Annotated in this window: 100 protein-coding genes, 1 pseudogene and 1 riboswitch (2 of these 102 running past the window's edge); of the genes and pseudogenes, 53 read left to right on the top strand and 48 right to left on the bottom strand. The window is 41.6% G+C overall.

What is annotated here, in order from left to right:
- The 3 genes from H5181_RS02530 to H5181_RS02520 form a co-directional block, all read right to left on the bottom strand.
- Positions 1–1,432, bottom strand: partial view of an AAA family ATPase gene (locus H5181_RS02530; protein ID WP_259396919.1) — the 5' portion only. Its footprint begins 104 nt before the window's first position; only the first 1,432 of its 1,536 coding nucleotides appear in the window; it begins with the start codon at positions 1,430–1,432; its stop codon lies off the left edge, out of view.
- 90 nt (positions 1,433–1,522) lie between these two features.
- The gene (locus tag H5181_RS02525; RefSeq protein ID WP_182750164.1) at positions 1,523–2,998 is read right to left on the bottom strand and encodes a sigma-54-dependent Fis family transcriptional regulator; all 1,476 of its coding nucleotides are present in this window, start codon (positions 2,996–2,998) and stop codon (positions 1,523–1,525) included.
- Between the two features lie 207 nt (positions 2,999–3,205).
- Complete coding sequence (locus H5181_RS02520; RefSeq protein WP_182750130.1) at positions 3,206–3,394, bottom strand: AlpA family transcriptional regulator; 189 nt, start codon at positions 3,392–3,394, stop codon at positions 3,206–3,208.
- A 137-nt stretch (positions 3,395–3,531) separates the two neighbouring features.
- Between H5181_RS02520 and radC the strand changes: the two genes are divergently transcribed.
- The 4 genes from radC (at position 3,532) to H5181_RS02500 (ending at position 6,180) form a co-directional block, all read left to right on the top strand.
- The gene (radC, locus tag H5181_RS02515; protein ID WP_182750129.1) at positions 3,532–4,008 is read left to right on the top strand and encodes a DNA repair protein RadC; all 477 of its coding nucleotides are present in this window, start codon (positions 3,532–3,534) and stop codon (positions 4,006–4,008) included.
- Positions 4,009–4,173: 165 nt separating this feature from the next.
- Entirely contained in the window at positions 4,174–4,578 is a 405-nt protein-coding gene (locus tag H5181_RS02510) for a DUF2787 domain-containing protein (protein WP_182750128.1), read from the top strand.
- A gap of 133 nt (positions 4,579–4,711) precedes the next feature.
- Complete coding sequence (locus H5181_RS02505) at positions 4,712–5,272, top strand: tyrosine-type recombinase/integrase (protein WP_182750127.1); 561 nt, start codon at positions 4,712–4,714, stop codon at positions 5,270–5,272.
- A gap of 182 nt (positions 5,273–5,454) precedes the next feature.
- Positions 5,455–6,180 carry a lecithin retinol acyltransferase family protein gene (locus H5181_RS02500; protein ID WP_182750126.1) on the top strand — a complete coding sequence of 242 codons (726 nt, stop codon included), beginning with the start codon at positions 5,455–5,457 and terminating at the stop codon, positions 6,178–6,180.
- Between the two features lie 117 nt (positions 6,181–6,297).
- On the opposite strand, the gene H5181_RS02495 is transcribed toward H5181_RS02500, so the two are convergent.
- On the bottom strand, positions 6,298–6,969 hold the full coding sequence (locus tag H5181_RS02495) for an inovirus Gp2 family protein (RefSeq protein ID WP_182750125.1): 672 nt from the start codon (positions 6,967–6,969) through the stop codon (positions 6,298–6,300).
- Positions 6,970–7,594: 625 nt separating this feature from the next.
- On the opposite strand from H5181_RS02495, the gene H5181_RS02490 reads away from it, so the two are divergent.
- The 7 genes from H5181_RS02490 (at position 7,595) to H5181_RS02460 (ending at position 16,604) form a co-directional block, all read left to right on the top strand.
- On the top strand, positions 7,595–8,497 hold the full coding sequence (locus H5181_RS02490) for a hypothetical protein (RefSeq protein ID WP_182750124.1): 903 nt from the start codon (positions 7,595–7,597) through the stop codon (positions 8,495–8,497).
- A gap of 515 nt (positions 8,498–9,012) precedes the next feature.
- On the top strand, positions 9,013–10,299 hold the full coding sequence (locus tag H5181_RS02485; protein ID WP_182750123.1) for an acetyl-CoA carboxylase biotin carboxylase subunit family protein: 1,287 nt from the start codon (positions 9,013–9,015) through the stop codon (positions 10,297–10,299).
- Between the two features lie 31 nt (positions 10,300–10,330).
- Positions 10,331–12,343, top strand: a complete 2,013-nt coding sequence (locus H5181_RS02480) for a CocE/NonD family hydrolase (RefSeq protein WP_182750122.1) — start codon at positions 10,331–10,333, stop codon at positions 12,341–12,343.
- 386 nt (positions 12,344–12,729) lie between these two features.
- Positions 12,730–13,938, top strand: a complete 1,209-nt coding sequence (locus H5181_RS02475) for a winged helix-turn-helix domain-containing protein (protein ID WP_182750121.1) — start codon at positions 12,730–12,732, stop codon at positions 13,936–13,938.
- Between the two features lie 222 nt (positions 13,939–14,160).
- Positions 14,161–15,477, top strand: coding sequence for an anaerobic C4-dicarboxylate transporter (locus tag H5181_RS02470; RefSeq protein ID WP_011639250.1), 1,317 nt, complete (start codon positions 14,161–14,163; stop codon positions 15,475–15,477).
- A 341-nt stretch (positions 15,478–15,818) separates the two neighbouring features.
- On the top strand, positions 15,819–16,148 hold the full coding sequence (locus H5181_RS02465; RefSeq protein WP_182750120.1) for a hypothetical protein: 330 nt from the start codon (positions 15,819–15,821) through the stop codon (positions 16,146–16,148).
- A gap of 243 nt (positions 16,149–16,391) precedes the next feature.
- Entirely contained in the window at positions 16,392–16,604 is a 213-nt protein-coding gene (locus H5181_RS02460) for a hypothetical protein (RefSeq protein WP_182750119.1), read from the top strand.
- On the opposite strand, the gene H5181_RS02455 is transcribed toward H5181_RS02460, so the two are convergent.
- Positions 16,576–17,832, bottom strand: coding sequence for a type II restriction endonuclease (locus H5181_RS02455; RefSeq protein ID WP_182750118.1), 1,257 nt, complete (start codon positions 17,830–17,832; stop codon positions 16,576–16,578). The genes H5181_RS02460 and H5181_RS02455 overlap by 29 nt on opposite strands.
- 112 nt (positions 17,833–17,944) lie before the next feature.
- On the opposite strand from H5181_RS02455, the gene dcm reads away from it, so the two are divergent.
- Positions 17,945–19,621, top strand: coding sequence for a DNA (cytosine-5-)-methyltransferase (gene dcm / locus H5181_RS02450; RefSeq protein WP_059746849.1), 1,677 nt, complete (start codon positions 17,945–17,947; stop codon positions 19,619–19,621).
- Here dcm and H5181_RS02445 read toward each other — a convergent pair.
- A pseudogene (locus H5181_RS02445) lies at positions 19,618–19,875 on the bottom strand (DUF4172 domain-containing protein); the annotation flags it as partial. The gene dcm and the pseudogene H5181_RS02445 sit on opposite strands and share 4 nt — an antisense overlap.
- Before the next feature lie 269 nt (positions 19,876–20,144).
- Between H5181_RS02445 and H5181_RS02440 the strand changes: the two are divergent.
- The 3 genes from H5181_RS02440 (at position 20,145) to H5181_RS02430 (ending at position 22,793) form a co-directional block, all read left to right on the top strand.
- Positions 20,145–20,918, top strand: a complete 774-nt coding sequence (locus H5181_RS02440) for a type IV toxin-antitoxin system AbiEi family antitoxin domain-containing protein (RefSeq protein ID WP_059746852.1) — start codon at positions 20,145–20,147, stop codon at positions 20,916–20,918.
- A 5-nt stretch (positions 20,919–20,923) separates the two neighbouring features.
- On the top strand, positions 20,924–21,856 hold the full coding sequence (locus H5181_RS02435; protein ID WP_059746854.1) for a nucleotidyl transferase AbiEii/AbiGii toxin family protein: 933 nt from the start codon (positions 20,924–20,926) through the stop codon (positions 21,854–21,856).
- Positions 21,857–22,037: 181 nt separating this feature from the next.
- Positions 22,038–22,793 (top strand): sulfotransferase family protein, encoded by a 756-nt coding sequence (locus H5181_RS02430; protein WP_182750117.1) that lies wholly within the window; start codon positions 22,038–22,040, stop codon positions 22,791–22,793.
- Between the two features lie 19 nt (positions 22,794–22,812).
- Here the strand turns inward: H5181_RS02430 and H5181_RS02425 are convergent, their stop codons facing one another.
- The 6 genes from H5181_RS02425 to H5181_RS02400 all read right to left on the bottom strand — a co-directional run bounded on the left by H5181_RS02425 (position 22,813) and on the right by H5181_RS02400 (position 30,063).
- Positions 22,813–24,246, bottom strand: a complete 1,434-nt coding sequence (locus H5181_RS02425) for an MFS transporter (RefSeq protein WP_182750116.1) — start codon at positions 24,244–24,246, stop codon at positions 22,813–22,815.
- 487 nt (positions 24,247–24,733) lie between these two features.
- On the bottom strand, positions 24,734–25,102 hold the full coding sequence (locus tag H5181_RS02420) for a hypothetical protein (protein ID WP_182750115.1): 369 nt from the start codon (positions 25,100–25,102) through the stop codon (positions 24,734–24,736).
- Positions 25,092–25,352, bottom strand: coding sequence for a hypothetical protein (locus H5181_RS02415; RefSeq protein ID WP_182750114.1), 261 nt, complete (start codon positions 25,350–25,352; stop codon positions 25,092–25,094). Before H5181_RS02415 ends, H5181_RS02420 begins: the two co-directional genes overlap by 11 nt.
- Positions 25,352–25,999, bottom strand: a complete 648-nt coding sequence (locus H5181_RS02410) for a hypothetical protein (protein WP_182750113.1) — start codon at positions 25,997–25,999, stop codon at positions 25,352–25,354. Before H5181_RS02410 ends, H5181_RS02415 begins: the two co-directional genes overlap by 1 nt.
- Before the next feature lie 189 nt (positions 26,000–26,188).
- Positions 26,189–28,372, bottom strand: a complete 2,184-nt coding sequence (gene mdoH, locus H5181_RS02405; RefSeq protein WP_182750163.1) for a glucans biosynthesis glucosyltransferase MdoH — start codon at positions 28,370–28,372, stop codon at positions 26,189–26,191.
- An 11-nt stretch (positions 28,373–28,383) separates the two neighbouring features.
- On the bottom strand, positions 28,384–30,063 hold the full coding sequence (locus tag H5181_RS02400; protein WP_182750112.1) for a glucan biosynthesis protein G: 1,680 nt from the start codon (positions 30,061–30,063) through the stop codon (positions 28,384–28,386).
- Positions 30,064–30,947: 884 nt separating this feature from the next.
- Here H5181_RS02400 and H5181_RS02395 point away from each other — a divergent pair.
- Entirely contained in the window at positions 30,948–33,083 is a 2,136-nt protein-coding gene (locus H5181_RS02395) for a TonB-dependent siderophore receptor (protein WP_182750111.1), read from the top strand.
- A 260-nt stretch (positions 33,084–33,343) separates the two neighbouring features.
- Here H5181_RS02395 and H5181_RS02390 read toward each other — a convergent pair whose 3' ends face one another.
- Positions 33,344–34,747: a methyl-accepting chemotaxis protein gene (locus H5181_RS02390; RefSeq protein ID WP_182750110.1), complete on the bottom strand. Its 1,404-nt coding sequence runs from the start codon at positions 34,745–34,747 to the stop codon at positions 33,344–33,346.
- A 390-nt stretch (positions 34,748–35,137) separates the two neighbouring features.
- Complete coding sequence (locus H5181_RS02385) at positions 35,138–35,926, bottom strand: helix-turn-helix domain-containing protein (RefSeq protein WP_182750109.1); 789 nt, start codon at positions 35,924–35,926, stop codon at positions 35,138–35,140.
- A gap of 103 nt (positions 35,927–36,029) precedes the next feature.
- Between H5181_RS02385 and H5181_RS02380 the strand changes: the two genes are divergently transcribed.
- On the top strand, positions 36,030–37,238 hold the full coding sequence (locus H5181_RS02380) for an MFS transporter (RefSeq protein WP_182750108.1): 1,209 nt from the start codon (positions 36,030–36,032) through the stop codon (positions 37,236–37,238).
- A 181-nt stretch (positions 37,239–37,419) separates the two neighbouring features.
- Here H5181_RS02380 and H5181_RS02375 read toward each other — a convergent pair whose 3' ends face one another.
- The 3 genes from H5181_RS02375 to H5181_RS02365 form a co-directional block, all read right to left on the bottom strand.
- Complete coding sequence (locus tag H5181_RS02375; protein ID WP_182750107.1) at positions 37,420–37,968, bottom strand: HPP family protein; 549 nt, start codon at positions 37,966–37,968, stop codon at positions 37,420–37,422.
- Positions 37,969–38,131: 163 nt separating this feature from the next.
- On the bottom strand, positions 38,132–39,040 hold the full coding sequence (gene yddG, locus H5181_RS02370; protein ID WP_182750106.1) for an aromatic amino acid DMT transporter YddG: 909 nt from the start codon (positions 39,038–39,040) through the stop codon (positions 38,132–38,134).
- A gap of 11 nt (positions 39,041–39,051) precedes the next feature.
- On the bottom strand, positions 39,052–39,828 hold the full coding sequence (locus H5181_RS02365; protein WP_041413813.1) for a class I SAM-dependent methyltransferase: 777 nt from the start codon (positions 39,826–39,828) through the stop codon (positions 39,052–39,054).
- Between the two features lie 130 nt (positions 39,829–39,958).
- Between H5181_RS02365 and H5181_RS02360 the strand changes: the two genes are divergently transcribed.
- The gene (locus H5181_RS02360) at positions 39,959–40,804 is read left to right on the top strand and encodes a 23S rRNA (adenine(2030)-N(6))-methyltransferase RlmJ (RefSeq protein ID WP_102035831.1); all 846 of its coding nucleotides are present in this window, start codon (positions 39,959–39,961) and stop codon (positions 40,802–40,804) included.
- Positions 40,805–41,157: 353 nt separating this feature from the next.
- On the opposite strand, the gene H5181_RS02355 is transcribed toward H5181_RS02360, so the two are convergent.
- From H5181_RS02355 to H5181_RS02330, 6 genes are all read right to left on the bottom strand, one after another.
- The gene (locus H5181_RS02355; RefSeq protein WP_404948482.1) at positions 41,158–42,519 is read right to left on the bottom strand and encodes a M28 family peptidase; all 1,362 of its coding nucleotides are present in this window, start codon (positions 42,517–42,519) and stop codon (positions 41,158–41,160) included.
- Between the two features lie 91 nt (positions 42,520–42,610).
- Positions 42,611–43,291 (bottom strand): lytic transglycosylase domain-containing protein, encoded by a 681-nt coding sequence (locus tag H5181_RS20655; RefSeq protein ID WP_374702264.1) that lies wholly within the window; start codon positions 43,289–43,291, stop codon positions 42,611–42,613.
- A gap of 313 nt (positions 43,292–43,604) precedes the next feature.
- Entirely contained in the window at positions 43,605–44,144 is a 540-nt protein-coding gene (locus H5181_RS02345) for a hypothetical protein (protein ID WP_011639270.1), read from the bottom strand.
- 418 nt (positions 44,145–44,562) lie between these two features.
- Positions 44,563–47,718, bottom strand: a complete 3,156-nt coding sequence (locus H5181_RS02340) for an efflux RND transporter permease subunit (protein ID WP_182750103.1) — start codon at positions 47,716–47,718, stop codon at positions 44,563–44,565.
- A gap of 9 nt (positions 47,719–47,727) precedes the next feature.
- Positions 47,728–48,876 carry an efflux RND transporter periplasmic adaptor subunit gene (locus H5181_RS02335; protein ID WP_011639272.1) on the bottom strand — a complete coding sequence of 383 codons (1,149 nt, stop codon included), beginning with the start codon at positions 48,874–48,876 and terminating at the stop codon, positions 47,728–47,730.
- Between the two features lie 327 nt (positions 48,877–49,203).
- The gene (locus H5181_RS02330; RefSeq protein WP_182750102.1) at positions 49,204–50,313 is read right to left on the bottom strand and encodes an MBL fold metallo-hydrolase; all 1,110 of its coding nucleotides are present in this window, start codon (positions 50,311–50,313) and stop codon (positions 49,204–49,206) included.
- Between the two features lie 96 nt (positions 50,314–50,409).
- Here H5181_RS02330 and H5181_RS02325 point away from each other — a divergent pair, with 96 nt between their 5' ends.
- Positions 50,410–51,027, top strand: a complete 618-nt coding sequence (locus H5181_RS02325) for a TetR/AcrR family transcriptional regulator (protein WP_123778123.1) — start codon at positions 50,410–50,412, stop codon at positions 51,025–51,027.
- Between the two features lie 17 nt (positions 51,028–51,044).
- On the opposite strand, the gene H5181_RS02320 is transcribed toward H5181_RS02325, so the two are convergent.
- On the bottom strand, positions 51,045–51,731 hold the full coding sequence (locus tag H5181_RS02320; protein ID WP_182750101.1) for a DNA-3-methyladenine glycosylase I: 687 nt from the start codon (positions 51,729–51,731) through the stop codon (positions 51,045–51,047).
- A 97-nt stretch (positions 51,732–51,828) separates the two neighbouring features.
- Positions 51,829–52,359 (bottom strand): thioesterase family protein, encoded by a 531-nt coding sequence (locus tag H5181_RS02315; RefSeq protein ID WP_182750100.1) that lies wholly within the window; start codon positions 52,357–52,359, stop codon positions 51,829–51,831.
- A gap of 276 nt (positions 52,360–52,635) precedes the next feature.
- Positions 52,636–52,805: riboswitch (FMN riboswitch) on the top strand.
- A 94-nt stretch (positions 52,806–52,899) separates the two neighbouring features.
- Between H5181_RS02315 and ribB the strand changes: the two genes are divergently transcribed.
- From ribB to H5181_RS02300, 3 genes are all read left to right on the top strand, one after another.
- Positions 52,900–53,556 (top strand): 3,4-dihydroxy-2-butanone-4-phosphate synthase, encoded by a 657-nt coding sequence (gene ribB / locus H5181_RS02310; RefSeq protein WP_011639277.1) that lies wholly within the window; start codon positions 52,900–52,902, stop codon positions 53,554–53,556.
- 199 nt (positions 53,557–53,755) lie between these two features.
- Positions 53,756–54,184, top strand: coding sequence for an N-acetyltransferase (locus H5181_RS02305; protein WP_123882542.1), 429 nt, complete (start codon positions 53,756–53,758; stop codon positions 54,182–54,184).
- A gap of 143 nt (positions 54,185–54,327) precedes the next feature.
- Positions 54,328–54,714: a VOC family protein gene (locus H5181_RS02300; protein ID WP_123882539.1), complete on the top strand. Its 387-nt coding sequence runs from the start codon at positions 54,328–54,330 to the stop codon at positions 54,712–54,714.
- A gap of 63 nt (positions 54,715–54,777) precedes the next feature.
- Here H5181_RS02300 and H5181_RS02295 read toward each other — a convergent pair whose 3' ends face one another.
- From H5181_RS02295 to H5181_RS02285, 3 genes are read right to left on the bottom strand one after another with little or no spacing between them, the layout of a single operon-like run.
- Entirely contained in the window at positions 54,778–55,641 is an 864-nt protein-coding gene (locus tag H5181_RS02295) for an alpha/beta hydrolase (protein ID WP_182750099.1), read from the bottom strand.
- Between the two features lie 15 nt (positions 55,642–55,656).
- A complete protein-coding gene (locus tag H5181_RS02290) occupies positions 55,657–55,866 on the bottom strand; it encodes a helix-turn-helix transcriptional regulator (protein ID WP_011639279.1) in 210 nt (69 codons plus the stop codon).
- Positions 55,866–56,441: a DUF2975 domain-containing protein gene (locus H5181_RS02285; RefSeq protein WP_245423169.1), complete on the bottom strand. Its 576-nt coding sequence runs from the start codon at positions 56,439–56,441 to the stop codon at positions 55,866–55,868. Before H5181_RS02285 ends, H5181_RS02290 begins: the two co-directional genes overlap by 1 nt.
- Before the next feature lie 341 nt (positions 56,442–56,782).
- On the opposite strand from H5181_RS02285, the gene H5181_RS02280 reads away from it, so the two are divergent.
- Both H5181_RS02280 and H5181_RS02275 read left to right on the top strand, forming a co-directional pair.
- Positions 56,783–57,139: a MerR family transcriptional regulator gene (locus tag H5181_RS02280; protein WP_102037852.1), complete on the top strand. Its 357-nt coding sequence runs from the start codon at positions 56,783–56,785 to the stop codon at positions 57,137–57,139.
- A gap of 58 nt (positions 57,140–57,197) precedes the next feature.
- A complete protein-coding gene (locus tag H5181_RS02275) occupies positions 57,198–57,575 on the top strand; it encodes a carboxymuconolactone decarboxylase family protein (protein ID WP_182750098.1) in 378 nt (125 codons plus the stop codon).
- A 137-nt stretch (positions 57,576–57,712) separates the two neighbouring features.
- Here H5181_RS02275 and prlC read toward each other — a convergent pair whose 3' ends face one another.
- Positions 57,713–59,752 carry an oligopeptidase A gene (prlC, locus tag H5181_RS02270; RefSeq protein WP_182750097.1) on the bottom strand — a complete coding sequence of 680 codons (2,040 nt, stop codon included), beginning with the start codon at positions 59,750–59,752 and terminating at the stop codon, positions 57,713–57,715.
- A gap of 448 nt (positions 59,753–60,200) precedes the next feature.
- Here prlC and H5181_RS02265 point away from each other — a divergent pair, with 448 nt between their 5' ends.
- The 4 genes from H5181_RS02265 to H5181_RS20650 all read left to right on the top strand — a co-directional run bounded on the left by H5181_RS02265 (position 60,201) and on the right by H5181_RS20650 (position 63,102).
- Positions 60,201–60,884, top strand: a complete 684-nt coding sequence (locus H5181_RS02265) for a hypothetical protein (protein ID WP_245423170.1) — start codon at positions 60,201–60,203, stop codon at positions 60,882–60,884.
- Positions 60,885–60,962: 78 nt separating this feature from the next.
- The gene (locus H5181_RS02260; protein WP_123882524.1) at positions 60,963–61,493 is read left to right on the top strand and encodes a hypothetical protein; all 531 of its coding nucleotides are present in this window, start codon (positions 60,963–60,965) and stop codon (positions 61,491–61,493) included.
- Positions 61,494–61,570: 77 nt separating this feature from the next.
- Positions 61,571–62,926, top strand: coding sequence for a glutathione-disulfide reductase (gene gorA / locus H5181_RS02255; protein WP_182750096.1), 1,356 nt, complete (start codon positions 61,571–61,573; stop codon positions 62,924–62,926).
- Between the two features lie 53 nt (positions 62,927–62,979).
- Positions 62,980–63,102 carry a hypothetical protein gene (locus tag H5181_RS20650; protein WP_259396917.1) on the top strand — a complete coding sequence of 41 codons (123 nt, stop codon included), beginning with the start codon at positions 62,980–62,982 and terminating at the stop codon, positions 63,100–63,102.
- A 42-nt stretch (positions 63,103–63,144) separates the two neighbouring features.
- Here the strand turns inward: H5181_RS20650 and H5181_RS02250 are convergent, their stop codons facing one another.
- A complete protein-coding gene (locus tag H5181_RS02250; RefSeq protein WP_182750095.1) occupies positions 63,145–64,179 on the bottom strand; it encodes a helix-turn-helix domain-containing protein in 1,035 nt (344 codons plus the stop codon).
- Between the two features lie 37 nt (positions 64,180–64,216).
- Positions 64,217–65,818: a DASS family sodium-coupled anion symporter gene (locus H5181_RS02245; RefSeq protein WP_102036425.1), complete on the bottom strand. Its 1,602-nt coding sequence runs from the start codon at positions 65,816–65,818 to the stop codon at positions 64,217–64,219.
- 326 nt (positions 65,819–66,144) lie between these two features.
- Here H5181_RS02245 and H5181_RS02240 point away from each other — a divergent pair, with 326 nt between their 5' ends.
- From H5181_RS02240 to H5181_RS02215, 6 genes are all read left to right on the top strand, one after another.
- Positions 66,145–66,780: a hypothetical protein gene (locus tag H5181_RS02240; RefSeq protein WP_182750094.1), complete on the top strand. Its 636-nt coding sequence runs from the start codon at positions 66,145–66,147 to the stop codon at positions 66,778–66,780.
- Between the two features lie 57 nt (positions 66,781–66,837).
- A complete protein-coding gene (locus H5181_RS02235; RefSeq protein ID WP_011639290.1) occupies positions 66,838–67,308 on the top strand; it encodes a CYTH domain-containing protein in 471 nt (156 codons plus the stop codon).
- 746 nt (positions 67,309–68,054) lie between these two features.
- Positions 68,055–69,401, top strand: coding sequence for an OprO/OprP family phosphate-selective porin (locus H5181_RS02230; protein ID WP_182750093.1), 1,347 nt, complete (start codon positions 68,055–68,057; stop codon positions 69,399–69,401).
- Between the two features lie 12 nt (positions 69,402–69,413).
- The gene (locus H5181_RS02225; protein WP_182750092.1) at positions 69,414–70,241 is read left to right on the top strand and encodes a hypothetical protein; all 828 of its coding nucleotides are present in this window, start codon (positions 69,414–69,416) and stop codon (positions 70,239–70,241) included.
- 81 nt (positions 70,242–70,322) lie between these two features.
- Positions 70,323–70,991 (top strand): DUF47 domain-containing protein, encoded by a 669-nt coding sequence (locus tag H5181_RS02220; RefSeq protein ID WP_011639293.1) that lies wholly within the window; start codon positions 70,323–70,325, stop codon positions 70,989–70,991.
- A gap of 11 nt (positions 70,992–71,002) precedes the next feature.
- Complete coding sequence (locus H5181_RS02215) at positions 71,003–72,046, top strand: inorganic phosphate transporter (protein WP_011639294.1); 1,044 nt, start codon at positions 71,003–71,005, stop codon at positions 72,044–72,046.
- Between the two features lie 105 nt (positions 72,047–72,151).
- Here H5181_RS02215 and H5181_RS02210 read toward each other — a convergent pair whose 3' ends face one another.
- From H5181_RS02210 to H5181_RS02195, 4 genes are read right to left on the bottom strand one after another with little or no spacing between them, the layout of a single operon-like run.
- Positions 72,152–72,457, bottom strand: a complete 306-nt coding sequence (locus H5181_RS02210) for a DUF3240 family protein (protein WP_011639295.1) — start codon at positions 72,455–72,457, stop codon at positions 72,152–72,154.
- A complete protein-coding gene (locus H5181_RS02205; RefSeq protein ID WP_011639296.1) occupies positions 72,454–75,507 on the bottom strand; it encodes an efflux RND transporter permease subunit in 3,054 nt (1,017 codons plus the stop codon). Before H5181_RS02205 ends, H5181_RS02210 begins: the two co-directional genes overlap by 4 nt.
- 1 nt (position 75,508) lies before the next feature.
- A complete protein-coding gene (locus H5181_RS02200; protein ID WP_182750091.1) occupies positions 75,509–76,537 on the bottom strand; it encodes a membrane fusion-like protein in 1,029 nt (342 codons plus the stop codon).
- Positions 76,534–77,772 carry a metal transporter gene (locus H5181_RS02195; RefSeq protein WP_182750090.1) on the bottom strand — a complete coding sequence of 413 codons (1,239 nt, stop codon included), beginning with the start codon at positions 77,770–77,772 and terminating at the stop codon, positions 76,534–76,536. The genes H5181_RS02200 and H5181_RS02195 overlap by 4 nt, the downstream gene beginning before the upstream one ends.
- 145 nt (positions 77,773–77,917) lie before the next feature.
- On the opposite strand from H5181_RS02195, the gene H5181_RS02190 reads away from it, so the two are divergent.
- A complete protein-coding gene (locus H5181_RS02190; RefSeq protein WP_123778141.1) occupies positions 77,918–78,442 on the top strand; it encodes a LuxR C-terminal-related transcriptional regulator in 525 nt (174 codons plus the stop codon).
- Between the two features lie 196 nt (positions 78,443–78,638).
- Here H5181_RS02190 and H5181_RS02185 read toward each other — a convergent pair whose 3' ends face one another.
- The gene (locus H5181_RS02185; protein WP_182750089.1) at positions 78,639–79,292 is read right to left on the bottom strand and encodes a TetR/AcrR family transcriptional regulator; all 654 of its coding nucleotides are present in this window, start codon (positions 79,290–79,292) and stop codon (positions 78,639–78,641) included.
- Positions 79,293–79,413: 121 nt separating this feature from the next.
- Between H5181_RS02185 and H5181_RS02180 the strand changes: the two genes are divergently transcribed.
- A complete protein-coding gene (locus H5181_RS02180; protein WP_123778143.1) occupies positions 79,414–80,280 on the top strand; it encodes a LysR family transcriptional regulator in 867 nt (288 codons plus the stop codon).
- Positions 80,281–80,346: 66 nt separating this feature from the next.
- Here the strand turns inward: H5181_RS02180 and H5181_RS02175 are convergent, their stop codons facing one another.
- The 5 genes from H5181_RS02175 to H5181_RS02155 all read right to left on the bottom strand — a co-directional run bounded on the left by H5181_RS02175 (position 80,347) and on the right by H5181_RS02155 (position 86,573).
- Entirely contained in the window at positions 80,347–81,648 is a 1,302-nt protein-coding gene (locus H5181_RS02175) for an anaerobic C4-dicarboxylate transporter (protein WP_123778144.1), read from the bottom strand.
- A 304-nt stretch (positions 81,649–81,952) separates the two neighbouring features.
- On the bottom strand, positions 81,953–83,080 hold the full coding sequence (locus tag H5181_RS02170; protein WP_011639303.1) for a hypothetical protein: 1,128 nt from the start codon (positions 83,078–83,080) through the stop codon (positions 81,953–81,955).
- A 40-nt stretch (positions 83,081–83,120) separates the two neighbouring features.
- A complete protein-coding gene (locus H5181_RS02165) occupies positions 83,121–84,365 on the bottom strand; it encodes a hypothetical protein (RefSeq protein ID WP_041413254.1) in 1,245 nt (414 codons plus the stop codon).
- Positions 84,366–84,670: 305 nt separating this feature from the next.
- Positions 84,671–85,024 carry a cytochrome c3 family protein gene (locus H5181_RS02160; protein ID WP_011639305.1) on the bottom strand — a complete coding sequence of 118 codons (354 nt, stop codon included), beginning with the start codon at positions 85,022–85,024 and terminating at the stop codon, positions 84,671–84,673.
- A gap of 28 nt (positions 85,025–85,052) precedes the next feature.
- The gene (locus tag H5181_RS02155; RefSeq protein WP_011639306.1) at positions 85,053–86,573 is read right to left on the bottom strand and encodes a flavocytochrome c; all 1,521 of its coding nucleotides are present in this window, start codon (positions 86,571–86,573) and stop codon (positions 85,053–85,055) included.
- A 331-nt stretch (positions 86,574–86,904) separates the two neighbouring features.
- On the opposite strand from H5181_RS02155, the gene H5181_RS02150 reads away from it, so the two are divergent.
- The 5 genes from H5181_RS02150 to H5181_RS02130 all read left to right on the top strand — a co-directional run bounded on the left by H5181_RS02150 (position 86,905) and on the right by H5181_RS02130 (position 91,561).
- A complete protein-coding gene (locus H5181_RS02150; protein ID WP_182750088.1) occupies positions 86,905–87,762 on the top strand; it encodes a hypothetical protein in 858 nt (285 codons plus the stop codon).
- Positions 87,763–87,942: 180 nt separating this feature from the next.
- Positions 87,943–88,752 carry a hypothetical protein gene (locus tag H5181_RS02145; protein ID WP_182750087.1) on the top strand — a complete coding sequence of 270 codons (810 nt, stop codon included), beginning with the start codon at positions 87,943–87,945 and terminating at the stop codon, positions 88,750–88,752.
- Between the two features lie 25 nt (positions 88,753–88,777).
- Positions 88,778–89,536, top strand: a complete 759-nt coding sequence (locus H5181_RS02140; RefSeq protein ID WP_123778148.1) for a hypothetical protein — start codon at positions 88,778–88,780, stop codon at positions 89,534–89,536.
- 43 nt (positions 89,537–89,579) lie between these two features.
- Positions 89,580–90,257 carry a response regulator transcription factor gene (locus H5181_RS02135; RefSeq protein WP_182750086.1) on the top strand — a complete coding sequence of 226 codons (678 nt, stop codon included), beginning with the start codon at positions 89,580–89,582 and terminating at the stop codon, positions 90,255–90,257.
- The gene (locus H5181_RS02130; protein ID WP_182750085.1) at positions 90,221–91,561 is read left to right on the top strand and encodes a HAMP domain-containing sensor histidine kinase; all 1,341 of its coding nucleotides are present in this window, start codon (positions 90,221–90,223) and stop codon (positions 91,559–91,561) included. The genes H5181_RS02135 and H5181_RS02130 overlap by 37 nt, the downstream gene beginning before the upstream one ends.
- Positions 91,562–91,637: 76 nt before the next feature.
- Here H5181_RS02130 and H5181_RS02125 read toward each other — a convergent pair whose 3' ends face one another.
- Complete coding sequence (locus H5181_RS02125; protein ID WP_182750084.1) at positions 91,638–93,173, bottom strand: DUF3612 domain-containing protein; 1,536 nt, start codon at positions 93,171–93,173, stop codon at positions 91,638–91,640.
- Between the two features lie 153 nt (positions 93,174–93,326).
- On the opposite strand from H5181_RS02125, the gene H5181_RS02120 reads away from it, so the two are divergent.
- Complete coding sequence (locus tag H5181_RS02120) at positions 93,327–93,839, top strand: hypothetical protein (RefSeq protein WP_049763561.1); 513 nt, start codon at positions 93,327–93,329, stop codon at positions 93,837–93,839.
- 148 nt (positions 93,840–93,987) lie between these two features.
- Here H5181_RS02120 and ccoG read toward each other — a convergent pair whose 3' ends face one another.
- The 3 genes from ccoG to H5181_RS02105 all read right to left on the bottom strand — a co-directional run bounded on the left by ccoG (position 93,988) and on the right by H5181_RS02105 (position 97,882).
- Positions 93,988–95,451, bottom strand: coding sequence for a cytochrome c oxidase accessory protein CcoG (gene ccoG, locus H5181_RS02115; RefSeq protein WP_182750083.1), 1,464 nt, complete (start codon positions 95,449–95,451; stop codon positions 93,988–93,990).
- 173 nt (positions 95,452–95,624) lie between these two features.
- Positions 95,625–97,067 carry a sigma-54-dependent Fis family transcriptional regulator gene (locus tag H5181_RS02110; protein ID WP_011639315.1) on the bottom strand — a complete coding sequence of 481 codons (1,443 nt, stop codon included), beginning with the start codon at positions 97,065–97,067 and terminating at the stop codon, positions 95,625–95,627.
- Positions 97,068–97,243: 176 nt separating this feature from the next.
- Complete coding sequence (locus H5181_RS02105) at positions 97,244–97,882, bottom strand: paraquat-inducible protein A (protein ID WP_182750082.1); 639 nt, start codon at positions 97,880–97,882, stop codon at positions 97,244–97,246.
- 154 nt (positions 97,883–98,036) lie between these two features.
- Here H5181_RS02105 and H5181_RS02100 point away from each other — a divergent pair, with 154 nt between their 5' ends.
- From H5181_RS02100 to H5181_RS02085, 4 genes are read left to right on the top strand one after another with little or no spacing between them, the layout of a single operon-like run.
- Positions 98,037–98,708, top strand: a complete 672-nt coding sequence (locus tag H5181_RS02100) for a methylamine utilization protein (protein WP_011639317.1) — start codon at positions 98,037–98,039, stop codon at positions 98,706–98,708.
- 1 nt (position 98,709) lies between these two features.
- Entirely contained in the window at positions 98,710–101,040 is a 2,331-nt protein-coding gene (locus H5181_RS02095) for a bifunctional diguanylate cyclase/phosphodiesterase (protein WP_123778153.1), read from the top strand.
- Positions 101,040–101,882, top strand: coding sequence for a DUF3034 family protein (locus tag H5181_RS02090; protein ID WP_182750081.1), 843 nt, complete (start codon positions 101,040–101,042; stop codon positions 101,880–101,882). The genes H5181_RS02095 and H5181_RS02090 overlap by 1 nt, the downstream gene beginning before the upstream one ends.
- Complete coding sequence (locus H5181_RS02085; protein WP_182750080.1) at positions 101,882–102,313, top strand: group 1 truncated hemoglobin; 432 nt, start codon at positions 101,882–101,884, stop codon at positions 102,311–102,313. Before H5181_RS02090 ends, H5181_RS02085 begins: the two co-directional genes overlap by 1 nt.
- Before the next feature lie 31 nt (positions 102,314–102,344).
- Here H5181_RS02085 and H5181_RS02080 read toward each other — a convergent pair whose 3' ends face one another.
- Entirely contained in the window at positions 102,345–103,538 is a 1,194-nt protein-coding gene (locus H5181_RS02080; RefSeq protein ID WP_011639321.1) for an HD-GYP domain-containing protein, read from the bottom strand.
- A gap of 344 nt (positions 103,539–103,882) precedes the next feature.
- Between H5181_RS02080 and H5181_RS02075 the strand changes: the two genes are divergently transcribed.
- Positions 103,883–105,241 carry an isochorismate synthase MenF gene (locus H5181_RS02075; RefSeq protein WP_123882460.1) on the top strand — a complete coding sequence of 453 codons (1,359 nt, stop codon included), beginning with the start codon at positions 103,883–103,885 and terminating at the stop codon, positions 105,239–105,241.
- A 305-nt stretch (positions 105,242–105,546) separates the two neighbouring features.
- A complete protein-coding gene (locus H5181_RS02070; RefSeq protein ID WP_123882457.1) occupies positions 105,547–106,227 on the top strand; it encodes a 7-cyano-7-deazaguanine/7-aminomethyl-7-deazaguanine transporter in 681 nt (226 codons plus the stop codon).
- Between the two features lie 692 nt (positions 106,228–106,919).
- Here the strand turns inward: H5181_RS02070 and H5181_RS02065 are convergent.
- Both H5181_RS02065 and H5181_RS02060 read right to left on the bottom strand, forming a co-directional pair.
- The gene (locus H5181_RS02065) at positions 106,920–109,010 is read right to left on the bottom strand and encodes a HAMP domain-containing sensor histidine kinase (protein ID WP_182750162.1); all 2,091 of its coding nucleotides are present in this window, start codon (positions 109,008–109,010) and stop codon (positions 106,920–106,922) included.
- Between the two features lie 56 nt (positions 109,011–109,066).
- Entirely contained in the window at positions 109,067–110,455 is a 1,389-nt protein-coding gene (locus H5181_RS02060; RefSeq protein WP_011639325.1) for a sigma-54 dependent transcriptional regulator, read from the bottom strand.
- 354 nt (positions 110,456–110,809) lie between these two features.
- Between H5181_RS02060 and H5181_RS02055 the strand changes: the two genes are divergently transcribed.
- The 5 genes in view from H5181_RS02055 to H5181_RS02035 are tightly spaced (at most 17 nt apart) and all read left to right on the top strand, a layout consistent with a single transcriptional unit that may run on beyond the window.
- The gene (locus H5181_RS02055) at positions 110,810–111,574 is read left to right on the top strand and encodes a substrate-binding domain-containing protein (protein WP_404948481.1); all 765 of its coding nucleotides are present in this window, start codon (positions 110,810–110,812) and stop codon (positions 111,572–111,574) included.
- Positions 111,571–112,278 (top strand): ABC transporter permease, encoded by a 708-nt coding sequence (locus tag H5181_RS02050; RefSeq protein WP_011639327.1) that lies wholly within the window; start codon positions 111,571–111,573, stop codon positions 112,276–112,278. The genes H5181_RS02055 and H5181_RS02050 overlap by 4 nt, the downstream gene beginning before the upstream one ends.
- A gap of 1 nt (position 112,279) precedes the next feature.
- Positions 112,280–113,029, top strand: a complete 750-nt coding sequence (locus tag H5181_RS02045) for an energy-coupling factor ABC transporter ATP-binding protein (RefSeq protein WP_182750079.1) — start codon at positions 112,280–112,282, stop codon at positions 113,027–113,029.
- On the top strand, positions 113,013–113,603 hold the full coding sequence (gene mobA, locus H5181_RS02040; RefSeq protein ID WP_011639329.1) for a molybdenum cofactor guanylyltransferase MobA: 591 nt from the start codon (positions 113,013–113,015) through the stop codon (positions 113,601–113,603). The genes H5181_RS02045 and mobA overlap by 17 nt, the downstream gene beginning before the upstream one ends.
- A 17-nt stretch (positions 113,604–113,620) precedes the next feature.
- Positions 113,621–115,343, top strand: partial view of a bifunctional molybdopterin-guanine dinucleotide biosynthesis adaptor protein MobB/molybdopterin molybdotransferase MoeA gene (locus H5181_RS02035; protein WP_182750078.1) — the 5' portion only. Its footprint extends 95 nt past the window's final position; the window shows 1,723 of its 1,818 coding nt (coding positions 1–1,723); its start codon is at positions 113,621–113,623; its stop codon lies beyond the right edge, outside the window.

Raw genomic sequence — 115,343 nt, 5'->3', positions numbered from 1 at the left:
TTAATAACTGCGACAATTGATGTTGAGTATGTGAACGTGCATTTTCAAGGCTGGCCGTGACCTGAGGGAGTAATGCCTTGTCTAACCAAATGTGGTCATTGAATATTGATGTAGCTGACTCTAGTTGTGTATTTAAAGCTTCAATATGTGATTGAGCAGAATTTTTTAAGTCACGTACTTGTTGCAATTGACCTTGAATATGAAATTCAGAGTAAGTAACAGCTTCCATTGCTGGTAAGTAGTCCTTTTCAATCATGATAGGAGTATTGTCTATATTGCTTCTGTACCGTTGTAATGCTCTAGTACTTTCCTCATTTTCCTCTTTATCCCAATAAAGCAATTTCCCTTCTTTATCAGTCTTCTGCACTTCTCCTGAAGACTTAATCGTTTCATTCCCTTTAGCATTAATAAATAAAGGTTGCCCCTTAGCATTATTCTTTTGTCTTTGCTGCGTTTGATCAAACTTCAATTTATGATCCCAGACAGATATTAAACTAGTCAAATTTTTATGAGAAAACTCACCGTTTATAGCAACAGCGTTTTCGTAAACATTTTTTAGCCCTTGAAGTTCTTCCGGTTTATTCCAGAGGCAATGAGGCAAAATCCATGCATCATAATTACTGACTTCATTCATCCCAGCAGTAAATGCTGACACTTTCATTAATTTAATAACTTTTCGCCAGCGACGGTCTGAAACATAAATATCCTCTCGCTGTAAATGCTCTCTAAACGCCTTACATAGCTCAATGACTGAAGGTGTTACTAACACCTTTTCAGACAGCTGCTGGACTTCGATGAGATCTTCTAACCTTAGGCGCACCTCTAACTCAGGGTCAAAAGCTGAACCCGATAGCATCAGCAAGCTTTGAAAACTCTCGTTCGATACTGGTGCAACAAAACTTCGCAGCATAAATCTGTCATAGAGCGCTGAAAGTTCTTCTCCTTCAGGTAACTCATTACTAGCCGCTACAACGGAAATTAGAGGCACTTTGTATCTGCGATTACCATTGTCAAACTCTCGTTCGTTCAGCAATGTTAGTAAACTATTTAAAATGGCACTATTGGCTTTAAATATTTCATCAATAAAAGCAACCGAAGCCTCTGGTAGGTAACCACTGGTTAATCGCTTGTACCTGTCTTCTTCCAGCGCTTTAATAGACAAGGGACCAAATAGTTCCTCTGGTACAGAAAATCGCGTCAACAAACGCTCAAAGTAGCTAGCCTCAACAAAAACACTTTTCAAACGCTTAGCCAGCTCACTTTTTGCTGTGCCAGGTGGCCCGATTAACAGCACATGTTCACCAGCTAATGCTGCTAATAACATTAGCTTTACTTGCTCATTACGCTCAAGCAGCCCGTTGTTCATTTCATTAATTAAACTGGCTATTTTCTCTTTGCGTGAAAGTAGGCTTCTTGGTGTTTGATTTTTCAAAGTTTACATCCTTATTTTAAGTGGCTGTCCGATACAAGTTCCGGGATGAAGCTGTAATAGCTAGATTCATGCCAATGTATAGCGCACTACTTATATCCCTAGTTTTTTAACTCTATTACTCAATGTTTGATGATTGTTGTAACCCAGTAACTTTGCTACTTTACTTTTATTCCCATCATGCAGCTCTAGCGCTTTGACAATATAATGGCTCTCAACTTCCGATAATATGTCACTTATATCAAAGCCTTGATGGATATCCCGTTCTAAAAGAGACTCTTGTTTACCGTCCATAATAAATAAGGCTTGTCGTATTTCTGCTTCATCGATGCAGTCTGAACCTGACCACAATGCAGCTCGCAGTAAAGTCGCCTTCAATTCCCGAATGTTGCCAGGCCATTTGTGTTCTTTGATAACTTTTTTTGCAAGATAGGAAATATTTTTACCTTGTAGTACAGAATGCTCTTTAGCCAAGATCTGCATTAGTGAGTCCACCAAAAAATCTAAATCACCTTGCCGCATTCTTAATGGCGGTAATTGCAAGACGCCTATTGCGACTCGATAAAACAAGTCTTCACGAAACCGACCATGGGCAACTTCATTAATCAAATTTTTATTGGTTGCCGTGATTAATCGAAAATCGCTACTTTTCTCATCAGAATCTCCTAGGCGGGTATACTTTCCATCTTGCAGAACTCTAAGCAACCTTACTTGAACAGCTGCATCCAATTCCCCAAACTCATCTAGAAATAAAGTTCCGTTATGAGCCTGCTCAAATACACCTGATTTGTCTGAAACGGCTCCAGTAAAAGCCCCCCGCTTATGACCAAAAAGTATTGAATCAATAAGCTCTGTTGGGAAAGCTCCGCAGTTAACAGCAATAAAGGCCTTGTCTTTACGGGAGCTGGCATTGTGAATAGCTCTAGCAAACATCTCCTTACCAGTACCGCTCTCGCCATAAATAAGTACTGGTACATCCTGTTGCGCCAATATTTGTGCCTGGGACTTCAAGATTTGCAAATTAGGCTCAATTGTAAGGATGTCATCAAAAGCAGAATCTATAGGCGCTTCTAATCTGGCGAGATTATTTAATTCGGATTGGTTTAATTTAGTAACAGCAGGAATATATTGGGCAGATAATTTAAAAGGTATATTAATGACTTGTACTCCCTGCTCTTTAGAAGCTTGATAAAAAGTGCAAGGGAAGCGTGTTTTACCCAGCAAAACCCAAATAGCCTGCATAGCTGGGGTACCGGGGCTGAGTAAAATACTTAAGTCAGAATCGGACTGCATAACTTCTGTCAATAATTGCTCTGCTGCAATATAAATGTCTTCATAATCGATTGGAGATAAAAGGTTGGCTTTGCGTGCATTAACCTTACTCTTCACCCGCTCTGACAGGAGTGATACATACGGCCTTACTTCATCATCACTATAATTATAGATAAGTTCAATAACATCAAATTTAGCGGCTTGGATCGTTGTCCAAATGGGACCAGTCATTTGCCCTTCAAGCATATTTAGGTCATTTCCACCAATCCAACTTACCAGTAATCTTTTTTTGTTCATCCCTAAGCCCAATTCGTATCTATCCATAGTGATCACTACTAGCGTCATTCACATAGATTCATCTAACAGTCAGCAAATCTACAATTGTCCTACCATTTATAAGTGGTAGGGCTAATAATGACATATATCATGTGGTTACAGTAATTTGCAATGTGAACTTGACGAAATTGATAAGGAGCAACAAATTAGATCTAACTCGAAATTAATTTACTCCAACAAATCCCGCTCTTCTACCCTTTCCAATATCCAATCTTGCACTTCACTATCTACCCAGGCTACCGCTCTCAAACCAAGGCTTACAGGTTTTGGAAAGGTCTTATCTGCGATGTAGTTATAAATAGTCGAACGCCCTAGCCCAGTGCAATCCATCACTTCTTTCAGTTTAATTAGTCTCATTGTGAATTCCTCATATTTGATTCACAACATGGGGAACTCTGGTAAATTTTAACTTTGCAGATCATCGTTCTCGAACGGATTTCAGGTATATATCACCTATGTGCATAAGCAAACTAACTCATCAAAGGAATCTCGTTATGCACAAAAAATCAAATACAAACTCGAGTGAAGCTTGGCCAATAACCTCTCTAGAGATACTTCAGAGTGCTGCAAATATCATTGCAGAAAAGCTCAACTATCAAGACGCATACACCAATCCACAGACAACAAAAGACTTTCTGACATATAAGCTAGGCGGTTATGAAAGAGAGGTCTTTGGCGTAATGATGCTGAATGCACAGCACCAGTTAATTGAATTTCGTGAACTGTTTTTCGGCACGATTGATGCTGCTAGCGTATACCCTAGGGAAGTGGTGAAGGCTGTACTTGAAGTTAATGCTGCTGCAGTTATCTTTGCTCATAATCATCCCTCAGGTGAGCCAGAACCCTCACAGGCAGACAAACAGATAACAAAGAAGCTAACTGATGCTTTAGCGCTTATCGATGTCAGGGTATTGGATCACATCGTAGTGGGCACGACACCAGTGTCTTTTGCCGAGCGAGGATTAATATAGCCATTGCCTTGCACCCCTGTGCTAACGACCGCTGATAACACATCATTTGCTAACACATCTATTTCTTTTCTACTCCCACAACTTACCCGCCACCAGCAAACAAAGGATTAAGAGCGCATGCCCTTAATCCTTTGTTGTGCTGTGTGTGTTATTTAAGGAACTCATATGACTATTTCAATTGATACCAATCAAAGACCAGCAATGCCGATACCTTTCTATCAATTACTGACGCAAGAACTGCTGAACACCAGTCCAAAAGATGCCAATGCAATCACCTTATATTTTCGTGATCCAGACTACTCACCTGAACGAGGTGGATTTCATCCTGTTGAGGTAAGGCTTGAAAAGCAATTTGATCATTGGCGTTTAGTCTATGTGACTGATTTTGCCTTTCACGGTTATGAATTAATTAAGGACATTGATATCTGCTTTAACAGCAAGCAGGTCTATAGCTCACTTGGTGGGTGGATAAACCATGATGAGGGTGAAGAGCTCATTGAGCTATTTAGCGACAATTTCATCAGTTATCACCATATGGATGTTTACCAAGTTCAAGTCGCATTGGGTTAAATATCAGATTCAAATCCAAGTTCCCATATTGGTAAAACGGGAACTTGGGAACCCAGCAATATCAAGGGGTGTAAGCAATATTACCTTTTGAAGTACTCAAATCGTCTTTATAGCCCAAATAAGGAACTTGAACATGGCGGAAGTACAAGCAATCAAAAAGCATGAAACCATTCAACTCATTGGCCATTTATTGGAAATGCGCTGTAGTAAGCAAATGGCCGATATTTGGAATATCGGCCTTAATCTTGCGCTACGGATTTCTGATTTATTGGCTATCCAATTTGATGATATCCAAGGAGAACGCCTCATTGTCAAAGAAATGAAGACAGGCAAGCAAGCTAACATCAAGCTCAACCACAAGGTGTTAATGCATATTCAAGATGTCAGGGCTGAAAACCCACAACATATCTACCTCTTTCAGTCCTTCCGTAATCAACAGTCTAAAAATATTAAACCTAGGCCACTCACTCGACGTGCTGTTACCAAAGCATTTGCGTTAGTAGGTGAAGAACTAAAGCTAGCGCTTGGCACACACTCAATGAGAAAGACCAGAGGCTACCATCTTTACCAAAACACTAAAGATATTGGTCGTGTAATGAAGATGCTAAGACATAGCTCTGAGGGAGTAACACTGCGGTATATCGGCATTACTCAGGATGATGTTGATAAGGATTTTGTTGAACTGGAAATTTAAATATTTGTTATTACAACCACACTAACCATTAACTCACATCACTGACAAAAACCTTACAGCTAATAGCTCTGCCTCATGTGACTGAAGCTTGAAATCTCCCCTCTAAAACTGATTAATAACTTCACTTGTACTACATGCGGTTATTGCTATTAGCTCATTAAGCTTTTGATTAAGGAAAGCATATGAACTCATTTCAACCTGGCGATCACCTTGTCACTAATCTCGATACCCTTGGGTTAACAAAGCACCATGGTCTCTATATTGGTAACCATAGAATTATCCACCTAGCCAAGAGCGGCACCATAGAAGAGATAGACATTGGATCCTTCTCTAATGGCAACTCTATCTGGGTGAAGAAATCGACTTATTTTCCAGATTTAGCAATCGAATATGCGCTTAGTAAATTAGGGTGTACTTCATATAATTTAGTCACTAATAATTGTGAACAATTCGTCAATGAATGCTTGGATGAACAAAGAACATCCAATCAAGTAAGTAACGTCTCGCATCTTGCCATTCAAACTGCTGCAAGGTCAGGATTACTAGGCAGAGCAGCATCAAAGGTGGCTACAGGTACGATAGCAAACGTCGCATTAGCCTCTACTGCAGCTAAGATAACCGGTGAATACTTAGGTCTACCCGATAACGTCAATACGGTATTGGGTATGCCTGGTGACCTTGTGGGTAAGCCATTGGAATGTTTATTCACTGGTACAACTCGAACACTAGAAGATAGTTATGATTGTCTAGCTAAAGGTGAGCTGTCGAACGCAGGTATTAAACTAGTAACTGGTGCGATAGAAACGGGTACCACAGCGTTGATATTTACCCCTGTTGTCGTCACTGTGACAGGAGCTAAAGCTGGTGTCGAATTAGTATCAGATGCCTGGCATTGGTTATGGGATTAATGTCTATATAACATTAAGAGAGAAAGTGGATATAAGGCCACTTTCTCTCTATTTGGTTTCTTTTACTTCTGACTCAATAACTTGAAATATTGAGCTCTGTACTCAGTTACCAATGCCTTATATACGACTATAACCAAATGAACGAGTCCTATCACCATAATGCTTAGTCTCTAACTTGGCAAAATAACTCAATCGATAAAAGGCGGCATTAAATATCAGCGGGTAATCCAGTGCATTCTTATTAATATAGTAAACGGGCTTATCCCTGGGGAAGTGTACTAAATCTCCGGTACTGTATGCATCTAGGCCTAACGCACTGGCCCAGGCTTCAACTATCTTGGTACTCAAGTTTTGCCCACTACGATTGAAATCACCTAGATGATTATAAGCATCGTTATTAAGCAAGATAGCCACATGGTAATGGTCCGTATCAGCATCAGCTCGCTCCCTTGCCCAAATATGACGCAGAGTACAAGGATGCACCCGCTTACGTTCACGCAGCTTACGAGCTCTATCATTTTCAATTCTGGAACCGAGAGACTTAAAGAAGCGGGTGATGACATTGGTGTTATAGACAAATGGTGAATCACACAACCCCATCAATTGTGGCAAGTGCAAATCAAACCTTATCATGAAAGTTCTAGGATTATCACTCAAGGCGTTCTGTAACGTCTGTAACGTTGCGTTTAAGTACTCACAGCTTAATGGTCTAGAAATAACATCTAAACCTTGGTATTGACCATTGTTGATGATAGTAAGGTTAGTGTTAGCGGTATGACGTGTTTGCATGTTGAAACTCCATATAGGTTATTGATTCATAACTTATATGGTTCGAGTATTTTTCAACTTGCTCGGCCTCTTTACATATTCTTCAGAACGTACGGTCTAGAACACTATCTAACTAGATAAGACAATAGTATTAACAAACCGACAAACCTAGTCCCTGAAACACAAGGCATGCTTTGACATTTGAGCATTCAAGACAAGGGATCTATGGGGTTACGTTACTCGACAATTAAACTAAGAAAGAATTATACGATATCTAGTCGACACGGGTACTTTTACTCGAATTAGAAAATGAAATATCAGATCTCAAGTTACTTTATTGAAACGAATTCGCATCTAGCATAATTCAAAAAATAATTGATGTGGAACTAACAACACAATATTATAAATTAAAAAAACTTAGCACCCACCACCTACCCCATTACCATCAAGAAGACTTAAACTCCCATAAACACTAGCTTAAACCATAATAATACAACCTAAAAATCCAATGAAAACCCAATAAAAACCCAATAAAAATCAAATTAAAAACCATTAAAAACTCATCGAAAATATAGTTAAAATTTACTTTAAAACTTATAAAATAAATCTATAATTAAGGTACCTTTCGCTTATGGTTACAATTTAAATGTCTATAGACAATTTTGAGTTTAAAAAGAAATTAGAAGATTTGAATGATCTCGATTTGCATTTTTTATACACGAGACTACTCCAATACCATTGGCTTGTTTTGCGGGAAAATCAAACCAGTATTACGTCAAACGAAGAAAAGATTAGTAGAATTTTAAATCACCAAAATTATGCTCATCGTAAACGGTTAAATTTTGAAGTCTCAGTTGATGAAATACTAATCCAGCGAGTTAGCTCAAAAATACCCAAAGAAAATTTAGATTGGATTGATCCAAGTAACTATAGGCAGTGTATTTTTGTCTGGATAGTCATTCGTAATATTTTTACCCCATCCATAGGTGGTCTGTTCAAGTATATAAGTGATTATGAAGATCACCTTATGACATTAGAGCCTTCAACCGCTTCTAAATGTTATAATCTTGCCCTTAACTTTATGTATATTTGGAGTTTAAATTTAGATTATAAACTTCAAAAAATAGCCGAATTAGAGAGACATTGGCAGCAAAACGTGGCGTTTAAGCACAAAATGCTTAAATTTATCGAGAAAGGTAATGATGAAACGAGTACTTGGCTCATTTCTTACCTTTCTTGTAGGTACCAAAGTTTCCCTAAAGTTCATTTATTCTTTAATACCTTTAAGGAAAAAAAGTCATTAACGTTAGCTTTAATTGATAGTTGGTTTATTCCAGATGCAGAAAAAACTATTGCCTTAGATAAAGCATATACGGCGGCACATGGTAAAAAATTTAATGGAAAGCCCAAAAATCTTAAAGGGGCTAATTTTTGGCTTGGTGCTGAACAAGTACGGATGCTTTCTGAAATAGCAAAGAAGAAAAAACTATCAGAAAAAGATCTATTAAACTCGTTAATTAACGACACATATTTACATTTACTTAAATAGCGTCTGCTACCAGGAAATGGTGGGTACATCGGTGGGTACAAATGAGCATTACCTTAAAGAATGCCTATAACTAACTGTTATAATTGTACTTATATTTTTTAAATACATTCAGATCCAAAACGTAGAGTAACGTTTCTCCTTGCTCTCAAATGCTAAAAAATCCGTAATGACAAATGTTATTACGGATTTTTTGTTTTTAGCGCTTTGTGTGACGGTTTCCTATTGAGTGAAAAAGTAGGACTAAAATGGTGACTAATTTGATTCGTCATATCGGTTAAAAAATCTAGTTATTCATTTGAACTTAAGCTAATACATATCAATGTCAATTATGCATCAATGTGCTAGAGCCCAAAGCACATAAGGTATTGAGCTATTAAGTTAGGCCAATTTCGCCCCATTTAATAGACAAGCAGATCGCCATCAACTACCCTCATATATGCCGTTAAAATAAACAGTATCTCGTTAAGAACAGTTATTAATGGCAATGAAGGAATAACAAAGCAGGGGGCCGAAAAATGAAAAATATTTTTGTTTTTGGTGCGGACGAATTCAACCTTTCCCTAATGCGTTCGCTCGATTCTGCCCATGAATATTGTTTTCATGAGCTTTATCAATATTCAGAGGTAAAGACAGGAAAAGAATTTCCGGTCGAAACCTTGTATGAAGGCGCTTTAGCGCGATTGAATAGCTATCCTGGCTCCGTAGATGCCATTGTTGGCTATTTGGATTTCCCCGTTAGCACCATGCTCCCTCTATTGTGCCAATCTTTAGGCTTACCCTCTCCCAGCTTTGAAGCAGTACTCAAATGCGAGCATAAATACTGGAGCAGGTTGGAACAGCGCCGAGTCATCCCAGAATACATCCCAAACTTTTGCTCGGTTGATCCTTTTAAAGATGATTATAAGCAGCAAATCACCCTCGATTATCCTTTCTGGCTTAAGCCGGTAAAAGCGGTTTTATCACACCTTGGGTTTATGGTGCGTAATGATAGTGAACTCGAAATGGCGATTATGGAGACACGCAAAAAAATCTACTGTTTTGCCAAACCGTTCAATTACTTACTCCAATTTGCCGACTTGCCAGATGAAATTGCCGCTGTTGATGGCTATCACTGCATCGCCGAAGGAATAATCTCCCATGGCCAGCAATGTACGCTTGAAGGCTATGTTTTTGATGGCAAACTGTGCGTCTATGGAGCTGTTGACTCAATACGTGAAGGTGAGCATGGTTCCAGCTTTTCTCGCTATCAATATCCATCATCAATCCCACAGCCTGTTCAGGACAAAATGATCGCCGTCACCGAGCGCTTCCTTACCGCTATCGATTTTGATAATGGTCCATTCAATATCGAATATTACTGGGACAAGGATAGTGACCATATCTGGTTGCTAGAGATCAATACTCGTATTTCCAAGTCCCATTCTCCATTATTTCGCAACGTCGATGGCAAGTCACATCACCAGGTAATGCTGGATTTGGCCTTAGGTAAACAACCAGTATTTCCCCATCGTAAAGGTTTATATAAATATTCGGCCAAGTTTATGTGGCGCACACATACAGATGCACTGGTAAAACGGATACCCACAGAGCAAGAAATACAGGCCATTACCCAGCGTATCGCGGGCACTGATATTCAGCTGCATGTCCGTGAGAGAATGCGCCTGTGTGATCTTAATTATCAAGACAGTTACAGCTACGAGATCGCAACTGTATTTATCGGTGGTGATAGCGAACAGGAACTGTTGCAGAAATATCATGATGTACAACAGGCATTACCGCTGGAACTTGTACCACTGCTTTAAATGACCTGCGCGATAACCATAAGGAGGAAATATGACGGCTGCCAAGCACTGCGCATACAAAATCCGCCATATCGAACATTGCTGGATCCCGATGGCCGACGGCATTCGTCTTTCAGCCCGCATCTGGATGCCAGAAAATGCTGAAGCTAAGCCTGTACCGGCTATTTTCGAGTTTATTCCTTATCGTAAACGTGATGGCGTCAGACTACGCGACGAAACCATGCATCCATATTTTGCCGGACACGGCTATGCCTGTATCCGTGTGGATATCCGTGGAAGCGGCGACTCTGAAGGTGTGCTGACGGACGAATATCTGCAGCAGGAACTCGACGATGGTATCACTGTTATTGAGTGGCTTGAGAAGCAACCATGGTGCGACGGCAATATTGGCATGTATGGGATCTCATGGGGGGGATTCAATGGCTTGCAAATTGCGGCAATGCAACCACCGCAACTTAAAGCTATCGTCAGCGTTTGCTCTACTGATGATCGCTACGCCGATGATGTGCACTATATGGGAGGCTGCCTGCTCGGTGATAATCTTTCTTGGGCCTCGACGATGTTTGCTTACAACTCTTTACCTCCGGATCCACAAATTGTCGGTAACAAGTGGCGCGACATGTGGTTTGAACGCCTTAAAGGCAGTGGCTTATGGCTCGATACTTGGCTTAATCATCAACACCGTGACGAATATTGGCAACATGGCTCAATTTGCGAAGATTTTTCTAAAGTACAGATCCCAGTCATGGCTGTCAGCGGCTGGGCCGATGGCTACAGTAATGCAGTTTTTCGGCTGCTCACCAACTTGCCTGGTCCGAGACAAGGATTAATTGGCCCCTGGAGCCATAAATACCCGCATATTGGCGTGCCCGGCCCTGCAATTGGTTTTTTGCAGGAATGTCTGCGGTGGTGGGATAAATGGTTGAAAGGTATTGAGACCGGCATTATGGACGAACCCATGCTGCGGGCATGGATGCTGGACAGTATGCCTCCGTCAACGTCTTACCATCAACGCTTTGGCCGCTGGGTCAGCGAACCATCTTGGCCGTCATCCAATATTGGTACACTTGCCTTCAAGCTTGATAAATATCGATTGGTAGATGAATTTGCAGAAGTTGCGGAGGAAGAACTGTGCTTGCAGTCGCCATTAAGTAACGGTCTGTTTGCGGGTAAATGGTGTTCATATAGCACAACACCAGATCTTCCCCATGATCAGCGTGAAGAAGAAGGCGGCGCGTTAGTTTTCACAAGTGAAGCTCTGGACACCACGCTTGAGATCATGGGCGCGGTGGTAATCGAGCTAGAAATATCGGCCAGTAAGCCAATGGCAATGATCGCTGTTCGTCTATCGGATGTGCATCCAGACAACAAAAGCTCGAGAGTAACATACGGCCTGCTGAATCTGACCCATAGAGATAGCCATGAAAATCCGACTCCACTGCAACCAAATAAGCGCTATTGGGTAAAGCTTCAGCTTAACGGTATCGCGCAGACCTTCCCTAAGGGCCACCGGATCCGAATTGCAATTTCTTCCTCTTATTTTCCGCTAGCTTGGCCTCCAGCAGAGTCGACACAACTCAAGATTTACACTGGTTGCAGTCGGGTGATATTGCCGAGTCGAATCCCACGTGAAGAAACGATAACTTTCCTTGATCCTGAGGCTTCCGTCAGTGGTGCCAAGCAGCAACTTATAGAAGGACATCATAACTGGCGAGTAATCCGCGAACTGGACAAGGATTTGTCTACTTTAGAAGTCATTAACGACAACGGTACTTACCTCCTCGATGATATCGACTTGATTGTGAATCGCGAAGCGAATGAGTGGTACTCCTATCAGCGTGATGACTTTCAATCGGCACAGGGTAAAACTCTCTGGCGATGGGGGTTTAAGCGAGGTGACTGGGCTGTAGAGACCGTCACTCGAACCTTACTGCACTGCGATGAGTTTTATTTTTATCTGGATGCAGAGCTAGACGCTTATGAAGGAGACAAGCGCGTTTATTCGCAAAACTGGAACCTTCGTATTAATCGTAACTGGGTTTGATACTGAAGTGGGTATTTAGGCCGGTATTCTGTATCGCCTCAATAGATCCTCGTATTATTCACAATCACGTTGCCACTACACACAACCCAGAACGATGTACTAAAGGCATTAAGGACGAAACAAGTACAGAAACAAACTTAACCTATTTGGGCTGCATATCGGTACACCGATATGCAGCCAACTGCGGGGAAATGATTAAAGACAGGGAATACCAAATTAAGCCGTTTGAAAATGCTAAAACAGACTAAAAAAATTTTTATCTATCCGCGCCAGCATCAACCAGCCTTATCACCAACTGCTTGTGTACTCTGAGGTAAATTTCAGTCTACAATGCCATGCATCACTTGTGCATCTATACGCATTAGCACTTACAGCAAAGGCCTTTAATGACCAATCCCTACTCAGCTAAACAGTGGCTCCAACTCAATATGCAGCAGCAAGGTTTATTACAGCCTTTGGAGTCATTGCCAAAGCTTGTCCAGCAATTAAGTTATGTACAAATTGACTCGATTAATGTGGTTGAACGCGCGCATCATCATGTATTACACAGTCGCCAGCCCGAATATTCTGCCACCATGTTGGACGCAGCAATGAGCGATAAAACGGTGTTTGAATATTGGTCCCATGCGGCTGCTTATCTGCCTATTGAAGACTACCGTTTTAGCCTGTATCGCAAACAGCAATTACAACAAGGTGGTAAGCATTGGTTTGAACCAGAACATAAAGTCATGCGTGAAGTTAAAGCCCGTATTAGCGCCGAAGGTCCATTAAAAGCCAGTCAGTTCACCCATGAGTCAGACACTAAAAATGGCACTTGGTGGGATTGGAAACCAGCTAAAAAAGCGCTTGAGCAGTTGTTTATGCAAGGCGAGTTAATGGTTGCTAGGCGCGACAAGTTTCAAAAGGTGTACGACTTAACAGAGCGAGTACTCCCAGAGCACATCGACACCACAGTGCCTAGCGATACAGAATTTGCCCAACACTTGATTCAGCGTTATTTATCGGCGCATGGTTTTGGTAATTTGCAGCAAATACAATATTTACGCAAAGGCCTCAAACCTCTACTCAGCAAAACATTAGCGCAACTGTGCGAACAAGGTGATATCGCCAGCTTTACCGACTCCAGCGCCAATACACAACACGTTTACTTCTACCAACCTACGCTCACCTTACCCACTGCTATTCCCAATAAAGTCTGGCTACTTAATCCGTTTGATAATTTAGTCATTCAACGCCAAAAGCTTAGGCAATGGTTTGGGTTTGATTATCAAATAGAAGTGTATGTGCCTGAGGCTAAACGCCAATTCGGCTATTATTCACTGCCCATTCTATGGCGTGACGGTTTTGTTGGCCGCGTGGATGTAAAAGCCGACCGTAAAAACCAATGTTTGTTACTGCAAAACCTGCACATTGAAACGAGCACATTGACGAACCAACATGATGAATTAAATGACAAAACACATTTTGTTTCTGCGTTAATCGAGGCCATTGATCACTACTGCACATTCAACAACTGCCAGCGTTGGCAACTAATACAATGTAACGATAAAACGATTGCTAAAATGTTACTCAAAGCAAGTCAACAGGGTAGTTAACTGCATACTCTGTACTTCGAATACAGTTCCCCCTCCCCTACAAAAGTGACGCAACACAATATATGCAGCGGTATGTAATGTTGTTCACGTTTTAAACATTTATTACCACACCCAATTCAATAGCTTGAGTTACGTCACTAACCCCAAAGATGTAGTGGGATACCTTCAAAAGGCTAAAAATAATAACAACCTACATAAAAACTTACGCGGGGAGAAAACACGATGTTTTATATACACATGCTGCTGTTATTAGCGGTGATATTTGTTGGTATTCGCCATGGCGGTATCGCCTTTGGTTTATTGGGCGGGTTGGGTGTATCGGTACTCGCATTTGTATTTGGCGTTGCACCAGGTGCGCCACCTATTAGTGTAATGTTAATTATTCTAGCCGTAGTGGCGGCTTCGGCGACGTTAGAGGCCACAGGCGGTTTAAAGCTGTTGGTAAAGTTTGCTGAAAAACTATTACGTAAACATCCAGAGCACATCGTCTTTTTAGGCCCACTATGTACCTATTCATTAACCGTTCTGGTTGGTACTGGTCATTCTGTTTATCCCCTTCTTCCTGTAATTTACGATGTGGCGTACAAAAAAGGCATCCGCCCAGAACGTCCATTAGCCATGGCAACTGTAGCATCACAAATGGGCATTACAGCCAGCCCAATTGCCGCTGCAGCAGCAGTAGTGCTTGCCACTGCCGTTGATAATAATCTAGATATTAACTTACTTGATGTACTCATGGTGACCATTCCCGCCACACTAACAGGCTTACTAGTAGCGTGTACTTGGAGCTTAAAGCGCGGTAAAGATTTAGATAAAGATGAAGAGTTTCAGGCACGTTTAACAGATGATGAGTTTCGTGAAGCATTAACCGACCCCAAAGCAGATGAGGTGCAAACACCCCAGGCCGAATCGACAGCAAAGAAAGGCTTAACAGTATTTTTACTGGGTATATTTGCCGTTATCATGGTGGCGATGTTTAGTAAGCAAATACTGCCAGCTGGCGTCAGCATGTCGGTAGCGATTCAATTTATGATGCTATCAGTCGGTGGAGTAATATTACTCGCCACCAATATCTCACCGAAAAAAATTGTCACCAGTAACGTGTTTACCGCCGGTATGACTGCGGTCATTATCATTTTTGGTATTGCATGGATGAGTGACACCATTATTGAGCACCATAAAACCTATTTAGTGAGTGCGGTAAGCGACATTGTCAGCGTGTATCCATGGACATTTGCTATCGCGATGTTTGTGTCTTCTATCTTCTTAAAAAGCCAAGCAGCGGTATTAACTATAATGCTGCCATTGGGGTATTCACTCGGCATCCCAGCACCAGTATTAATTGGTGTACTACCAGCGTGTTATGCCTACTTCTTCTTCCCATTCTACCCAAGCGATTTAGCCGCAATTAGTTTTGATAGAACCGGCACCACCCACATTGGTAAATACGTACTCAACCACAGCTTTATTATTCCAGGCTTTATTGGCGTAGTAACCGCCACATTTGTGGGTTACTTTATATCAATGGCGATTAACTAGCCCTAGCTTGTAATTTGGCTTTGAGCTTTAAGCTAAGAACTAAAGTGATAAATCGCTAGTGAATTTACAAAAACAAGTCGCTAGCATCAACAAAAATGGCAGCCAAACTGGCTGCCATTTTTATGTTTATTACTAGGTGAGAACTTGAATGCTAGGCAACTCCAACCACTAGTAGATAGTACCAAAGTATGAAGTTAAAATTTTGATAATCAATACAAAATATAGAGTTAAAAATCTTGTATAGCGAACTCTATTTTTACTAAAAAGGTAACTCGTAACCCTATAAAAATAACGATTTAAACTATAATAAATGTACCTTAAAAAATATAAGAAATATGATTATGCAGCCATATTTACAAGCTTTTGGAACTCAGTTTAATTTGGGATTTAACCCTAATGATTATCCATTTTTAATCGATAACAGTTACGGTAACGACACTTGTGTAAGCTTCTATTTTAAACAAGGCGATCAATACAGAAAATTGTGGGTTGATCATGAAATGGCCGATGACCGTGAAGAAAATGGTGCACGGTACACTATTGAGTCCGCAACGAATGAGGGGACGGATGAAGCACCCGAAATCTATGCAGGTGCTGACGCAATTAACATTTTTGAGTGCGAAACAAGCGAACATCTTATCGCTCATCTTAATCTAATATCCTCCAAGTAAATTCGCCCACCACATCGTCCTATGCAACACGCCGTAAACCCATCCATGGGGGCTTGACGAAAACATCCTGTTTTCAACAGTTGCATATGCCGATATAGCAGGCTTTGGCAAGATCATATGAATTAATCCACTCAATAAATCATCACTTTCGGTGTTTAAAAGAAGCCAATGTGACTCATAGTCCGTGGACTCCTTATTGAATAATACTGACAATACCGCATGTAATTCATTGGAGATAACACCATGTGTGATAATTCATATACCGAAGTAGTTGAAGATACTATTGATGGTTTTGATATCTATATAGAACCCAATCCTGACCAATATCGCGGCGGCTATATTTGGTCGGTTTCGAAAAATAATGAAGAGTTAGATACTGGGTTGGTTTTCTCTATAGATAATGCTTTCGAAGATATATTTGACAACATTAATTCAAATCAAAACAGTTCACTCTAACATCGGTCATAAATTCAATAAGCGATAATATATCACCCCTAATTTGTTCCGGATAACAGCGGTGCAAAGATTTCGGCACAACTAGTTTAACTCCAGCTAATTTCATCTCAGCATATTGATTAATTGAAACCCCTTCTTGTAGGGTAAATAAATGCTTTATTTTGATATCATCAGCCTCATTAATAATCTGTCGCCATCTATCTTTACATGTAGTTTTTACTGCCAACATTCGCAAATTTTGTCTAGGAAATAGTTTGTTATGATATGAGTCACAAGAAGGGAAAATGAAATCAGGTTTTTTGTTGGCTTCAGTTACACATTGTGAAGTAAAGTTTGTAATACCATTCTCTTGAAATATATGTTCTAAATGTAATTCCAGTGACTTTCCAGATCTAGATTTACGTCGGTTGCTTACTGAATTTGCAAGATTAACAAAGTCATCAACGGTATCAAAACCATCCCTGATTTTATCAAGCACATGAAACTCTTCAATTTTCTTAAATGCAGTATACTCAACATCCCTGCGTTCAATAAGTAAGTCATCTGGTTCTGCGGCTTTAAATGTATAAACTTCAGCCAAATACTTAATCAATTCTTCACCAGAAGGAAATTTAAGTCTCCAAGCATCTGGTATTTTGTACAGGTTCGACTCTTTTGGGTTTGTGCGCTTAAAACCACTTAACAGATTGCTTGATGGACCAAATAAGCATTCACCGGGTAAAACTTCACCTATCGATTGCTCAAGGAAATCTTCATCTTCAATAGTACTACATACCCATACCTGAACAGTTGCACAATCAGATTTATTACCCCGAACAAATGCAAATAAAGCTAAGGCACCTGTATTATCGGGATTTTGTAATGGTGATTTCTTTCCTCCCCAACCAGTGATACGTTTTTCATTTCTGGTTTTACCGAAAAATCGATTATTGTAATAAATAGCTCTTACTTGTTTATCATCAAAATCATGTGACAAAGTTACGGCTTTAAAATACAGGTCAGGGTTTAACCTATCTATGACATTCAATGAAGGAAAAAGATTATCCATCACATTTTTCGGAACATAAACTCCGACTTGATGACCGCCACTAGCGCCAGTATCATTAGCAGATAATCTTTTTATGTAAAGAGAATAACCAGTAGAAGAAATGCTTGATAACCAATCAGAAAATACCACTTTATACCTCGTAGTTATAAAAAATTTAAAACCTAAATCAATGTACCTCATAACATCTCGTTAGTCAGCTGATTCAACCAAAGATTATAGATATCAAAAGCCTCAACAATCTGGGATTCTTGTGTGATAGAATCTCACACAAATCCCCCTTAAAACTAAAGTCATGGTTAAAGATATTATAACTCTTGGAGATGAACTCAATGAGCTCCTCCATAAAGATGACGAAATTGCCACACACTCATTATTCAAGTTACTAATTGAAATATATGATCAAAAAAATCTAGCTATAAAATTAAGTGAGATTGGTATTGGCGTAAGCCGTGAAAACCTAAACAAATGGTCTAAAAACTCTAATTCTGCATGTATAAACTTAGACAAAAAAACTAGGCTATTTATCGAAAGTCATTTGTTGCCCAAGAAACCAGAACATTGGGATAATCCAACATTCACATTCATAGATCTTTTTGCCGGAATCGGTGGTATTAGGAAAGGATTTGAAGATTTAGGTGGTAAATGTGTATTTACAAATGAATTAGATCAAAAAGCTAGAAAAACATATCTTGCTAACTACTATGTCGATAAAGATGAGTTACCGTACTTCCTTGACAAAGAAGAAGATAATTCCAGGGCAAATACTTCTTTTATGGATATAACAAAGGTCACATGCAGCAATTGCCAAATTATGTCCGAATCAGAAAAGGCGTTACATATACTTCAACATGTTCCACAACATGATGTACTTTTAGCAGGTTTTCCTTGCCAACCTTTTTCTATTGCTGGTGTTTCAAAGAAAATATCCCTTGGCAGAGCACACGGCTTTGAGTGCGACACTCAAGGTACTTTATTCTTTGACGTAGAAAAAATAATTGAAGCAAGAAAACCAAAATTTTTTGTACTTGAGAATGTCAAAAATCTCAAAAGCCACGACAAAGGTAATACATTCGCAACAATTATCAGAACGTTAGACAAATTAGGATACTGGCTGCTTGATATCACTAATGCTGGTAAAGATATTGAAGATGCAATAATAAATGTTAGAAAAAGAAAAATAGAACCAACCATTATTGATGGTATTCATTTCACACCCCAGCATCGAGAACGAGTGGTTCTGGTAGGAATCAGAAATGATCTTATACAGAAATTTCCTGATTTAAAAAATCTATCTTTGTCTCAAATAGAAAAACCTGAAAGTCGTTATACTCTTGATGAAATCTTATCAGATTTAACAGAGGCTGAAGTTAAAAGGTATACGTTAACCCCAAACCTTTGGAATTATCTTTATCATTATGCTTTAAAACATAAAACCAAAGGTAACGGCTTTGGTTTTGGTCTTGTTAATCCTAGAGATCAACATGTTACAACTCGTACCCTTTCTGCTCGCTATTACAAAGATGGCTCAGAAATTCTTGTAAATCATCAAGGGCTTGAAAATGAATACCTAGAAGCAAAAAAGAAATATGGTATTTTCAAGAACCAAGAAAGAGAAGAGTTTGCAACTTCCCATGCATTAAAATCTCTAGGTGACATAGAACAATCAGAGCAATCTAAGGAACTGATAAAGGATGGAGAAAAAATTTACGATGAAAAGTTTGGTCGCTACGCTGAAGAATTTAATCCTTTATATAAAACACCAAGAAGCCTCACACCAAACGAATGTGCAAGACTGATGGGATTTGAAAAGCCTGAATTTGATCGAACAAGATATGATCATGACTTTAAAATAGTTTGTGCTAATGCTAGTGCGTATAAACAATTTGGTAATTCAGTGGTTGTGCCTGTATTTAGAGCTGTGGCAAAACTCCTGAGACCCGCCATTGAACTGACAAAGGAATTTGATTAATTAAGCAACACATACCTTGTGCTTCTACCGCCCGCGCCGGTTTTGACCAAACATTGTTGTTCAACTAGTTGAGCTAAATGGCGGGTTGCGGTTGCGCGGCTGACTTTAGCGACTTTTTGATATTGGCTACTGCTGATCCCATCACTAAAATCACCATCAAGCAGCCGGTTAAGTACCTTAACTTGTTCTGTGGTTAACGCTGAGGTGAGTAAGCGTCGATCGACACGAAGCCAGAATTGGGTTTTCGCGATGGTTAGTTCAATGTTATTAATAGCATGAGGCGAATAGCAAGTTAATGACATCTAAGCTGACTGATTTATCTGTATCACCACATCTTGCTAGCTCTAAACTAACGTTGAAAAGTAAAAAAACTTAGTTTGAAAAACTAAACTTTTACGGCAATGATTAACGTGTAAATGACAAAGTTTAAACTTTTATAGATAATAAAGTTTGAATAATGAACAAAATACGTCAATAATCAACGTATATTTAAGCCTAATCAAACCAGATGCGATAGTCGAACATGCTGAACACTAAAGCCAGAACACAACTACAGAATGCATTGCCTTTGGATATGGTAGCCACAAAACCATGGCTTGAAGCACAAGGGCTTAGCCTGCACTTTCTAGACAATGCTGTACGTAGCCGAACTTTAATTCCCCTCACCGCTGGGGTTTATGTAAGACTGGAGGCAAATCTCTCCTGGAAAGGCCTTGTTGCTTCTGTACAACGTATGTCAGATAGTCCTATTCATGTGGGAGGCTTAACAGCGTTAGAGCTTGAGGGTTTGGGGCATTATGTGTCTATCGGCGATAAACCTAAAATACAGCTTTATTCTAATTCCGCATTACCTCGCTGGCTGGACAGAATCGATATTTCAGCAGAGTTTGAATGGCATGGCACAAAACGTATATGGCCAGAAACACTGATGCACAATAGTCAATATCTACGACAAAACACGTGGAGAGAATCACTCCCTCCGCTTTTTTATTCTTGTCCAGAAAAAGCGATTCTTGAGCTCTTAACAACAGTGCCCCAACACACTAGCTTTGAACACGCGGATCAAATTATGCAGGGGTTGAGCAATCTTTCACCACGTAAGTTGGATGTCTTACTTAAAGCCTGCTGCAGTATCAAAATTAAACGGCTGTTTCTTTGGCTGGCAAATAGACAACAACATGCCTGGCTTAAGTATCTGACACCTGAACAATATGACCTAGGCACAGGCAAGCGACTTATCGCACAAAACGGCAAACTAGAGCCAACTTGGCAAATCACTATACCCAAGGAGATGTAACCACGATGGATAGAAAAAGCCATTATTATCGACAGGTCCAACTGTTACTTCAAGTTATTCCCTTTGTTGCCCAGCACGACTGTTTTGCTCTTAAAGGAGGGACGGCAATCAATTTGTTTGTTCGTGACTTTCCAAGGCTTTCCGTTGATATTGATCTGGTATTCCTGCCCATGATGGCAAGGCAACAAGCCTTACTGACAATTAAAGAGAACTTAGATACATTGGCTTCATCCATCATAAACAGCATCGATAACACCCGCGTTGTTCGTTCATACCAAGATAAAATTGATGCGCTACGTCTATTAGTAGAACGAAATGGTGTTCAAATTAAAATAGAGCTTTCTCCAGTTCTACGTGGGACGGTTTACGAGTCAAAACTCATTTCTGTAAATGAAGCTGTTGAAGATGAATTTGGTTTTGCTGAAATGGTAGTTGTGAGTTTTGCCGATCTGTATGCGGGTAAGATTTGTGCAGCGCTCGATCGCCAACATCCAAGAGATCTTTTCGACATAAAGCAATTACTTGATAACGAAGGACTTACCGATGAACTACGTAAAGCACTACTGGTATATATTATCAGTCACCCTCGTCCAATCGCCGAACTACTAAATCCTCATTTTAAAAACATCTCAGATGTGTATCGAGGTGAATTTATTAACATGGCTGAATACGATATCCCACAGACAGAGCTTGAGGCAGCACGGGAACAATTAGTGAAAATAATAAACATCTCGCTAACACGAGAAGAACGAACATTTTTATTGTCATTCAAAAACCGATCACCCAACTGGTCATTGCTTGGACTTTCCGGTGTTGAACAATTACCCGCCATACTTTGGAAGCAGCAAAATTTAACTAAGATGTCTCCAGATAAGCATGCATATGCTTATGACCGGCTTAAAAGAGTTCTTGCTGCCAAGCCCGCAACTCCAGTTTAATTTAAGCATTCAATTTGTGAAAATAGCAATTTATTCGCCTCACCATATGAGGCGAATAGGATGGTTAATTGCCTCATGGATCCGACTAGCAAGCGCAATAACACCTTGGCTGGCATTTCGGTATAATCATTTACTGATTCTATAACCTTTAAATTTTTATCACTCAATGCGACTGTAATTAATGACACCTAAGCTAACTGAAGTATCAACATCACCACAAGCCGCTAAGCCTAAACCCACTTTACCTAAACCCACTGTGGCAAATGAACAGGCAAATAAAGTGTTTATTATTGGCCTGCCACGTACGGGCACAACCAGTGTGAGCGTGGCGTTGCTTGAGCAAGGGTTAACGGTTGCCCACCAAGCCTTTACTAAGCAGGCGTTTATGTTGGCCGATGCGGTGTCTGATGCGCCGTGTTTCAGTGATTATCAACAATTAGATACGCTATTTCCCAACGCTAAATTTGTCTATTTAGATAGGCCGCTAGATAAGTGGTTACCGTCGATGCAAATGCTATTGAGCAGAATGTTGGTACATTTAGATAAAGACAATGGTCGCTTTCATCCAATAATGAAACGCAGCTTTAATCATTGCTTTGATATATTGCAAGTTGAAGATGTGTTTGATGAAGCGCATTTAACGGCCTGTTACCAACGCCACCAGCAGCAAGTGTTGAGCTATTTTGCAGGGCGAAATGACTTTATCTCTATTGATATCAGTGTCGATGGTAGCCTTGCTACGCTGTTGCAGTTTATCGGTTTAGCAAAGCCTAATACGGCTGAACTCCCGCAACTGGACTTTCCACCGTTAAACTTTCCACAATTAAACATGGGCCGCAATGTGGCCAGCTGGGATGAATATAAACACCCAAATAAAATTAGCGCTAATGCCTCTGGCCCAGATAAACGTAAGTTTTTTGATTACCGCCTAGATTAGTATTGTTAGTTATCCTTTCTTAGTCTTTATTTTTAGAACGCTTTTTCTTAGCAACGGTTAACCAATCTAAACTGACACCCGATATGGCATTAAAACCACGGATGCGGAAAATAAGCGTCAGTAATTGCGGTCTTGGGCGAGCTTTGGGTTCAACTGAGCGCGGAATAAACCACAATGCCACCAGCGATCGCATGGTGGTCGATACCATAAACACCAAAAATATTGGGTTGGTTAACCAAGCGTTTAAACCTGTCCAGATTAGAAACTCTGCTGCATAAGAGGCAATCACGCCTCCCACCATCGCGCCAACAAACACAAAACCCGCGCTCAATGCCGCCTGTAATGCGGCATAAATAGCAAAGTCACTGCGAAAAGGTCGAATATCGTAAAGGTAATTGGCAGTACTTAAGGTAAAGCCACTCCAGGCTAAACCGGAAAAGGCTTGAATCGCCAATATATAAAGATAGTTGTCGGAAAAAAGCCACAATAAAGGCAAGCTGGGAATTAAGCAGCTGGTGATGATCATCACTAATCTATTGCCGTACAGATCGCTAAATCGGCCCCAAAATCGCAAGGTAATAAACTGCGTAAAAATAGAGGCCACACTAGAAAGCACAAATTCAAAATAGGTAAAATGCAGTTCTTCCAGCATGTATACTGCAAAAAAAGGTGCCGAAATGGCAACCATGCACTGCATACCCGCAACAAATAAACTGTAATGGCGGAAGGTTTTGTCTTTCCAGGCTTCACGAAAATTACCAAATGTTTGTTTAAACACCCCAGACGCTTTGGCAATTCTAGGCTCGGGGTCGTGCATTTGCAGTAACAACCAGGCTGAAGTAAACCGGCCCATTGCCGCAATCGAAAACAGTAAACTAAAACCCAACCATGCCATTTCTATTGAGTCGGTTAAGGTTAAAATACCGCCGCCGACAAAAAACACACTCAGCGAGGCCATCATGGTTAATCGAGTACGTGAAGCAAAAAAGGCTCCTCGGCGGCGCTGCGGTACAATCATGCCCATCCAGGCACGCCAATGCGGCTGAATAAGATTGATAAAACCTTGATACAACACCGCTAAGCCAATAAATAACCACACTGCATTATCAGGTCTAAATGCCGCTAACGCGCCCATACCTAACACAACTACGGCTTGTAACACTGCACATGCCACTATAAATTGCCGACGACTGAAATGACTCGCCAGCCATACTGACAACAGTTGCGCCAGTGAGCCAAACAACTGGGGTAAGCCAGTTACCCAGCCCATTTGGCCTAAACTAGCCCCTAAGAATATGGCATAAGCATTAAAAAAGTTATCACTGGTGGCGGTCATGGTTGACGATGCAACCGCCTCTTGTTGGCTACGGCGTAGGGTACATCGAAGCCACGACAGTCTGTCACGACTGCGCGAACAAGGATTATTGCTGCTCGATGAAGGTTCTAAAGCCATAAGATGTATGAATGCACGCCATTGCTAAGTAACTGATTAGGGTTATGGGTTTACGTCACGGATTAACGCCACAAATTGACGTTTCAAATTAACGTCAGTGTTTAAAATTATGGCTGATAAGTGCCCAGCTAACAATCTATGACGATCACATAATCCGCTATTGTGGTTGTAAGCATAAGTGCGCACTGTGCTGGTATAAACTCCTTAAACACAAAAGCCCTGTCAATATAAACCGACAGGGCTTTTGCACATCTACAACAAATTAAACCCACCTAACAGAAGGACACGATACCTTCGGTAACATATTGTTCTGGCAGTTTTTGTAACTGTTTTAGCAATAAAGGGTTACCCAGTAAATACGCCAATTCTTGACGGGTAAAAAGAGAATAAGAACATACACCACTATAAATAAATTAACCTACCGATTATTTTAAAGTTACATTGAAAATAATATTTATTTAAGCCCCCAAAATGTAACACTTCTTTACTACTTATTATCAATTAACAATAAAAGAGAGTCAGCTGAAACAATTGAATCTAAGCAAACTTTTTTAGTTATTGTGACCATAACGGCATCCATACTATCTTTAAATATTGCTTTTTCAGAGCGCTCTAAACTGCCAAAAAAATTCATAGTACCTTCAATAAAATATTGTTTACTATTGACGTTCTTTTCACTAGCAAAAAATAATGCATCGGATAGACTTATTAATTTAGATTGCTGTTCTGTTGAAAATTCATAAGGTAATTGAGAGCACATCGTTAATACACCAGACCGAAAACCAATATTTTCCCAGTCAACGGCAAAAGCATTAAAAGGAAAGTATAAAATAAATAAATAAAAACTAAATTTCATTTTTATTAAGTTTCCATACCCCAAAAATATTATGAAAGAATATTATACTTACAATAATAAACTTCCCAGCCCAACTCAACGCAATATCGAATAAACCCAGAGCCATAATACAAGCACCAGATAACAAAACAGCATGTGCAATACAGTAAGATATTACTGAAAATTTACTTGATGGTTTTTTTATTAAAAAAACAACAGCATATACTGCACCAATAAGTGCAGCAATAGACCAAAAAATATAACCAAACATTAAAACTCATCCATAGTTAGTAGTCCACGCAACATTAGTTCCTGTTTTGCACTCTTTACATTTGTGGATGACATGGCTAACAAAACTGATGCAAAAACAGTAATACAAGCAGCTGCTATTGCAGCCCCCTTAGGTATGTTTCCCTGTAATTTACCAGCATTAGCAACATCCTTTGTTACTGAATAATTTGTTGATTGTGCAGCAACATTCTTCAAACCATCTTTAATACCACTCTTATAAATACCTAAGAGTGCACCAGCAATAGTAGAAGCAGAAATAAGCCCAGATAAATCAACTCCAATATAACTTAAGGCAGATTTTGCGTTATCATTAACAACAAAGAAATTTCTTAATTCTTCATTCGATAAACTCCAGCAATACCAATAAGGATTTGCACTCATCTGACCTACCATTCCAAATAAATGTCCAAATAAGGGACCATCATAACTACGAAGAGCTAATATTGCACCGTTAATTCTTTGTTGCTCATGATGGTGTAAACATCTATAGGTCACTATTCCTGTCAAAATATACATTGCGCTATCGAGACGCTCTAGCTCTGCAGTGAAACGACCTAAATCCATTAATTTAACTAAGAATTTAAGCGGGCTTTGTTTGTATTGTTGACTCACATAAGATGATTGCATAACGATTCCTTGTAATATGCCGTACGTTAAAAATATTCTAGCATAGAAAAATCAGAAAAATAAAAATATATTCTTAATTTAAAACTCATTGAACTTTAATTTAAATGAAGAAGAAATCATAATGTAATATCAAATATCAAATATCAAATATCAACAATAATCAGCTCAAATTCAGAACTCTACAACCACCTAACAGAAGGACACGATGCCTTCGGTGACATATTGCTCTGGCAGTTTTTGTAACTGTTTTAGTAATAAAGGATTACCCAGTAAATATGCCAATTCTTGACGGGTAAACAGCTTTACAATGTTGTGCTGGCACTGCGCTTCTTGCACTTTAACTCGGGTGATGGCTTCGAGTGATTCAACCGCTGAACCAGGCAAGCGATGCGGCTTTTTGTCAATAATGGCTAAATGTAAATCCATTAACTCTGGGTCTTGCAGTAGCCTTGATAAGGTCCACGGTTGTGCAATAGCGTTAACGTATTCGCTGCGGCGTTGTTGTGAATCTAGGCTAAGCTTCGGCGCACATACCTCTTCCGGTGTTGCCAATATTTTCAGGCGCTTGACCCATAAGCCAAATCGCTCTGAGCCTGTCATGGCAGAAAGCGGTACAGCAAGCCATAAACCAATTAACGCGGGGCTCATCCACGCCAATAAGGTAAGCGAATCAAGCACTGCGGCGTAACCTAATAACGCACCAATTAACATGTGCCAACGATGACGATAAATCAGTGTTAGCCAAGGTAAGCTGCCGTCATCACGGCGTTGTGGCGCCCAACCGCTGTCGCGTCCGGCTAAAATAGACATCACCGCACCGCAGTGGATAAGCATCATTATCGGCGCAATCAGTGCCGACAATATCACTTCAATCACCACGCTAATCATGGCTTTTCCTCTGCCACCTAATTGCTTGCTCATGATGCTATTTTTCAGTAACAATATGATCCCAAGGATTTTAGGACCAAACAATATGCCCATGGTGATATAAAACAACCGTAGTGCACGGTCTGAGTCCATAACTGGCCAGGTGGGAAACAAAGAGAATTGATCAGTAAAATACTCAGGGCGAATAAAGTGCGCTTGTAATGCCAGCATTAAACCCGACAAAATTAACATTAACCAAAAAGGCGATGACAAATAAGCCATTATCCCCGTAAGTAAGTGTAAGCGGCTAACCCAATGTAATCCTTTACTAAACAATACCCGTGAATGTTGCAAATTACCTTGGCACCAACGACGATCGCGCACCGCTAAATCGACAATAGACGGTGGGCATTCTTCATAAGACCCTGGAAGGTCTGCGGCAATGACCACGCTCCAACCAGCACGTCGAATCAAGGCTGCTTCGACAAAGTCGTGGCTCATTATATGGCCACCAAATGGCGGTTTACCTGCAAGGTTGGGTAACCCTGCGGCGCTCATAAAAGCTTGGGTGCGGATAATGGCATTGTGACCCCAAAAGTTACCTTCTTTGTGGGTCCACCAAGATAAACCTGTACCAATTACCGGACCATAAATTCGCGCAGCAAATTGCTGTAGTCGCGCCATTAAGGTATTGCCATTAATTAAATACGGAATGGTTTGGATAAGCCCAGCGTCAGGGTCTGCCTGCATCCGTCTCGCCAAACTGACGATAGTATGGGTTTCCATTAAGCTGTCGGCGTCTAGCACCAATAAGTGATCGTATCGGGCGCCCCAGCGTTTACAAAAGTCAGCCACATTACCGGCTTTACGGGCATCATTTTTACGTCGACGGCGGTAATACACCCGCGCATCTTTGCTCACTTGATGGCGCAATATTAAAAATGCCTGTTCTTCTGCCAACGCAATATCGGGGTCAGTAGTGTCGCTTAATATAAACCAGTCAAACGCATGGCTTTCGCCGGATGCAACCAATGCCATCGCCATCACTTCAACTGCAGCAAAAACGCGATCGGGTGATTCGTTATATGTCGGCATTAATATCGCAGTGCGGGTATGCAATTTTATACGTTCGGCCGTTTCTATCGCAGGCTTTTTGAGTAGCATAATAAAGCCGGCTATGCCGCCGCTAAATGCCAATGCAATCCAACAAAAGTTAACCGCAAACAACACTAAAACGATGTATTCAAGTGGCGTTACGCCGCCGACATTAAATACCGACACCATCTCGTAAATAGCCATAACCGACATGATAAACGCGCTGCCAACCACTAACAGACGGCGTAATCCGTCTGACTTTACGCCATTGGCAATAATACTTTTACGTGGCATGCCTTCGGACAACGCACGTAAACTTTGCGCTTCCATTGGGCTTGGTCGTTCTAGCGGCATGGCTGCACCACCGACCAACGTAGGGTCGACAGTGCTAATGTCAGCATCTGGCTGCATCATGTTCATGCTTAAAGCGTCCAACGATAAAGCCAGGTTTCGACATCGCGTGGGCCAGTAAACTTAAGCTCAGCACGAAGCTCGATCAATTCAGCATCTTGTGGATCCATTTCAAACGCCAAACGATAACCATTGGTTTTAGGCTGACGAGACACCACCACATTAGTCACGACGCCCGCAGAACTCTGCACTTTGGCGACCGGAATTTCATCGTTATTGCCTTCTTTAACTTGATAGTCGATAACAAACAAACGTCTCGGTGTGGCTTTAGCGATTTCAGCGCGGCCACTAGCGGTACGGGCCACAATCACAGTGCCATCATCAACTTCGGGCTCGCTGCCCCAAATTAACCGATAAGTAAAATGAAACTCGCTACCGGCTGCGATAGGTTGTTTAGGCTTCCAGTAACTAACTATGTTGTCATGAATTTCAGAGTCTGTTGGAATTTCGGTTAACACAACCTCACCCGCGCCCCAATTTCCGACCGGTTCAACCCATAAACTTGGGCGACGCTCATAATGGGCTTCGAGATCTTGATACGCATCAAAACTACGTTCACGTTGAATTAAGCCAAACCCTTGTGGCGAGTTGTCCATAAAGGCACTGACTTGCAATTGCTTTGGATTAGCCAGCGGACGCCATAAACGCTCACCGCGACCATTTAAGATCAATAGCGCGTCAGAATCATGTACTTCTGGTCTAAAGTCATCGGTGTTTTGGCGACCATTCATTGAATGTAAAAACATACTGGTACTAGGTGCTAAACCGACTTTAACTAAATCCACGCGTGGAAATAGCGTCGCTTCCACATCGATATGGGTGTTTTCGCCAGGTCTTACAGAAAATCGATATGCCCCTGCCACACTTGGGCTGTCTAGCAAGGCATGCACCACAATTAAGTTACTGTCGGTGTTTGGCCGTTCTACCCAAAAAGCCCTAAATATTGGAAACTCTTCGCCTTCTGGTTCTGCGGTATTTAATGCTAATCCCCTTGAAGACAAGCCGTAATCGCTGCCTTTACCCAAAGCGCGGAAATAACTCGCCCCTTGGAATACCATAAGCTCGTCAAAATATGCAGGGTTATTGAGTGGATAATGGATGCGTAGACCAGAATAGCCAATATCTTGGGTCGGCAAACGCTGACTCAACACATCACCAGCAGTAAAGAACTCTGAGTTGTAGGCTAAATGGCTGGCTTGTTTACCTTCAACTAAGGCAATTTCAATCAAGTCTTGGAAATAAAAACCCCGATGAAAGAGCTGCATTTGATATGGCAAACCTTCGGCTTTCCAAATAGAAGCTTCTGGCTTAAAGCGAATATCGCGGTATTCATCGTAAGATATTTTAGCCAACCCTGGGGGTAATGGGTCTTTAAGTTCTACATACGGTTTTTGCGCTAATTTACGCGCAATTTTAACCACTGTATCAGAGTCAAAGTTAGCCGTTTTAGCAAAACGCACTTTGGTTTCTGTGTTCAGGTTATTAGCTGATTTCACTATCGCTTGTTCATCTGCATAAGTTTGCAGCGGTATGGTTACGCTAGGCGATGTGGGGGTAATAATGGGTGGTGTGGGTTCTTGTGCTGCAAGATTAAAACAAAGCCCTGCGGCCATGGCTAACGACAAACGCGTTAGCGCTTTTTTTACAGTGTGAGATGAGGCCGAAGTACGGCAACTCAGTAAGCTAACCATAATAGGCTACCTAAAAAATACAGCGTTAATATGCGAGTTTCAGAGCGGTTATTGCGGCAAAATGTCTTGGTACACAACCCTATGCTCTATTTCGCGAACGATATCAGAACGCCAAAATTTTGCACAAGTATTCATCAATAAAATCCACCAGCACCTATAACATTTTAATCTATTGATATATCCAAATAGCACACAAGGAGAATGAAAAACGACCGTGTTGTTATTCATTACATTTAAAGGCTGTTGATTTCGAGCACAGCAAATAGAACAACGGTAGTCTCAATATTTAATAATCTTTAAATACAGATATTTACTAGAAAACAGGTCGATAAGAACATCCTCTATTTTAATGGAAACGAGTCAGAGTGAATTACCCACTTATCAATGACATTTAGTACAGCAAGCTCGCACTTACTGGCTATTTACTGAAAGTTTACATTCATAAAAGTAATGAATCAAAAACACCTCATCACATTGATTAAATTAAGAAAAATATCTTAAAAATTTTATTAGAGCAGAGAGCTTTACAGTAACAACACCATAAGCACTAGTACGTACCTTGACGGCTACCTCACAAATGAGAATAATTATCAAAATCGATACCAAAATATGCTTTGATCATTATGTTTACCTCTCGCTCATTGAACTTAGAATCAAGTCCCCAACAGGCTAGTTTCGGAATCGTAAACTCAGCCCTTTCTCCTCCCATCAATAAATACTCCAAATTGCGCCATCGATAACACGCGTAAACAACACACTTATTTACGCCAAAGCATCCTTGATTACTGATAATTGAGATTGCTGAAGATCGAGGAATGGTCTTTGAAACGTTTATCGTCAACTTATCACTTTAGAACAGACCAAACGAAACATAGGGAATATGCATGTTACCTGAAAAATCCAGATTCACTTTAACCACCATAACAATGGCCATTGCAGCAAGTTTTGCTAGCTCGGCGGCAATTGCTGACGACAAAAGTCAGACAGAAGCCAAACCTGAAATCATTGTGGTGACGGGGAGCTTATTAGGCAATTCTGAAGTTGCTGATTTAAAAACGTATACCGGTAACCGCTCAATCATTACTTCAGATCAAATAGAGCGTACTGCAGCCAGATCAATCGACACTGCATTACAACAAGTTCCTGGGATTAAAATTAAAGACGAAACTGGAACTGGGGTTTTACCTAACATATCAGTACGAGGCTTAGACAGCAGCCGCAGTGGTTACGCCCAAGTCTTACTCGATGGGATCCCAATGACGCTTGCGCCATATGGGCACACTGGCCAGTCATTATTCCCTGCCACGTTATTCATGATAGATAGAATCGATGTAGCACGTGGCGGAGCATCGATTCAGTATGGCCCTAACAACGTTGGCGGCGTAATCAACCTCATTTCAAAACCAATTCCAACCGACTGGGAAACCAGCGTTAATGAACGCATGACCTTCTTTGGCGACAGTAATACATTATTTGATACCAACATCAGCACTGGTGGCGCGGTTAATGAAGATTTTTCAATGCGTTTTGATGGCAACATCACCAAAGGGGAATCGTTTCGTGAACACTCCGACACTGACATTAAAAACCTAATGTTAAAGACCCTGTGGAATATCGATGAGCAAAATAGCTTAGATGCCACACTGCAATATTACGATGCTTTTTCTGAGCTACCGGGTGCATTAAATACTCCCGCTTATGAAGCCGATCGCGAGCAATCCCTACGCCCTAATGATGAGTTTAATGCCGATACTAAACGAGTGTCATTGAAATATAGCCATGTTCTCGACGACTCTAAAATTATCGATTATGGTGAGATTGATCTCAGAGTATTTGGTAATAAAAGTTCACGTAATTTTCAGTGGGATTTTTATGATTCAAGCAAAGACACCGATGGCAATTTAGGCACAAGCTGGAGCGATACCACCCAGGATGCTACTCATCTGCGTAACTCTCCGCGAGACTTTACCGTGTTTGGCATTGAGCCAACGGCAAGCCTGCTTATTGATGGCGATATTAGCCAGCACATTATCGCCGGCGCTCGTTATATTAATGAAGACATTAGCTACCAACTCAACCACATAGACAAGTCGACTCAAACGGCAACTCGTCCGCGTGACTGGCAAATGGATACCAATGCCATGGCCTATTATGTGAGTAATAAAGTGGGATTTTTTGACGACACATTGTCGGTTACTCCTGGCATAAGATATGAAGATGTCCGCATGACCTTCACCAATGTTGGACAAGACTATAGCCAAGATAATCACGTGACCGAGTGGCTTCCCGGCATCACCTTGGGTTACGAGTTCAGTTCAAGCTGGTTTGGGTATACCAATGCTCAACGTTCATTGAGAACACCACAAATTTCGCAATTATGGCCTAAAGATCAAACCCTTGAATCAGAGCTATCTTGGAACTATGAAGCAGGCGTCCGCTTTACCCCAACAGAACGCAGTAACTTGAGCATTGCCGCTTATCGTATTGATTTTGAAAATAAAGTTGAGTACGACAGAAACGTCAGTATGTTCGTCAATATTGGCCAAACTCGTAACCAAGGCATTGAGTTAGAAGGCACTTATTCACCGATGTCGCTGCCAGATCTGGTTCTAACCGGCGCCTACAACTATTTAGATACCGAACAACTTGATGGCGAGTTTGCAGGCAACGAATTGGCTTATGTGTCTAAGCATCAACTTTCTGCCAGTGCTTTATATAGCATTAAAGATGTCGATTTAGGATTAATGGCGTTCTATTACAGCAAGTCATTCGCTGACCTTGCCAATAGTGTTGAAGAAGATGTATCAGGCACATCGGGCGAAGTGCCTGCGTATACCGTGGTTAATTTCAATATTGCGACTGAGTTTTTCAAACAAGATAATCATGGCTTAAAGGTGGGATTGTCGGTCAACAATCTATTTGATAACGAGTACTACTTTAGAGGCTTAGATGTGTCTCCAGCAGGACGCGTACCAGCATCAGGCCGCTCACTGAGCTTAGATGTCGGTTACACCTTCTAATCGGTATTGTTTCTAAGATAGATGTTTTCAGTTTTAACTGAATAATAATCAACATGTTGTAAACAATAAAGCCTCAGCATTAATGCTGAGGCTTTATTGTATTAGTTATCGTATTGATTGCCGTATTGATGATCTTAATGGTTATCGAAACGAGGGCATCCTGCTATTTCATCAATGATAAATAGAAACAGAGTGGCCACCGAAAAGAGTTAGGTGGCCCTACGATCAGCAACACAAACATGTTGCCAATCTAAATAACCTTAAATAATCAAATCCTTCATCAACTCTTCCAGCACATCTGCCTGACAGCTCAAGCTCTCGATTTCTTTTGCTGTCATATTCACTAAGTTCATCACTTGAATAGAGCTACTCCTGACAGAATCAACATCACTGGCAATATTATCAGCCACAGCGCCTTGTTCCTCGGCAGCGGCTGCAATTTCCAAACTTCTATCTGAAATATGCTGGTTTTGCTCTGCGATTTCACTAATATTTTGACTTGCACTTGTCATTAACTGTTCGCTTGATTCAGCTTCTTTTACCGTTTTCGCCATCACGCTCATCACACCACGGCTATTGGTTTGCAGCGTTTCAATAATTTTTTGAATCTCAACCGTAGCAGCTTGAGTTCTACCCGCTAAGGTTCTTACTTCATCTGCAACCACTGAGAATCCACGTCCCTGTTCGCCTGCTCTTGCCGCTTCAATAGCAGCATTAAGGGCGAGTAAGTTGGTTTGGTCAGAAATGGCATTAATCGTTGCAATAACCTCACCAATTTCTGTCGCGCTAGAATCAAGTTCTGCAACAGCAACTGAGGTACCACGTACTTCCCCTGCTAATTGATTAATCTCAACCAAGGTTTTTTTGATCTGAGCTTGGCCTTGTGTGGTTTTCTCCGTTGCGCGCGATATTTGCGTAGATGATTCTTGAGCATGGCTAGCGACTTCTCGAATCGACACCGCCATCTCTTCCGTTGCGCTGGCTAACGAATCAATGCGGTCTTGCTGCACGCTGGCCAGTTGAGTATTTTCATCGCTACGCACACGTAACTGAGCACTAATTTGTTGGATCAAAGCAACCGCTTCTTGGGTGGTTTTCACCAACAGATGTTCACGTTCTGAAACTCTATCAACGGTTCTGGCAATCAAATTAAATTCATTGCGCGCAGGAGCATAACCAATACGAGATGCAAGATCCCCTTCGGCTAGCTTTCTCAATGCTTCATAAATATGGAATAGGCCGCCACCAATGAATGTCATAATGTAGTGAGAGCAAACAATCATCAACAGTAAACTGAGGCTAATTGCAGTGATGTGCCATAAACCTAGTCCAGTCAGAAAATTAGTGTCATCAACATAGCTTAATGAATAATCTTGCCCTGAAACCTGCGCCGAAATATCAGTATTACGACCAATTTTAATCGCTGTATTTTGCAGTAATGGCGCTAAATCCGATGCAGATAACTGAGTAGCAGATGCCAATTGGGCAATAACATCCACTTGTTTTTGTGCTTCTACAGTACGCTGCGACGATGCTGCGTCAGCGAAACTAAAACCAATGACAACAACGGCAAGCAATGCAGAGAAGAAAAGAACAAGAAAATTTTCCTGTAATTTTACGCTAATTAAATACTTATCAATCCAACGAAATGCGACATCTTTCACGATGCAGTCTCCAATAAAAAGTGATCGGTGATTACCGAGTATGTTGAAATCCTATCTTATTAAGCGAATCTTAATATAAGCCAATCTTAATATGGTGAATGTAATATAAAAGAACGCGTCATTCGGCCAAAGATAGGCAAGAATATATGACTATCGTTAGCAGGTATTTCTAAATGACAAAATTGACACCTAGATCACGCAAAACACGCTAAAAAAGACACTTATTGCATCTGAACAACTACAAACGAGTCACCTTGCTCAAAAAATTGCCTGAAGTTACCGTATAACAACATCGTTGGTTAAGAAGTAATTAAAGAAGTAATTGTAGCTAAACACCGACATAGCTAAACAAAAATATCAATCACTTAGTTAACTTGTGCAAACTTATTATCAGTAAGCATTTAACTCGTTCATGTATTTCATCGGTGATGTTTTCATGACTTTTTTAAACATGGTAATAAATGCACTCACCGACTCATAGCCTAATAACTCGGACACCTGTTGCACACTTTGCTTATCTGACAGTGCTTGCAGTGAAGTAATAATATGCAGCTGTGTACGCCATTTGCCAAAAGTCATTCCGGTTTCTTTCTTAATCAACCGCGCTAATGTGCGCTCTGTTAAGGCAAATTGTTCTGCCCATTGCGGCAGTGTTTTTCTATTGTGAGGCTGACTGATCAATTGCTGGCTCATCGCTTGAATAACCATATTTTTAGACAAAACAAAATCTAAATGTTGGATCGGCATATCAATTAATTGGTCGTGTAATACCTGAGCTAATCGTGCCGTTTTACTGTTTGCGCGATAATGTTGATCGCGACTCGCAAGTTCACACATCAGCTCTTTCACTAATGGCGAAATCGCTAATGTACAAGTATTTTGTGGCATACCGTCCATGTTGCTGTCGATAAATAAATGGCACAACTTGGCGTTATCTGATGCGCGGTTACTGTGAACTTTGTGCGCAGGGATCCAAATAGCGCTATGGGTTGGTACCATCCACATTTTTGCCGATACCTCACAAGTCACATAACCATGCAAAGCTAAGATTAACTGACCTTTTGGGTGAGTATGCAGCGGAATTTCGTGGCTGGCACAGGCATGCTCTATTTTGGCAATAATGAATTGCTCCATATACTCAAAATCTTTGATTTCATTCCAACCAATTGCATCAAACATAGCTTTGTCAGTTTTCAGTTATTTATTGTCACTATCTCTAAATTATATCGTTCGGCAAATCTTTATACTAGCAACCATTATTAAGCGAAATCTAAAGCAGCTAATGACGTTAAAAACCGACAATACTAAACCGCAGTCTCGATTTTCTGGTGCATTACTCGTAATAGGCATTTTGCTTATTGCGGCTAATTTACGCGCGCCTTTTACCGGCATTGCTCCTGTACTGGACCAAATTATTAATCACTTTGGACTAAGCGGCTCACAGGCTGGGTTTATAACAACATTACCGCTTATCGCCTTTGCGATTGTTTCCCCCATGGCGGCGACATTTGCCCGCAAACAAGGGTTAGAACACACACTATTTGCAGCACTCATTTTAATATTATTGGGTATCGGAACCCGATTTATCGACTCATCCACCATGCTTTTTATTGGTACGGCAATTATTGGCATCGGCATTGCGATTGCAAACGTGTTATTACCCAGCCTAATAAAACGTGATTTTGCCACCAAAGTAGCCTTAATGACCTCGGCTTACGTGCTAACAATGGGAGTGGCTTCTGGCGGGTTCTCGGCGTTGGTATTTCCGTTAAGCCAATTCAATGGTTTAGGCTGGCAATTAGCGCTTGGTTCGGCGGCTATGTTAACGGTCGCAGGGATAATTGTGTGGATGGCGCAATTAGGAAAGCACACTAAGCCGGCTCGTATTGCACCATTATCTTCTTCGTCAAAAAGTGTGTGGCGTTATGCACTTGCATGGCAAATAACCTTATTACTGGGCTTAAACTCTTTTTTAACTTATATCATTATTACTTGGCTGCCCAACATATTGACTGACACGGGTCACTCGGCCACACAAGCGGGTGCTTATCATGGCGCATTTCAAATTGCGACAGCGCTGCCAGGTTTAGTGTTAATTCCATTATTGGCTAAATTAAAAGATCAAAGTGCATTGAGCTTTTTACTTGGAGTACTCAGCGCAATCAGTGCCTTAGGGCTACTCTATGTGCCACACTTTGCATTTGCATGGACAATAATGTTGGGGTTTTGCTCTGGGGCTTGTTTTATTTTAGGGCTATCGTTTATTAGTTTACGCACTGACGACCAGCACCAAGCCGCATCGCTTTCTGGTATGTCACAATGTGTGGGCTATTTATTAGCGGCAGTGGGCCCTATGTTGGCCGGAGCAATACACACTACAACAAGCAGTTGGACTGGACCATTATGGTTATGCGTTATTACAGCATTGTTATGTGCATTATGCGGTTTAGGCGGTGGCAGAAATACCACGTTACATAAATCGGTTAACTAAACATACACGGCCTGATGACTGAGTTATGCATTTAATATCACCATCTAAATGAAGCAAACTTCATTTGAGAAAACGATATTGAGCAACATTAAATCAAGCCGTAAAGATGTAGGCCACTTAAAAATAAGTCATTGAAATAAACGAGTTGCGGTCACGACATAATACCTATCACACCGGATGCTTACACCCAATAAACAGGATAGTGACGCTTAGGATCTGTGGAAAGATTATTCACTACCAACGCAACGATCAAGAGTAATACCGTACCTAAAAACACGGGCATTAAGGCATAGAGAAAACCGAGCTGATGAACGTTTTCACCACCAATCACGGCAATCAACGCTGTAGCACCACCGGGCGGATGTAGGGTTCTGGTTAGGTACATTAACGCAATAGATAGCGATACAGCCAAAGCGCAGGCTAGCACTATATAATCAGTAAAAACTTGATAAACCGCAACACCTATTAACGCTGATATTACGCTGCCACCAATTAAATTACGGGGCTGAGAAAACTCCGCTAACGGAGCACCGTAAACCAACACAGCTGACGCACCAAAAGACCCTATTACAAACATACTGCCCATAGGATTAGCGGCCGTATAAAACGCTAAACCAGCAACTAAGTAAATACCACAAAATGCGCCAATCCATGACCAAACAATTTTCTTTAGCGGTTGCCTAGGAGGACAAATGTCCTTTGATCGCATGCGAGTAAAATAGAATCTCATTATGTTAATCCGAGTATATAGCCTAATACATTATTGACGATGTCATTCGTAAACAGCAAATTAGCGCTAAAGAAACACAATTGCAATTACACCCAACCAAAATCCTTTTGGAAATAAGGTAATGCTACTTTAGTGATCTAGTGATGATCTAATGATGTGAATATTAATGAGGTAAAGACGGTTTTTTGGTTCTAGTGACTAAAAAACAAATGAGGGAACCTAACGTGACCAATGCTACACCCTGCCAAAATGATCCCGTAAGTGAAATAGACAAATAAACAGAAGCAAACATGGTCGAAAACACAGGGGTAAAATATGACAAGGTGCCTAACAATATAATATTTCCACCAATAATGGCCTGGTTCCACAAAGCATAACCGGTGCCGATTACCATGCCAGCAAACAATAATGTAAACGTTGATGGTAAGGTGAAGTGTAAGCTGGGTTCATTACTCAAAAAATATTGTATCCACAACGTTACCGCAGTCGTGCTAAAAAACAGTGCAATCGCATTTTTTCCGTTACTGATTTTTTGAGTGACTACGCAATAAATTGCCCAAATAAATGCCGCAGAAAAGGCCATAGAATAGGTTAATGGGTTGTCCGAAATATTACTTAACAACAGACTAGGTGAAATACCCTGGTCGCCAGCAATACACCAAGCAACACCTGTAAATGCCAATAAAATACTTGGGTAAACCAAAATATTCACTTTGTTACGACTCATCATGACACTTAATAATATCGTCAGCGCAGGCCATAAGTAGTTAATAATCGACATTTCCATTGCTTGCAGTCGGCTATTAGCCATGCCTAAAGATAATGCGAGGCAGATTTCATAAGTAACAAATAACCCACCGCCGATAAATAAATATCGCTTAGGGTAATCTTTTATTTTGGGTATTCCCATAACCGACATTAAAAATAGCGCACTGACGGTATACATCATTGCAGCGCCAGCAATGGGGCTAAATAATTCGGATAAATCGCGGATTAATGCCGTGACGGTACTCCACAGCAAAATGGCAATAACGCCATAAAACGTATACTTATTATCGCGAATATAAGACATCAAACCCACCGTTATTTCATCGCGGATTTTACATAGACATCAAAGCGGTTTTTCTTGGTGGCGATAACCATACTCGGTTTAACACCATCCAAGTCCTCTGCGTAATCAGGGCGTTTTACTACCACGCGCTTAGTGGCGAGTGCCATTGCGGGTGCTAACAGTCCATCGGCATCTAAGTCTGCGCCAACCAAAGTTTGGAACACGCGCATTTCTTTTTTAACCAGAGCTGATTTTTCGCGGTGTGGGTACATTGGGTCTAAATACACCACATCAATTTCAGTGCCCGATGATTGAGCTGCGTCGGCTAACGCGCTGATACTTGAACCGTGAAATAAGCTCATCAAATCGCGCATCCACTCGCCTATTTCGGCGTCTTCATAAGCGCGGCGTAAACCATCTTCAAGTAATGCTGCAACTACAGGATGACGCTCAACCATAATCACTTTACAGCCAAGGCTAGCCAGTACAAAAGCATCTCGGCCAAGCCCTGCGGTGCCATCTACTACGGTGGGTGTTACCCCTTGCTTTAGTCCGACAGCTTTGGCAATAGACTGACCTCGGCCACCACCAAACTTACGGCGATGCGCTACAGCACCAGACACAAAGTCAACGCTAATGCCGTCGAGTTTAGGTTCATCACGCTTATGCAAACTCAAACAGTTTTGATCGAAACGCAATTCAAAAGCGGCGTCTTTGTCCCACACCAACTGCCAGCGCTGGGCTATATCGACTAATGAAGGATACTGCTGATTAAAGAAGATCGGGGTCTGCAACAAGATGATTACCATGCCAATGTAAGAAACTACGCCATTATGCCAAAAGCCATCACCAGTGAACACCTATACCTCGCGCGCTAGAAAACTTATAATGTCGCTATTACACAGTTTTTGCTGTCTCATTTAGTAAATGGAAATGCCCATGCTCAGTTATCGCCACGGTTATCATGCAGGCAATTATGCCGATGTACTTAAGCACTCAATGCTTATTCAAGTATTAAAAGCGATGCAGAAAAAAGATAAACCTTATGTGTATATCGATACTCATGCAGGTGCAGGTGCCTACTCATTAACCGATGAGTTCGCCCAAAAAACCGGCGAGTATTTAGAGGGTGTTGCCAAACTATGGGACCACGCTAATTTACCCACTGCATTGGCCAACTATGTTGAAACTGTGCAGCACTTTAACGCTGAGTTTGATGGCGAGTTAACCGTGTACCCTGGCTCACCGGCTATTGTAGATGTTGAGCTTCGTCCGCAAGATCGTATGGTGTTACACGAACTGCATGGTACTGACCATGAGTTATTAGCAGATTATTTTGTGGAAGACAGACAAGTCAAAGTCATTAAAGGTGATGGTTTACAGGGATTAATTGCCGCTGTACCGCCATTAGAACGTCGTGGGGTGATATTAATTGACCCAAGCTATGAAATGAAAACTGACTATCAAGATGTTGCTCAAGCCATCATTAAAGCCCACAAACGCTTTGCTACCGGGACATTTCTTTTATGGTATCCGGTGGTTAAACGTGAGCAAACAGAAGCTATGCTAACGCTGCTCAAAAATAGTGGCATTAAGAAACAACTGCGTATTGAGCAAGGCATTAGCGCCGACAGTGACGAGTTTGGTATGACAGCTGCGGGTTTATGGGTAATTAACCCTCCTTGGCAAATGGATGTATTGGCTAAAGAAGCATTAGATTACTTAGCGCCTTTACTAGGCGGTGCCGACGGAAGCATTAGCGTAAAGTGGGAAGTAGGCGAGTAAGACTTTCTACCCGCAAAAGATGTGAGTTTATTGTCGTATCAGATCCTAACTATCTTTATTGAAATAACACACAAATTTCAAATGGAATTAACCTGCAGGCTCAATGGTTCTCCGTCCGAAGTGTCCGAAATAGCGTGATGAAAATGCCGTAGTGACATCATGGATGATGGCACAGGCTCAGGGGTGCATGGATGTACCATCTGAGCCGTTAGGCGATTTTTATTATGCTATGAGGATCAACACTTTGTCGGAGCTGCGGGGGAGATCCAAGAGGGGAAGCAGTTTTCCCCTCTTGGTCGGGTGTGGGCGAAGCGCCACGACCTTGATGTTATTTATTGACGTATGACTGAGCATTACTTAAAAAACGCGCCTGCCGCACCAGGGAATACCACAGGGCTAACATTACCATTCGCGGCAACACTCGCGACACCAAACAAATAATTGTCGATAACCATATTATCTAACGTGAACTGATTAACCTTGCCGACATAGCGGCTATGAGTCCATTCAGCTACCGTTGTTGAGCGCCAATATACGCGATAACCGACAACCGTGTTGTCGTCACTACTGGCCCAACTTAATGTGGTACTTGGTGAGACTTGCCCTGCAATGGTCACCTTAGTTGGTGGCGCTGGGGCCCATGCTTGTGACGCTAAACTTAACGCATTAAGCGCAGTCAGTTTGGCGGTAAAATCAAAATCCACTCCTTCAATCACATCGCCATACGCAATGCCGTTTTCAACGCGAATATCTTGATGTTGGCGATTATAGTTCTCGTTGGTTTCCATAATCCGCACGGCAGGCAAACCAGCCTGATTAAACGGTAAATGATGCCCACCACGACCAAAACGATCGAGTCGATACACCAGCATCACCTCTAAATTAGTCATGTACTGGTCGGCTAGTGATTTAATTTTACGGGCTAAATTGCGTGAAGCAGAATCATTTTCGCCGCCACTAAAATAGCGTTCTTTGGCTTCATCTGCGGTTTCGGCAAAACGTACGCCTTCAGAAAACACCCGCACACTACTGTTATTGACCACCCCATTGATACCAGCAATATTGCCTATCATGTCGTTATTCAATACAGCTTGTACTTGCCACCCTTGTGCTTTAGCGTAATCGGCTAAAATATTGCCGCCATACAAACCTTGTTCTTCGCCCGACAATGCAGCATAAACAATAGTGCCGTTAAATTGGTATTTTGATAATACTCGCGCTGCTTCTAACGCCCCTGCCACACCGGATGCATTGTCGTTAGCACCAGGAGAAATTGAGGTAGCATCCAACACATCACTAACACGTGAATCAATGTCGCCGCTCATCATCACTACACGCTTAGGATCCGTTTTACCGCGCTGAATCGCGATAACGTTAACTACTTCGGTTGGATTTTCGATTCGTTTACCTTGAACAGTGTCGCCCACTGTCACCACTTCTAAACAGCCACCACATTCTTTTGATATACGATTAAACTCAGCCTCAATCCAACGTCTAGCAGCACCGATACCTTGAGTGTCAGATGTGGTATCAGACAAAGTGTGCCGAGTACCAAAACCGACTAAGGTGCGAAGATCTTGTTCAATACGCTTAGCTTGTGGTGCGGTAGCGATGTCGTATAAACGCACATCTTCTTGTGATGGGGCTACAAACGATGATTTGTCGGCAGCAAATGCAGGCACGGTTACAGCACCCAATATCAACAACCCAGCCATGCCCGCTAAACAATAACCGTTGTTACGACTGAGTTTGACCCGCTTAGGTTGTACTTTATGAATTAAATGGTTCATTAATAAATACCTTAAGTTAACTGGCTAATGCTTTTTGGTAGCGTTTTAATAATATTTTTACGCGCTTCACATAAGCTTGTGTTTCAGGATAGGGCGGTATACCGCGGTATTGCATCACCGTTGTTGGACCAGCATTGTATGCCGCACAAGCAAGGTCAATGTCGCCGTCAAATTTGCTTAATAATTGCGCAAGATAACGACTGCCACCACGAATATTCTGTTGAGCATTAAAAGGATCATCAACGTCCATATCGCTAGCGGTACCTGGCATTAATTGCATTAAGCCTTTGGCACCGGCTTTGGATAACGCGCCAATTTTAAACGCTGACTCGGCATGGATCACTGCTCGAATAAGTGCAGGATCAAGCTGATACTGCCGCGCGGCTAAAGCCACATCGGTTGCAAAATGTGAGGTAAATAATGGGATTTTATACCAATCGATAACCGAATCGACCCGGCATGCAAAACATTCATACAATAATACTTGGTAGTCTGCATCCAGCGGTTGTTGATCGCTAAACACCATCACCCCATTGGTTTGCTTGTATTGAAACACTTTACGCTTTTCCACGCCTAAATCACTGACAATACCATTTTCGGAGTAACTGGCCTTAACGCGAGGCTTACTCGATACTGAGCCCGTTTTTGTTAACGAATAATTATTGGTTAACGTACGCGGTTTTTGTTTATCGCCCACATAGCCAGCATTCAACGACAGCTGATCATTAATTGATTGCTCATCGGCAGGCTTAGTGTTGCGGCGACTCAACACGTTATATGTTTCTATCGTTGGCGCTAGGTGATTTTCAGCGGTGGTAGTTTGAGATTGCTGTAACGATAACTGCTTTTTTGCTGCGGCTTGCTGAGGAATATACTTAGCTTTAATTTGTGGCTTTTCAACGTCTTCCACGGCAGGATAAACCACTTGCTTGGCTTGTATAGGGACACAAATACAAGCCAACAACGTAGCGATACCTAATAGCGTCTGCCGATTACGCCATGTCATTTGACTATTCCTGCACTTGATCGAATATCGGCATCGGCGCGATACGGGCGAACTTTGCTACTGCCGAACCGGGAAAAATTTTAACACCACTGTTTAACTCATCTACAGCTTTACGGTAAAAGTCTTCCGCGTGGACAAAGTCGAGCTCTAGCTGTATATATTCGGCGAGCTGATCGGCACACAGTTTGTCTTTATTCACCGTAGCTAATAATGCTTCTAAACCTTGATCAATCTGTTGCCAAGCGGCTATCGATACAGACAACGAGCCACCAGCCATATTTGACTCTTCAATCGGTTGCTCCCAATCGTGTTCGGGCTGTAACTGTTTTAGTAGCTCCAACTGGGCTTGTTGGTCATCTGTTAAAGGGCGTGGATAAGATGGTTTTTCCTGACATAGCTCGGTAAACAATGTCAGTCTTTTATCAATTTTTGAGTCGATCACTTTTAGCGCTTCAATGGCTGAAGTGCGTTTTTTGAGTAAACTGGCATACCAAAGATAAGCCAGAATAGCGGCTAAAGTGAAGCTTATAAAAAGCACCTGCATGGTGACATCCTTTATTATTGTTATTCACTATCATAATCATTATTTAATCAAAAGTTCATCTTTATCGGCGATACCTTTGCTAAAAAGAAACCACAAAAGAGTAAGCCAAACACCAATAGATGTTAATAAGCTGTTTTGATTCAGATCTTAACTATAACACAAACAACAGTACTAGCACGGTTGAATACTGTACAGTTTAAATTTTAATCTTTAACTTTATCAACTACCTAAAATCATTTTCACAAGAGTGTTTTTTAAACACATTTAAAGTTTTCTCTGCTCAAATAATCAAAATATCGTTTAATAATGCTGACTTAACACCATTAACGCTATTTATTAGCAGCTGCATCAATAGAGAAACAATAGTCACAAAAAAGCCCAGTAAAACTGGGCTTTTAACAATCAATAATGTAAAAAATTAAATATCTTTTCTATCATTATCAACTTTTTCATTTTCCTCTTCAGTGGGTTTTTCACGCTTACTGAAAATGCGTTCAACCACCACAAAGAATAACGGCACAAAGAAGATACCTAAGAAGGTGGAGGTCATCATACCGCCCAATACCGCAGTACCGATGGCATTTTGGCTACCAGAGCCTACTCCTGAGCTAATCGCTAATGGCACAACACCTAGACCAAATGCTAAAGAGGTCATTAGAATTGGGCGTAAACGTACTCTAACAGCATGCAAGGTTGCCTCAATTAAGCCAGAACCTTTCTCGTAGTATTCCTTAGCAAACTCGACAATTAGAATGGCATTTTTAGTCGCCAAGCCCACCGTGGTTAGCAAGCCTACTTGGAAAAATACGTCATTAGGCAGACCACGAGCACTCATTGCCAGCAAGGCACCAATAATCCCGAGTGGAACAACTAAAATGACCGATAATGGTACCGACCAGCTTTCATACAATGCAGCTAACACTAAAAATACGATTAAAATAGATAAGGCATATAAGCTAGGCGCTTGGTTACCCGATAAACGCTCTTCGTACGACAAACCATTCCACTCTAAGCCATAGCCAGGTGGAAGCTTCTCAGCCATTTTTTCAAGTGCATCCATCGCAGCACCGGTACTGTAGCCCGGGGCGGTAGCACCTTGAATATTAACCGCAGGCACACCGTTAAAACGTTGTAACTGAGGAGAACCAAACTCCCAGGAACCTGATGCGAATGCCGAAAATGGCACCATTTCACCATTATTGTTGCGCACATACCAAGAGTCTAAGTCGCCAGGTTGCATACGATATTTAGCCTCACCCTGGATATAAACCTTTTTCACTCGCCCACGGTCGATAAAGTCATTCACATACGACCCACCCCACGCGGTACCCAAGACACTGTTCACACTATTAATATCAATGTCTAATGCACGTAATTTGGCGTGATTAACATTAATTTTATAGATGGGCGCATCTTCTTGGCCATTTGGACGCACCCCAACAAGGTTAGGGTTTTGTGCAGCCATACCTAATAATTGATTACGCGCCTCAATTAACTTGCCATGTCCTTGACCATTTAAGTCTTTTAAGTAGACGTCAAAACCATTTGCGGTACCCAGTTCAATCACTGATGGCGGCACAAAAGCAAACACTAACGCTTCTTTAATTTGCATAAAACGGCCCATGGCTCGACCCGCTAACGACTTAACATCTTCACCAGGCGCTTCACGTGTGGACCAATCTTTTAGGCTCACAAACGCAATACCCATGTTTTGACCAGAACCCGCAAAACTAAAGCCCGCAACAGTAAACACTGAATTTACCAGGTCTTTTTCTTCGGTAAGGTAATAGTCGGATACATCTTTTAATACCTTAACCGTGCTTTCTTGGGTTGAGTTGGTTGGCAAAATAGCTTGAGTGAACAAGATACCTTGGTCTTCGTCGGGTAAAAATGCGGTTGGCATGCGTAAGAAAATCCAAGCCACTGCGATAACCAAGCCAACGTAGATCAACATGACGCGGAATGAGCGCTTTAAAATACTTCCCACACTTGATTCATAACGAGAGGTCATTGCATCAAACTTGCGGTTAAACCACCCGAAGAAACCAGTATCAGCGTGAGTATGACCTTTTTTAACTGGCTTTAGCATGGTGGCGCATAATGCTGGCGTAAGTACAATTGCCACAAACACCGACAAGGCCATCGCCGATACAATGGTGATCGAGAACTGACGATAAATAACACCAGTCGACCCAGACATAAATGCCATTGGTACAAATACAGCTGACAGGGTCAAACCAATACCCACTAAGGCACTGGTAATTTGATCCATCGATTTACGGGTCGCTTCCAGCGGACTTAAGCCTTCTTCCGACATCACGCGTTCGACGTTTTCCACCACCACAATTGCATCGTCCACCAGCAAACCAATGGCCAATACCATGGCAAACATGGTTAAAGTGTTGATGGTGAAACCAGCAGCGGATAGCACCGCAAACGTACCTAGCAATACTACTGGTACCGCAATGGTAGGAATAAGCGTTGCTCTGAAGTTTTGAAGGAACAGATACATAATCAAGAAGACCAATACAATGGCTTCAATCAATGTGTGCACAACACCTTCAATCGATTGCTCTACGAATGGCGTTGTATCATAGGGATAAACGACTTCAAGTCCCTGAGGGAAAAACTCCTTCATCTCATTAACTTTGGCTTTAATGCCTTCTGCCGTATCTAACGCATTCGCGCCTGTAGCCAGCTTGAATGCAAGGCCCGACGCTGGCTTACCATTGTAATATGAGTCAACCGCGTAGCTTTCTGCACCTAACTCAACTCTAGCAACATCGCCTAAATAAACGTTAGCACCTGATGAGTCAGATTTAACAATAATTTGCTTAAATTGCTCTGGGGTTTGCAAGCGGCTCTGTGCTGATACGGTCGCGTTAAGTTCTTGACCAGCAACCGACGGAGCACCACCTAATTGCCCTGCTGATATTTGGGCATTTTGCTCACGTATTGCCGCAACGATATCAATACTGGTTAATTTGTATTGAGTTAACTTAAACGGGTCTAACCAAATGCGCATTGCATACTGCGCACCAAATAACGTGATCTCACCCACACCAGGTACACGGCTCATTGGGTCTTGAACGTTGGCAGCAACATAATCAGATATATCGCTTTTGCCCATTGAACCATCTGCAGACACAAAGCCAAGCACCATTAAAAATCCAGAGCTAGATTTGTTAACTTTGACACCTTGCTGCTGAACCTCAGAAGGTAATAATGGCGTAGCCGCTTGCAGCTTATTCTGAACTTGCACTTGAGCAATATCAGGATCAGCCTCAGCATTGAATGTTAAGGTGATAGTGGCATTACCAAAACTGTCACTGGTCGATGAAATATAGCGTAAGTGATCAAGCCCAGTCATGCGCTGCTCAATCACCTGAGTGACTGTGTCTTCCATGGTTTTGGCAGAAGCACCAGGATAGAAAGCACTGATCACTACGGTTGGCGGGGCAATACTTGGATACTGCGCAATGGGTAAGCCTTTAATGGCTAACACACCAGCAAGCATAATTAATAATGCAATCACCCACGCAAAAATAGGGCGATCAATAAAAAAGCGAGCCATAATTATTCCCTACTTTTGTGGTTGATCAGCCGTTAACACCTGTGCAGATACTGGTGCACCAGGGCGGATTTTTTGTAATCCTTCGACAATTAATTTATCGCCAACAGACAAACCATCGACAATGCGCCATTGATGACCAATCACTTCAGCGGTTTGTACCACGCGCATTTCAACATTACTGTCTTGGTTTACTATCATTGCAACCGCTTGGCCTTTGCTATTACGGGTAATAGCACGTTGAGGCACTAAAATAGCCTGTGGGTCTTGGCCAGCATTTAATAGCGCACGCACATACATACCAGGTAATAATATACCGTCAGGATTAGGGAACTCGGCACGTAACGTCACGGAACCAGTAGTTTCATCTACATTAACTTCAGCAAATTGTAATGTACCTTGCTGATCATATGTGCTGCCGTCTTCAAGCAATAAGGTCACTTTAGCATTGTCACTTTTCAGTAACTGGCCTGAACGTAAATTGGCTTTTAAACGCAATAATTGTGCACTTGACTGAACGATGTCGATATTAATTGGATCGAGCTGTTGAATTGTCGCTAAGGTATTACTTTGATTAGCGGTAACTAACGCGCCAGCAGTAACAGATGACTTACCAATACGACCAGAAATCGGTGCTTTAACTTCAGTATATTCGGTGTTGATGGTCGCAGTATTAATGGCGGCTTTTGCTACCGTTACTGAAGCTTGCGCTTCTTTAAATAACGCTTCCGTCTCGTCAAAATCTTGCTTACTAACTGCATTGGTTTTGACTAATTTGGCATAACGCGCCGCCTTGGCTTTTGCTGAGGCTAAACCAGCATTTGCGCTAGCAAGATCGGCTTCTGCACTCACTAATGCCGCTTTATAAGTGGCTGCATCAATTTGATATAGAGATTGACCTTGTTTAACTTCGGTGCCTTCGGTAAAGGCACGCTTAGTGATAATACCTGACACTTGTGGACGCACTTCGGCTTCTAAAAAGGCACGACTGCGACCAGGTAATTCAACCTTAATCGCTTGCGAAATAGCTTCAACTGTCATCACGCCAACGGGTGTAGGTGGTCGCGGTTGCTGTGACTGGGCATTTTCATCCCCTTGACCACAAGCGGTAATCCATAATGCAGCAGAAATAACTGCGGCGACTTTCAATGCTTTGTGCATGAGTGCTCCTACTCCAATTTATTTTCAATATGACACCTCGGTCTTGAGGAATTTCATTTGAAAATAGCTAAAATTAACCTGTTAAATTTTCTGTGTACTTTATCGCATAGGTATAAAATTCAAACAACAAACCTAATGCGAATAAATTGTAAATAAATAATAAGTTTCAGTTATATATATTGAATATGTTATCAAACTGTAATCGTTACACGGGTAATCAAACAAAGATTACCTTTTAAGGCATTAAATACACTATTTGGTAACATGTTGGTAAAGTCAATTAATGCTTAAACTATCCATGTCTATGTTCACTGTTAATACATTAACTTAATTGCTGTTGATGACAACTTGATTTAATTCATCTGTATTTTGTGGTTCAAGCATAATGGCACGCCACCATAACTCGCTAGCTTGTGGATTGGCTAACATCACCGCTTGACCAAACTTTGGCGTAAGCAAGGTGACATTTTGCTGTTTTGCTAACTGGTTAATACGTTCAAAAGGCTCAAACCAATCATGCAATGCTAAATCAAAGGTGCCATTGTGTACTGGCATCATTGCCTTTGCTTGAACATCAATATGCGCCTGTAGACTTTGCTCTGGCAACATATGGATATCACTCCACAATTCATTATAGGCGCCAGTTTCAATCATGCTGAGATCAAATGGTCCATAACGCTCACCAATTTCTTTAAAGCCATTAAAATAGCCACTGTCTCCGCTAAAAAACACCTTATGTTGTAAGCCTTGAATCACCCAACTAGCCCATAAGGTTTGGTTACGATCAAGCAAGCCCCGGCCAGAAAAATGTTGTGCTGGCGTAGCGGTAATGCTCAAGCCATTTAATTCAACAGACTGCCACCATTCCAGTTCAGTCACTTGAATGGCATCTACGCCCCAAGTGGTTAAGTACTCACCCACTTTAAGTGGGGTCACAAAATGTTGCACCTTGGCAGCCAATTGCTCTATGGCAGCTCTATCAAGGTGATCGTAATGATCATGGCTAATAATCACCGCTTTTATTGCCGGTAAATCAGCAATACTGATTGGCGATTGATGAAAACGTTTTGGCCCAGCCCATTGCACTGGTGATGCTCGCTCGCTAAATACCGGATCAATCAATAAATATTCGCCATCAAGACGCATCAATAACGTTGAATGGCCTAAACGATAAACGGTGTCTTCCGTTGATTGAGCCAATATCTCTGGGGTCAATACTTCTAATGGAATCACACCTTGGGGAATGGGTGCTTGACGCTTTGTCGACCCATAAGCTTTGGCAATTGGCCATAAGCTGCTAATACCGGCTTGATAGACTTTTTCGGTATTGCTGAATATTTGTGCTTTATGTCCACGCGATGCAAACCAATATTTACTGATCAAAATAATGACAATCAGTGCACCAAGCACGACTAAAAGACTCATTAATATTTTCATCTATTGCTTCCAAAAGTAAACTACACGGTGTAGTTTAATAATCCTTTGTTGAAAAGTAAACTACTCAGTGTAAAATATTATAATAAGATCGCTTAGATGAAACCAATGAATACAGAAAAGCAAACACGCAGCCAGATTAAACGTGCCGCGATTATTGAAGCAGCCAGAACAACCTATAAAGAATTAGGGGTTGCGGCAACCAGTATGGATAAATTAGCCGAAGTAGCTGGAGTGTCTAAGCGAACAGTGTATAACCACTTTGCCACCAAAGAAGCCTTGGTGATGACCTTGATGACTGATTTATGGCAACAAGCATTATCTCAACCCTCTGTGGTATATAGCTCACATCAACCTTTGGCAGAACAGCTGCAGCAGTTGGTGCGTTTTGATATGGATTACATTCAATCAGAAGAGCACATTGAAGTTTCACGAATGGTGATTGGCCATCTGTTTTATACCACTGAAATGCAGGAAGAATTGCAAAAGGTTATTAAAGAAGAAACGGCTATTTTACGCTGGATAAAAGCAGCAACACTGGACGGACGCTTAACAGTGACGAATGTTGAACAGGCCCAGGCAGAAGTACAAAGCTTGATTAAAGGCCAATGTTTTTGGCCATTAATATTTCAAGTCGAAGAGCCATTAAACGATCAACAAAAAGATGACATTGCCGCCAGCATAGTAACCATGTTTTTATGCCGATATCAGGCATAAGCACATTGTTGGCTACTCTATACTCGGTTATCACCCACCCCGAACGAAATAATACGGCTGATATGCGCTAAACTCATGCCAGATTCTTGTTGCCAATGATTAAAAGCAGCTTGGGTTTGGCGTAAAGCGGTTTGCGATGTAAAGCCAGCATCAACGACGTTATAAGCAGTTAAATATGACTGCACATCTTGGCTTAGCAAAAACGTGTCTTTACCTATCGCACGTAAAAAATAAGGCCCGGTATTGCCACCTAAACGAGTGCCGCGCTTTTTAAGCATTTGCCACAAACCAGTAATATCATCACTTGGCCAATTCGCAATAAATTCTGCAAAACTGCCGTGTTCAACATTAATCTGCTGGATCATATAAGCATTATCAACAATTGCTTGGGTTTTCTTTTGATGCCGAATAAGTGCTGGGTCGGTTGCCCGTTGTTGAATTTGATCGGGTGACAGCATCAGCACTTTCATTGGCTCAAAGTCAAAAAAGGCTTTTTCATAAGCAGGCCATTTATTGTCAACCACTCGCCACACAAAGCCGCTTTGAAACACGCGTTTACTCATAACAGACAATAACTGCGCATCAGTATATTCGCTGATTTCATCGGCATCGAGACTGTCAGGCAGCAATGACTTAACTGCCGCTGATCCGCCTTTACGCTCACAAGCTCGCGCCCAAATATCACTGAACTTTTCTAATGCCACCGCGTAGCTCCTTTAACCCAACCAATAACCTGCCAATACGACAGATTAAGGCTTGTTGATCTTTAAAAATTACCATCGATACCAAAAACAACTAACGTTATATATTACGTTCTTTTTTTAGTTGTAAAAATTGTTTCCATTTAACCACTTCAGCAGGTATTTCAGGTGTGTCACCTGTGTAACCGGCAGCAGCAATTAAGGTTTCAATAGGCACTTGTTTACCTCGACATACAAACACACCACGGACATGCGCGATGCAATGTAAACCACGAGAGGTAAGCATACGATGCTCAATATAAAAGTATTTTTCATCCCAACCAACGATTTTTGTTTCAATGGTAAACTTCTCAAACGGCTTAATATCGCGGATATAAGTAAACTCTGCCGCATTCACTATCGGTAACCATTTATTTTTTAGAAACTGTTTCATCAAACCCATTTCGGCAATCAAATAGGTGCGCGCTAAATCCATAAAAGCAGGATAACGTGAGTTAGTTAAATGCATATTGATATCGCAATCTAACGGTAAAGCACGGTAATCAATTCGGCTAGTGCCTAAAAAACCAATACTTTTACAATGACCTATTCGCCATAAAAATAACAAAATAATACGAAAATACAGATTCATGCACGGTTACTCCTAATGTAAGCGCGACAGGCTAACAAAGGTCATACCAGCGAGCAAGCGGCTTTAACATCATTTGGTAGCACAAAATTGGCATTACACTTTATTTGTTACTCTTTTTGAGACTTATCCCCCTTTTCATCTGCGGCTTAACTGATTAACATAGCGAGGCGTTTTGATTAAATTGGCAGTGAGTTAACTGAGTTTCACGTAGCTTACTAACAATAACGCCGTAGTCGTTGAGTCGATTACAGCCAAATCAGCGCAAACAACATTGTTTATAATTCTCAGGGCGGGGCGCAATTCCCCACCGGCGGTAAACTTGAAAAAGTGAGCCCGCGAGCGCTCGATTCGTCGAGGTCAGCAGATCTGGTGACTTAGGTTTTACTCATGAGTAATGCCTAACAGTCCAGAGCCGACGGTTACAGTCCGGATGAGAGAGAATAGAGATACATCAATTAGCCTCGGCTTGTTGATGCAATTTGTTTTGGATTTATATCCCTCTTTACAAGCCCTGATTCTGGTCATTTTAGGAGTACAACCATGAATCAGTTATCACTACTTGCCGAATTTGGCGAACCAATCACCCGTGTAGAAAACGCATTAGCAGCGCTTAGAGAAGGCCGAGGCGTATTACTACTCGATGATGAAGATCGTGAAAATGAAGGCGACATTATTTATTCTGTCGAGCACTTAACCACAGCCCAAATGGCATTAATGATCCGCGAATGCAGCGGCATTGTGTGTTTATGCTTAACCGACGAACACGCCAACAAGTTACAATTGCCGCCAATGGTTATTAATAACAACAGCGCCAACCAAACTGCGTTTACCATCTCTATTGAAGCAAAGCATGGTGTTACCACTGGCGTTTCCGCACAAGATCGCGTGACCACCATTAAAACAGCGGCAAACCGCGATGCCAAAGCATCAGATTTGGCCCATCCAGGACACGTATTCCCATTGCGTGCTCGCGCTGGAGGAGTAATGTCTCGCCGAGGTCATACCGAAGGGACTGTCGACTTAATGCAAATGGCAGGTTTAATGCCAGCTGGCGTATTATGCGAACTGGCTAACGAAGATGGCAGCATGGCCAAAACACCAGAAATTATCGCCTTCGGCCTTAAGCACAACATGCCTGTACTGACCATCGAAGATATGGTGATGTACCGTAACCAGTATGATTTAAAGCTGGCGTAATTAATAAAGTCATTAATAGGCTGTCACAAGAGTGACGCACTATCAGATAAAAATAAGAGGCGCATTATTAAATGGCGCTTCTTTTTTTACATCTAATAAGTTATAAAAAAATATCTTAAATATAGATGAAGCTCTATTTGGCTTATAGTAATGTCATATTACAAGTCAAACGTCATAACCGATGCGCAACGAGGTATAAATGAGATGTGAATTTATTCCCGCGACCGAAAAAGACAAAACCTACCTACTCGATTTACGTAAATTAACCATGGTTGAGCATTTAGAAAAGTCTGGGCAGTTCTTGTCTGATGCGCAACATGAATATAGATTAAACGATGCTTATGAATGCTCTTATCTGGTCATGTATGCCAACGAGTTAATCGGGACGTTAAAATATCGAGTCAGTGAAGCTACAGTCGAAATCATGCAGATCCAAATCCATCCATTGTTTCAAAGGCAAGGATTTGGCCAAAAAATCTTACAACAAATTATCACAGACTCGAAGCCAAAATTGATTGAGTTAACTGTATTAAAACAGAACCCTGCGTTGCAACTATACAAAAGGTTAGGGTTTAAAATTACCGGTGAAGATCTGCACGAATATTTTATGCAAATTAGCAGCTCATAGACTCATTTCAACCCACATAAAAAATTGGCTATAACACTTTAAAAAAAGCATATTTGTAACGTTAACATATTACCCAGCAACCAATATTAGGACGCTAACCCTATAGCAGAACATGGTTTTAAACATGATATATGGAGGTTTACATGAAACGAGTCACAGGTATCGGCGGCATATTTTTTAAAGCAAAAGATGCACCTGCGTTGCAGGCTTGGTATAAGCGTCATCTCGGTATTGACGTTCAGGAATGGGGCGGCACTGCTTTTTCTTGGACCGACTCAAATGACAAGCCAACTGGTGGAACCACTATCTGGGCGGTAAGTTCAGAGAAAAGCGACCAATTTGCTCCAAGCCAAGCCCCATTTATGATCAACTACCGCGTTGAAGACCTTCACGCTGTCGTCGCCGCCCTCAAAGCAGAAGGCTGTAATGTGCTCGATAAAATAGATGAATCTGAATACGGCAAGTTTGCGTGGGTTATTGATCCAGAAGGAAACAAAGTCGAATTATGGCAGCCGCCTTTAGGTCAATAAAGGCTATTGTGGCTTAATGAATCTGTTCACATCCATGTGAAATTAACTTGGAGACAAACTAAATCACAATGCAGTAATAAACGTTTGATACTGACTCATGGTATTGGCATCGTCCAACATGCCTTGATGGCCAACATTGGGCACCATAATTAACTGCTTATTGGCTGACTGGCTAGCTACAAACAGTTTTTCAGACAGTTCAGGCGGGACCTCTTCATCATCTTCTGCCGCAATGACTAATAATGGCCCTTGATAATATTGCGCGACCACTTGCTTATTATCTGTTTTACGAAAATCTTCTGGCATTTCCAAAGTCATAAACGGTGCCATATACCAAGGTGTTTTTTCATCAACCCAGTCGTCGGCATTAGTTGCTGAACCGTGTAAAATCAGCGCATCTATTTTATTATTTTTTGCTAAATCAGCGGCAATAAAACTGCCTAGTGAGTAACCGTGCAATATCACTTTTTCAGGCTGATATTGCTGATGTAAATAATCCAGTTGTTGCTGTGCATCTGCAATAATATTGTTAATGCTTGGTTGGCCTTCACTTGCCCCTAATCCACGACGATCCATCACTAAAATGTCGGTATTAAGCGTCGATAATGTGGTAAGGGCAGACAGGCCATGTGGTTCGATTTTCATGCCGTTGCCTTGATAAAAGACCAATGTTGTAAGGCTATTGGGGTTATCAATATAAAAACCATTTAACTTAACGTGATCACTTGCCTCTAATCTAAGTGGGGTAATCAAATGATTAGGCATCGCCTGCTGTAATTGTTGAGTAAACTCAGCAGTAAACGCTACGGGGACTTCATCGCTGGCAATAAAAGTGCTTTCACTTAGGCGCATAGTACATGCTGAAGTAACCAGCACTGTGGTTCCTATCATTGCACCTGTGGTTATTTGTTTAAGCCAATTTTGCATATTATTTTCCTTAATTTACTCATCGTCCTTGTGGACTAAAATGTCACCTGGCGAGCATTGTAAATGCTGGCAAATAGCGTCTAGTGTCGAAAATCGAATAGCTTTTGCACGGCCACTTCTAAGCACTGACAAATTTTGAGGGGTTATGCCTATCAATTCTGCCAATTCAGTGGACTTCATTTTCCGCCTTGCCAGCATCACATCCAGCTCAATAATTATGGCCATTAAATTGTCAACTCCACCTCTTCTTGAAGCTCCGTTGCATGCTTCATGACCCATGCTACACAGTAAAAAATCATCCCGAAAAGTGCATACTTTAACTCTTGACTGCCAAGACTAAAATAAACAGGTACCGCACTAGATGTACCGCTAAAGTGCAATGTAAATGCGATGATCATGGGGTAAAAAAGGCTGAGTAAAATCCAGACTAAAAATACCAAGGCAATACGGCTCAAGCAGCGGAAGTTACTTGGAGTAAACACATGACCTTGCTGATACAGACCAAAAAGTTGGTAGAGAAAAGAGTAAATAAACAGGTAAGGTAGAATTTCAACACTGCCCAGAATGATCCCAGGATGAAATCCCGCATCATAAAGGCTTTGAGCGAGAGCTTGCCAAGGTGTACCAAAGTCGACAGCTAGATAACTACTAAACCAACCCCACCAATCAATGGTTAACACATATTCACCCGCTTGGAATTCTCCGAACACCATAGTTCCGCTATAACTAGTGACTTGTAATAAAGCTAAAAATACAATCAGCAATTTAATCCATTTACTTAACGAGACAATTCTATCCATGATCATTCTAAGCTGGTTAATGTTAAAACAAAGTTAACACACAAGCCCTTTATCAGCAATAAGTTATCGATAAACGATACTATTAAGATGTTAAATCTAATATACCTATTGGTGATAATCCAAAATCATCCGCTTGAATCACAATACATGGCTATCGTAATAAATGATTAAAGTGCCTATGCTATCAACTCGAGATAGATGACATAATTTTGTTGATAATGCTCAACAACTTTTACTCGATAGCTTTGTTTTACATCTATAACACATGAGAGCATAGTTAATAACTGATTGTATTATAAAGGTTTAACAGAAACAAAAATCATTAACTCAGGAGTAAAGTGATGAATATGAAAGCATTTTCGACGTTAGCCGGATTATCTTCATATACGCTGCGTTATTATGAAAAAGTCGGTTTACTCAACAACATTCAACGAAATAGCAGTGGCCATCGAGTCTACACAGCCAAAGACTTAGAATGGATTAATTTTGTCAAACGCCTGAAAGACACTGGGATGGCTTTAACCAAAATTCAGCAATATGCCCAATTGCGATCATTAGGGCCCGGTACAGTGTTAGACCGCCAACAACTACTTGAGTGTCACAAAGACCAGTTACAGGCTCACATTGAACTTCAGAAAAATCATTTACTGGCGTTAGAAAACAAAATTAGTTTGTATAAAGCCAATAAAGTCAGTTGACTTAGAGTTAACTCTAACTTGTAAGGTGTGACTTCTACTTATCGATAGGAGTACATCAATGCCAAACTCAAGATTCACTTTAGGTCTGGAACAATTGTCAAAAATTGACGGAGAAGCAGGTCATAATGTTATCGAAAGCCTACAAGATATCAGCCCTGACTTAGCCCGATTTACCATTGAATATCCGTTTGGCGATATCTATACCCGACCCGCGTTAGAGGTAAAGTCGCGAGAAATAGCCACTGTTGCGGCACTCACCGCTTTGGGCAATTGTAGGCCTCAGCTAAAAGTCCATTTAAATGCCGCTTTAAATGTTGGTTGCAGTGAAGAAGAAGTAAAAGAAGTGCTGTTACAAATGTCTGTTTATGCCGGTTTTCCTGCAGCGTTAAATGGCATGTTCGCGTTTAAAGAAGTCCTTCAAGAACGAAAGGCATGACCTGTGACAAATAAGGCTTAACAGGCAACAAATATCTCTCAAAATTATCTGAGTATATGAACCCTAAAAATAACAAAAAAGCATAAACCGAGGTTTATGCTTTTTTATGCTGAAGTCATTGGGGAATAGGGTTAAATCTACACCGCAATACCACTGTGACGTAATAAAGCATCTGTATTGGGTTCACGGCCCATAAAGCGTTTAAACAGCTCCATTGGCTCTTCACTGCCACCCATTTCAAGAATGTTGTTTAAGAAGCTTTTACCTGTTTCAGCATTAAAAATACCTTCAGCTTCAAAACGCGAGAACGCATCTGCCGATAATACTTCAGCCCATTTATAGCTGTAATAACCTGCAGCATAACCACCCGCAAAAATGTGAGCAAAACCGTGTTGAAAACGGTTAAAGCTTGGTGGGGTTAATACCGCTATTTGGCTACGCACTTGGTCTAAAATGCCTTGAATATCGACGCCTTTAGCGGGGTCAAACTCGTGGTGCATTCTAAAGTCGAACAGTGAAAACTCAAGTTGGCGCACCATCATCATGCCCGACTGGAAATTTTTCGCCGCTAACATTTTGTCTAACAATGCTTTTGGTAATGGTTCGCCCGTTTCATAGTGACCAGAAATTTCCGCTAATGCTTCTTCTTGCCAGCACCAGTTTTCCATAAACTGACTTGGTAGCTCTACCGCATCCCAAGGTACACCATTAATACCAGACACTCCGCCCACATCCACTTTGGTTAACATGTGATGAATGCCGTGGCCAAACTCATGGAACATTGTGGTGACTTCGTCATGGGTAAACAATGCCGGTTTGCCGTCGACAGGACCATTAAAGTTACAGGTTAAATAGGCCACCGGCTTTTGCAAACCAGTAGAGGTAACCCGGCGACCGCGACAATCGTCCATCCATGCGCCGCCACGCTTACCGCTACGAGCATACAAATCGAGATAGAAGCTGCCACGGTGTACTTTATCGGCATCATGAATATGGAAAAAACGTACATCTTTATGCCAAGTGTCTACGCCTTTTTGTTCGCTAATGGTTAAACCAAATAAGCGATTAACGGTATAGAACAAGCCTGACAAGACTTTGTCTTCTGGGAAATACGGACGCAATATTTCTTGCGATACTTCGTACTTGTGTTGTTGCAGTTTTTCAGCGTAAAAACTCAAATCCCATGAGGCCATTTCGGTCACGTTGTAATGATCTTTGGCAAAGGCACGTAGTTCGGCTAATTCAGTTGACGCTTGGTCTTTAGACCGTTCGCCTAACTCGTTTAAAAAGCCTAATACTTGTGCTGGGTTTTCTGCCATTTTGGTGGCTAACGATTTATCCGCATAACTGGCAAAACCGAGTAAATTGGCTAACTCATGGCGCAATGCCACAATTTCATTCATGTTATTGGTGTTATCAAACTCACCGGCATTAGGGCCTTGGTCAGATGCGCGAGTCACAAATGCACGGTAACACTCTTCGCGTAACTCACGGTTTTCGCTATAGGTCATTACGGGTAAATAAGACGGAAAGTCTAAAGTGAATAACCAACCTTTTTGCTCTTTGGCGTCTGCCATAGCTTTAGCTGCGGCGATGGCTGACTCAGGTAAACCCGCTAAGTCTGCTTCGTCGGTAATAAGCTTAGTCCACGCTTCAGTAGCATCTAACAGTTGATTAGAAAAGTTGCTGGTGAGTTCAGATAAGCGTTTAACCATTTCGCCATAGCGGGCTTTTTGACTGTCATCCAAGCCGATCCCCGACAATTCAAAGTCACGTAAGCTCTGCTCTATGACCATTTTTTGCGCTTGAGTTAACTGGGCAAAGTCTGCCGATTCGTGGATCGATTTATACGCCTCGTACAAACCTTGATGCTGGCCAACATAGGTGCCGTAATCTGACAACAACGGCAAACAAGCATCGTGAGCATCACGTAATTCATCACTACTGATCACCGAGTTCATGTGCGACACAGGCGACCACATTTTACTTAACTCATCATCAACGTCTTCAAGAGGCTCAATGAGATTGTCCCAAGTGTATTGGCTATTTTTTGCTAATAATACTTCAATAGTCTCACGACATTTGGCAATGGCTTGCTCAACTGCAGGCTGAATGTGTTCAGGTTTAATTTTTGAAAATTCTGGTAATTCTGCGCTACTTAGCAATGGATTGCTCATAAAGATTCCTCGAAATATGTCGCGTGAGTATTTAGCTTATATTGGGCTAATTGTTACCGTTTTCAAGCGTAGAAACAATTTATCCCGATACATATAACCTTAGTTTCGAGGCGATACACAGGCCTTATCATCACTAAGTTTGACCATATTATCGTTGATTCAACGTATAACAAGCTCAGTCACCTAACTGATTTGATCAACAAATAGAGTGACTAAGATCCCAATTTAATTTTACACTTAATTTACACAACTAATATTGACAGGCAGATCCCAAACGAGACTGATTATCATTTATTTTCCCACTAAAAGGGCTACCATTCGCTTGATTAAAAGCACTTTCCCATTTTTCGATATGAGCTCAATAAACATGAACTTCGATTTTTGCCTATCAAACCGCAACCATTATGCCCGCGCCTTTTGTTGTGCAATGGCTACGATGATGTGCTTGATGACATCCTCGTCAGCGTTCGCCACGGCAGAATACCAGCCGACTGCAGGGGTTGATGTTGCTTGGGAAAATAATTATGTCACTCAAGGTCGTAATAATTTAGAGCATGGCGGTATTGCATGGGCAGTGGCAAATATTGAACAAAACGACCTAGCTGTTTATGCCATTGTAGGGCGAGCAGACCAAGTGAATTATGTGGAATGGAACCTAGGGCTAGAATACACCTTACATCTCGCTAATAATATTGATGCCACAGTAGGCTACCAGCGCTTAGAATTTTATGGCGATGAGCGCTGTTCCGATAATGAATTTTTCGGCGCGTTAACGGTTAATGGATTAACTTGGTTTGTACCCGCTGTTAACTACACTTATGCAACCGAAGCTGGCGGCTATTTCATTGAACTGAGCATACATAGCCCATGGGAAATCAATCAACACTTCACTTTGACACCTTACATTGTTCAGGGATTTGATTATCAATACAGCAGTGAAGAACACAACGGCGCTAACCATTTCCAATTTGGACTAGAAGCCGAACAAAAGTTGAATGATTCAATGGCATTATCTGCACACATTAGCCACAGCATCGCTCAAGGAGATATTAAGCAACAAGCCAGTGCCGATGATATTCAGGGCAGTTTAGATCAAACCTATGCAGGGGTGCATTTCAAACTGAGTTTTTAAGCTTTGCTAGCATTTTAGCAATCCAAGGCTAGACTAAAGGGGCTACAGGACGCCCCCTAGACTCAAGCAAGGAAGCTTATGTTAACTCGACTTATCAATATACTATTTATCTTATTCGCCGCGGTGATGATGTTATTCAGTGCCTCATTACTTGCCAGCGAGCTCACCAAACTGATGATTAAACAGCCCGATAAACCCACCCAGTTAACCAATGACAATGCCAACTCACTCCCGTCGCAGTACGCAACCGATCATCAAGGTAATGTGATTGTTATCCCCACAGAGCAAAGCTCAGCTTTAGAATATCGAGCCGATGATATTTACCTTAAACCGAGACACAAAAAATCACCCATCAAAAAAAACAACACGCGCTCATCAACTGTAAAGCGCACCACCTTAAAGAGTGCGACAATCGCTAACGATCCAAGCTGTCGCTGGTTGCATAGCCGCATAAAGCAGTTACAAAAGAAGCAACGCCATACCCAAAACAGTCAATTTAGTCATTATCAAGATGAAATCGATATTAGAGAAAGAGAATGGGCCTGCCTTAAGTGCGCAACCAGCGGTCCTAATAACGTTGACCGTGGTGAATGCCAACATAAACGCTAACAATGCATTGGGGGAACGACTAGATTGCAAACACAATCCCCCCTACAATGGATGCATTAACCGCAGTGGAGATAATCATGGCTCAACATTTTGACTATATCGCGCTTGGCGCAGGCAGTGGCGGTATCGCCTCAGCAAACCGTGCAGCAATGCGTGGCGCAAAAGTATTAATTATTGAAGCAAAGCACGTTGGCGGCACTTGCGTTAACGTCGGCTGTGTTCCTAAAAAAGTCATGTGGTATGGCGCTCATGTCGCTGAAGCACTGAACCTCTACGCCAAAGACTATGGCTTTGATGTTACCGTCAATAAATTCGATTGGAATACGCTAGTCGACAATCGTGAAGCCTACATTGGCCGTATTCATGATGCTTATGGCCGTGGCTTTGCGAGCAATAAAGTCACTTTATTAAATGGCTATGGTCGCTTTATCAATAACAACACCATTGAAGTTGATGGCGAGCACTACACTGCCGACCATATTGTGGTTGCCACTGGCGGCGCACCAACAATTCCTAATATTCCTGGCGCTGAACACGGTATCGACTCTGACGGTTTCTTCGCATTACGTGCGCAACCTAAGCGCGTAGCGGTTGTGGGTGCCGGTTATATTGCTGTTGAAGTGGCGGGTGTATTACACGCACTGGGCAGCGAAACGCATTTATTAGTACGTAAACATGCGCCACTGCGTAACTTTGACCCTATTTTAACCGACGCATTAGTTGACGCTATGGCCACCGACGGCCCAACGCTTCACACTCACAGCGTACCTAAATCGGTCACCAAAAATGCCGATGGTAGTTTGACATTACTATTAGAAAATGACCAAAGCTTAACGATTGATTGCCTCATTTGGGCCATTGGTCGTTCACCATCAACAGGCAATATCGGCTTAGAAAACACCGATGTGCAATTAGATGCTAAAGGCTATGTCATTACTGATGAGCAACAAAATACCACCGCGAAAGGTATTTATTGTGTTGGCGACATTATGGCGGGCGGTGTTGAATTAACCCCTGTTGCCGTTAAAGCGGGTCGTTTGTTGTCAGAGCGTTTATTTGGCAACATGCCAGACGCTAAAATGGATTACAGCTTAATTCCAACAGTGGTATTTAGCCATCCACCTATCGGCACCATGGGTCTAACTGAGCCAGAAGCCGCTGAAAAGTATGGCCAAGACAATATTAAGGTTTACGCCTCAACGTTTACCTCAATGTACTCAGCTGTTACAGCACATCGCCAAGCCTGCAAAATGAAGCTTGTTTGTGCTGGTGATAATGAAGTGGTTGTCGGTATTCACGGCATTAGTTTTGGCATGGATGAAATACTGCAAGGTTTTGGCGTAGCAATGAAAATGGGCGCAACCAAAGCAGACTTTGACGCCGTAGTAGCAATACACCCAACGGGTGCAGAAGAGTTTGTTACTATGAGATAAGTATTTAATACTTATCAAACCGTAAGCACTTAATAGGCGTTTACGGTTTTTTTATGCCTGTTATTTACTGGCGTAGCATTGAGCAAAACCCATCAACACATTTTGAAGGCGGTAATACCGATAATCCCCCACAACTAACCGCGTACCACTTTTATGGTTATAGCAAACAACTCTAGACGACCGTTCTACTTTAGGTTTGTAAACTGCCATCTGCAATGTTAATTACATTGGCTTGATGCTTCTGATAAGTGCTTAGTGAGTTTCAGTACCTCTGCAGCGGTTTTACCTAATGTATAACGCCCAGATATGGCATGATTATGGTTATAGTCATACAACCAATTCGCCAATTGTTGATTGAGCTCTAACAACGAACCGGCTTTGTTTTCTTTCAAGAATGGCTCATAAAACTCATGATATGCTAGGTCTTGAAAACGAGCTGCAAGACCATTTACAACAGGGCCATTGTACGCTCTCATTTGAATGTGATTAATATTATGAGCAGATAAAACATCGCTAAACTGCTGGCTTTTTTTGCCAAAAAACTCACTGCCTCGATCGGTTAAAATAGTATTGATATTGAGCCCTTGGGCAGTGGCATACCAAGGTAGAACAGTTTGTTCAAGAAACTCAGCGGCTGAAGCAGAATCACGTTCTGGCATGATCACCGCTATCGCAAACTGACTATAACCATCAACAAACGTATGTTGATATAACTGGCCTAATGGGCTTATAACCCCTAAATCAAAGGTGTCTTGCACACAAATATCACCTGGGTAAAGACACTCAAAGATGGGATCATTTGAATCGAGTTGATACAGTTTTTCAATGCGCACTTGATCCGAAGGCGCTAAATTATTGTCTTGTTTTAGCTTGCTATGTAAAGCCAATAATCGATTTTTCTTGGTTTCTAAGTTATGCCTAACCCAAATAGTGCGAACGCCACTGGCAGAAATAGCGCAGCCTCGGGCGGTCAGCAACTCTGCGACTTTTGCTTGACCATAATTAGGGTAATCAAGTGCTATCTCAATAACTTGGTCTTCTACAGCTTGGGAAACTCTATTTTTTAATGCTGGTTTTCTTCGAGATAAGTTCTTTAAACCACGTTCACCAGCCGTTTCATATTGTTTTTTGAAACGATAATAACTGTCACGGCTGTAACCCATGATGCCGCATGCTTTGCTTATGCTGCCAAGTTCCGTTGCTAATTGCAGTAGCGCCAATTTACTTCGGATTTCATTTTTCTTTGCGCTCATATTTAGTACTCAATACTATTGTCTTACGATTTGAAGGCTACCAAAACACCCCATTTGGGGTATAACCTAACCATCTAAACCACGTTTCACCCAATACGATGCATACCACCCAAGCAATAACTAGCATGGTAAATCCAAATTTAAACGTGTCACTTAAACTATAATGGTCGGTGGAATACAGCAGTAAAGCTGGCTTACTATTAAAAGGTAAAACATAAACATGCTCTATTTGGAGTGCTACAGGTAATGCCAAACTCATAATAGGAAAATCAAAACGCTGGGCGACCCCAATCGCGATGGGGATAAACAACATCGTTCGCATCGTTTTTGATTGAAATATCACCGAGCTAAACAACATTGCACCAGTTAACATTATATAGAAAACGCTGAAGGGTGTATTTTCATCTAAACCAAAATACTCTAGGCTAAAATTTACTGCCAGATTAGGTAAATCAGTTTGTTTGAATCCAGCCCCCAAGGTATACGCCCCCGCAGAAAAAAGTAATAAGTGCCATGGCACATCTACCTGGTTCCAGTTCACCACACCAACCCGAGGAAGCAAAGCCACAATGGCGCCAATAAATGCAACCGCGGTAGCACTGACACCGTGATATTTGTCGGTTGCCCAAAATATCAAAATAGTCACAAAAATCACAATAGATTTAATTTCGACAAATGATATTCGGCCCATTTTATTGAGTTCTTGCTGTAAACGGTCCATTCCGCCCTCAATTTGCGGTAAGCGTTCTTCGGGAGATAATGGGAAAAAAATCTTTGTCGCAACAAACCAACCAATAATAATCATGCAAATTACCACAGGCATCGAAATAATCATCCAGTCGGCAAAATAGAAACTACCACCAATAGCACCAGCGATTAAACTCGCAGCCAATAAATTCGCCCCAGAGCCCGTTACAAAAGCGCCAGCACATAAGTTAATTTGCAGTAGGTTTTGCAGCACTAAGTTGCGGCCAAAATTATTTTTATTGTCACCACCTCGAGCACCATACACCGCGGCTATCACCATAAAAATCGGCATGAGAATGGCGGCTTTTGCTGTGGTTGCAGAAATAAAGGCCGACAAAACCAAATTGATTAACATAAAGCTGTAAAAAATGGGGGTTGCACTAGTACCAAAACGACAGATAAACCATAACGCAAAGCGCTTAGCTACGCCTGTAGTCGCCAACATAGAAGCCAAGATAAACGATAAAATATTGAGCCACATTATCGGATGACCTAATTGCGCATATGCTACCTTTTCGGGTAATACTCCCGTTAGCACTAACGCAATAATCACCATCAATGACGTTAAATAATTCGGTATAGGCTCTGTTATCCAGAGAATAATAGCCGCACAGAAAATCGCAAACATTGCCTGACCATGCCAGCTAAACAACACTTCTCCGGCTTGGTCAAAATGTTCTGCCGCAGTTTTGCTTAGCATAGTGCTATCAATGTTAACTAAAAAAGGCATAGGGTCGGCGGTGAGTAAAAATACAAACACGGCAAGTGCAATCCAAATCCCTATACGAGCTAACCATTGTTCAACGGTACTTTTATTTCGAATTGGCAGCTTTTCCATTCGATATTGATTCATATCCAGTGGGTCTGTCGCTGAAGGAGTTTCCTTGGTCATTTTGTTTACCTTTCGATGCAATGCGACTGCTGAATAAACATTACCCGTAAAAGTAGCAATGAAATTCGATCTAGATCAACGAAAGTACAAACTAGTTTTAATTAAATATTCACATAGAACGAACGACTTAAATTATGATTTAAATATTTCTATTAAAATCATAAGTTAATGACAAAAATCATTATCACACAATACGACTTATGTAAGATTAGATTGAAACTTATCAATAACAACATTGATCTGGATCTGTTTCTTTATCATCTCTTGGGAGTATTGTGACGGTTGAGCTTCATCCGAACTCTACGACAGCATAAAAGGACTGACTCATGTCTGAATTAACCATCGGTGAAATATCTAAACCTCGTTTTGAATTTCGAACTTTCGGGCAACACTTTACCGAAGCATCCTATCGTATGGCGCGCTTATCGGTACCCGTACCAGAAAAGCTTTGGTGCCGAGAAAGTGACGAAATTTATATCATCTCCAGCACCAATGATTTGAACAATACCAAAATTCGCGACGGTAAGATGGATATAAAATCCTATGTGCAAACGGTCAACGGCTTAGAACAATGGGCCCCTAAACTTAAAGCGGTATTTCCACTGAGTAAAACACAACTGATTGAAGAAATATTCCCCGCGTTTATGGTTGATTTACCCGCATTAACCCAAGACAGCTATTGTTTAGAAGACTTCCTCGTTGTTATCGAAAACCACCCAGACTTACAGGCAGTCAACATTCATAAACAGCGCTACGCCTATATGGTTAATGATACAATTTGTGAATTAGCGAACGTGCTCGTTAATGGCGCGCGAATTGTCAGTATCAACAGCGAATCAACTCAAATAGAAGATATACAAAAAACCATAAGTGATTTAAAGCTGACAGGAGTTGAAAATATCAATTACTTACAAGCGATAAAACGCGTTATTGGGATGAAAAGCTTACCTCTCGCTAACTAACATTAATGAGTCCGACGGTAACTCAAGTTGGTTGGATAAATATTAAGGATTTGCATCATGGCTCAAGAAATCGAACGTAAATATTTAGTCAAAAGCGATTTATTTAAATCGCAGGCCGTTGGTTCGGTCCGTATCATTCAAGGCTATTTATCGAGTGTGCCTGAACGGACTGTCCGAGTTAGAGTGAAAGGTGATAAAGGTTTTTTAACCATTAAAGGCATTGGTAATGAGTCTGGAGCTTCCCGCTATGAATGGGAAAGTGAAATCTCAGTCGCTGAAGCACAGGATCTACTCAAAATTTGTGAGCCTGGTGTTATTGATAAAACACGCTACTTAGTCGAGTTTGAGAATCACACTTTCGAAGTTGATGAGTTTTACCAGCAAAATCAAGGCTTGGTGGTTGCAGAGGTAGAGCTTACTGATGAAGCACAAAAAGTACACAAGCCCAGCTGGTTAGGTAAAGAAGTAACGGGTGACAGACGCTATTACAACTCAATGCTAATGAAGCAGCCTTTTACCTCTTGGTAATTGAACAGATAATTTGAACTGATAAATTGAAGCCTGCGCAGGTAAAGCATGCTTCATTTCCCTCAATCTATTTGCTCATCATGATAACAACATCAAACGACGGCATTAGCTCGTCACATCAACAACAAAATACCACCATTGATTCAATAGCCTATAAAACAGATTGTTAATGACATCTTTAATTTATCTCATCATAAAAATGAATGGGATAAATCATAATACCTCGCCGTTTTAATGCAACATTCATTTATTTAAAACCCATCTTTAAAAAATTAAGTTCTTATATAAACAGACACAAAGTACAACAAAAGCATTACTTAACCCATCAAACTTTTGTCAAAATTGTTTTAAAAATGAACTAAGCATCAATTTATCGATATACATAACGTGTCAATTATTCGATTACAATATGACCAGAACCACATTTAAGCACAATCTACTCGACAATATAAAATAGACATTAAAAAATAATTGAATTAGTCACTTACATTAAAACAGATTGTTCCAGCCTTCTTATCTTTTACTGATAATACCATTAAGTTACATTTCTACTTTTTTCTACAAAAATTCTTGTTAACCAACCAGAAACGACAAACAAACAAAAAAGAAGAAAATTGTAAGATTTAGTCAAGATTAGTTGATGGCGATCATATTTTGATCACAGTAATAGTCATATTCTTAAACAACTAGATTGAGTGGATTTAACATTTCGTTAAATAATAATAAATATTCAAAGGATGACTATTATGACTACCAAAACAGTATTCTCTATCTCCAGTGTTGCGCTGGCAATTTCAGTTGCGCTTTTGTGTTTTCCCTCAAATGCAATGGCGGCTGATTCTGACAAAATCATCGAACTAGAGCGGCGATTAGATGCCCTTGAAAAAGAGTTAATTGAAGCAAAGGATGCGGCAAATAAAGTAGACCGAATTAAGTTTTCAAAAAGCAGTCCAACCCCAGAATTAATATCTAAAGATGGCAGTTCTACCCTTGAATTTACCGGTCGTTTTCAAGCTGATTATGTCAGTGCTGATGAACTGTACACGGGTAACAAATTCACTTATGAAGATAAATTTAACGATGCTAGCTTACGTCGTATCCGTTTTGGTATTGAAGGTTATTTTTCAAATGTATGGAAATATGCTCTCGAATTTGATTTTGACGGTGACTCGGACGTTGAAATAAAAGATGCCAATGTGAGCTATAGAGGCTGGGACAATAATGAGTTAACCATTGGCTTTCAAAAATTTGGCTTTGGATTAGAAGCGACCGGAAGCTCAAAAAACTTGGCGTTTTTAGAGCGAGCATCAACGGATACATTCTCTCCAGAGCGAGGCATCGGTATTGAGTGGGGTTATATTGCCAACTATTATAATTTCAAAATTGGTTATGGTATGAATGCCGGATTCGACGATGACGACCAAAATTTCCAACAAGATATTTTCAATGCAAGATTCACCGCAGCCCCCATCAATAATAATGTCCACCTGTTACATTTAGGCGCAAGTGCGCTTTACACCTTAAACAATGATGAAGTATTAGAAACACGTTACCGTGCTCGCCCAAGCAGTAAGCCAGCAGGTCGAATTATCGACACTGGCAAATTTGATGCAGACTCAACCCAACATTATGGTATTGAAGCGGCTTATCAACGTAATAATCTACTATTGCAAGCCGAGTACATGATCGCAAAAGCTGACCAAGTCGATGACCCAACAATTACTGTCGATAGCTATTATGCTCAAGCCGTGTACACCTTAACCGGTGAAAGCTGGCAATACAGTAACAAAAAAGGCACCTTTAAAGCGATCAGCCCTGCAAGTGCCATTTCTGCTGGAGGTTACGGAGCTTGGGAACTTGCAGTTAGGTATGACCACGCAAACTTTGATGATACTGACTCAGATATTATCGGCGGCAAAAAAACAGACTATATCCTGGGTGTAAATTGGTATTTAGAAAATAACCTAAAAACTCAACTTAACTATGTCCATACCAAAGCAGATTATAAAGAAGCTTATGTCGACATTGATGGTGTCACGCGATACGACCAAGATGGAAATATCATCCAAGCTCGTGTGCAGTTTGCTTTTTAGGAGATAGTGAAAATGAAGACTCATTTACTTGTTATCGGCTTAGTTAGTTTATGCCTCCATAGCGGTGCTTATGCACTTTCACCGAACCAATTTACGTCTTTGGAATACCACGTCAATACTGGAGTGGCTAGCACATTACCTTATGCTGCAGATCAACTGACGCCTGATTTTACAAATACATTTAGTTTTATCACTCTCGAAGAGGAATTAAGCATAAAACTGGTCACATTTATTGATACGCCTAATCGTGATTTTAATGCTAAACACATTAATATTCGAGTTAGAGAAAATGTGACTACACCACGTAAAAGCAAAATCACCATAAAATTACGTGCCGATAACCCTCAAGCGTTCGGCGAACTGAGTGGTTACAAAAAGGCTGAAGTCGACTATACCGAGGGTAATGCAGCTTATAGCGTCAGTTACGATCTGCCCTATTCTCCCAATGACATCGACATACAGCACGTTAATATCGCTACGGTATTTGACATCATAAAACGCAATCAAGCGATGTGGGACATTGTCAGTGATATATACAATCAACATAAGCAAGATTTGATTCAAACCGTGGTGATGCGAACTCATGGTTGGGACGGATTTGTTAAAGATAAGCGTTTTAACGATATTGAAATGGAGTTCCAAATTTGGACCCCTTACTACCGTAAACCTCGGATAACTTTCGCTGAGTTTTCATTTAAAGGTAGCGATGGTGATAAAGCGCGACTGGATGAAGCATATCAATATATTAATCAACAAGTTAAATCTGTTGGGTTTGATTCTAGCCATCAGGGGTCTAAAACTAACTCTACTTTCACCATTACAGAAGCATTTAATCAATAGCGTTCCTCTGTAGGTCAAATAACGAATCCGTTCATTTGACCTACGTTTCGGCTTCCTTCCCATACTGTTAAGGAGATGCCAATGTTTGGTTTTTCTCGAATCACCACACTTCTCTCGCAAAGTCGCTCGACTGAAACTAAGGTCTATTTATTTTTTGACCAAGTCACATTGTCACATCATAAATCAGTGCAAATGTGGAAAAGTTACTTCGCATATGGCCCTAGAAGCCCTGAATTTGAGCATACGCTAAATGAACTGCAGTCAATTGAGCATCAAGCTGATTTATTGAAAAGAGAAATCGAGCAGATTCTCTATCTTAAAACCCTGATCCCAGACTTACGCTCTGATGTGGCTTCATTAATAAACCTTGCCGATCGGCTTATCAATAAGCAAGACATCATAGGGTTACACCTAAAAATTGAGCAACCGATTATTCCGCCAGAAATTGAAGAGGATCTGTTCAGGTTATTGAAGGCGGTAGGTGAAACCATCGATCACACCGTGTTATGCGCTCGCAGTTTTTTTACCGATTTACAACGGGTACAGGAATACCACACAAAGGTTATCGCTTTTGAAAGCGAAGCCGACCGGCTCTGTACCAAAACAAAAATAAACCTATTTGACACTGACTTAGACCTCATCAATAAAGTTCAGCTACGATATTTTATTGACCGTATTGACGAAGTTGCCAATTTATCTGAAGACATCTGTGATCGTATTGCAATCTTCACTCTGAAACGTGCGCAATAAGGAACGGATGCATGGATATTGCAATTTGGATTTTTCTTTCAAGTGGCTTGTTTCTTGGTTGGTCATTAGGCGCTAATGATGCTGCCAATGTTTTTGGCACTGCGGTTGGGGCCAAAATGCTCAAATTTTCAACTGCGGCGATTATTTGTTCCATTATGCTTATTTTAGGCTCGGTCATTAGTGGCGCGGGGGCATCTCATACGTTGGGCGCATTAGGCAAAGTATCGGCCATGGGTGGTGCATTTACTGTCGCACTGTCCGCTGCAACAACTGTGTATTTTATGACAAAATCCGGATTGCCGGTATCAACTAGCCAAGCCATTGTTGGCGCCATTATTGGTTGGAATTTATTTAGCGACATGGCAACAGACTCAAGCGTACTTACAAAAATTTTAACCACTTGGGTTCTGTGCCCTATTCTTGCCGCAGTGGTGGCGATTATCTTGTATAAGTGTGTCACATTTTTGCTGCACACACTCAGGCCAGGACTATTTCAACTAGATAATTGGACTCGCATTGGATTAATTTTTGCGGGGGCGTTTGGTTCATACAGTTTAGGCGCAAATAATATTGCGAATGTGATGGGGGTGTTCGTTCCGAGTACGCCGCTAGATCCACTGCATATTGCAGGGGTAGAATTTAGCGCTTCAATGCAATTATTTTTTATTGGGGCGATTGCGATTAGTGTTGGTGTATTCACCTACTCTAAAAAAGTCATGCTCACTGTGGGAGATAATTTAATCACCATGACCCCAATCAGCGCTTGGGTTGTTGTTATGGCTCACTCAACTGTGCTGTTCATCTTTTCCTCGCAATCACTTTCAGATGCGTTTACCAATATAGGCTTACCTTCTATTCCACTTGTTCCAGTTTCAAGTTCGCAAGCCCTTATTGGGGCGGTCATTGGCATTGCCATATTAAAACGTTTACCGGTGCAATTGGGGGTATTACTTAAAATTTTAATGGGTTGGGTTGTAACACCCATTATGTCGGCTATCTCGTGTTTCATCGGTCTGTTTATTGTGCAAAACCTGTTTAATCAAGTCGTGGTGTAAAATCTATTATGGTTGCAAAGCTTAGCCCTATAGCCTAGTTAACATATCGTCCCTAACCATCGAACTTAGCCTATCGTTTAATATATCGTACTTAACATATAATCGTTAACATAGGGTGCCGGTTTGATCGATAGGCATAATCCAGTAGCGACAAGGATTATGCTTGCAGACTAACGCGAGCGCTTCAAGAAGTGCCGTCTGCTGAGCTTGAGGGTGCATAATTTCAAACTTGTAAAATTCCCTATAGCCCTCTACTTGCTCCTTGATATTGAAATGACTGTGTTCGCGACTAAATCCACAGATATCACCGAGGCTAAAGCCTGACAAAAAATCCAGTTCAATCAAGGTATCAACGATGTCATCCTTAACATCATTTTGGGCAATCAACACTAAGAGTTGCTCTGTGCTCATTTACGTTTCTCCAGCCAGAAATACAAAATTGGCAGCAAGTAAAGCGTGGTAATCGTTGAGGTAAGTAAACCACCGATAACCACTATGGCTAACGGTTTTTGAATTTCAGCGCCAGGGCCTGTGGCAAACACCAGTGGCATAAGGCCAAACATCGCCGTGGTGGCCGTCATTAAAATAGGTCGTAAACGACGTACGGCACCTTGTTCAATTCTTTCCAAAAGGCTACTGAACATATGCTTAGTTTGCTCGTAATAGCTCACCATCACGACACCGTTAAGCACGGCAACACCTAGCAGAGCGATGAAACCTACTGATGCAGGTACGGATAAATACTCACCCGACAGATATAAACTGACGATACCGCCCATCATGGCAAAAGGCACGTTGGCGAGGATCAACCCAGCTTTGGCGAGTGAGCCAAACGTAGTAAATAAAATCAACGTGATCAGCGCTATGGCGATAGGAATAACCAGCAGCAGATTGTTAGTCGCACGTTGTTGATTTTCAAACTCACCACCAAAATTGACGCTATAACCACTGGGTAATTGAACCTCATTAGTAATTTTTGCATTCAGTTCTTCAACAAATCCAACAATGTCACGGCCATTAACATTGGTCGTAATAACAGAGAAACGATTGCCTTGTTCACGCTCAATAAGAATGGGACCTTTTTTGTAACTTAGCTTGGCCACATCAGTAACCCGTTTAAGGCTATGATCAGGCATCACTAACAATTGGTTTTGCAGCTCATTAATACTGCTTAAGCTGCTTGGGTTACTGGCAATCAGCACTGGGGTACGTTTTTTGCCTTGTAACACTTCGGTCACTATCACGCCTTCGAGTTGGCTCTTGAGATAACGGGCAAACTCCATGGTACTCATACCAAAGCCTCGTGCTATTTCATTATCTAGGGTGAGGTTAATAAAGGAGCTACCTTCAATCATCGACATTTTCACGTCGACACTCCCTTGAGTGGTATTCACAAGCTGCTGAATTTGACTGGTCAAGTTGCCTAACGTCTCAATATCGTTACCAAAGACTTTTATCGCGACATCACCAATGCTGCCTGTCAGCATTTCGGATACTCTCATTTGAATGGGTTGAGTAAAGTTAAAGTTAACCCCTGGATAGTCCACGAGTACGGCTCTAATCGCTTCTATCAGTTGTTGTTTATTGGCAAAACGCCACTCGCTACGAGGGATAAGCTCCAAAAAAACATCGGTTTCGTTTAGCCCCATTGGGTCTAAGCCAATTTCATCGGCGCCAGTACGCGCCACGATTTGTTTTATTTCAGGTACTTGTGCCAACAGAGTTTGTTCAATTTGCTTATCAATGGCAATCGATGCATTCAGAGAAATCGACGGTGACTTCTCTAACTGTAAAATAATGTCTCCTTCATCTAACGTCGGCATGAAGGTTTTACCAACAAAACTAAACAGCCCAAAACTAACAATCAACAAGCTTAACGCGATAACAATAAAGTGTTTTTGATAAACAAATATTGCTTTAAGGCTGCTAAGGTATACCCGCTTGAGCTTTTCGATTGCTTTTGGTTCTTTGGCCGCCTTTTCATTGACTAAATAAGACGCCATTACAGGAATAACAGTCAGTGATAACACCAGAGCGGACAGCATCGCAAATACAATAGTGACCGCCACGGGAGTGAAAAGCTTACCTTCGAGCCCAGTTAAGGTCAGCAATGGCGAAAATACGATCATCACAATAGCTGTACCTGATACGACGGGAATGGCGACATCTTTCGTGGCACGAAAAATGAGATGAAGTCGTGGCAGTCGTTGTTTAGTCGCGATGAGGTTAACCATGTTTTCGACCACTACCACCGAGGAGTCCACTAACATACCGATGGCGATAACTAAGCCGCCTAAACTCATCAAGTTCGCAGATAAATTGAAAAAATCCATCATTAAAAAGGTCATCAAGGCAGCGAGAGGCAAAGAAAGAGAAACCACTAACGCAGCACGCACATTGCCTAAAAACAATGCCAGTAGCACGATCACTAATACCACCGCTTCAAATAGTGCATTAGAAATGGTCCCGATTGCAGTATTAATCAAATTCGCCCGATCGTAAAAGGTATTGATTTGGCTGCCCTTTGGCAAAGTCAGGCTAATTTGTTCAATCTTTTGTTTAATATTTTTAACCACCTGATCCGTATTGGCATCTTTTAACGCGATGATTAATCCTTCTGCCGTTTCGTGACCATCTTTAGTCACGGCACCATAACGGGCTAAGTGACCAATCTGAATATCAGCCAAATCATTCAAACGATAAACCTTGGCATCATCAGCCTTTATCACTAACTGTCGTAACTCATCAATGTCGTCAATACGGCCTTCGGCGCGGACGATAATAGTGTCAGTACCAATGGTCAGTTTACCTGCACCCTCATTATGATTATTCTCGACAATAGCCTGTTGCAAAGCCGCAAAACTAATGCCCGCCGCAGACATAGCTGCAGGATTTGGATTGATGCTAAAGCTTTTGGCATAACCGCCTAAAATATTGACATCTGCCACGCCCACAACGGTGCGTAATAGAGGACGAATTTCCCACTCTAATAACTGTCGCCTTTCCATCAATGACAGATTAGGGTTTTCCAAAGTGAACATAAATATTTCACTCAGCGGTGTACTCATCGGCGCTACACCACCAGTAACCCCTTCAGGAAAACTCCCCCACACAGCAGAAATGCGCTCGCTAACTTGCTGACGAGCCCAATAGATGTCGGTACCCTCAACAAAGTCTAGGGTGATGTCGCTGATGGCATATTTAGTGGTAGAGCGCAGAATCGCTTGATTGGGAATGCCTAACAGCTCAGTTTCAATCGGCACCGTAATCTGCGCTTCGATTTCTTCAGGTGTCATCCCCGGCGCTTTTAAGATGATTTTCACTTGTGTTGGCGAAATATCAGGAAAGGCATCTAATGGAATGGAATACCAAGAACGAACACCGGCTAACATTAGAAACAGCGCCACAATTAACACAAATAAACGCTGAGTAAGCGAAAATCGGATCACCGATGTCAGCATATTATTCGCCTCCTAAGCCAAGTAATATCCCTTTAACTGCCGCAACCGATTCCGCTAACACCTCAATTTTACTGAGGTCTTGGTCACTGGCAACAATGTATTGCTCTGGTGTAGAACCTAAAATATCAATCGTGAGGGACGTCAATGTCTCGCCTGTTTTGGTCAATATTTGGCTGTCTTGGTCCCAACTAAACACACTATTTTTTGGCAACATATACACAGATTTTTGATACTCAGGAATGACGGTAAGTTGCTGACCTAAGAGTAAGTTACACTCCTTTGGCACAGGCAATGACCATGCAGTAACAAATGCGCCATCTGCGATTGCCGAAATGGAATCGATGGCGATATGACATTGGTTAGTGTTCACAGCAGAAAGTGATAAAGACTGACTCATCGGCACATTAACTTTGACACGCACACTGTCGCTGGGCACCAATGAAAAAAGCTGCGATCCCGCCATATATGGGCCACTAAGTAAGTTGAATTTCACCATGCCTGCCATTGGGGTACTGACAATAAAGGAGTCGGTTGCAGCATCGGTACTTAGCACAATCTCCATGAAATGATGCATATGCTCGTATTCTAGATAACTGGCAAAATAGTCTTGGCTTATCTCGCGCCACTTATCAGCACTAATGCTGCCATTTTTGAATAAGGATTTATTACGTTCATAACGAGTGTTGGCCAGTTGATACAAATTGCTCGCAGCCTCGACTTGGGCGAGGTAATGAAACACTTCAGGACCCGTTAACCTAACAATCGCCTGGCCTTTGCTGACCATTTGCCCTTGAGTAACCAAAAAACTGACTTGCTGGATATTTTCCGGCGTGCTGACCCAATATTCACTACCGGGTAGCATGCTAATGTGTGCCGGTAATGCACTGCCTTCGTAGCTGGCTACTTTTTGCGGCTGCGCATAGCTAAGCTGAATATTACCTAATGACTTGATATCAATAGATTCGGCCTGAGCTAGGCTGAAAATACTGGCAATTAAATAACTAAGGCCTACGCCGTATTTGACCATCATAATGGGATACCTAAAGCTTGAAGTCGCTGGGAATGAAGTTGCTGTTGCATGACCATATTAATGGCCAGACGAGACTCAGTATCGAGGGCGTCCATATATCGGCGCAGCCACACCTCATAACTGACTTGGCTTTGATCTTTTACTTTGGCAAGTTCTTCGGTAATGGTGCGACTAAGCGATAGTGCGCGGGTGAGTAATGCTTGTTGGTCGAGCAAATTTTGTTGCTGCTGACGCAATACCTCAATCTGGTTGGTTAATTCTAAATAAGTGCGATCGCGATTAATCATTTGTTCGGCTTGAGATTGTTGCCATCCAGATAATTCGCTTTGTGATAACGCTGATCCAAACGTGATAGGCACTGTGATACCGACACCCAATTGTTGATCATCAACAGGCCCATCTGAGGTGTTTTTAGCGGTTAATGACACCGTCCATGGGTCTTGTTCGCCAGCTTGTTGGCTGTTAATGATCAGCATTTGTTGTTGCTGTTGCAGTACCTGTAATTGCCATAATGGATGTTGACTCAGATCATTTTCTATTTGAGAAGAGCCCACTAGAGAGCGGGCTGTTTCGGCAATTTTCTGCGGCACATCTCTTTGGCCAGTAAGTTGAGTAAATAAGGTCATCGCTTCATTTTTCGACTGTTTAATGATTATTTTTTCAAGATCAATGTCGACTAACTCTCGCTCCAGCAATAAAGAATTAGCAATAGGCAGCTCTCCCACCTCCGCTAATTTTTTTTGCTGGGCGTACAATTTATTAAGTAATGTTGCTTTACGTAAAAGCTGGGAAAATTTTACCGAGGCTAAGCGTTGGTCCCACAAGCTTTGTCTGAGTAAGCCCGAGAGATACAAACCTTGTAAGGCCCGTTGTTGAGCCACTATGGCTTGCGTGAGCTGCTTTAGCTGTTTATCACTGGCATATAAACTCGGGGATTTTATGGGCAAATTAAGTGAAAGTTCTTGCTCATGAATGTTACTATTATCGGTGCTACCGAGGTGCTTTAAACTGATATTAGGTAAACCGTTAAGCCAAGTAGAGCTAGTTAAATTTGCTTCATTGCTTACGGTCATTACTGAATGGCTATTACTCGTTTGGGTAGGATTATTTAATCGAACTTGGCTCATGTTGAGTAGCTGTCCCAGCTCAGTATTGTCAGCGGCATGGCTAAGGCCAATGCTACAGATAAACACTGCCAACAAACCTATATTGATACCAGACGAATTTTTAAACATAAGACGTTTCTTTGAGTAATACAGTATTTCTTTATTGTCGGTGTTAACAGCTTGAAAATCTTTGGATATATGTATCATAAAAGGTTCTATGGTACATATGTCCTATAAATTAATTGATTGATATTACATTTATTTAGGAGTTGTCATGAAGGATGTTGTCATTATCTCTTTGCTAGGATTAAACATATTGTTTAAACTTTTTGACACCATCGCTGACGCCCAATTTGGCGCGCCAGAATTGCATATATTGCTAGAAATTATGCTGATTTTGTTAACTGCAATTGGAACAATTTATTTGAGTTATGATTTAGTTCGTCGCTCACGAGAAATGAAACAGTTAGCGAAACAACTCATCAATGCAGATAAAAAAATCGACAACCTCTCGAGCCATATGCGATCTGCGAGACAAGAGTACAGTAAAGCCGTGTCGATCCAATTTCATACATGGAGCTTTACCAAAAGCGAACAACAAGTGGCATTTTTATTGTTAAAAGGCCTTAGCTTTAAAGAGATTGCCGAAGTACGTCAAACCAAAGAAAAAACAGTAAGACAACAAGCTTCATCCATTTACGGTAAAGCGACAGTCGACGGGCGACACACTTTTTGTGCTTGGTTTATGGAAGATTTCATTCAAGAACATGACCAAGACTTGGTCAATAACTATCAATAACTATCAAGTAAAAAGCATAAGCTTCATGCTTACAAACAGCATCCTATAATGCCTTGATTATACGATGCTGCTAGATGATAAAACTTGGTATTACTCTGGCCTGATTCTAGCGTTTTAGGCACTAGAGCAATATGTGCCTTTTACCTTGAAAACATCGTTTTAACGCTAAATAACCTTGTTAGATAAAGGATGAGTGTTACCCAGCAACTGACGCTTTTTCTGTCTGTTTTTCAGCTAACCACTGCAAAAAGACCTTAATGTTAGGGGGCCGCTTTTGTGAATGCCCCATCAGTTGTGTCATGGCAAAACTATGTTGATAGTACATTTCTGCATCGTTGTAATGTTTTTGCGCATCATCGCTATTGATCATCGCACCGCGTAAATAGTCACACAGTAACTCACTGCGGTTAAAGCCACTGACCTCACCAATTTCCATTAAGGTTTGTGCATTCCACTGCTGATATTGCTCAAGAACCCGCTCAAAGCGCTCACGATAGTAATCACTAGCTTGTGATAAAATGGCCTCGTTAGGAACCACTCGGGCAATGACAAATGCTTGCTCAGACAAAATACGATACAAACGCTGGCAATGATGAAAAATAAACCGTAAATAAGGGTCGCTATACTGTTGATTGTCTTGTTCAGCTTGCATTAGCCAATGGCGATAATCTGCACAGGCAACAGCAATAATTAAGTCTGCTTCTGAAGTAAAGTGATTGTAAATTGTGCCTTTGGATATCTGGCTAGCTTGGACTAAATGCGAGCGGCACAAATCAAAGGTTTTACGCCCCTTTAAACAACGTTGTGATACTTCTATCAGATAGTTGCCACGTTGTTCCCAGCTGCTCATTTCGGGCCTCATCTTATTTGGGTTAATAAAGCGTTAACAGTTCACACTTACACTATAGCAGGCTTTGTGGATACCCTTTATTGAGTAATACTGATACCACTATGAACTTATTCAATAGCCCATGTTAAAAATAGAATTACTTGAAAGTTTTATTGCTGTTGCTGAATGCGGCAACTTGTCTAAAGCAGCCGATAAAATTTGCCGAACCCAATCAACACTTAGCCTACAAGTTAAAAAACTTGAAGAAAGTGTCGGCCAAACCTTGCTGATTAGAGACAACAAAGGCGTCACCTTGACCGAGTCTGGTGAAACGCTGCTTAACTACGCCTATAAAATGATGCAACTTAACTCGCAAGCAATTGATGAGTTAAAAGACTGTCAAAACCGTGAAGTGATCCGCCTTGGTGTACCCACCGATTTTATAAAATGTTACTTAAGCAGCTGCTTGTTAGAATTTATCCGTGAATTTACGAGCATAGAGCTTGTTATCGACACCGACGTAAGTGGCAATTTATACAAACGCTTACACCAAGGGGAATTTGACGTCATTGTCGCAACCCATTGGCAAGTGCCTACGAACGGCGAGTTACTCTTCACACGTCGTTTTAAATGGGTTTCGGCGGTCGAAGGCAACGCTCATAAGCGCAAAACGATTCCGATGGGATTATACCCAGAAAATTGTCCGATTAGAGCGCAAGTGTTTGCTAACCATCGACTCTCAATGCGACCTATTAATGTGTTGCTGTCGACTCCATCACCACAAGCCTTGTGCATGGCTGTTGAGAATGACTTAGTGATTGCGCCAATAGCCGAATTTAGAATCACTGACCAAATGCAGGTGCTAGACCCGATTGAACATGGATTACCTATACTGCCCATGTTTAATGAATCGCTATACCTCAACCCAGATACACAAACCTACGCTACGTTGCAGCTGATTAATTTGATTAAAGCCAATGTTGAGCAAAAGGGCTATCAACTCGACTAGCCGTTCTCATGCCAACCACTCTGCCTGCTCTACTATCTACATATCTACTATCGTTTCTACTGTGACTTACAACATTAGGCTGCCAAACAAAAAGGCCAATAACACGCTCGATGCAATTGTCACTACGCCAGGGATCAAAAATGGGTGGTTAAAAACCGCCTTGCCAATCCGCGTTGAGCCAGTGTCGTCCATCTCTACTGCAGCCAACAACGTTGGGTAAGTCGGTAATACAAATAACGCGCTAACCGCGGCAAATGACGCTATCGCCGTTAATGGACTCACCCCTATTGCTAATGCAGCAGGCATTAATGCTTTAGTGGTCGCACCTTGTGAATACAATAACATTGAGGCAAAAAATAATGCTACCGATAACAGCCAAGGCTGACTTTGAAGTAAGGTCCCAGCAACGTCTTTAATTTCGTCAATATGGTTAGACACAAAAGTGTCGCCCAACCAGGCTACACCTAACACACAAATACACGCCGACATGCCTGACTTAAAGGTCGAAGCATTAGAAATCTTGCTGGCATCTAAACGGCAAAACCACGTTATTGCTGCAGCGGCAGATAGCATAAACAACATAATCGCCACATCGCGTGACAGTACTGGGTGCGTAATTAAGCCGACCTTGTCAGAGATTACGGTGGCGTAAGACATCACAGCTACTATCGCAATTAAGAATATGGCTACCGATCGCTTAGCGCCCGGTAATAACGTCACTTGAGTTTCACCACGGGTTTTCACCAATCCACTGGCTAAACGCTGCTGATAAATAGGATCTTGTGCTAGCGGCTTGCCGAGCATAGACGCAACTGCAGCGCCAATTAAACAAGCAATAAACGTCGATGGAATACACACAGCCAATAACACTAAGTAATCCACACCAAAGGGTTCTAAAATACCCGAAAAAAACACCACAGCGGCAGAAATGGGTGATGCTGTAATGGCAACTTGTGAGGCGACAACTGCGATAGATAGAGGCCGAGATGGACGAATACCTTGCTCTTTAGCCACTTCAGCAATCACAGGCAGCGTCGAAAATGCTGTATGACCAGTACCTGCAAATAAAGTCATAAAATACGTCACTATAGGTGCTAAAAACGTAATATGCTTAGGGTGCTTACGCAGCAATTTTTCTGCAATAGACACCAAATAGTCCATGCCACCCGCTTCTTGCATCGTAGCGATGGCGGTAATCACCGACATAATAATCAGCATCACATCGATGGGAATAGCACCTGGTGTTAACCCTAATCCAACGGTAAGAATTAATACCCCTACACCTCCAGCAAAACCTATCCCGATGCTGCCCATTCTTGCGCCGATATAAATTGCCCCGAGCACAATAATTATTTCTAAAATCATCATAATGTTAACTCTGTTTAAAACCTAAATGTCTTGAATGAAATAGCAGGGATTACTGCTTTAGAGATCGTGATAGTACTCTGTTGAGATTTTACGAATGTAGACGTGGATCAATTAACGCTACGCAAAGGCATAAGAGGGGTTTTATCAGCAGCTTTATTAACCATTTTGTTGTTACAGGTGTTATAAAAGTCAGCGATTACTCCAAGTGGAAATAAAAAAATGCCAATCAATGATTGGCATTTAAAAGGAGATAAAAGTGAAACGTAACTATCTAACGATTAAAACTATCGATGAAAACCAGCGATTAGAAATAGTAACCAAAATTGATATTAATACGATGATCCCAGCTGTCGCCGATTTCAGGTAAACCAACATGGCCATTATCACGCGTAGAGGCATACATATTTTTACCCATAATAAAATCAATCATGGTGTACGTTGGACCGGAAGACAGGGCAACACCTGTGACATTTTGATAGCTGTTGTCATAGCCTTCATTGTCAACATCGGGGGTTACCACGCCGAAGTCATTATAGATCTTTGCACTGCCCCAACTGGTAGTGATCGTTTTAGCAATGTTAATGCTATAAGCTTGCGCTTTAGAAGCAATTTCGTACTGCCAATCGTAAGCCGATACCGCAAGCTTGTTATCGTCTAACGCATCAGCAGCATTGTACTCATATTGCATTGCCTGTAACTGCAGCGCCCAACCTTTATAACTGCTGTCGAGATGTAACGCGACGGCATATCGGTCACCATTATTGCCAGTATTACTATTATAAATCTGCCCTACCTCGACCGAAGCACCCACCACGGTTTTACCGCCTTCATACTCCATCGCATAGGTTTGGCGTAAATTTAATTGGTTAGTTTCTTCATTGTAATAGTCAGTGCCGTTGACTTGGCCAGAATATAAGTCTGTTGAATATCGTTCATTACGACTGGCACCATATTCAGCGCCTTTATAAAACGCAAACTCAGTTCCCCAACCATTATTTGAATAAACCGTTTTAATACCTGCATCATAATCATCTTCAAAACCTAAATAATACGGTACGCCAAACCAAAAACTATTTGAAATAAAACCCGGGTTACCAAATGGTACTTGATTTATACCAAATTGAATTTGCAATTGTTCTGAGTAATCATAAAAGGCATAACCATAACGTAGTGCTTCCCATCCATCATAAAAACGATATTCAGATGATAACCCCCAGTTATCTAATTTACCGTTGAATTTAACGGATGCCATCTCAAAGGTTAAATCACCTGATTTATCTTTAGAACTATCACTATATTGCTTATATGAATAATTAGCTCTTAAGGTACCGGATACGTTAATTCCATCTTCAACATCTTGTGCTGTAGAGTAAAAAGAAACCATGCATAGCGATACTAAAGTAGATAATAAAGATAACTTTAATAATTTCATTTTATTGTATTTCCCAATTCGATAATTAATAACTTGGCCGTTACCATTTGATTTTTGTTAAGTCACATTGAATAACTTCATCTTTATGAGCAGGTGTACCGGGGTTTTTAGCTGACTCACAAAGCAATGTGGTGCCATAGTCATTACGCTTGTCGTTGGCATTACTTCTTGCCCAAACAGACACGATAGCGCGCTCTTCTGGCTTAGCTTCGCAGCTGCCATCGACTTCAAAGGCATGGATAGTATTTTGATGGAAATACATTAGCGGATCGATATCAGCACTGCTCGACAGCCACATAGTCTGCCCATTGTGTTGACCTGCATCAAACTGAACTTGTCTAACTTTGTCGTCTTCTTTAACGGTGTTAATTAACGGTGAATCTTCACGCACGGCAAAGCTCTTAAACTCATTCGCACACGCAGGTACGCGCATGTTGTAATAAATTTCAGATATTGCATGGTTATGATAGGGATATAAGGTATCGACTGATTGCACTGTCATACCGACTTCTGCACCAACCTTTTCGCCATTAATTTCGTCTATGCGTAATAGACCCCAGTGACCAAAAATTTCGGCATAGGCATAACCACCACGAATGTTGTTGAAGTTTTTATCATTGCGTTTACTTTCTTCAGCATACATTGGGTACCAACCTGCTGCAGCCCATAAATTAGGTAATACATTGGCACTAATATCTGTTGGGAAAGCTGAGGGCATTTTCACTTCATCGCCCGTCACCATTTTAGTAAAGTTTTTAGTAAACTCTTTGCCGAGTTTACGCACGTCTTTATTAGTGACTTTTGTGTCAAAAAAGGAATCGAATGTTGCACGTTTAAGCCATTTAGCTACGGGGGATTTTTCAGCTAATTGACCACCAGGGCTGTAAATCCAATCGACGTCTTGGCGCGCACCAAAACACTTTTTCGCTTTATCTGGATTATTAATAACTTGATAAATGTTTTTAACTAATAGCTTCATGTCTCTGCGATCCATGATGCACATATTCTTACCACCTTCGGTAGAATCGTACATTGCTTGGTCTGAATTTAAACATGGACCATTTTCACTATTGGTTAATGCTACCGCGTAAGATTGTAAATATTGCAGTGTTTCATTCCATAAAATATCGACATATTTTTGATCATTTTTATCGTACTGAGATTCCGCTCCTAAACAAGTGAACTCAGCATTATCAACATCGTTCTTATCTAAAAAACTAGGTATTTCACTCGCCATAGCAGAACTAGATAACAACATCATAACTAACAAGGTATTATATTTCATATCATCCATCTTTCTTTATTATTTAAGACGGATGGATATTACCCTTGGAATTAATTCCAAAAAATTACATTCAACATACTTACAACAAATATAAACAACAAAAATACAATTAACATCTAAAAAGTGATTGTAAAAACCTTAGGCGTTCAACCTTAAATTTCTAATAATTAAAAACCTAATAACTTAACATCTAATAAGTTAAAGCCTAAATTAAAAATAAGTAATAAATAATTACCTATAATATAAAAGCCGCATATTAATACATTAATATGCGGCTTTTAAAACTAATATCAATTTAAATTAGTTTACCCTTTATGCTTATCAAACTTAAATGTATGACAGTTACTGCATAATGGTTGTTTAGTTTTATGTTCGCTGTGACACTCTTGGCAAGGTACATCTTTACCATAGTGAAGGTTATTGTGTGGGTTCTGCCACTTGTCTTCTTCACTTCTGGCGGTTTTCTTTGCTAAGTCATCAACATCATGACACTGCAAACAGGATTGGTCAGATGGAAACTGCTTGATGCCATTATCATGACAAGTTTTACAGTCTTTACCGATAACCTCTTTATGGTAGTCACGGATCTCTGCTGACTGTACTGATAAGCTGGTTAATCCAAGTAGTACCAGCCCAAGTATAATATTAAAGTTTTTCATTAATGATTCCTCTTGTTCACTGGTCTGGTTAAACGTTCATGAGACTTCTAGCAGCTGTCATACCCATCACCATACATTCTGGGATAGAGCAACTACCTAAACGGCTAACGCCATGAATACCACCACACACTTCACCAGCGGCATAAAGACCAGTAATAGACTTACCTGTAAAGCTATCTGTTACTTCGGCTTTGGTATTAACTTTTACACCACCTTGGCAGTAATGCACTTTTGGCCACAAGCGAACGACAGTAAATGGCGCTTCGATCATTTTATTTTTAGCCAACGTCATATCTTTGCCAAACTGCTTATCTTCGCCAGATTTTACATAGCCATTATATTCAGCGATTTGTGCTTTTAACCCGGCTAAAGGCACACCAAAGTGTGTTGCCAACTCTTCAAGGCTTTCAAACTTCCAACCGACATTGTACTTAATCACTTTTTCGGTATTTGGATGTGCTTTAGAGTCTTTAAAGCTTGAAATCAACAGTGGTGGTACAGGATTACCTTTTTCATCACGGTTACTTAATTCAGCATCAGCACGTGTTTTACGATCGGCAATTTCATTCATAAAACGCTGACCAGTTGTACGGCTAACGGCAATTGAATGAGGTAAGTTGAAAATTGAATAGTTAGACACATAACCAAAGCCACCTTCATCAGGTGAAGCCCAAGGACCTGATTGAATGTGAGCCAAATGCACAGGGATAGCCCCTAAACGGAACATTTCGAACATGCCCTCGCCTGTTGCACCTGGTGCGTTGGTACAACCAACGTCTGCAGTTAAAGTAGGATCTTGAGCCATACGTAAATCAACATTTTGCGCAAAGCCACCGGTAGCCATAATCACACCACGTTTGGCGCGAATATTGAGGACTTTACCAGGCTGGTCTTCGCCAAAGTGATAGTTTTGACGCATTTTAACACCAACAACTTCGCCTTTATTACCGACGAGAAATCCTTCAAATTTTGAACGATTGTGGGTGTTTACACCAATACGTTTACACTCTTTGTACAATGGTTGGGTGATACCAGCACCACAACTTACTGAGGTTTGGTAAGTACGTGCAACCGAGTGACCGCCTAGTTGTTGTAAGTAAGGATGGTATTCAGAACCCGCATCTAAGGTCATTTGTAACGCTTCAACCGCGTGAGATGCGACATGGCGTAATAACCCTTCATCGGCAATGCCGCGACCAGACAATAATTGGTCATTAACCATTCTGTCTACTGAGTCTTCAACGCCTTCTTTCTTTTGCATCGGCGTGCCTGGTGCGGCAAAAAGCCCACCGTTAATAGCCGAGTTACCACCAAAATAGGACATTTTTTCAAATATATGGACATCTTTTGCACCATGTTTGGTGGCTTCGATTGCGGCAGCTAAACCCGCAAAACCAGAACCAATAATGACGATTTCAACTTCTTTGTCCCATTTAACACCATCCGCCTTTTCAGACACAGCCATTGCTGGTGCTACCATCGCTGCACCAGCAGCAATACCTAGACCTGCAATAAACTTACGGCGCCCTAATAGATCTATATTGCTCATAGGTTATCACCCCTTTTTATATTATTGACGCTTCATCATATCGATGGAATCAATTCCAAAACGGGAACTATTGTTAATGTTTGGTGAAAATAACAGCGAATATCAACTAATCAATTGTAGGTAGGACTTTCAAGGAAATTACTGCATAGGCTTGCTTTTGGAATTGAATCCAAATTGTGAACCGCCCCGCATAACAGCTGGTTTATTCTTTATTTAATCGATATGATTAACCCATTGAGGACGACCTCAGCCTGACATGCACCACTTTTCATCGACAGGTATTCACATCGGGGACGGCCCCATCTGCCATCTACACAGAAGAGCCGCTAATATGCTACTAAATCGCTATATCACTACAGTGTTTTCGCCATTATTCATACGCCGCTTTTACAAATATTTCAGTCGGAGTTTATTGGCCATTTTGATGCTACTGCCACTGACCACCAACGCGACACAAGTTGATACCTCATCGAATAGTCCTATAACGCCTCAAGTTCGAGTTGGACTTCACGGCATGCTATTGTTTGGCAGTGAATATGGTTTATTTGCCTCGCATTTACCGATGTTTCATACCCCACATAATGCTCAAGTCGTGTTACAGCTAACCTTTGATGATCCTCAAATCAACACTGCAGTAATCAACGGCTTAACGTTATCGGCTGCTAGTGGATATCCAATTTGGACCATAGTGCCGCAACAATTTGACCTATCGATGTTATCTCCTGATCACCCTAGCCATATTGAACATTTAAACGTGGATATTGTTAAAGGCCATTTTGAACGCGGCGGTGAAATTCAATGGAAAAACCAAGGGTTAACCGTAAATAAAATAATAATATTCAATGAATTAGATATCCAGTTCGAACCACAAAAAACCAACAACAATACTTACCTTAAGGTTAATAATACCCCTGACGATAAAGTGCAGTTTCTTGTTAAACGCCTGACGACTCGACCTGATGCCGATCACATTGTACGCCTCGATAATGTCGGCAATAGCTTACCCGCAGAAATTGTTATCCCTATTGATGCGGCAAGGTTATTTAATGATGAAGCCCAACTGCATGCAGCTTTGCCTGATACTGCACCTAAAAACACGACTTTATCATCCGCAAGCACAAAGCTAAAAACCACTAGTCCAATGACTACGGTTTCAAGAGTGTATATAGAGTTGGATGAACTGAAATGATCTGCAAAACGATTGTAGTATTTCAGCATCATCCCGCTGAAGGTATTGGCAGAATTGCACCATGGACTAACTCTACAAAATAAGTAAAAAAGTCACTTAATACTTAGCCCTATGTTTGGGCTAAGTATTGCTCGGCATTATATGACTACAGCATGTTTCACTACTGGATCAGGAGTCCACATGAAACCAATAGTCATAACACCAGTAACCAGCAATACCCCAAATAGCAGCAATGCACCGCAATACAGTTGGCTCAACAAAGTGCCCGAAATCACATTGATTTTTTGGGTCATAAAAATGATGTCAACTACCGTAGGTGAAACCGCAGCAGATTATCTTAGCTTCCATCTCCACGTAGGCATGATTAATACCAGCATCATCATGGGAGTATTTTTACTTTTCGCCTTATGGATACAGCTTAAACAAAGCCAATATCGCCCAGGTGCATATTGGAGTGTTGTGGTGCTTATCAGTATTTTTGGCACCTTAGTCACCGACATTCTCACAGACAAACTCGATGTGCCTCTACCGGTATCGACAGCGGTGTTTAGCGTATTATTAGCGGCAACATTTGCATACTGGTTCAGTAAAGAACGTACCTTATCTATCCACTCCATTGTCACTCTTAAACGTGAGCTATTTTATTGGTTGGCCATTCTATTTACCTTCGCACTTGGTACTGCTGTGGGCGATTGGGTGTCGGAAGATATGAATGTAGGTTATGGCATGTCAGCTATCGTATTTGGTGGGTTAATTACGCTGATAAGCCTAGCCTTTTATCGCTTCAAGGCGAACGCCGTATTGTGCTTTTGGCTGGCTTATATATTAACTCGTCCACTGGGTGCATCTATCGGCGACTTACTGTCACAACCCATTCGTAAAGGCGGCCTAGGGTTTGGTACCACCAGCACCAGCATTGTGTTTTTAGCGATTATTATTGCACTTGTGGCATACCTATCAGTTCGCGCCAAACAGCAAAAAAGCCAATAATCTATCAACAAAAGTGAGCATCGATATGGACACACTACAAAAGCAGGCGCTGACTAAAGTGCCACAAGTCACCTTAATATTTTGGTTGGTAAAAATACTGGCCACCACCTTAGGTGAAACGGCAGGAGATGCTTTATCGATGTCGCTTAACCTCGGCTATTTAGTTAGCTCTGTTATTTTTATCGGTTTATTCGCGATAGCGGTAGCAATACACATTCGCAGTAAACATTATTCTTCGAGTATTTATTGGGCCACCATTATCGCTACAACGACGGCTGGCACAACGATGGCTGACTTTGCCGACCGCTCTTTAGGCATTGGCTATACCGGCGGCACATTGCTACTAGTGAGCTTGTTGTGTATGTCATTTTCAATTTGGTACGTCAGTGCAGGTAGCCTGTCTAATCAATCGATAAACAATACCAAAACCGAATGTTTTTATTGGGTGACGATTTTACTGTCACAAACCTTAGGTACAGCGCTAGGCGACTGGACAGTAGACAGTGCAGGCCTTGGTTATGATGTCAGTGCGTTAATCTTTGGTAGCCTGTTATTAGTGTTATTAGCTGCCTATCTTTGGAGCTCAATATCTCGCACTCTGTTGTTTTGGCTAAGCTTTATTTTAACCAGACCTTTAGGTGCCGTGGTGGGTGATTTTTTAGATAAACCCATTAGCCATGGTGGATTAGAATTTAGTCGCTTTAGTGCGTCGGCCGCATTACTCTTTGGTATGGTGTTGTGTTTAATGCTATTTAAGCAGCAAGCCGCGACAACACATCATTAATAAAGACTTTTCATTTTGTGTCATTATGTCCGATTGAGGTGCTATGCGTATTTTATTAGTAGAAGACGATAAAATGATTGGCGATGCCATGCAAAGCGCCTTAAAAGATGTCGCCTATGCGGTTGATTGGGTATGCGATGGTGAAGCGGCCTTACACAGTTTACGTTGCCAGCAATACGATGTGGTGTTGCTCGACCTTGGCTTACCGAAACTGGATGGTTTGCAAGTAATGCAATATATTCGAGCTCAGCATCCCGCACTTGCGGTGATCATTATTACCGCCAGAGACAGCCTAGAAGACCGAGTCAAAGGGCTCGATTTAGGTGCCGATGATTATCTCGTTAAGCCCTTCGATATAACCGAACTACTAGCACGCATTCGTGCAGTAACAAGGCGCAATGCCAACCAACATACATCAGAGTTAACCAATAATATTGTTTGGCTAAATCCAGCCACACATGAAGCCAAAACCCTCACTCAAGATAATATTTTACTGTCTAACCGCGAGTTCGCCCTACTGCAAACATTGCTTATTCGACCCGGTTCGATTCATTCAAAAAGTGATTTAGAAGAACGAATTTATGGCTGGGGTGAAGAGGTAGAAAGTAATGCTGTAGAGTTTTTAATTCATTGTTTGCGTAAAAAATTGGGTACAGAAACCATTAAAAATGTCAGAGGTGTAGGATGGATGGTGTCAAAAAACGCCCCAGTAATTCGTTAAAAACACGCTTATCTTATTGGATTTCAGCAGCCATTTTGTCTGTTGCGATAATAGCAGCCAGCTTTACCTTTAGCAGTGCCTTTGAAGAAGCCCATGAGCTCCAAGATGATGTATTGCAACAAATGGCCGTGCTGTTTGACCATTACTCGCTTACGCTAAACGACGGAACACTCACCCCGTTAAGCCAAGATCCGTTGGAGTTTCAGGTTTCAGTGCAGTTATTGGGTAGTAACTCAGCAAGCAATGCCTTAGCCCAAAATACCCTAGCCTTGCCGAGCAATTTAACCGATGGATTTCATACGGTTAATTTAGCCACCCAATCTTGGCGAGTGTTTGTACGCACCTTGTCATCCACTCAACGTATCGCTATAGCCCAAGATACTGCTATTCGTGACGATATTGCGTTTGAAACCGCGCTGCACACTCTGATGCCATTGTTAGTATTAATTCCAATTTTACTGTTATTACTGGGGTATATTTTAGGCAAAATTCTTGGCCCGATTAGTATTTTAGCCCACGAAGTTGACCGTCAAACTGAGCACGACCTACAGCTAATTCCCACCACTCAATTACCGAGTGAAATAGTGCCCTTTGTTGAGGCAATTAATCGTTTACTCAGCAAAAATAGCCAGGTTATTGCTAGCCAAAAGCGCTTTATTGCCGATGCTGCTCATGAATTAAGATCGCCCATAACTGCACTGTCGTTACAGGCACAACGTCTTCAGCAGACAGAGTTAACGGACGATGCGCGCCAGAAGCTTAATGCACTACAAGCTGGAATAGGTCGCAGTATTCATCTACTAGAACAACTATTGTCGATGGCGCGTCAACAAGATAACAGCGTCCAACAACCTCAAAAAATATCGTTAAAAATGGTGTTCGTTGAGGTGATTGAAGATCTGTACCCACTTGCAGAAGCGAAAGAGATTGATTTGGGCTTTAGCCAAGATAACGACGCCGAACTCAATGCTAATCCAGTCCGTTTAAAAACCTTAATTCACAACCTTATCGACAATGCGATTCGCTACACCCCAAATGGCGGTAAAATTGATTTAAGCATTACTAAAACAGATCAATACATTGAGATGACCATCAAAGACACTGGTCCTGGTATCGCCACAGATGAAGCTCTAAAAGTGTTTGAACCCTTTTATCGAGTATTGGGCAGTAACGAATATGGCTCAGGGTTGGGATTAGCGATTGTGGCGAGTATTGTGCAGCAAATGGATGCAAAAATTAGCTTAGCGCCAACCGATGCCGTCAATAACTGCGGGCTTTGCATTACGGTGCGGTTTCCTCTTTAACAGGACTGAGGTGCCGTTTAATAATGCCTGTTTAGCCGCATCAACTTATGCAGATGCGGCATCAACAAAGGTCAACTTAGCCTTGATCTCCCTCGCATAAATTACGCCCTGCGGCATAACAGCTTGGTTGACGTGGGCACACAGCTCCACGCGAACAAATTAGTTGTGCATCTTTTTTAATCCCACGTTCAATCCAGTTAATATTAAGGATTTTCGCCACACTGATGAGATCTTTTTGGATATGTTTGGGGATAATGATTGAACCGCCGCCCGTTGAGCAAGCTTGTTTTAATTCATGTGCAATCGACTGCGCATCTTTGCCTTGCGCTTCAATCGCCGGGTTTAAATCAATACCCGCACATAACACATGCGGATTACCTGCCGAGTCATCAACCTTAATCGATTCACAGCAATAAATGCGCGGTTCATTACCGACATTTAAAATCGATATTTGCGCAGACGTGCCTGCGACTGGCTCATTGATCATTCTAAACACAGCCCAGTGCTGACAAGGATCTTCTACCAGGCGCATGTTACCCCAAGGCAAAGGAATGCCATTACCACGATAAACCGCTTTTAGCTTACCCGGTGCGTAGGCATCAAAATAATGCCAGTGCGGATAAGGCGACACTACCGTCATGCGGCGCATGGCAACAGACGCTGACACCTGCAGTTGTTTATGCACGCTAATCTCATAGCCATGTCGGTCAAGTAATTGCCGATATGGCACTTTAGGACACAACAACGCACCCGCAAAAAAGCTTGATTCAAAGTCACGCCATGCATGCAAAATATCTTGTGCATTCAAGGTGTTTGACTGAGGAACCAGCGCATCATCAAAGTCATCACGGCGACCAGACATCATCACACTTTTTAAGCCGTCTTTATTGTGCAACACGCAATGACCTATGTGCACGGCCAAATCGTATCTCAACCGACTGGGTCTATTTTTCAGAATATTACTGATATAAATGGTTCCCGGGGGCTCAAAAAATGAAGTAACCAACTGCTTAGAACTCAAGCCCATTTCGTTGATAACTTCTTTAGGCGCACGGTCGATCCATTTAATTTTTAAACCCATGCCTTTGGCAATATCGATGATATCTTCGGTGGCAAGCGGCATACGCTTTAAGCCAACTTCTTCGGCCGCACGCTCTAAATCAGGAAAATGGTTTTGATGATGCTCTTGGTGGGCGCGGATCAGTAAATGAGCAAATTGGCGGCCACTGGTGCCGGTTTGCGACAACATTTCAGGGATGGCAATTTGCAAAATGTCATTGGAGAACAAAAAACTCGGCTCTAGCGGCATACCACTTATGCCGCCTTTATTGCCTTTTTCAGGCGTAATCGCTTCATCTTCTGGCACATCATCAAGAAACCATTCCACTTCTTTTTGAAAAACCACCGCAATTACCGCCAACATATCAGCGCTTGGAACACGTTTTCCGCGCTCGATCATTGACAAGTATGACACTGACGGCGAGTTACCTGAGTCAACACGCACACAACGAGCAGACAAGTCTTCCATGGTTAAGTTATTGCGTTTACGCAAGTTTCTTATCTTTGTGCCCAAAAAATGGGTCTTTCGCATTAAGCTTTTTTCATTTCTCATTTTGTATAATTCACACTGTAAAATTTTTATTGTGAAATTGTTTGTAAAAATAGCATAGACTAAAAATCAAGCTGCGAACAAGGCTTAATGATAAACAATACTGAAAAAGGTTTTGTGACCTACAACAATACGAAGAGGAATAAGGCGATGAATATGTCTACTCAAGCAAGCGCAACAGCCACCCAAAACCTTAACCGCTTCATTGGTGAGCAATTTGTGGCAACGACGAATCAACAGGATCGCACCACAAACGCCAAAGACTTTTTGGATGCACAATTTCCATTAACTGAAGGCTCGCACCAAGATGTCAGCAGCTATGTAGTTTACTACACTCACTTATTGGCATTTTTAAAAGACGGCTCTCAGTGTGGTTTACAAAATCCATGTCAATTTGTGGCACTGACTGGTCACAAAAGTGAACCAACGTCTGTTGTATTAAAGAATAATGATACCCATGTTGAGATTTGTTTCGACCGCCAAGGACAAATGGGCACCACAGACCAGGCTAATATTGAAGACATTCAGGTTGCGATTCCAATCAAGAATTTGCCGACGCCATACAAGCAATGGATTAGCTTAATCCACACAGGCTGTCAGCCAACTGAAGGCAACTGTAAAGTGTTTACTGCTAAGGATGGTAGCGACTACGCGTTACATCAGCGTTAATGGCTTATCGCGATTACACTGCGAACGTTTAGCAAAAAAGGCTTGTCCCATTAATAATGCGACAAGCCTTTTTGTTACTTAACCATTTTGCTGCGTAGCATCCAATAATGCCGACACGCGTTTATGCCGCCATACTGAGATACTGAGATTATGGCCAAAAGAAGCGTGATGTTTGCGAGATCTCATTAGCAGGTTCCGTTGGCGTTGGATTTTCCAAACTTTGAATTTGGGTCACCTTAAATTGCACTGTTTGTTGGGTGCTATCACTCGTGCGGTTACTCAGGCGGCCACTGAGGGTCAACGGATAATCCAGTTGTTCTGCAGGTTTTATCGCAATCAAGCTGTCGGTGACTATTTGCAATGTTTGCTTTTGGGGATCGTCATTGCTGATACTGATTTGATAAAAAGCCATTTGCTGAGTTTTATTGCGAATTTTAAGTTGATAACTGTTTTCAACCTGATCGATGCCCACTTGACGATACAAGGTTTGGCGGTCGCGGATCACATTGAGCTGTATATGACTTAAGTGGCTTAAATCGCTAATAATCAGCACAATCATGATCAGTAATGCACTGGCGTAACCAAGCGATTTTAGCGACAACAGGCTGGCTTTTGGTTGTCCTTTTAAGGCATTTTCGCTGGTAAAGCTGATTAAATTGGGTGCATAGCCAAATTTTTCCATGGTTTGATTACATGCATCAACACAGGCACCGCAGTTAATACATTCGTATTGCAAACCGTTACGAATATCAATCCCAGTGGGGCAAACGTCAACACACAAATTACAGTCTACACAGTCACCTAACTCCGTTTTTTGTGAGCGCTTACGTGGCCCACGAGATTCTCCTCGCTCAGCATCATAGCTCACTGTTTTAGTATTGGCGTCAAACATCACCGCTTGAAAACGCGAGTAAGGACAACAATGCAAACACATCATTTCACGCATCCAGCCGGCATTTAAATAAGTGCATATGGCAAAAAACCACACCCAGGTGCCAGTCCAAAAACCACTACTCATGCTAAAAATATCAACATATAACTCGCGTGCAGGCATAAAATAACCAATAAACCCGCAGCCGGTTAGCAAGGCAAACACTATCCACACCGCATGCTTCGTCACTCGTTTACGCACTTTACTCAGTGACCATGGCGCTTTGTCTAATGCCGCTCGATGATGATGATTGCCCTCTACCTTGGCTTCAACCCACATATATATAAAGGTCCATGCGGTTTGCGGACACAAAAAGCCACACCAAACTCGGCCCCAATAAACGGTGACAAAAAATAATGCAAAAGCCGCGGCCATAAAAAACCACGCTAATACGGTAAAGTCTTGTGGCCACAAAGTGATATTGAAGAAAAAGAATTGCTGTTCGGTTACATCAAACAGAATGGCTTGTCGGCCTTGATAATTGATAAATGGGATCAGGAAAAAAATCGCAATCAGTAAAGTATTACTGTGCTGACGCAGCCGTTGAAATACGCCTTTCTGTTCACGAACATGAATTTTTGTCGACGGCGTAGCAATTTGCACCACTGGAATCCGTTGTGAAACGGCAGCTTTATCAACTGACGATGTCGCTGATGGAGTTTGAGATGATGACTTAGGCATGAATGTATTCCTATAACACAATATTGCCCTGCTGTAGCAAAGACTAAGCCAACTCAAATATAAATATAATCTACTGATTTTAAACAATTAAAACCAGTAGATTATAAAACAAAGTCACGACATATCGATTTTTACGCGATATATCGTGACTTAATAAAATACATGATAAAAAATTAGCGACTAATAGCTAACTTTTTCATCCTAGATCGTAAGGTACTCGCAGGCATATCTAACATCGCAGCAGCACCAGACGGACCAGAAATACGCCAGTGGCTAGCATTTAATATCGCAATAATATGCGCAGCTTCGGCTTGTGCCATGGTTAACGTGCTGGTAGCTAACGGAGTTGTAACCGCTACAGGTAAAGTATTAAACAGCAAATGACCGCTTTGCGATAAAATCATTTCTCGCTCAATCAGGTTTTGTAGCTCACGTACGTTACCGGGCCAGGAGTATTGCTGTAAGTTCTTCAACCCTTTAGCACTCACTTTAGTGATTTTTTTACCAAGCTTTTTACTCAGCGATGCGACTAAATCACTGACTAATTGCGGAATATCTTCGCGGCGCTCTCGTAACGGCGGCACCGTTATTGGAAACACATTCAAGCGATAATATAAGTCCATGCGAAACAAGCCTTGCTCTACTCGCGCGGCTAAATCGTGATGGGTGGCAGCCACTAAGCGAATATTGACCTTAATGGTTTCACTACTGCCAACGCGCTCGAAGCTTTGCTCTTGAATTACCCGTAACAATTTAGATTGTGCCGATAAACTCAGTTCAGCAATTTCATCTAAAAATAAGGTGCCATTATTGGCTAATTCAAACCGGCCTTTGCGACGTGCTGTAGCACCAGTAAATGCGCCTTTTTCATGACCAAACAGCTCACTTTCTAACAATGCGGTCGAAAATGCGGCGCAGTTAACACTCACCATCGGCTGGTCTTTACGATGACTTAGCCTGTGTAAGTTACGCGCAACTAACTCTTTGCCGGTGCCGTTTTCACCGCAAATTAACACCGTACTGTCGGTATTAGCGACCAAATGGATCTGCTGAATGAGTTGATTGATAGGTTGGCTGTTACCCGATATTCCCGACGCGCCTTGTTGGCCTTGTAGCTCAGTGAGTAAGTATTGATTTTCTGATGCTAACCGTTCTGACAAGGCCTGCACTTGTGCTAATGCTTGTCTTAACGATTGCTCGGTATGTTTTTGCATACTTACATCACGAAATATCGCGATAACACCGACAAGTTGTTGCTGATCATATACAGGGGTTGAGCTGTAATACACCGGAAAGCTGCTGCCATCTTTACGCCAAAATACATCTTCGTTCACTTGCCGAGGAATAGCATCATGTAAGGTGCGATAAATGGGACAGTCATGTTGAGGATAATGGCTACCATCGGCATGACTATGATGATGGCAGTCGTGAATATTTCTGCCAATTAATTCAGCACTTTTCCAGCCAGTCATTTGTTCTGCTGCGGGGTTAATGAACACCGCATTACCCGCTAAATCAAAACCATACACGCCTTCTGTCATGGCATTAAGCAACAAAGTATTTTCAGGCAGAAAATGATCGGTGCCAATATATTTAGTGGTTGTAGAGTCAGTCATGGTCAATCTTAACGTTACTAGTGCATAGACTCATTATAACCATTGCAAAATATAAGTCGCGAAATATCGTGACTTCGATGGCTCATCAAAATAATAAGCTGATTTAGGCCCTTTTTACATTAACGTTGAATCTCAATGTTGTCAGCTCACAAGTCTAGCGGCCTCGGCTGTCTATATTAGCGAGAGGCATTCTGCGACTTTTGCGTTTGTGTCATATCGATCATCATCTGGCTGGCGATTGAAAAAATACAGTAGCCTAAAAAATAATAGAAACCGATTTCAAACTGGGATTGAGTCTTAAGCATGTCGCCCATTCCAGCTGACGCATTACCTGCCATGTAGGTCACAATAATTGCGACCACAAAAACATCGGCCATAGACCATTTACCGATAACACTGATCATTTTGCTCAATCTTTGCTTAATTAAGGGCGTCACTGGCAGCAGTAATATGAGCATGGTGATTAACTTAACAGCAGGGATCACAATACTGAATAACCCGATCAACATGGCCACGACAAAATGATGTGACTGATATAGTGCTGCAATGGTGTCGATGATACTGCGGCTATTACGAAAAACCTCTACTTCACCGTCTAGCGTATCCAGACCTAACATACTGGCGGCAATATCCAATATTCCACGGGTATTAGCACGAGAGTCTTCCGTTAAATCTTGGATTAACATATCCTTACCTGTATCCACTAACTGCGACTTTTCAATGGTACCCGTTATCGTTAACATTGGTTTTGTCACCCCGGGAATAAGCAGGATTAACGATATCAGTACTAAACTGATAGATAAATACACTTTCATGAACACCTCGTTTGCTGATGTATACCGAAACAAATAGTCGCATTACGTTGTGATGATGCTGTATTTTGATCCTTGTAGGTTATGATGCCATATTACGTAGATAATTAACCACAACGCGGCACTCTTGCTACACTCTTAATAATGAGGCCAATACATGCCAATAAATCCATTTACGACATGCTTGCTGTGTTTAACGTATTTTTTTTCAGCGGCAGTTACAGCGGCGACGTTAACGGTTGATGTTACCGATGCGCAAGGCGTGATGCTCAGCGATAGCGTGGTAGAGTTAATTTCTACGTCACCATCTAATACAACGCCATCGACCTTGGCACATTACCAAATGCGCCAACAAAATCGAGTTTTCTCACCTTTTGTATTGGCTGTACCACAAGGTGCCAACGTTGATTTTCCTAATTTAGATCGTACTCGGCACCATGTTTATTCTTTTTCTGAAGCCAAACAATTTGAGTTAAAATTGTATGTAGGCACAACTGAAGACCCGATTACTTTTGATAAACCAGGTTTAGTTGCCATAGGCTGCAATATTCATGATTACATGCAGGCCTTTATTTATGTGGCCAGCAGTCCTTACTTTTCGGTGAGTGATGCACAAGGTAAAATCCAATTAACAGATTTACCTGCAGGCGAATACCAAGTCAACATTTGGCATCCTTGGCAGATCACTGCAACACCATCATCTTTGGTCATAGTAAGCAATGACCATAATCAACTAACGCTGAGTATTGATGTTGAACACCAAGAAAAACCATCGGCACCACCTAGCGGCTTTGGTAGTTACCTTCAAGCAAGCGATACCACGGGATAACATGCCAACTAGTTTTCGCAACCGACTGATAATAGCTTTTCTATTAATATTAACCTTAATGCAGTTAACTACTGCGTTGTTTGTATTAAGCGCAACTCAGCGAGATTTTCGCCAACAACAAACTCAAAATCTTAATATTGGCTCCAATATTTTTGTCGAAATGTTGTCGAATCGAAGCGATCAGCTTAATCAAAGTTTGTCGTTACTCAGTGCTGACTTTGGTTTTAAACGCGCTGTGGCCACTGGCGAGCAAGATACAATATCGTCAGTGTTAGCCAACCATGGCAGGCGCATTAATGCTGACGCTGCTATTTTATTATCTCCGCAGGGGAAATTACTTTCTTCAAGCTTACAAGGTCTCACTGCAGCCAATATTGATGAGTTATTTGCATTAACCAAAAACCGCTCAACCACGTTTGAAATTTTTAATTATGACCACAGTAGTTACCAATTTGTGTTGCAACCCGTCAAGGCGCCAACATTAATAGCTTGGGTCGGCATGGGCTTCACTATGGACAAGAATGTTGCAGACCAAGCCAAAACCATTACCGGAATTGATATCAGTTTTATCAACCAGTCCGCTGGCAGAATAGAAATTGTCTCGACCCTAGCCCAAGCTCAACAACAAGATGTGTTAGCGCGTATTAACCTACTCGCAAAAACAGTGGATAAGGTCAGTGATGACATACCATCAAACTACTTATCTACCACCATTGCGTTAGATAAAAATAGTGGTCATCAGTGGGCGGTACTGCATCAATCAAATGTTAAGTGGCAGCAAAATTACGATGCCCTGCGCAATAACATGTTAATTATATTCGCGATAACGTGTTTACTGGCATTTATGATTGCCGCTTGGTTTTCTGGCGGCTTAACGAAACCCATTTATGCATTAGTTAATTTTGCACGCAAAGTCGGCCAAGGTGAAAACCCTCCGCCAATTAAAGGCGCACCTGCTGAGTTACAAGTATTAGCCAACACCTTATCGATAATGCGTGAAAATATTGAATCGCGCGAAAACGATTTAGTTTATCAATCACAACACGATAACCTCACGGGTTTATATAATCGCTTGGCTGCTAAACAACAACTCAGCCTGCTGCTCAGTAAAATGCATGGCAGCTTAGTAATGATAGATATTAAAAACTTTCGCCATTTAAATAACATCATTGGATTTGCCAATGCCGACGATTTATTGGTGTTGTTTGCCAGCCGTTTAGAAAGCTTATCCCCAACGGCCCAATTAATATCGCGCTTGGATGGCGACTCGTTCTTGTTGCTATTTCAACCGAGTATTCCGCTTGAAAAGCTTGATAACTATCTACGACAATTAACTAACCCATTTTCTATTCAGGGTTCAAAAATAAGTGTCAATGTGCGGGTAGGGATTGTTGATTTATCCAGTGACTATGACTGTAATGATATTGATACTTTAATTCGCCATGCTGAAATTGCATTAAATCAAGCCCGAGTGGAATCATTAGGCATTGCCACTTATCAACAAGGCGAAGATGAACGCTATTTACGTGAGTTAATGATTATCCGTGATTTACCGATTGCCTTAGCACAAGGGCAATTACATTTGGTGTTTCAACCTAAAGTGAATATTCAGAGCAATCATTGCCATGGTGCAGAAACGCTAATCCGCTGGCAACACCCGGAATTGGGATTTATCCCGCCAGATGAATTTATTCGCTTAGCTGAAAACTCAGGTAATATCTCGATGATCAGTGACTGGGTGTTAAATACCACCATAAAGCAGCTAGCCCAATGGCAGCTGCAAGGTATTTCGCTGACGGTGGCGATTAATTTATCTGCCCATGATCTCACTAATCCTCAGCTGCCATTAGACATTGAACAGTTGCTGATTAGCAATCATTTACCGATTAATGCTTTGTCGATAGAGGTAACCGAAGGTGCTGTGATGAAAGATGCACAAACGGTGATTGCTGTTTTACAGCAGTTTAGAAATATCGGCTTGGCCATTGCCATCGACGACTTTGGCACTGGGCACTCTTCATTAGCTTACTTAAAGTTACTGCCCGTTAATGAAGTGAAGATTGATCGCAGTTTTATCAAAGATATTCATACCGATGCAACTGATTTAATGATTGTGGATAGCAGCATTCGATTAATTAAAGGGCTCAATTTATCCGTCGTGGCTGAAGGCGTTGAATCCGTAGAAGGGATCAATATTCTACGTGGACTCAATTGCGACATAATTCAAGGTTATGTGTATTCTAAGCCGCTAAAAGCAGATGATTTTATTGTGTGGTTCCAACAATTTAATCAGTCTAATATTCAGACTCTCAGTAAGGATACGCCACACTAATGTATCAACCAATGTGCATTATATTAGCGGTGCTATTAAGCCTAATCAGCGTGTGTGCTCAAGCTGAAACAAGTAAAGTAATTGCTACTGGTGGCGCCACAACTATTGAGGGCAGTGCTGGCGGGGGAATAGTGCCGTGGGCAGTAATTAATGGTTATGCAAGCTCAGACCAATGGTCTTTCACTGCAATGAATACTGCCGTCTATGTTGACGATTTCACCTTACATTCTATTGGTGCGTCCTTAAGCATTGATAATCGCTTTGAACTCAGTATTGCTAAGCAAACATTTGATCTAGACACTCTAGGCGGCAAACTGGGCCAAGATATTGTTGGCGTAAAATACAAACTAGTCGGTGAAGTGTTATATACCGCCATGCCACAAATTAGCTTAGGGCTACAATATAAACGGGTGGACGATTTTGCGTTACCACAAGCCGTTGGGGCAAGGAATGACTGGGGAGTTGATATCTATTTAGCTGCCAGCAAAGTCTATTTTGATGCTATTGTGGGCCGCAACCTGGTGACCAACTTAACCCTTAGAGCCACCAAGGCTAATCAAATCGGTTTGCTTGGTTTTGGCACTGCTACAAACAACAATTACCAACTGCAAGCTGAAGCCTCTATTGCTGTGTTATTAACCGATAATATTGCACTGGGCTATGAATACAAACAAAAGCCTGATCAACTTGGTTTTGCAGAAGAAAATGATTGGCAGGATATTTTTATGGCTTGGTTTGTCAATAAACACCTTTCTGTTGTGGGCGCTTATGTTGATTTAGGCAGCATTGCAGGATTTGAGCAACAACAGGGGTGGTATTTATCTGTAGAGGGAACGCTGTAATGGTTAAGATTGTTAAACATCATGTAGTCGTTTTTGGCGCGTTGTTATTACTGTCTGTTGCCTGTGCAAGCCAACCACCCCCCCTATATCAGCAACTTGGAGGGGATAAAGGCGTCAGTATGATTACCGATGACTTTCTAGTTAATTTGTCCCAAGATAAACGCATTTTGCATCATTTTGAACAAACTGATATTCAAATTTTTCGCCAACGGCTTATTGAGCATTTATGTGTCGTTAGTGGCGGTGAATGTGTGTACCAAGGTGCATCAATGTACAATGCACATATTGGATTACACATTAGCCAAGCGGACTTTGATGCCGTTGTGGGTCATTTAATAGAAGCACTTAAACAACAACATATTCCGCTAGCAACCCGCAATGCATTACTGGCTGAATTAGCACCACTGTACCAAGATATTATCGAACATTAGTCGTTGTGAAACCGTTTATGATGATATCCGGTTAGTAAAACTGGCTTGGATCTACATCGAGCGATCCAGGTGATACACCGCGTTCAATATGTAATTCCGATTTAAGTAAGTCAACCATAGTCACTTCAGTGTAACGTTTATACTTTATCGAATAAAAACACTTCACGACAGGATGCAACGCATCACGCCCTTTAGAGTCCCATACTATACCCACTCGTTCATCCGATAATTGCACCAATGAACCAACTGGATAGATGCCTACACAGCGAATGAACTCGTATACGAGCTTCTGATCAAGATGAAATGGGGTCAAGCTCATCAAAATTTTAAAAGCTGCTGCCGGGCTCATGGCTTCTTTGTAACAACGCGAAGCAGTTAATGCATCAAAAATATCAACAATACAGCTCATACGCCCATGTTGAGGAATTTGTTCATCTTTTAAACCATTAGGGTAACCACGGCCATCGAGTTTTTCATGATGCATTAAGCACACATCTTTACTCACTTGCGATAAGCCTTTTGTTTCATTCATGATTTCAATTGCATACACTTGATGCAATTTCATGTGTTCAAACTCTTCTGGGGTTAACTTACCTGGTTTGTGCAATATTTCGTTATCGACTTGAATTTTGCCAATATCATGTAAAATTCCACCCACCGCCATCTGCTTTAGCAGTTCGCGATCAAGCTTAAGATGTTTGCCAAAGGTCACCAATAAAAAGGCAACATTAATAGAATGCTCGAGTAAATACGCATCTTTGGTACGCAGTGCTGAAATACACTTAAATGCATCCGCATCGTCCATAACAGACTCAATCATTTTGTCGGCAACATCTTCAAATTGATTGACTTCGATGGCTTTACCACTGAAGGTTTCAGACATCACTTTTTGAATTAAGCCTTTTGCTTCAGCAAGTAGCTTTTTAGCCTGCGCTTGCTGACTATCTCGAGTGACTGTCGCTTTACGTACCAATAAACTGCTAACAGAGCTCGATTTACCCGCTTTTTTTAACCCGCAAGTATCTGAAGAACGATCAATATCAACCCACACAAGCAAAATGTTGTTTTTTTTCAACTTTAAAATTGCATCACGATGTTTGATTTGTCCGGGATTACGAATAGCCACCTTACTTTGCTGATGATCTATTGCCGTCACAAACATGCCTAAAGCAAGTTTATCGGTGGGGATTTTAATGACATTGCTTGATTCAACAGAATCATTCATTGTAACAATTACTCCGAAAGAGAAATTTAAGAACGGGATCTTGCTCACATAATATAAGCTATATTTTGAACTACTTTATTCCGTTCGCCTACTCTTTTTAGGAGAATATTACCGTATGGTCACATTACAGTTCACAACTATTCCTGTAGAAAACCTCAATGATAAACAATCAAACTGTTGTTGATGATATGGAGCAGCTTATTGGATCATTATTTCCGTATACTGATACCAGTAAAGAATAAGCTATATTAGCAATTCAGATCACACGCTTTCATCTTGCCAATTGACACTATTTAATAGGTTTATTAACGTTAACTCTTATGTTGTTATGGTAGAGGTATAGATTGGCTGGTCACTTTTTTTCACCACAATTTAGCGAGTTAATCACTAAGCTCGAACAACTTCGCAATGTGCCGATCGGTGACCCTATTGTGCAGCTATCTGTTGAGGCTCCTGCGCTGCCATTAATATCTTGGTTAAGCGCTCAAACCTTATACCCAAAAATCTATTGGCACGGCCGCGATAGAAACGAAGATGTCGCCGCCATCGGCTCGTGCAAGACGTTTTATTTTGCCGACCAAGTTGACGACAATGCCCTAGCACAAATTTATCAACAGCAACGCAATAAAACCAATCATCAAGATATTCGTTATTATGGCGGTTTAGCGTTTGATCGCACCGTAGAGTGTTGGCCTGAATTTGGCCGTGCACACTTTATATTACCCAGAATTGAATTACGCCGTAGCGGTAATCACGTTAGAGTATTGGTGAATTTAAATTTTGAAAATGGTGAGCCTGAAGACGAAATACAATCCGCTCTTAATGCTATCGCAATGGTGCAAAAGCCGCGTCCCTTGTCGCCGCCGAATAAACTCAACTTAATGGGCCGGAGTGATTTACCTAATTTTGCACGCTGGAAAGAATTAGTAGAACAAGTCACTCAAGCAAATTTTATCAAATCAACACCTAAAGTCGTATTGTCACGCCACAGCCAAATAGATGTAGATGACAATATTGACCCTTGGACAGTGTTAGCATGTTGGCAAGGTCGTAATCCGAATAGTTTTCAATTTGGATTCCAATTTAGCCCTGAACGCGCATTTATTTCTTGCTCACCAGAACGGTTATATTTACGCCGCCAACAGGAACTGTTTACCGAAGCATTAGCGGGAACAACTGTCCGAGGGCTTAATCCAGAAGAAGATAATGTACTAGCGCAGGCATTATTAGATGACATTAAAAATAGCCATGAAAATCAGTTGGTCAGAAAACATATTGTCGATGTGCTCACACCGTTAAGCCAATATGTAGGTGCTGATGAGCAACCTAAAATATTTAAGCTTAATCATATTCAACATTTGCACCGCGCTATTCGAGCGCAGTTAAAGCCAGGTGTTAGTGATTTTGAATTATTACGTGCACTGCACCCAACTCCCGCCGTAGGTGGGTTACCACGCGATGCTGCACTGAACTTTATTCGCCAACGAGAAGGTTATGCTAGAGGTTGGTATGCTGGAGCTTGTGGTTATTTAAATCATCATGAATCAGAATTCTCTGTCGCAATTAGAAGTGCACTGATAGAACCTAGAAGAATCAATTTATTTGCTGGCGCAGGCATTGTTGCGGGCTCAGATCCTGAGGCTGAATGGCAAGAACTGGAAAATAAGTTAGCTACAGTATTGTCTATTTTGATCGACTTTTAATCTTCCGCTACTGACCATCACCAATAATGTTAACCTCAGCAGAATCTTTCGCTTGTGCAAAACACATGCTATTATCCCGCCCCCGTGTTTGCCAATACCTTGGTATTGCCTTGAAATAGGCCTGCTAACAGGTGTGTTTAAAGCAAGCACTGCCAATAAACTAAAATAATAATATTCTCTATAACAGACATTAGCTTATCTGTTTAACTGTGGCTAAATAGCCTCGTTAACACCAGTAAATACTGTTAACCAAACTAATAGCGGGTTCCCTCACCCCGCGCTAACCCAATTAAAAAGGCCACAATATGTTGACGTTAACCCAGGCGAAGTATCGCCGAGCACTGATGCTATTAGTCAGTTTTCATATCTTAATTATTTGCGCAAGCAACTACCTTGTCCAACTGCCATTTCAGCTGTTTAGCTACCACACCACTTGGGGTGCTTTTAGCTTTCCATTTGTTTACTTAGCTACCGATTTAACGGTGAGAGTGTTTGGTCAGCAAGCCGCTAGAGGCATTATCCTCAAAGCCATGATACCTGCACTTGTAGTGTCGTATTTAGTCGGCGTATTGTTTCATCAAGGTCAATTACAAACGTTTAGCGCCTTAGCTGAGTGGAATAGTTTTGTATTTCGCATCGCCTTTGCCAGCTTTGTGGCTTACTTAATTGGTCAGCTCATGGATATCACTGTATTTGCAAAATTACGTCAGGCCAAAGCTTGGTGGGTTGCACCTGCTGCATCAACATTAATTGGTAACTTAGTTGATACTTTAGTGTTTTTCAGTGTAGCGTTTTATGCCTCAAACGATGCGTTTATGGCAACACACTGGCCAGAAATAGCCACGGTGGACTACGCTTTTAAGCTGATAGTGAGCCTAGGTTTGTTTTTACCCGCATATGGTGTGTTACTCAAAATCCTGCAAGACAAAATTTTACTTAATGGCGGCAGCGATAGTGACAACGTTATTATCCAAGCATCCAAATAAGCATCATCATTATTAATTGCGTAAACGTTTGATTTAGAAGAGTTAGTGCAAGTAATTGGTTAATGTAAATAATTGGTGATGTAAAAGTGGTTAATCAATAAAAGCGTACCGTCGGCTTCATCAGTCATGCCGACGGTACGCTCTATTCATTCAGCGTTTTCGACCGTTGTGATGCCCAACCTGAATGCATGAGATTTCCATTTTAGGACTCATATAAATTGAAGCTGTAAATTAAAACGGGTTTAAACAAAACTTCGCTCTATATATCCCCGCGCTAGCTTTAGTAAGGCTAATAGCTGTAGTAAACCAGCACAAACCCATTCCTCTCTATGCTAAACAACACCTAAATCTAAATGAAATAGCTTTATTCAATAAACTCATCTAAATAGAATGATAAAAAATCAATCGACTAAGAATATTTACTATATTAATCAATGGCTAATGTAATATTTTTAATAAGTTGAATATAAAAATGAAATTTATGATGATAAACACTTGCAAATACAAATGAGAATGATTATTATTAACTTGCGTTCCAAAACTCGGTTTACTAAATAGAGACTTCATCACCTTTAATTAGTCTGCAGAGTTCGCAAGCACGACATTGCTCACACACTCTTTGTGGCCGGGTTAATCACCCGGCTTTTTTTTGCCTATTTTTTGTCTATTCCTTGCCTATTTAGTCACGTGCTTTACTGTGTTCTGTCACCAAAATGTAAGCCTTCATAAGGCCCAAGCTGCTGATCATCTTTTGCTTTATGGTAAAGCCCAATGGTAAATATGGTGCCTTTTCCTACCGTCGAATTCACTTCAATCGTACCGCCAAGTCGTTTAATAATCCCATAACTCAGAGATAACCCTAAACCAGTACCATCTTTACGGGTGGTATAAAATGGATCAAAGATACGACTCAAATCTTGTTTCGAAATCCCCATCCCTTCATCTTCAACTTCAATTTTTACCCCAATAGCGATTCCGTCTTCTAGCCAGTCGTAAGTTCGTAGCCAAATTCGACCTTTATTCTCAATCGCATGGGCAGCATTAACCATTAAGTTAATCAGAACTTGTAATAGCTGAGGTCGATTGACTTCTACTGAACCTGTAGCCGTAAACTCCTTAATCAACTTCACTTCTTGTTGCTCAATAGAGTGACGAGCTAATAACAGCATTTCTTCAACGATTGGCGTCACAGGTTGTAATGTTATTGGCGCATTAAACTCACCAGGACGGCTATATTGCAGCAGGCTACGGATGATAGTCGTTATCCTACCGACTTGTTGAATAACCAATTCAATTTCTTCTTCGACTATTGCAGCGTTGTCACCGAGTTCATATTTTAATAGCTCCATGTTTCCCAAGATAACGGCTGTAGGATTATTAATTTCGTGGGCAATACCAGCAATCAGTTCGCCTAGTGCGGTGAGTTTTTCGTTAGTTACTAATTGCTGTCTGGTGGCATGCAACAACGCCACATTGCGTTCGAGCTCTTCTGTTTTATCTTGCAAGCTGCGGGTTCGTTGTTCAACTTTGATTTCTAGCTGCTCTGCTGCCGCTTGAATTTGAGCATTTCGTCGCTGCAACTGATCTAACATTCGATCAAATTGCTCCGCTAAATGTGCTAGTTCGTTATCACCATTCATGTCTAGTTTACCAATTCTGATATTTCGACCAGACTGTACCGCAGTAACAACTTGGTGAATATATTCAATAGGTTGTAGCAAACTGTTCGCGCCGCGATAAACCAAAAAACCTGAAATTAATAATACGAAAACTAAAATGGTGCCGAGCTCGATAATATTGAGTAAATAGTTATGTAAAAAAGGCGACTCAGAAAAACCGGCATACACCATCCCAATCCTTTTACCACGAACATCGAGTAAAGGAAGGTAACCCGAGATATACCAATCATTAAGAACAAAGGCGCGATTTATCCACGTTTGGCCTTCAATGAGTACTTGCTGATAAACCTCATCAGACACTAAGGTCCCCAAGGCTCTATTGGGTTTATTGTTGTCTTTAGGAAATAGATCCATCGGTACATTGGTACTAATGCGAATATTATCCAGAAAAAGGGTTACAGTACCGATTGAACGTTCAGGCAACGTGCCTTTGCCATACACCAAGTCACGAATATTATCGACTATGTCAGTATTGTGATTAAACAACATCCCACCATCTAAATACCAAAATACATTTCCCGACTGGTCGGCTATTGGCAATAGAGTTCGGCTTAATAAGCCACGGGTTTCCATGCTTTGCTTAGGTTTTTTCGCATGCAATGTCGGGATCAATGTAATTTGAGCTTGTTTTGCTAAACTTGAGTTAATTCTTTCGAGGCGTTTGGCTGGCAATACCATTAACCCCGAAAAAACCTTCTGTTTGGTTTGATGTAACATCAAACGTAAATCAGGGTCTCCAGCGGCATCGGCAACACTAATTAAACGTAAAAAGTCTAAACCTAATTCTTTTTGCTGTTGCGCCAATAGCATATTTAACGCACTAATCGCACTCGGATTTGGTTGTTGATCACTGTGTTTTATTAGCCTAAATGCATGTTGAAAATCCCATGATGCACTTATCGAGTCGAGCTTATCTTGTTGGCGTTCCTGCACTTGCACTAAAGTACTATTCGCGACAACCAAGTCAGCCTTTACCTTCATAAACAATTGTTTACCTGTGTATATTACATTCCAATAAATGGTAATAAACACCAAGCTAACTAAGGTTAATAAAATAGGTAATGATGTCAAAAACAAAATGCGATAACGCACTTTGGCCTGCATTTGCTGCCAACTAATACCAAAAACTCGCGTAAAAATACCAGTAGAATGCACCACTTTTATTCTTCCTCAAGACCTTGTTTTTCGTGAGTTAGCCAATCTTTAAATTTTCTATCTAAGGTTTTTCGTGACACACCTAAATCTCGCGCTGCAGCAGATTTATTACCACTATGGCTATCGACCACTTTGGTGACATGTTGTTTTTCAACTTCTTTTAATGGCCAACTTAGCGGATAGCCCATCGCATCATTAACCATAACAGACACAGGTTTCTTCCAATATTCCGCAGGCGGTTTACCTAATAGGATGCATCGTTCAATCATATTACGCAGTTCACGAATATTACCGGGCCAATCATGCTGTTGCAGTACTTGTAGGTCTTCGTGGCTCCAAATAACATCTTTAATGCCCAACTCTTGTGACAACTGCAAGGTAAAATAATGGGTAAGCTCAACAACATCTTCTGGCCGAGAGCGCAAAGATGGAATAACAATGTTCAATACATTCAAACGATAAAATAAATCACGTCTGAAACGACCCGCTTCAACTTCATCAATTAATAAACGATTAGTGGCCGCGATAACGCGCACATTAATGTCGATTTCTTTTTCGCTTCCTACAGGACGAATAGCACGTTGTTCGAGCACTCTGAGTAAGGCGGTTTGCATGTTCATCGGCATTTCGCCAATTTCGTCCAGAAAGATCGTGCCGCCCGAGGCATAACTAAATAGCCCTTCACGATTACCTTTAGCCCCGGTAAAAGCGCCCGCTGTATGGCCGAATAGTTCACTTGCTAACAATTCAGGGGCGATGGCACCACAGTTTACTGGTACAAACGCACCACTTCGGCCACTCTGTTGATGTAATTGTCTGGCCACCAGCTCTTTACCTGTGCCTGATTCGCCCTCAATTAATACAACTGCGTTAGTCGGTGCGATTCGTTCAATGACCTCTTTAACATCACGGATGGCTTCACTGTTGCCAATAATGGTGGATGACTGTCCGTGCGACAGTTCACGCCTTAACATAAAGTTTTCACGCTTTAGCAGTCGTTTTTCGATACAGCGGTCAACGGCGGTAATCATTTGCTCTAAGTGAAACGGTTTCATGATGAAATCAGAGGCACCTGCACGTAATGCTTTGATTGCCACGTCCATGTCTGCATAACCGGTCATAAAAATGATATCAGATTGACGTTCGGGATCATCTAACGCTTCATGCCACTCAATACCTGAACGGTCGGGCAAACGAATATCAACAATTAACAAATCGAAATGGCCGTGACTGCGTAATTCTTCTGCTTGGGCAATTGTGGAGGCGGTTTCTACCAAGGCAAACTTTTTTGCCAAGGCTTTCATCAAAAAACTACGCATACCGGGCTCATCATCAACGATAAGAACCGACATAGTGGTCTTGCTTACTGGGGAGATATGTTCATCTGGACTCATAAATGGACTCTTATTTGGACATTTTGTCGCGCTTTTCACCACTGTATCATCGAATTCACATCACTTGGTCACTATGAACCACAGAAAAGTGATCATGGGACAATTTGTCTAAGATAAATGATTAAAGCTTGGGAGCAAGTTCACAGTTTCGATTTTATGCGTGAACTGTATTTGCATTAACACTGCTTGGCATCTAACTTGCTTATTGCATTGGTAATTAAGCAAAACGGCTTAATGTTTTGTACACGTTTTTCAGTATGAACATCATGATTGTTAATATATCAAGGAGCGGCAATGTTAAAACTCAAAGCAAGCGTTAGTATTCTGTTGGCAGCATCGGTACTCAGCGGAGCAATGTTCAGCCCAACAGCACTCGCAAATGAAGTGATCAAGTTAGCGACCACTACTAGCACTGAAAACTCAGGATTACTTGGGGCGCTGTTACCAAAATTTGAAGCGGAATCAGGCTATAGTGTACAAGTGATTGCTACGGGTACAGGTAAAGCATTGAAGCTGGCAAGTCAGGGAGATGTTGATGTCGTTATGACTCATGCTCCAGCTGCAGAAGCAAAGTTTGTTGCTGACGGTTATGGTATTGAGCCTCGCGGTATTATGGAGAATGATTTCATTGTATTAGGGCCTAAAAATGATCCTGCTGGGCTCAAGTCGAGCAAAGATGCCACTGAAGCATTCAGCAAAATTGCTAATAAGCCAAGTAAATTTATTTCTCGTGGTGATAACTCTGGTACTAATATGAAAGAGTTAGCCATTTGGAAAGATGCGGGCGTTAAACCTGAATTTACTGGCTATACCTCAGTTGGCCAAGGCATGGGTAAAACCTTATTAATGGCCAATGAATTTCAGGCTTATACATTAGCGGATCGCGGTACGTTTATTGCTTATAAAGCTAAGCTAGACCTTAATATTAGTTTTGAAGGTGGTGCGGAATTAGCTAACCCTTACCAAATTATTTTGATCAACCCTACAAAATACCCAGACTTGAATCATAAAGGGGCAAGAGCATTAAGCGATTGGTTTATCAGCCCTGCAACACAAACTATGATTAATAATTATAAAGTGCAAGGAGAGCAATTGTTTAAGGCAACTTATAAAAAATGAGTGATGGCTGGTTAGCCCTATTGCAGCAAGCATTTAGCTTGCTGCTATCTTTTGACCCACATGTATGGGCAATTATTAACATCTCATTTTCGGTGTCTTTTGCCGCGCTGTTGATCACCATTATTCCGTCGATGATGTTAGGTTTTATCCTCGCGTTTAGTCATTTCAGAGGCCGCTGGATCGTCACTAACTTAGTGCAAACATTGCAATCTATTCCCACTGTAGTGATTGGTTTATTAGTGTATTTATTGTTAACTCGCAATGGTGTCTTAGGCGATTTAAAGTGGCTATTCACCCAAAAAGGAATGATTTTAGGACAGATGTTAATTTGCGCTCCAGTATTAATCGCATTGTCACAGGCCGCTTTTGCCAGTGTGGATCGTAGAGCGTGGGAAACATCTCGTACATTAGGAGCCTCATGGCTACGCGCGGTTTGGACCTTATGCCGTGAACTACGAGGCCCCTTACTGCTCGCCATTATCGCAGCGTTTAGTCGCATTTTAACTGAAGTGGGTTGCTCGATGATGGTTGGTGGCAATATTATGAATGTCACCCGTAATATTCCCACTGCAATAGCACTTGAAACGAGCAAAGGCGATTTTGCACAAGCTATCGCGCTAGGATTAGTCTTATTAATATTAGCGGTAGTGTTAAACTTCATCTTAGGTTCATTGCGAGGCAAAGCGCTCCCAAGGAGTCATTAAGATGGCATTATCACATTCTTCAGACCGCTCTTTAGCCAGTATTCATGCAAAAAACCTACTGATATCTTTTAATCAGCAGATACTCTTTAGCGCAGCCGATTTGCATTTTAGCCAAGGTGATGTCATTTACCTGCAAGGTGACAATGGTTCGGGTAAATCGACCTTAATGAAACTCCTCGCGGGTTTAATTAAACCAAATCAAGGTCAGATCACCAGCCAGGGGTTTGCACCTCAAACGTGGTGGCGACCGTCATCTCTTTTAGGTAAAGCGGTTTATTTACATCAACATCCTTATCTTTTTGAAGGCACAGTAAAGTACAACTTAACCTACGCCTTGGATCAGCGGGCTTTAGCGCCGGAACAACGTAAAAAGCGGATCAAACAAGCCATTCATATGGCTCAACTCACCGATTTACTGAATCATAATGCCAGCGACCTGTCGGGTGGTGAGAGACAACGTCTTGCCATTGCCAGAGCTTGGATTGCGCAACCTAAACTATTAATGCTTGATGAACCGATCTCAAATATGGATAAGCACTCACAGCGCCTAGTGCTCGCGATGATAAATCAACTCAAACAAGACGGCACAGGACTGTTAATTAGCAGTCATCAAACCTGTGGCCTGACCGCGTTGTGTCAACAACATTGGCATATAAAGCAACGCACAATTCATACCAGTATTCATGTACCCCAAACAGATGATTTACATGATACCCACACAACGGAATTACATTATGGCACCTCAAATTGATGCGGTGATTTTAGCTGGCGGCATGGCAAGACGAATGGGCGGCAATGACAAAGGCTTAGTGGATCTCAATGGCCAAGCGATGATTTGTCATACAATTAATAAGCTGTCGACTCAAGTGGATCAGATCCTGATTAACGCAAATCGAAACCAAGCTCAATATGAGCAATGGGGTTACACTGTTTTCAGCGATCAAGACAGCGGTTATTTAGGCCCTTTAGCTGGAATGGTTACAGCCTTAAAACAGACTCAAGCTGATTATTTACTTGTGGTCCCTTGCGACTGTCCTATGCTACCAACCGACTTAACAGCAAGATTATTAGCTGCTTTAGAGCAACAACAAGCCGACCTTGCTGTTGCTAGTGATGGTGAGTATGAGCAACCCGTAGTGTTATTGCTAAAACCACATCTGGCAGCATCGATGCAGGCTTTTTTAGATGCGGGAGAGCGCAAAATTGATTTTTGGTATCGCCAACATAAAGTGGCAGTAGAAAGTTTTGCTGACCAACCCAATGCATTCGTTAACATCAATACACCAGAACAAAAACAGCAGTTAGCAACGCAAATTGCCAAGTAATTCAGTAGAGGTACTTCATGACAGCATTATTTTCTAACCCATTGTCCATTCCCGTTTTGGGATTTTGTGCATACAGTGGCACAGGTAAAACCACCCTACTAAAACAGCTTATTCCTGCCTTAATTGAGCGCGGTTTACGTTTAGCCGTTATTAAGCATGCACATCATAATTTTGATGTTGATGTTCCGGGTAAAGACAGTTTCGAAATGCGCAAAGCTGGGGCAAGGCAAGTATTGGTAGCATCTCATGTACGCTGGGCATTAATGACTGAAGACCCAGTTGATGACGACCCACAATTACAACATTTACTGCGTCAAATTGAAGCAGACAAAGTCGATATCGTACTAGTAGAAGGCTTTAAGAAGCTGGCATTACCTAAAATTGAATTACACCGTGCAGCACATAATAAACCTTTGATTCATATACATGATGACAATATCGTTGCGATTGCCTGTTGTGATGAAACCACAGTACCTGATTCATTAACGCGCTTAGATTTAAACAACGTGGCGCAAATTGCTGATTTTGTACAACACTATCAACAAAATTGGCAGGCAGAAGAGGTCAGCTTGCCGATTGATGCGAGCAAAGCAGCTCAAATAGACGATACGGAAAACAGTCCAAACGCTATTAGTGTATCCCAAGGCGTTGCGGCGGTATTAAGCCAAGTTACCCCTATTGTGGACACTGAATTAGTCAGTCTTTTCGATATTGATAATCGCGTACTGGCGCATGATATTATTTCTGAAATAAACGTACCTCAACAAACTAACTCTGCAATGGACGGTTATGCCTTTGCGTTTAGTAACTTATCTAATAAGCCTCTTAAAGTCGTGGCCGAAGTATTAGCAGGACATCATTACCCCAATATGCTGCAAGACGGCGAAGCCGTGCGCATTATGACCGGAGCAACAGTGCCAAAAAGCGCTGACACCATTCAGCCACGAGAGCTAGCAAACGAACAAGATAACCTGTTAACCCTTCTTGAACATGAACACATCGTTAAAGGTCAACATGTACGTCTGGCGGGTGAAGATATTGCTAGCGGTGACGTCGCTTTAGCGGCAGGGAAACGCTTAGGTGCTGCTGAACTAGGCCTACTAGCATCACTTGGATTTGATCGACTACCTTTAGTTAAACGCCCTACCGTCGCGGTATTTTCAACTGGCGATGAAGTCAGCCAACCAGGACAAACACTCAAACCAAACTGCATCTATGACTCAAATCGCTATACCGTATTATCGATGGCTAAAAAGCTCGGTTGTCAGGTTATCGATTTAGGCATTATTGAAGATAATGAACACATACTCACCGCGACGTTACGCAGTGCGGCAGAGCAAGCAGATATCGTCATCAGCTCTGGCGGCGTATCTGTGGGTAATGCCGATTACATTAAAACGGCACTCGCCAATGTGGGCAACACTCAATTTTGGCGAATTAACATGCGACCAGGTCGCCCTCTCGCGGTAGGGAATATTGATCGCAGCCTATTTTTTGGCTTACCGGGAAACCCTGTGGCGGTTATGGTGGCATTTTTACAGTTTGTGCAACCTGCTATCCGTAAATTAGCTGGCGAACTTCACTGGCAGCCACAATTTATTCCTGCCATAGCACAGCATGCATTACGCAGTAAAACGGGGCGAACTGAATTTTTACGCGGTATTTATACTATTGGCTCAGATGGCCGAATCAAGGTAAGCACCACTGGTGCGCAAGGGTCTGGCATGCTCAGTTCAATGG

This window comes from Shewanella sp. SG44-2, assembly GCF_014164215.1.
Taxonomy (GTDB): Bacteria; Pseudomonadota; Gammaproteobacteria; order Enterobacterales; family Shewanellaceae; genus Shewanella; species Shewanella frigidimarina.
This window is presented reverse-complemented; position numbering and strand designations above follow the sequence as displayed.

Excerpts from the sequence above, each read along its gene's own strand:
- H5181_RS02525 (WP_182750164.1), bottom strand. The coding sequence starts at position 2,998 with ATGAACAAAAAAAGATTACTGGTAAGTTGGATTGGTGGAAATGACCTA.
- H5181_RS02520 (WP_182750130.1), bottom strand. The coding sequence starts at position 3,394 with ATGAGACTAATTAAACTGAAAGAAGTGATGGATTGCACTGGGCTAGGG.
- radC (WP_182750129.1), top strand. The coding sequence starts at position 3,532 with ATGCACAAAAAATCAAATACAAACTCGAGTGAAGCTTGGCCAATAACC.
- H5181_RS02510 (WP_182750128.1), top strand. The coding sequence starts at position 4,174 with ATGACTATTTCAATTGATACCAATCAAAGACCAGCAATGCCGATACCT.
- H5181_RS02505 (WP_182750127.1), top strand. The coding sequence starts at position 4,712 with ATGGCGGAAGTACAAGCAATCAAAAAGCATGAAACCATTCAACTCATT.
- H5181_RS02500 (WP_182750126.1), top strand. The coding sequence starts at position 5,455 with ATGAACTCATTTCAACCTGGCGATCACCTTGTCACTAATCTCGATACC.
- H5181_RS02495 (WP_182750125.1), bottom strand. The coding sequence starts at position 6,969 with ATGCAAACACGTCATACCGCTAACACTAACCTTACTATCATCAACAAT.
- H5181_RS02490 (WP_182750124.1), top strand. The coding sequence starts at position 7,595 with ATGTCTATAGACAATTTTGAGTTTAAAAAGAAATTAGAAGATTTGAAT.
- H5181_RS02485 (WP_182750123.1), top strand. The coding sequence starts at position 9,013 with ATGAAAAATATTTTTGTTTTTGGTGCGGACGAATTCAACCTTTCCCTA.
- H5181_RS02480 (WP_182750122.1), top strand. The coding sequence starts at position 10,331 with ATGACGGCTGCCAAGCACTGCGCATACAAAATCCGCCATATCGAACAT.
- H5181_RS02475 (WP_182750121.1), top strand. The coding sequence starts at position 12,730 with ATGACCAATCCCTACTCAGCTAAACAGTGGCTCCAACTCAATATGCAG.
- H5181_RS02470 (WP_011639250.1), top strand. The coding sequence starts at position 14,161 with ATGTTTTATATACACATGCTGCTGTTATTAGCGGTGATATTTGTTGGT.
- H5181_RS02465 (WP_182750120.1), top strand. The coding sequence starts at position 15,819 with ATGCAGCCATATTTACAAGCTTTTGGAACTCAGTTTAATTTGGGATTT.
- H5181_RS02460 (WP_182750119.1), top strand. The coding sequence starts at position 16,392 with ATGTGTGATAATTCATATACCGAAGTAGTTGAAGATACTATTGATGGT.
- H5181_RS02455 (WP_182750118.1), bottom strand. The coding sequence starts at position 17,832 with ATGAGGTACATTGATTTAGGTTTTAAATTTTTTATAACTACGAGGTAT.
- dcm (WP_059746849.1), top strand. The coding sequence starts at position 17,945 with ATGGTTAAAGATATTATAACTCTTGGAGATGAACTCAATGAGCTCCTC.
- H5181_RS02440 (WP_059746852.1), top strand. The coding sequence starts at position 20,145 with ATGCTGAACACTAAAGCCAGAACACAACTACAGAATGCATTGCCTTTG.
- H5181_RS02435 (WP_059746854.1), top strand. The coding sequence starts at position 20,924 with ATGGATAGAAAAAGCCATTATTATCGACAGGTCCAACTGTTACTTCAA.
- H5181_RS02430 (WP_182750117.1), top strand. The coding sequence starts at position 22,038 with ATGACACCTAAGCTAACTGAAGTATCAACATCACCACAAGCCGCTAAG.
- H5181_RS02425 (WP_182750116.1), bottom strand. The coding sequence starts at position 24,246 with ATGGCTTTAGAACCTTCATCGAGCAGCAATAATCCTTGTTCGCGCAGT.
- H5181_RS02420 (WP_182750115.1), bottom strand. The coding sequence starts at position 25,102 with ATGAAATTTAGTTTTTATTTATTTATTTTATACTTTCCTTTTAATGCT.
- H5181_RS02415 (WP_182750114.1), bottom strand. The coding sequence starts at position 25,352 with ATGTTTGGTTATATTTTTTGGTCTATTGCTGCACTTATTGGTGCAGTA.
- H5181_RS02410 (WP_182750113.1), bottom strand. The coding sequence starts at position 25,999 with ATGCAATCATCTTATGTGAGTCAACAATACAAACAAAGCCCGCTTAAA.
- mdoH (WP_182750163.1), bottom strand. The coding sequence starts at position 28,372 with ATGCAGCCAGATGCTGACATTAGCACTGTCGACCCTACGTTGGTCGGT.
- H5181_RS02400 (WP_182750112.1), bottom strand. The coding sequence starts at position 30,063 with ATGGTTAGCTTACTGAGTTGCCGTACTTCGGCCTCATCTCACACTGTA.
- H5181_RS02395 (WP_182750111.1), top strand. The coding sequence starts at position 30,948 with ATGTTACCTGAAAAATCCAGATTCACTTTAACCACCATAACAATGGCC.
- H5181_RS02385 (WP_182750109.1), bottom strand. The coding sequence starts at position 35,926 with ATGTTTGATGCAATTGGTTGGAATGAAATCAAAGATTTTGAGTATATG.
- H5181_RS02380 (WP_182750108.1), top strand. The coding sequence starts at position 36,030 with ATGACGTTAAAAACCGACAATACTAAACCGCAGTCTCGATTTTCTGGT.
- H5181_RS02375 (WP_182750107.1), bottom strand. The coding sequence starts at position 37,968 with ATGAGATTCTATTTTACTCGCATGCGATCAAAGGACATTTGTCCTCCT.
- yddG (WP_182750106.1), bottom strand. The coding sequence starts at position 39,040 with ATGTCTTATATTCGCGATAATAAGTATACGTTTTATGGCGTTATTGCC.
- H5181_RS02365 (WP_041413813.1), bottom strand. The coding sequence starts at position 39,828 with ATGGTAATCATCTTGTTGCAGACCCCGATCTTCTTTAATCAGCAGTAT.
- H5181_RS02360 (WP_102035831.1), top strand. The coding sequence starts at position 39,959 with ATGCTCAGTTATCGCCACGGTTATCATGCAGGCAATTATGCCGATGTA.
- H5181_RS02355 (WP_404948482.1), bottom strand. The coding sequence starts at position 42,519 with ATGGCTGGGTTGTTGATATTGGGTGCTGTAACCGTGCCTGCATTTGCT.
- H5181_RS02345 (WP_011639270.1), bottom strand. The coding sequence starts at position 44,144 with ATGCAGGTGCTTTTTATAAGCTTCACTTTAGCCGCTATTCTGGCTTAT.
- H5181_RS02340 (WP_182750103.1), bottom strand. The coding sequence starts at position 47,718 with ATGGCTCGCTTTTTTATTGATCGCCCTATTTTTGCGTGGGTGATTGCA.
- H5181_RS02335 (WP_011639272.1), bottom strand. The coding sequence starts at position 48,876 with ATGCACAAAGCATTGAAAGTCGCCGCAGTTATTTCTGCTGCATTATGG.
- H5181_RS02330 (WP_182750102.1), bottom strand. The coding sequence starts at position 50,313 with ATGAAAATATTAATGAGTCTTTTAGTCGTGCTTGGTGCACTGATTGTC.
- H5181_RS02325 (WP_123778123.1), top strand. The coding sequence starts at position 50,410 with ATGAAACCAATGAATACAGAAAAGCAAACACGCAGCCAGATTAAACGT.
- H5181_RS02315 (WP_182750100.1), bottom strand. The coding sequence starts at position 52,359 with ATGAATCTGTATTTTCGTATTATTTTGTTATTTTTATGGCGAATAGGT.
- ribB (WP_011639277.1), top strand. The coding sequence starts at position 52,900 with ATGAATCAGTTATCACTACTTGCCGAATTTGGCGAACCAATCACCCGT.
- H5181_RS02305 (WP_123882542.1), top strand. The coding sequence starts at position 53,756 with ATGAGATGTGAATTTATTCCCGCGACCGAAAAAGACAAAACCTACCTA.
- H5181_RS02300 (WP_123882539.1), top strand. The coding sequence starts at position 54,328 with ATGAAACGAGTCACAGGTATCGGCGGCATATTTTTTAAAGCAAAAGAT.
- H5181_RS02295 (WP_182750099.1), bottom strand. The coding sequence starts at position 55,641 with ATGCAAAATTGGCTTAAACAAATAACCACAGGTGCAATGATAGGAACC.
- H5181_RS02290 (WP_011639279.1), bottom strand. The coding sequence starts at position 55,866 with ATGGCCATAATTATTGAGCTGGATGTGATGCTGGCAAGGCGGAAAATG.
- H5181_RS02285 (WP_245423169.1), bottom strand. The coding sequence starts at position 56,441 with ATGGATAGAATTGTCTCGTTAAGTAAATGGATTAAATTGCTGATTGTA.
- H5181_RS02280 (WP_102037852.1), top strand. The coding sequence starts at position 56,783 with ATGAATATGAAAGCATTTTCGACGTTAGCCGGATTATCTTCATATACG.
- H5181_RS02275 (WP_182750098.1), top strand. The coding sequence starts at position 57,198 with ATGCCAAACTCAAGATTCACTTTAGGTCTGGAACAATTGTCAAAAATT.
- prlC (WP_182750097.1), bottom strand. The coding sequence starts at position 59,752 with ATGAGCAATCCATTGCTAAGTAGCGCAGAATTACCAGAATTTTCAAAA.
- H5181_RS02265 (WP_245423170.1), top strand. The coding sequence starts at position 60,201 with ATGACATCCTCGTCAGCGTTCGCCACGGCAGAATACCAGCCGACTGCA.
- H5181_RS02260 (WP_123882524.1), top strand. The coding sequence starts at position 60,963 with ATGTTAACTCGACTTATCAATATACTATTTATCTTATTCGCCGCGGTG.
- gorA (WP_182750096.1), top strand. The coding sequence starts at position 61,571 with ATGGCTCAACATTTTGACTATATCGCGCTTGGCGCAGGCAGTGGCGGT.
- H5181_RS20650 (WP_259396917.1), top strand. The coding sequence starts at position 62,980 with ATGCCTGTTATTTACTGGCGTAGCATTGAGCAAAACCCATCAACACAT.
- H5181_RS02250 (WP_182750095.1), bottom strand. The coding sequence starts at position 64,179 with ATGAGCGCAAAGAAAAATGAAATCCGAAGTAAATTGGCGCTACTGCAA.
- H5181_RS02245 (WP_102036425.1), bottom strand. The coding sequence starts at position 65,818 with ATGACCAAGGAAACTCCTTCAGCGACAGACCCACTGGATATGAATCAA.
- H5181_RS02240 (WP_182750094.1), top strand. The coding sequence starts at position 66,145 with ATGTCTGAATTAACCATCGGTGAAATATCTAAACCTCGTTTTGAATTT.
- H5181_RS02235 (WP_011639290.1), top strand. The coding sequence starts at position 66,838 with ATGGCTCAAGAAATCGAACGTAAATATTTAGTCAAAAGCGATTTATTT.
- H5181_RS02230 (WP_182750093.1), top strand. The coding sequence starts at position 68,055 with ATGACTACCAAAACAGTATTCTCTATCTCCAGTGTTGCGCTGGCAATT.
- H5181_RS02225 (WP_182750092.1), top strand. The coding sequence starts at position 69,414 with ATGAAGACTCATTTACTTGTTATCGGCTTAGTTAGTTTATGCCTCCAT.
- H5181_RS02220 (WP_011639293.1), top strand. The coding sequence starts at position 70,323 with ATGTTTGGTTTTTCTCGAATCACCACACTTCTCTCGCAAAGTCGCTCG.
- H5181_RS02215 (WP_011639294.1), top strand. The coding sequence starts at position 71,003 with ATGGATATTGCAATTTGGATTTTTCTTTCAAGTGGCTTGTTTCTTGGT.
- H5181_RS02210 (WP_011639295.1), bottom strand. The coding sequence starts at position 72,457 with ATGAGCACAGAGCAACTCTTAGTGTTGATTGCCCAAAATGATGTTAAG.
- H5181_RS02205 (WP_011639296.1), bottom strand. The coding sequence starts at position 75,507 with ATGCTGACATCGGTGATCCGATTTTCGCTTACTCAGCGTTTATTTGTG.
- H5181_RS02200 (WP_182750091.1), bottom strand. The coding sequence starts at position 76,537 with ATGATGGTCAAATACGGCGTAGGCCTTAGTTATTTAATTGCCAGTATT.
- H5181_RS02195 (WP_182750090.1), bottom strand. The coding sequence starts at position 77,772 with ATGTTTAAAAATTCGTCTGGTATCAATATAGGTTTGTTGGCAGTGTTT.
- H5181_RS02190 (WP_123778141.1), top strand. The coding sequence starts at position 77,918 with ATGAAGGATGTTGTCATTATCTCTTTGCTAGGATTAAACATATTGTTT.
- H5181_RS02185 (WP_182750089.1), bottom strand. The coding sequence starts at position 79,292 with ATGAGCAGCTGGGAACAACGTGGCAACTATCTGATAGAAGTATCACAA.
- H5181_RS02180 (WP_123778143.1), top strand. The coding sequence starts at position 79,414 with ATGTTAAAAATAGAATTACTTGAAAGTTTTATTGCTGTTGCTGAATGC.
- H5181_RS02175 (WP_123778144.1), bottom strand. The coding sequence starts at position 81,648 with ATGATGATTTTAGAAATAATTATTGTGCTCGGGGCAATTTATATCGGC.
- H5181_RS02170 (WP_011639303.1), bottom strand. The coding sequence starts at position 83,080 with ATGAAATTATTAAAGTTATCTTTATTATCTACTTTAGTATCGCTATGC.
- H5181_RS02165 (WP_041413254.1), bottom strand. The coding sequence starts at position 84,365 with ATGAAATATAATACCTTGTTAGTTATGATGTTGTTATCTAGTTCTGCT.
- H5181_RS02160 (WP_011639305.1), bottom strand. The coding sequence starts at position 85,024 with ATGAAAAACTTTAATATTATACTTGGGCTGGTACTACTTGGATTAACC.
- H5181_RS02155 (WP_011639306.1), bottom strand. The coding sequence starts at position 86,573 with ATGAGCAATATAGATCTATTAGGGCGCCGTAAGTTTATTGCAGGTCTA.
- H5181_RS02150 (WP_182750088.1), top strand. The coding sequence starts at position 86,905 with ATGCTACTAAATCGCTATATCACTACAGTGTTTTCGCCATTATTCATA.
- H5181_RS02145 (WP_182750087.1), top strand. The coding sequence starts at position 87,943 with ATGAAACCAATAGTCATAACACCAGTAACCAGCAATACCCCAAATAGC.
- H5181_RS02140 (WP_123778148.1), top strand. The coding sequence starts at position 88,778 with ATGGACACACTACAAAAGCAGGCGCTGACTAAAGTGCCACAAGTCACC.
- H5181_RS02135 (WP_182750086.1), top strand. The coding sequence starts at position 89,580 with ATGCGTATTTTATTAGTAGAAGACGATAAAATGATTGGCGATGCCATG.
- H5181_RS02130 (WP_182750085.1), top strand. The coding sequence starts at position 90,221 with ATGGATGGTGTCAAAAAACGCCCCAGTAATTCGTTAAAAACACGCTTA.
- H5181_RS02125 (WP_182750084.1), bottom strand. The coding sequence starts at position 93,173 with ATGAGAAATGAAAAAAGCTTAATGCGAAAGACCCATTTTTTGGGCACA.
- H5181_RS02120 (WP_049763561.1), top strand. The coding sequence starts at position 93,327 with ATGTCTACTCAAGCAAGCGCAACAGCCACCCAAAACCTTAACCGCTTC.
- ccoG (WP_182750083.1), bottom strand. The coding sequence starts at position 95,451 with ATGCCTAAGTCATCATCTCAAACTCCATCAGCGACATCGTCAGTTGAT.
- H5181_RS02110 (WP_011639315.1), bottom strand. The coding sequence starts at position 97,067 with ATGACTGACTCTACAACCACTAAATATATTGGCACCGATCATTTTCTG.
- H5181_RS02105 (WP_182750082.1), bottom strand. The coding sequence starts at position 97,882 with ATGAAAGTGTATTTATCTATCAGTTTAGTACTGATATCGTTAATCCTG.
- H5181_RS02100 (WP_011639317.1), top strand. The coding sequence starts at position 98,037 with ATGCCAATAAATCCATTTACGACATGCTTGCTGTGTTTAACGTATTTT.
- H5181_RS02095 (WP_123778153.1), top strand. The coding sequence starts at position 98,710 with ATGCCAACTAGTTTTCGCAACCGACTGATAATAGCTTTTCTATTAATA.
- H5181_RS02090 (WP_182750081.1), top strand. The coding sequence starts at position 101,040 with ATGTATCAACCAATGTGCATTATATTAGCGGTGCTATTAAGCCTAATC.
- H5181_RS02085 (WP_182750080.1), top strand. The coding sequence starts at position 101,882 with ATGGTTAAGATTGTTAAACATCATGTAGTCGTTTTTGGCGCGTTGTTA.
- H5181_RS02080 (WP_011639321.1), bottom strand. The coding sequence starts at position 103,538 with ATGAATGATTCTGTTGAATCAAGCAATGTCATTAAAATCCCCACCGAT.
- H5181_RS02070 (WP_123882457.1), top strand. The coding sequence starts at position 105,547 with ATGTTGACGTTAACCCAGGCGAAGTATCGCCGAGCACTGATGCTATTA.
- H5181_RS02065 (WP_182750162.1), bottom strand. The coding sequence starts at position 109,010 with ATGCAGGCCAAAGTGCGTTATCGCATTTTGTTTTTGACATCATTACCT.
- H5181_RS02060 (WP_011639325.1), bottom strand. The coding sequence starts at position 110,455 with ATGAGTCCAGATGAACATATCTCCCCAGTAAGCAAGACCACTATGTCG.
- H5181_RS02055 (WP_404948481.1), top strand. The coding sequence starts at position 110,810 with ATGTTCAGCCCAACAGCACTCGCAAATGAAGTGATCAAGTTAGCGACC.
- H5181_RS02050 (WP_011639327.1), top strand. The coding sequence starts at position 111,571 with ATGAGTGATGGCTGGTTAGCCCTATTGCAGCAAGCATTTAGCTTGCTG.
- H5181_RS02045 (WP_182750079.1), top strand. The coding sequence starts at position 112,280 with ATGGCATTATCACATTCTTCAGACCGCTCTTTAGCCAGTATTCATGCA.
- mobA (WP_011639329.1), top strand. The coding sequence starts at position 113,013 with ATGGCACCTCAAATTGATGCGGTGATTTTAGCTGGCGGCATGGCAAGA.